The following is a 115,343-nucleotide window of genomic DNA, read 5'->3' as shown; positions in this document are numbered from 1 at the left end:
TGCCGATCGCGCGAGACCCGTGCGAGCAGGCGAATCCGAGATGACGAAGGAGCGAACATGCGGGTACTAGCGGCGATGAGCGGTGGGGTGGATTCCTCGGTCGCAGCCGCGCGCATGGTCGAAGCCGGCCACGATGTGGTCGGCGTGCACTTGGCCCTCTCGCGCATGCCGGGCACACTGCGCACCGGCTCGCGGGGCTGCTGCACCGTCGAAGACGCCACCGACGCGCAGCGGGTATGCGCACGCCTGGGCATTCCGTTCTATGTGTGGGATTTCTCCGAACGCTTCAAAGAAGACGTCGTCGACGACTTCATCAGCGAGTACTCGGCAGGGCGCACGCCCAACCCCTGCCTGCGCTGCAACGAGCGCATCAAGTTCGCGGCGCTGCTCGAAAAGGCGATCGCACTCGGCTTCGACGCGGTGTGCACAGGGCACTACGCCAAGATCGTGACCGCGCCCGACGGCAGCCGAGAGCTGCACCGAGCGGCGGCCTGGGCCAAAGACCAGTCGTACGTGCTCGGTGTGCTGACCGGCGCCCAGCTCGAGCACGCGCTGTTCCCGCTCGGCGACACACCGTCCAAAGACCTGGTGCGCGCCGAGGCGGCTCGCCGCGGGCTCGAGACGGCGAGCAAGCCCGACAGCTACGACATCTGCTTCATCTCTGACGGAGACACCGCCGGCTGGCTCGAAGACAAGGTCGGTAAGGCCCCGGGCGACATCGTCGATCGCTCCGGTGAGGTGCTGGGGCACCACGAGGGCGCGCACACCTTCACCGTGGGGCAGCGCCGCGGCCTGCACATCGGCCGGCCCGCGTCAGACGGGCGCCCGCGCTATGTGCTCGAGGTGCGCCCGATCACACATGAGGTCGTCGTCGGCCCGCATGAGGCCCTCGCCGTGCGCGAGATCGCCGGATGCCGTCAGTCGTGGGCCGGAGAGCCCCCGGTCGAGGTGCACTCCGGTCTCGACATCATGGTGCAGGTGCGAGCGCACGGCGATCCGGTGCCGGCACGGGTGCGCATCGTCGACGGCGAGACGCTCGTCACCCTGCGCGACCCGCTCATGGGCGTGGCTCCCGGCCAGTCGGCGGTGCTGTATCTGGGCGAGCGGGTGCTGGGCCAGTTCACCATCGACCGCTCCGTCGCCGCCGATGCGGTCTCATCTGACGCCGCCCAGGTCGCCGATCAGGCCATCGCCTCATGAGCACGCCTCTCGACGACGCGCAGATCGCCCAGCTGACGCACGAAGACGCAGCACGACGGGTGCGCGAGCTCACCGATCGCATCATCGAGCTGCGCGACGCCTACTACGAGCGCAACACCTCGTTGGTCAGCGACGAAGAGTACGACCGACTGCAGATCGAGCTCGCCGCGGTCGAGCACCAGTTTCCCGATCTGCAGAGCCAGGACTCGCCGACCCTGACCGTGGGCGGGCGTCCCGACGGGTCGAGCTTCGCAGCGGTCACCCACGCGGAGCGCATGCTGAGCCTCGATGACGTGTTCAGCATCGGCGAGCTCGATGACTGGATCATGCGCACCGAGCGGCGGCTGGCCGGCCGCAGCTTTCACTACCTGACTGAGCTGAAGATCGACGGTCTCGCCATCAACCTGCGCTACGAGAACGGGCGACTGGTCAGCGCGGCCACGCGCGGCGACGGCGTGGTCGGTGAAGACGTCACCGAGAACGTTCGCACGATCGAGGCAGTGCCCTTCGAGCTCGCCGGCACCGGACATCCGCCGCTCGTCGAGGTGCGCGGCGAGGTCTTCTTTCGGGTCGCCGACTTTCATGCGCTCAACGCCAGCCTGGCCGATGCCGGCAAGAAGACCTTCGCGAACCCGCGCAATGCGGCGAGCGGGTCGTTGCGGCAGAAAGACCCGCGGGTCACGGCGGCCAGACCGCTGACCGTGCTCGTGCACGGACTCGGGGCATGGCCCGACCCGCCCGTGGCGAGCCAGTCTGAGATCTACGACCTGTTTCGCACGTGGGGGCTGCCGGTCTCGACGCACAACCGCCTGCTCACCTCGATCGACCAGGTGCACGAGTTCATCGCGTTCAACGGGCAGCACCGTGCCGAGATCGAGCACGAGATCGACGGCGTCGTGGTCAAAGTCGACGAGCTCGCACTGCACGACGAACTGGGTGCCACCAGTCGGGCGCCGCGATGGGCGATCGCCTACAAATACCCGCCTGAGCAGGTGAACACGAAGCTGCTCGACATTCGGGTGGGGGTGGGCCGCACCGGGCGTGTGACCCCGTACGCCGTGGTCGAGGCCGTGCACGTCGCCGGCTCGACAGTGCGTCAGGCCACGCTGCACAATCAGGATATCGTCAAGGCCAAGGGCGTGCTGATCGGTGACACCGTGGTGCTGCGCAAGGCCGGCGATGTGATTCCCGAGATTCTCGGCCCGGTCGTCGAACTGCGCACCGGTGACGAGCGGGCGTTCGCGATGCCTGAGCACTGCCCGGAGTGCGGCGCCGTGTTGGCCCCGTCGAAGCCCGGCGAGATCGACGTGCGCTGCCCGAACACGCAGTCGTGCCCGGCGCAGGTGGCAGGTCGACTCGAGTATCTCGCCTCACGAGCCGCACTCGACATCGAAGGCCTCGGAGCGGTTGCCTCGATCGCTCTGACGCATCCGCTGGCGCCCACCACGCCGCCGCTGACCACCGAGGCGCGACTGTTCGACCTGACGCTGGCCGACATCTTTTCGGTGCGTGTCGAAGTGACCGACCCAGAGACCGGGCTGCCCAAGCAGACCGACGAAGGCGAGCCTGACATCCGCGCACCGTTTCGGCGTCAGCGCCGCAAGAGCGACGGCGAATGGGCGGGGCCCGACGAGGCGGCGTTCAGCGGCGACGAGCACTCGGTGCCCAGCGAACTCGCGCACAAGATGCTCGCGAACATCGATGAGGCCAAGACCCGGCCGCTGTGGCGCCTGCTTGTGGCGCTGAACATTCGTCACGTCGGGCCGGTGGCCGCTCGTGCGGTCGCGGGGCACTTCGGGTCGCTCGATGCGATCCGCGCCGCCGAGACCGACGAGCTGGCCGCCGTCGACGGCGTCGGCCCGATCATCGCCGAGGCCATTCGCGACTGGTTCACGATCGACTGGCACTGCGACATCGTCGAGCGGTGGCGGGCGGCCGGCGTGCAGTGGGCGACAGCGGGGCATCCGGGGCCGCATGCGGATGCCGACGGCGGTGCCGAGGCGCCGCTGGGCGGGCACAGCGTGGTCGTGACCGGCACCGTGCCCGGGTACACGCGAGAAGAGGCCGAAGAGGCCGTGATCGGGCTCGGCGCGCGTGCGGCTTCGAGCGTGTCGAAGAAGACTTTCGCAGTGGTGTTCGGCGGCGGCGCAGGCAGCAAGCTCGCCAAAGCCGAGAAGCTGGGAATCCCGATGATCCCGGCCGAGCGATTCGTCGACTTTCTGCATGATCCGACCACGGTGGTCGAGGAGATCGCGGCGGGCGGCGATGGGCAGGGCACCGGCGAGGCGACGTCGCAGGGCGCTGTCGAGAACGAGAAGGGCTGACATGAGCGATCAGGATTCCGCACGCACCGCATTCGCCGACGGGTTTCGCACCTTTCTGGCGCACAGCCCGACCTCGTACCACGCGGCTGAGGCGGTCGCTGCCCGGCTGACGGCCGCAGGCTTTACCCGCCTCGACGAGCGCGACGAGTGGCCGAGCGCCGCGGGCCGCTACGTGGTGGTGCGCGACGGCGCGGTGATCGCGTGGGTGGCACCCGAAGGCGCCGCTGCGACGACGCCGCTGCGGGTCATCGGAGCGCATACCGACTCTCCGGGATTTCGGCTGAAGCCGACGCCAGACTTCGTGACCCACGGGTGGCAGCAGGTCGGTGTCGAGATCTACGGCGGGCCGCTGCTCAGCACCTGGTTCGACCGGGATCTGGCGGTCGCCGGGCGCGTGTTCGACCGAGCGGGCCGTGCCCATCTGGTGCGCACCGGGGCGATCGCACGCATTCCGAATCTGGCGATTCACCTCGACCGGGGTGCGAACAGCCAGCACACGATCGGGCGCCAGCAGGAGACGGCACCGGTGATCGGGGCCGTCGAAGGCGTCGATGCCGGCGGAGGCAGTCTGATCGGGTACGTCGCGGCTCGTGCGGGCTTGGAACCCGCAGACATCACAGGTGCCGATCTGTTCCTGACCGACACGCAGCCTGCCGCGCTGCTCGGCATGCACGAAGAGTTTCTCGCCGCAGGTCGACTCGATAATCTCACGTCGGTCTACGCGGCGCTGGCGGCGCTCGCGGCTGTGGCCGGAGGCAGCCGGGGCGAGCGACTGGTCGCGACCGGCGAGCACGTCAGCGTGTTCGCCGCCTTCGACCACGAAGAGGTCGGGTCGGCCACGCGCTCAGGTGCCGCAGGGCCGTTTCTCGAAGAGGTGCTGCTGCGCATCGCGGAAGGCCGCGGCGCGACCACGGGGCAGCGACTGCAGTCTTGGGCCGAGTCCTGGGTGCTGTCGAGCGATGCCGGGCATCTGGTGCACCCGAACCATGCGGGCAAGCACGACCCCGAGCACCTGCCGACGCCGGGCAACGGCCCACTGCTGAAAGTCAACGCCCAGCAGCGGTACGCCACCGACGGTGCCGGCGAGGCGCTGTGGCACGGCCTGGCCGAGGCCGCCGGAGTCCCGGTGCAGTCCTTCGTCTCGAACAACGATGTGCCATGCGGCAGCACGATCGGGCCGATCACGGCGACACGTCTGGGCCTGCGCACGGTCGACGTCGGCGTGGGGCTGCTCTCGATGCACTCCGTTCGCGAGCAGGTGCATCTCGGCGACCTTCGGGCGCTGTCGCAGCTGATCGCGACCTACTTGCTGGCGGCCGAGGAGCGCGCCGCATGAGCGACAACTCTGTGCAGACCGACTGCTCTGCACTCGCATCTGCCAGACCGCGCCTGTGGACAGCAGTCGATGCGGCCGTGACCTATCGCTGGCCGCAGGCGAATGATCACAAGTACTCTCGTGGCGTGCTCGGGCTGGTCACCGGGTCGCCGCAGTTCCCGGGTGCTGCCGTGCTGAGCTCCGTCGGCGCACTGCACACCGGCTTGGGGATGCTGCGCTGGCTGGGTGACGAAAGCGTGCGCGACCGGGTGCTCGACTTCGCTCCCGAGGCGGTGACCACCGAGGGGCGTACCGATGCATTCGCGGTCGGCAGCGGTCTGCCCGAGGTGAGCGCTCAAGCAGGTGACCCGGAGCTCTTTCAGCGGGTGCACGATCTGCTGACCAGCGGTGTGCCGACCGTGGTCGATGCGGGAGCGCTCGCAGCCATCGACGAAGCGGCCCTCGAACATGGGCACCAGTGGATTCTCACCCCGCACCTGGGGGAGTTTCGCCGTCTGGCGAGACGGCTCGGCATTGACGCCGCGGTCGATACGCTCGATGACCCGGCTCGGCACGACGAAGACTCTGTGGCGCGCCATGCCGAAGCCGCTGCCATCCTGGCCGAGCGAACAGACTCGGTCGTTCTGCTGAAGGGCGCCCAGACGGTGGTCTCTGACGGCGCGCACGCGGTCTGCGTGACGGCGGGAACGCCATGGCATGCGACCGCCGGCACCGGCGACGTGCTGACCGGCGTGATCGGTGCACTGCTCGCGGCCCACGCCGATGCGCCGTCGTCGCAGGACCTCATCGCAGTCGCGGCCTCAGGAGCCTGGCTGCACGGACGAAGCGGTCAGCTGGCACGAGGGCCGTTCACCGCACTGGAGCTTGCCGAGGCACTGCCCGAAGCAGTGCGGTCGATCGCCCCGAACCCGGTGGCCTCGCACTGATCGGCCTCCCCGGGCGGAGCTGGTGGTGTGATGTTGAGCGAACCGTGATCAGAGCACGTCAGCACGAGCACGTCAGCACGAGCAGGTCAGACGAAGTGGGGCAGAGGCTCGTCCGGGGCGAGGCTGCACGACGGCGTCAGGCGATGGACTCCGCATCAGGATTCGGCTCGACGAACCACGCTGGTGCGGCGTAGCCGAGGCAGAGATCGGCGAAGACGCCGGCCAGCCCATGATCAGGGTCATGCTCGAGCACCTGCGCGAGCAGCCGCTCGGCGACGCTGCTGATGCCGATCGCCCACCACAGCCATGCGATCATCGCAGTGAGATCTGCACGCACCGTGGGATCAGCCGCTGCGCAGCAGCGCTGCAGCACCTGCACCGCAGACCGCATTCGCTCACGGTCTGGCGGCGCCGCAGGAATGCCGCGAAGCACCAGCTCGGTCAGCGTGTTCTCTACCCGATAGGCCACCGAGGCCAGCTGTGTGTGCCGAACACGCGTATGCTGCGACTCTTGGGCTGCCAGGCTCAGAGCTTCGGGACCGAAGGCCAGTCCGACCAGAAAGATCTCGCGCACGATGTCGAGGTGGGCAACGGTGCAGAAGTCGAGCAGTCGGTCGACTGAGCCGACGTGATCGGGCCCCGGCGGCGGGATGCCGAGTGAGATGCGTCGAACCAGATCGTCGAGGTCGAGATCGAGGGCCTGCAAGACCTCATGCAGCCGAAGGCTGGTGGGCAGCGCATCGAGACGGTCGGCGAGTGCCTTCGACGTCTCGGCAGAGAGCCGCTCATCGCTGGACGGCAGCTCAGACATCGCATCGAGATCGACGATCTCGCGATCGACGGCCATCATCGCGTCGAGGCGCATCGGGTTCTGGTCGATCTCTTCGAGATCTCTGCCGCCGACGGGCAGATCGGCATCGAGATAGCTGCCCCAGCCGTCGCTCGCGACGCAGCATGCGTCGAGCACTTCGATCTCGGAGTCGGCGAGACAGTCTTCGAGCAGAGACCAGAGCAGTGAATAGGGCAGTCTCGTATTGCCGCCGACGGCTCGGTCACAGTAGATGACCGGAACGGCTCCGGTGCAGCCGGGCACCCGACAGAGCGTGTCGACGACCAAGTTGGCGAACTCCCGAGTCGTGACCAGGTCGTCGTCAGCGGGCAGATCGAGGCGAAACGAGCCGATGCTGCGTTTGCCAGAGAAGAACACGGCGACGAGGCTCTCGTGGGCGATGAAGCCGGTGAGCGCCGGAAGCGTGGCGAGAAACTGTGCGGAACCCTGCGGTTTGAGTGTGACTTTCATGCCCCCAGCATCGCCGCGCAGGCGAGTGCCGGCGACCTGATGATGACTGCTGTGCACGCAGATCGCTGAGGCGATCATCTGTGCAGAGAGCAGATCGGCATTGCTCAGCGCGGGTTGAGCACCTGCAGTGCTTCATCGTGCACGCGACCGTTGGTGGCCAGCGCCGTGCCCTCCCAAATGCCCGGTTTGCCGGCAGTCGAGCTGAACCGGCCCCCGGCCTCGGTGACGATCGGAACCAGCGCGGCCATGTCATACGGCTTCAGATCGGGCTCAGCGGTGACATCCGTCGATCCGTCGGCGACCAGCATGTACGGCAGAAAATCGCCGAACATGCGCTGCCGGTGCGCCGCATCGAGCAACGCGATCGCCTCAGCGCGCTGGTCGACGAGATCCCACTGATCCAGGCTGCCGATGCTCACGAAGCCGTCGCTCAGCCGATCGACCACCGACACGTGCAGTCGCTGGGGCTCACCGCCCGCGAAGACGCCGAACGCTCCGCAGCCTTGCGCCGCCCACCATCGTCGAGCGAGCAGGGGAGCGCTCACCACGCCCACCACCGGCTCGCCGTCGACGACCAGGGCGATCAGCGTCGCCCAGACCGGCACACCGCGAAAATAGTTGCCGGTGCCGTCGATCGGGTCGATGATCCACTGCCGGCCGGGCTGGCGCCGGCCGCCGTACTCCTCGCCGTAGACGGTATCATCGGGGCGGCCTGAGGCGACCAGCTCGCGCAGCCGTTGCTCGGTCGCCAGATCGGCATCGGTGACCTCTGAGTCGTCGTCCTTGGTCTGCACGTCGAGGTCGCTGACACGAAAACGAGAGGTGGTCACCTGATCGGCGGCATCTGCCAGGGTGAGAGCGAACGAGAGATCCTGCGCGAGCGTGAACGACATGACTCAAGGGTACCTGTGCCCGACGGGTCGCGGCGCCCCCGGCACGCCGTCGGCACTGTGAGAGTCCGGCGAGCGGCGCATGATCAGTACTTCGGGCGGTCGTGCAGATTGCGCAGCACCCGCACCAGAGAGTGCACGCGCTGATGCAGTTCGGCCGGCAGCCCGGCTGCGAGCTCGTCGGCGTCGAGCTGCCCGATGGGCGTCTGCGTGACGATCGGCACCAGCGACTCGAGGTCGGGAAACGCCTGAAACACTCGATCGGCCTGCACATGGCCGAGACCGAACGACCGCACTCCCGGTGTGTCGATGAGCCAGCCGTGCTGCGCATCGACCGCGACGTGATTGTCATCGTGGGATGCGTTCGCCCCTGCCGAGCCGCCCTCGCGACCCGAGCCGCTTGATCCGGCAGCGTCACCGGAGTCGGCGACCGCAGCATCCGCCGAGATCGCCTCGACGCGGCAGGCCAACGCGGATGACGACGTGTGCCGACCGCGTCCAGTGACAGCGTTGACGTGCCCGGTCGCGCGATCGGCCGCGGGCACCACCGCGTTCAGCAGCGTCGACTTGCCCACGCCCGAGTGCCCGATCAGCACCGCGATGTGGCCGAGCGCGACGTCGAGCACGGCATCGCTCGCGAAGCGGTCGGCGCGACTCTCCAGCACCTCGATGTCCAGACCCGCGAGGTGCTCGTGCACTGGTGCGGCGCTCGCCAGGTCGGTCTTCGTCACGGCCACGATGGGAATGATTCCGGCGTCGAGCGCGGCGACGATGCAGCGGTCGATGAACCCGAGGCTCGGATCTGGCTGCGCGGCCGCCACCACGATGATCAGTCGGTCGGCGTTGGCCACGACCACGCGTTCGACCGAGTCGATGTCGTCGGCGCTGCGCCGCAGCACGGTCGTGCGCGGCTCGACCCGCACGATGCGGCCCAGCGTGCCGTCGTCTCCGCTGAGGTCGCCGACCACAGCCACGCGATCGCCGACCACGATCTGCTTGCGGCGCAGCTCGCGTGCTCGGGCCGCGGTGACGGCCTGCCCGGTGGATGCCACCTCGAGCTGGTAGCGCCCGCGATCGACCGCGATCACGAAGGCCTGCTGGGCGTCGTGGTGGGCGGGCCGGCGCTTGCTGCGCGGCCGGTTGGCCTTGGGACTCGGCCGCACCCGCACGTCGGACTCGTCGTAGTCGTCCCACAGCCCGCGCTCGTCGACGTCGCTCTGATCTGACCAGGCCATCTCAGACGCCCAGACTCAGCAGGTCGATCTTCGGCGGCTCGACCAGTGCCGACCACATGCCCGCGAAGTCGGGCAGCGTCTTGCCGGTCGAGTTGATGTCGTCGATCTCGACGTCGGCCACCAGCAGGCCGATCACGGCGCCCGCCGTGGCCATGCGATGATCGGCGTAGGCCTGCCACGACCCGCCGTGCAGCTCGGCGGGTTCGATGATCAGCCCGTCGTCGGTCTGACTGACCCGGCCGCCCAGCCCGTTGATGTCGGCCTCGAGCGCGGCGAGCCGATCGGTCTCGTGCCCGCGCAGATGAGCGATGCCGCGCAGACGGGTCGGGCTGCTGGCCAGCGCCGCGACTGCCGCGATGGTCGGAGCCAGCTCACCGGCCGCTGAGAGATCGAGATCGGCGCCGTGCAGCTCGCCGCCGCCGCTGAGCGTCAGCACGCCCTCTGCGAGCTCGGTGTGCCCGCCGAACGCGGCGAAGAGCTCGGGCAGCAGCGCCCCGACCTGCGTCGTGTCGGACGGCCAGCCGCCGACCGAGACCCGGCCGCCGGTCACCAGCGCGGCCGCCAGAAACGGAGCCGCATTCGACAGATCTGGCTCGAGCCGCACGTCGGCTCCGGCGATCGGCTGCTCGGCCACCCGCCAACAGGTGGGACCCAGCTGCTCGACCGTGACGCCGTGCTCGGCGAGGGTGGCGATCGTCATCTCGATGTGCGGCAGGCTGGGCACGTGGCCACCGACGTGCTCGATCACGGTGACGCCCTGATATCGGGGAGCCGCAAGCAGCAGCGCCGAGACGAACTGGCTCGAGGCTGAGGCGTCGATGCGAATGTGGGCGCCGGTCACCGATCCGGTGCCGTGCACCGTGAAAGGCATGCCGCCGCGGCCGTCATCGGCCACGTCGACGCCGAGCTGTCGCAGCGCCTCGATGATCGCCCGCATGGGTCGCTGTCGAGCGTGCGAATCGCCGTCGAAGCCGACCGGTCCCATCGCCATCGCCGCGATCGGCGGCACGAAGCGCATGACTGTGCCGGCCAGGCCGCAGTCGATCGAGACGCTGCCGTGCACGTCGGCGATCGGGGTGACGCGCAGGTCACCGCAGTGATCCGCTGAAGTCGCGGCGGATGCCGTGGTCGGCGAGCCCGTGAGAAAGACGGACGCAGCGGGGGAGGCGGGGTCGCGCGGTGCATCCGCCAGCGGTTCGATACGGGCGCCCAGCTGTCGCAGGGCCTCGATCATCAGGGCGCTGTCGCGTGAGTGCAGCGGTGCTCGCAGCACCGAGGGCGCGTCGGCCAGGACGGCCAGCACCAGCTCGCGATTCGTCAGCGACTTCGACCCCGGAATGCGCACCGTCCCGGTCACCGGACCAGTCGGCGTGGGAGCCACCCATGGTCGTGCGGGAGGGACATCGGTCGCGGCGCGCTCGCCGTCTCTGGAATAGCCACGTATCTGCATCGTTGTTAAGTGTATCGGCAGCAGTGACTGCGCAGGCGAGGCGAAAGGATACATCCGTTGACAGCGACATGTCTCGCACGCAGGCCGGTAGACTCGGTCGAGATGACATCCCCGAATACTGATCACGAGGGCTCCGAGACTCCGGCGCACGAGCAGATGCAGGCGGAGTCGACGCAGGCTCCGCTCGACGTCACACTGCTGTCAGCCGATGAGCGCCGCGAGCTGTTCGAGCAGCAGGCCATGCCGTTCATCGACCAGCTCTACGGCGTGGCGATGCGCATGACGCGCAACCCGTCAGACGCCCAAGACCTCGTGCAGGAGACCTACGCCAAAGCGTTTCAGGCGTTCGGATCGTTTCGGCAGGGCACCAATCTCAAAGCGTGGCTCTACCGCATTCTGACCAACAGCTACATCAACACCTATCGCAAGAAGCAGCGCACCAAGGGCACTGAGAGCATCGACGCTCTCGAAGAGTGGCAGATGGGCGGTGCCGAGTCGGCGACCGCGACGTCTTCGCGATCGGCAGAGATCGAGGCTCTCGATCGCATGCCCGAGTCGCAGGTGAAAGAGGCGCTGCAGAATCTGCCTGAAGACTTTCGGCTGGCCGTGCTGCTGGCCGACGTCGAAGGGTTCTCATACCAAGAGATCGCAGACGTGATGAAGACCCCGATCGGCACTGTGATGTCGCGGTTGCATCGCGGACGCAAGCTGCTGCGCACGGAGCTCTCTGATTACGCCGAGCAGATCGGGCTCAGCGACAAGTCGGCGGCCAACAAGCGGTCTGGGCGGTCCAAGAGCACGACGGCCAAGAAGAAGGCGGTGAACGACAAATGAATCGCAAGAGCCAGAATGACGAGGCGATCACCGGATGCGAGCGCGTGCGTGCGCAGCTCGAAGAATACGTGCACGCCGAGCTGACGGCCGACGAGACAAAGGTCTTCGACGAACACATGCGCACGTGCCCTGAATGCACCAGTGAGCACCAGCTGAGCAGGGTGCTCACCGAGGTGATCGTGCGGGGCTGCCGAGAAGAGGCGCCAGAGGGGTTGAAGCTCAGGGTGGTCGCACGTCTGCGTTCCCTGCACGCCGAGCACTGACCCAGCAGCGTACGCTTGGGCAAACACGAAGAAGCCCGGCAGGAGGAGAGCTCCCGCCGGGCTTCGTGACGTGTGAACCGGGTCAGCCGAGCGCGCGTGCGATCAGGCCGGCTTCCTGCTGCTTGTGCCGGAACTGCGAACCGGTCGCCGGCGAGGCGGCAGCCTCACGTGCGACGACGCGCACCGGTCGGTCGCCCAGCGCGTGCGGCATGTGCAGGGCGAGGAACGGCCAGGCGCCCTGGTTCTCGGGTTCGTCCTGCGCGAAGACCAGCTCGGCGTTCGGGTACTGGGCGAGCACGCGCCGCAGCTCGGTCTCGGGCAGGGGGTAGTACTGTTCGAGACGAACCAGCGCCACAGTGGTGTCACCTGACTTCTGCACCGCTGCGAGCATCTCCCAGTAGAGACGGCCGCTGACCACGACGACGCGGCGCACTGCGCTCCTGTCGATCGAGCGGGTCTCGTCGAGCACGGGCTCGAACTGGCCGTGGGTGAAGTCTTCGACGGGGCTGACGGCCGTCTTCAGACGCAGCATCGACTTCGGCGTGATGACGATCAGCGGATGCTGTGGCCGGCTGAAGGCCTGACGGCGCAGCAGGTGGAAGTGCGAGGCCGGCGTCGACGGCTGAGCGACGATGAGGTTCTCCTGCGCGGCGAGCGAGAGGTACCGTTCGATGCGTGCCGACGAGTGGTCGGGGCCCTGGCCTTCGTAGCCGTGCGGCAGCAGCAGCACGAGGCCCGAACGCTGGCCCCACTTCTGCTCGGCCGAGCTGATGAACTCGTCGATGACCGTCTGGGCGCCGTTGGCGAAGTCGCCGAACTGCCCCTCCCAGAGCGTCAGCGCTTTGGTGTTCTCGACGGAGTAGCCGTACTCGAACGCCATGACCGCGAATTCGCTGAGCAGCGAGTCGTAGATCCAGAAGCCGGCCTGCTCGTTGGCGAGATTCAGCAGGGGGAACCACTCCTGGCCGTTCTTCTGATCGTGCAGCACGGCGTGCCGCTGCACGAATGTGCCACGGCGTGAATCCTGCCCGGTGAAGCGCACTGGCACGCCCTGCACGAGCAGCGAGCCGAAGGCGAGCAGTTCGCCGAACGCCCAGTCGATGTGGCCGTGGCGCGACATCTCGTAGCGCTTCTCGAGCACCTTCTTCAGCTTGCGGTGCACCGTGAAGCCCTCGGGGGTCGCCATGTGAGCGTCACCGATGCGCTCGACGAGCGCCTGAGGAATGCTGGTGGCGCGCTCGAACGTGCCGCCGGCAGCCGCAGCCTCGTGCTGCTGGGCTTCGGGCAGCTGGATGTCGTTGATCGCGCGGGCGGTGTGACCCCCGCCGCCGAGCGCCTCTTCGTATGACTTCTTCTGAGCGGCGTGCGTCTCGTCGAACGCACGTTCGAGTGCGGAGTGAAAGTCGGCGTCGGCCTTGTCGTACTCTTCTTGGGTGATGTCGCCTCGACCGATCAGAGCCGAGGTGTACAGCGCTCGAACCGAGCGCTTCGACTCGATGATGCCGTACATCAGGGGCTGGGTCATCGAGGGGTCGTCGCCCTCGTTGTGACCGCGACGACGGTAGCTGACCATGTCGATGAGCACGTCGCCGTGGAAGCGCTGACGGTACTGGAAGGCCAGCTCGGCCACGCGCACGACCGACTCGGGATCGTCGCCGTTCACGTGGAAGATCGGCGCCTGGATGGTACGGCCCACGTCGGTCGGGTAGACGGAGGAACGACCGTCGTACGGCTTGGTCGTGAACCCGATCTGGTTGTTGACGATCACGTGAATCGTGCCGCCGGTGCGGTAGCCGCGCAGCTGCGACATCTGCAGTGCCTCATAGACCGAGCCCTGGCCCGCGAAGGCTGCATCGCCGTGCACAAGAATCGGCAGCACGTTGAAGGTCTTGTGCGGCTGGGCGTCTTGCTTGGCGCGAACGATGCCCTCGAGCACCGTGTTGACGACCTCGAGGTGCGAGGGGTTCGCCGCGAGGTACACCTTGACCTGACGCTCCTGCTCGCTGGTGAACACGCCCTCGGTGCCGAGGTGGTATTTCACATCGCCCGAACCGGTCTGCTGCGGCTGCGTGCCCTCGAACTCGCGGAAGACCTGCGCATAGGTCTTGCCGGCGATGTTCGTCAGAACGTTCAGCCGGCCACGGTGGGCCATGCCGATGCCGACCTCGTCGAGCTCTTCGTCGGCGGCGCGCTGCAGCACTTCGTCGAGCAGTGCGATGAGCGATTCGCTGCCCTCGAGCGAGAAGCGCTTCTGGCCGACGAACTTGGTCTGCAGAAAGGTCTCGAAGGCCTCTGCCTCGTTGAGCTTCTTCAGAATGTGCAGCTGAGTGTCGTGCCCCGGCTTGGAGTAGGGCCGCTCGAGCTGATCCTGCAGCCACTCGCGCTGCTCGGGATCCTGGATGTGCATGTACTCGACGCCCACGTTGCGGCAGTAGCTGTCGCGCAGCTGGCCCAGGATCTCGCGCAGCTTGGCCGTGGGAGCGCCGGTGATGCCGCCGGTCACGAACGAACGGTCGAGATCCCAGTGGGTCAGGCCGTGTGTGAGGATGTCTAGGTCGGGGTGGCGGCGCTGATGGTATTCCAGCGGGTCGATGTTGGCGATCAGATGGCCGCGCACCCGATAGGCGTGGATCAGCTGCTGCACACGGGCGGCGCGGCCGACCTCGTCGGACGAGTTGATGGCCACATCGGGCACCCACCGCACGGGCTCGTAGGGCAGACGCAGCGATTCGAAGATGTCGTCGTAGAAACCGTGGTCGCCGAGCAGCAGCTCGTGCACGATCTTCAGGAACTGACCCGAGCCGGCGCCCTGGATGACGCGATGATCGTAGGTCGAGGTCAGCGTGACGACCTTCGAGATGCCCAGTCGGGCAATCGTCTCAGCACTCACGCCTGAATACTCAGCCGGATAGTTGAGCGCACCGGCACCGATGATCGTGCCCTGGCCCTTCATCAGGCGTGGCACCGAATGCACCGTGCCGATGCCGCCGGGGTTCGTCAGCGAGATGGTGACGCCGCTGAAATCGTCGGCGGTCAGCCTGTTGTGACGCGCTTTGTCGACGATCTGGTCATAGGCGGTGATGAACTGCTCGAAATCCATCTCTTCGGCGTGCTTGATGCCGGGCACCAGCAGTGCGCGGGTGCCGTCTTTCTTCGGCACGTCGACGGCGATGCCGAGGTTGATGTGCGCGGGCTGCACGACCGACGGCTTGCCGTCGATCACGTCGTAGTAGACGTTCTGGCTGGGGAAGCCCTTCAGCGCCTGGACGAGCGCCCAGCCGATGATCTGTGTGAACGAAACCTTGCCGCCGAGCGATCGCTTGAGGTGATTGTTGATCACGATGCGGTTGTCGATGAGGATCTTCGCCGGGATCGTGCGCACGCTGGTCGCAGTGGGAACCGTGAGGGATTCGTCCATGTTGCGCGCAAGCGCTTTGGGCATGCCGCGCAGCGGGGCGACCACGGGCTCGCTGACCTCTGTCTCGGCTGGCTCCTCGCTGACGGGTTTGGCCAGCTGCGTGTTGCGATCAGCGGGAATCGGCTTCGGCGCAGGAGCGAAGTTCGTGGTGCGGGCCACCGGCAGGTCGCCGACGATCGGAATGGATGCAGTCGGGAACGGAGACGCCGTGGGCAGCGTCGAGCGCACCGGCGGCACGGGGCCGGGATGCGGCGTGCTGTGCAGATCTTCCTCGGCCTGCTGGGCAAGTTGCGCCTGCCGATCGAGACGTGCGTCGGTGGTGCCGTCGGAGAGACGGGCACCGCCCGAAGGCGCGTGCTCGACGACGGAGTCGGTCGTTGCCGACTGCCCTGCAGCGGGTTGCTCCGCCTTGTCGGGGCGATAGTTCTGGAGAATGGGCAACCACTCCTCATCGACGCTTCCCGGGTCTTTCTGAAACTGCTCGTAGACCTGCTCAACGAGCCATTGGTTGGCCCCGAATTCCTGGGGGTCGAAGCTGCCTGATCCGTTGGTGGCCAAGACAATCGCCTCTCTTCATCGAAATGCTGACGTGACAACCCTACCGGCATTCGTCGAACGGTCGAATTCGGCATCGGTGATTCTCCGACAGATGTTGGAACGGGTCGGCGGAGCCGAGAACTGCCCGTCGCTCACAACCGCCGCCGAAAGCGATGCACTACCGTTGACTGCATGCGCTTCTATGATTCGCGACCCCAATACGATCTGACCTATTCAGACGTCTTTCTGATTCCCTCGCGCAGCGAGGTCGGGTCGCGTCTGCGCGTCGATCTGGCCAGTGACGACGTCACCGGTATGACCACGCCGATCGTCGCCGCGAACATGAACGCCGTCACCGGTCCGCGGCTGGCCGCCTCGTTGGCGCGTCGTGGCGGTCTCGGCGTGCTGCCGCAAGACATGGATCAGCAGTCGCTGCTCGAAGCGGTCGCGTGGGTCAAAGCGCGATCATCCCGGTTCGCCTCACCGTTCCTGGTCGATGCCGACCTGCGGGTCGAGCAGGCGAAGCGGATGCTGCCTCCGGCCGAGGGACACGGCTTCGTCGTGCAGGACGCACACGGCGGGTTCGTCGGCATGCTCTCGGCCACCGTGCTCTCTCGGGCGCTCGACGACGCCCGACTCGGCGACCTCGTGCACGGTGACCAGCCGGTGCTGCAGCAGAGCGAGGTGCCCGACGCCGAGACGCTCTTCAACGCGCTGCACGATCGCGCCTACCAGCTCGCCGCCGTCTTCGACGGTGACCGGCTGCTCGGCACCGTCAACCAGAAACAGGCGATGCGATCGACGGTGTACCGGCCCAACGTCGACGCTCAGGGGCGCCTTCGGGTGGCCGCCGCGATCGGCATCAACGGCGACGTGGCCGGCCGGGCAGAGGCGTTCATCGCCGCCGGCGTCGACGTGCTCGTGGTCGACACCGCGCACGGCCATCAGATCCAGATGCTCCAGGCGCTCGAAGCGGTGCGCAGCGTCTCGAAGACCCACGCCGTGGTCGCAGGCAACGTGGTCACCGCGCAGGGCGTCGAAGACCTTGTCTCTGCCGGTGCCGACATCGTCAAAGTCGGCGTGGGGCCTGGAGCCATGTGCACCACCCGCATGATGACCTCGGTCGGCCGTCCGCAGTTCTCGGCCGTGCTCGAGGCGGCGACGACCGCCCGTTCGATCGGCGCCGGGGTCTGGGCCGACGGGGGAGTGCGCTATCCGCGCGACGTCGCGCTGGCGCTCGCCGCCGGAGCCAACGCCGTGATGATCGGCTCATGGCTGGCCGGCACCATCGAGTCACCGGGCGTCGTCGAGCGTGACCAGACGGGACGCCTCTTCAAGCGCAACTACGGCATGGCCTCGTCGAAAGCGGTCGCCGGTCGGTTCGCGAAGCTGACCCCGCTGGAGCGAGCTCGCAAGTCGATCTTCTCCGAGGGCATCAGCGACTCGAAGCTCTACATCGATCCGCTCACCCCGTCGTCCGAAGACATCCTCGACCAGATCACCGCAGGCGTCCGCTCTGCGGCGACCTATGCCGGCGCCGGCGACCTCGCCGCGTTCCGCGAGCGCGCGACCATCGGCATCCAGTCGGCTGCCGGATACGAAGAGGGGCGCGCCCTCCCCGAGAGTTGGTGAGTGATCCGGTGAACGATCTCATCCTGTTCCTGATCGGCATTTTGCTGACCTTGGGAACCGGCATGTTCGTGGCAGCCGAGTTCACCCTGGTGAACATCGATCGTGCCGATCTCGAGGCGCGGCGCGATCGCGGCGAGAAGGGTCTCGACCGCATCATCGGCGCGCTGCGGCAGACGGCCACGCACCTCTCCAGCGCGCAGCTCGGCATCACCCTGACCACCCTGCTCGCCGGCTATACGCTCGAACCGGCCCTGTCATCGTTCTTGGCACCGCTGTTCGATCTGGTGCGCCTGCCCGACCCGTGGGCCGGCACGATCAGCTCGATTCTCGCGGTGGTGGTCGCGACCGTGCTCTCCATGCTCTTCGGCGAGCTGGTGCCGAAGAACTTCGCGCTGGCTCGCCCGATGGTGGTGGCCAAGATCGTGGTGCCTTTCCAACTGGTCTTCACCGCTCTCTTCAAGCCAGCGGTGATCCTGCTCAACGACACCAGCAACCTGGTGCTGCACGGTTTCGGCATCGAGCCGCAGGAGGAGCTCTCGTCAGCACGCAGCGCAGAAGAGCTCTCGTCGCTGGTCAAGCGTGCGGCACTGGCCGGCAGTCTCGACTCGCAGACCGCCACACTGCTGACCAAGACGCTCGACTTCTCTGAGCTCGCCGCCGGCGACGTGATGACGCCGCGGCCGAGCATGCAGCACGTCGAGGCCACCGACACTGCGCAGGATGTCATCGATCTGACTCGCCGAACGGGCTTCTCCCGCTTTCCGGTGATCGGCCGTGACGGCGACGACGTGCTCGGCCTGGTGCACGTGAAGCAGGCCGTGGGCGTCGAGCGCGCGCAGCGCGGGATGGTGAAGGTCAAAGAGCTCATGGTGCCGATCGCACGAGTGCCCGAGACCATGCCGCTCGACACACTGCTCGGCGAGCTGCGCGGGCGCAGCCTGCAGATGGCGGTCGTGGTCGACGAGTACGGCGGCACGGCCGGCGTGGTGACGCTCGAAGACCTGGTCGAAGAGCTGGTGGGCGAAGTGGCCGACGAGCACGACCGCCTGCACCTTGGAGCGGTGCGCACGCGCAGCGGCAGCTGGCTGCTGCCAGGTCTGCTGCGCGCCGACGAGATGGCCGACCTAGTGCAGGTGACCTTTCCTGAGGGCAGCGCCTACGACACGCTGGGCGGGTTCGTGATGGAACGACTCGGTCGCATCCCGCAGTCTGGCGACGCGGTCGAGGAACCGGGCGTCGGCACGTTCGTGGTCACGGCGATGGACGGCCGGCGGGTCGACCGGGTGCGCTTCGCGCCGGCTCCGCTTGTCGAGATCGCCGTCGCGCACGAGCGCGCACAGGAAGGCGGTGAGGCACGATGAACGACTGGGCGGGAATTCTCTGGCTGGTGGTGCTGCTCTTGGGCAACGCCTTCTTCGTCGGCGCCGAGTTCGCCGTGGTCACCGCTCGGCGCTCGCAGATCGAACCGCTGGCAGAGGCCGGCAACCGCAGGGCCAAGACCGCGCTGTGGGCGATGGAGCACGCCACGCTGATGCTCGCGGCGACCCAGTTGGGCATCACCATCTGCTCGCTGCTGATTCTGAACGTCTCTGAGCCGGCCATCCACCATCTGCTCGAGGTGCCGCTCGGGTGGCTCGGGCTCACCGAGGCGGTGACGGGCACCGTGGCCTTCGTGATCACGCTGGTGCTGGTATCGTTCCTGCACGTGGTCTTCGGCGAGATGGTGCCGAAGAACATCGCGTTCTCTCTGCCAGATCGCGCCGTTCTGCTGCTGGCGACACCGCTGGTCGGCTTCGACAAGATCTTCAAACCGGTGATCTGGGCGCTCAACAAGGGTGCCGATCTGGTGCTGATCGTGTTCGGCGTCAAGCCGCAGCATGCTGCGAGCACAGCGTTCACTCTCGACCAGGTGGCCACGATCGTCGCCGAGTCGACCAGGGAGGGCACGCTCGACGACCGCGCGGGCACGCTGGGCAACACATTCGAGTTCACCGAGAAGCGTGCGGTGGATGTCGCGGTGCCGACAGCCCGACTGCGCACGCTGGCGCAGACGGCGACGCCCGACGACGTCGAAGACGCCGTGGCCGAGGACGGCTTCTCGCGGTTCCTGATTCGTGGACCGCAGGGAGCGCTCATCGGCTATGTGCACCTCAAAGACGTGCTCGATCTTCCGGCAGACCGTTACCGTTCCCCGATTCCGGTCGACCGCATCCGCCCGCTGATCACGATCGACGCCGACACCGAGCTGGAGGATGCCTTGACGATCATGCAGCGCCAGGGCGCGCATGTCGCGCGCGTCGCCGACGCCAGCGGCCGCGTGACCGGGGTGCTCTTCTTCGAAGACATCATCGAGGTGCTCGTCGGCGAGGTGCACGACGGCACGCAGCGTGAGGGCGTCGAGCCGGCGTAGCCTCAGCCTCTCGTTTACTCCGCTTTCGAGACCTGGGTCTCTCAGTCGACGGCATACCTCGTCACTCCGGCACGTGCCTGGGAATTCGCGCTCGGAGGGATCATCGCTCTGCTGCCGACGTCTCGCGCGCGTGAGAGCATCCGCGCGGTTGTGGGACTGGCGGAGTCTTGGCCATCGTCATCAGCGCGACGATGTTCGACTCGGGCACGGCGTTCCCAGGGCTGATCGCGCTCATCCCGACGGGGTGCCACCGCACTGCTGCTGTGGGTCGGCGACAACCAGCTGAGGCTGAGCCTGCAGCGCTTGAGCCATCTCCCCGCGGTGCAGTTCATGGGCGATGCCTCGTACTCGATCTATCTGTGGCACTGGCCGCTGATAATCCTGTTGACCACGACAACTGATCTGCATGTTCTGGTCCGAGCCCTCGTCGTCATTCCTTTGACGGTGGTGCTCGCCGGTTTGACCAAGCGCTGTGTCGAAGACCCATGCCGTCGGGCCGGAGGGGCGTGGAGAAAACCCACAGTCGCGTTCGTCTCCATGCTCGTGGCGGTCGGCATGCTCGTGGGAATCCGCACCACGCAGATATCGGCGGTCCAGGCCGAAGTGGAGCGACGTCAGTCTGAGATCGCGTCGGTGCTTCAGGACAGCACCAATCCGGTGGCTGATAAGAAGGAGCTCGCGCAGGAGGAGCCGATCAGCTGCGTCGGAGCACAGACGGTTCTGAACGACTGCGAGACGCCCTATGCCTATACGAGTGGCATCGACCCGGCCTTCGCCGAGGCTGACAGGCCCTCGTTCTGGTACGGCACTGGTGAGGGCGGGCAGCACTGCTCGGCGAAGACCATCGGTACATGGTCGGAGCGCTCGTGTGATTTCTTGAGCGACCAGCGCGACGGCGGCAGGCAGGCCGTTCTCATCGGAGACTCGCATGCAGAGCACATCTTCGCACCGCTGCGAGCATGACCGATGCGGAAGTGGTCGACACCCATCGAGTGATCTGCCCGGAGGGACGGTGTCATATGGTCGTCGGCGGCCTGGTCGTCTATACCGACAGCAACCACCTCACCGGGTCGTACAGCCTTTCCCCGGAGAAATGGTTCTCAGCGGCTCTACGGGACCTCGACTCGGTTCGCGCTGGAGAGTGAGGGCTGACGAGATCCCAACAGCCGGGATCAGGAGCGCTCGGCGCTATCCGAATAGTCAGATTCCTTGTGCGTATCTGGATATGCAGATATGGTGAACGTATCTGGAAAAGCAGATATCGTGCCCGCTCCACTGTGAGACAGGAGTCCATATGACCAGTCGCATCGCTCGTCTGCGCGCACCGGCCGATTTCGGTCTGGCCATCCAGCAGGCGCGCATGGCCCGTGGTCTCTCGCAGGCGCAGCTCGCCGAGCAGCTGGATCTCTCGCAGAGCATGGTCAGCGAGATCGAGACCGGCAAATCGACCATCTATCTGCGCCGTCTGCTGGAGCTGGCCAGGGCGACCGGTGTGAGACTCACCGCGACTTGGGAGGACGACGATGCGTCTCGCGATTGAGCTCTATGGAACGCGGATCGGCACGTTGGAGGGCGATGCTCGCACATTCGACTTCATCCCGGCGGCCGAGGCGATCGAGGTCTTCGGGTCGAACAGCCCCGTGCTGTCCACTGCGATCCCTCTGACCGCCCAGCAGCGTCGTGACCATGCCGGACGCCGCCGCAACTGGTTCGCGGAAATCCTGCCTGAGGGAGACCAATACGAGTATCTGCTCGCTCAGGGCGGTCTGCGCCGCGGCGACACTCCGGCGTTCCTCGCGCGCTATGGCAGAGACGTCGCCGGCGCTCTGCAGATCTGGGATCTCGATGATCCGACAGAGCCGAAGACCCCTGCGCTTCGACACGTCTCCGATGCTGAGATCCGTGGACTGATGCAGGATCCGATGCACGTCCCGCTGGCCAACGATCGTCTGCAGGGCAAGAGCTCCCTCGGCGGTGTGCAGCCGAAGATCGTGCTCACGAAGACGAACGAGGGCTGGGCACAGGCTCTCGGCGGCTCTCCCAGCACGCACATCCTCAAGCCTCGGCTGTCAGGCGCCCGGGCATCCGTCATCTACGACGAGGAGTACGGGGCGCGGCTGGCGCGAAGGATGCGGCTGGCCGCGTTCGAGACAGGTGTGCAGGTGTTCGACGGACTTCCTGCGCTGGTCGTCGAGCGATACGATCGTGTGCACGGAGAACGCGTGCATCAGGAGGACCTCAGCCAGGCGCTCGGGGCCGGCGGCAATGAGAAGTATCAGGAGCTCGGCGGGGTGGTCAGCCTGCGTCGTGTCGCGCAGACGCTGCAGCGGCACGCCGCTGAGTCGGATCTGCACCGCCTCGCGCGCACGGTGCTGCTCGCCGTGTCAGTCGGCAACCTCGACATGCACACGAAGAACATCGCCCTTCTGCACCCCCGCAACGGCGAGGTACACCTCGCCCCTGCCTATGACATGGTGCCCCAGACGCATCTGCCCGGCGACGGGCGGCTCGCCCTCTCGGTGCACGGGAAGTACCGTCACACTGAGATCACCCGTGAAGACCTCGTCGAGGAGTTTCACGGCTGGGGAATGCGCCGCGGCGAGAGGCTGATCGACGACGGTCTGGAAGAGCTGGAATCCATCGTCGCGTCGGAGAGCCCCGTGGCCGGCGCGTTCCCCGAACTGCAGCAGCAGATCGCGCAGTACGTGCGCAACCTCCGAAGCGGGAGCGCGGCGGGCGGTCCGCGGTACACTGTCAATCATGGCTGAAATCTCCCGCGACGAAGTCGCTCATCTCGCGAGCCTCTCGCGCATCGCACTCTCCGAAGCAGAACTCGACGAACTGACCCCGCAGCTCGAGCAGATTCTCGAGGCCGTCGCATCGGTCAACGAGGTCGCCACTCCCGACGTGCCGGCGACGAGTCACCCGATTCCGCTGACCAACGTCTTTCGGCCCGACGTGGTCGGGCAGACACTCAGCCCGGACGAAGCCCTCGCTGACGCACCCGACCGCGACGGCAACTACTTCCGCGTGCCGTCGATCCTCGGCGCCTGACCGACCCCATCTTTCGGCGCACGAACGAGACGTCAACACAGATCGTTCACGTGCGCGCATCACCAGCCAGCAGAGAAACGGATGAAATGACCGATCTGACCAGACTTCCCGCCTCAGAGCTCGCCGCGCAGCTTGCTGCCGGCGAGATCTCTTCCGTCGAGGCGACGCAGGCGCATCTGGACCGCATCCAGGGCGTCGACGGCGACGTGCACGCCTTTCTGCACGTCAACACAGAAGAGGCGCTTGCCACCGCTGCCGACGTCGATCGCCGGCGTGCGGCCGGCGACGAGCTCGGCCAGCTCGCGGGCGTGCCCGTGGCCGTCAAAGACGTGCTGACCACGAAGGGGCAGCCCACCACCTCGGGCTCACGCATCCTCGAGGGCTGGAACCCGCCGTACGACGCGACGGCCGTCGAGCACCTGCGTCAGCACGACACGGTGATCATCGGCAAGACCAACATGGACGAATTCGCCATGGGGTCGACGACCGAGCACTCGGCATACGGGCCGACGCACAACCCATGGTCGCTCGATCGCATTCCCGGTGGGTCGGGCGGCGGCTCGGCCGCGGCCGTGGCCGCCTTCGAGGCCCCGCTGGCACTCGGCAGCGACACCGGCGGCTCGATCCGTCAGCCCGCCGCGCTCACCGGCACCGTCGGCGTGAAGCCCACCTATGGCGGCGTCTCTCGATGGGGGGCGATCGCGCTGGCCTCCTCGCTCGACCAGATCGGCCCGGTGGCGCGCAACGTGCTCGACACGGCTCTCATCCACGACGTGATTAAGGGCCACGATCCCAAAGACTCCACCAGCCTGACCACCGAGTGGCCATCGTTCGCCGCAGCCGCACGTCGCGGCCAGGCCGGCGATTCGCTCAAAGGTCTGCGCGTCGGCATCATCCGCGAACTCAACCAGCCCGGCTTCCAGGCCGGCGTGCGCAGCCGCTTCGACGAGACCGTCGCCCTGCTCACGACGCAGGGCGCAGAGGTCGTCGAGGTGTCGGCGCCGCACTTCGAGTACGCGGTCTCGGCCTACTACCTCGTGCTGCCGGCCGAGGCCTCGAGCAACCTCGCCAAGTTCGACGGTGTGCGCTATGGTCTGCGGGTGCTGCCCGAGGGCGTCAAGCCCACCGTCGAGAACATGATGGCCGCCACGCGTGAGGCCGGCTTCGGCCCCGAGGTCAAACGCCGCATCATCCTCGGCACCTATGCACTGAGCGCCGGCTACTACGACCAGTTCTACGGCAAGGCGCAGAAGGTGCGCACGCTCATTCAGCGCGACTTCGAAGCGGCTTTCGACCAGGCCGATGTGCTCATCTCGCCGACGTCGCCGACGACCGCCTACCCCCTGGGCGACAAGCTCTCAGACCCACTCGCCATGTACCTCGCCGACATCACCACGATCCCCGCGAACCTCGCCGGCATCCCGGCGATCAGCCAGCCCATCGGCCTCGCCGCCGAAGACGGCCTGCCGGTCGGCCTGCAGACCTTCGCCCCGGCATTCGAAGACGCTCGGCTCTACGAGTTCGCCGGTGCGGTCGAGGCTCTGCTCGAGCAGCAGTGGGGCGGCCCGATCATCGATCAGGCCCCGCAGCTGGCAGTGCATTCCGGTGCCCAGGCCGGCGCCGCGACGGATGCCACGGCTCACGATTCAGAAGGAGCGGCACGATGAGCGACGAACTGCTCGACTACGACGAGGCGATCAAGCGCTACGAGCCGGTGCTCGGCTTCGAGGTGCACGTCGAACTCAACACCAAGACCAAGATGTTCAGCTGGGCGCCCAACGAGTTCGGCGACGGCCCCAACACCAACGTCACGCCGCTGTGCCTGGGCCTGCCCGGCACGCTGCCGACGGTCAACGAACAGGCCATCACCGACAGCATCCGTCTGGGGCTCGCTCTGGGCTGCAGCATCGCCGAGGTCTGCCGATTCTCGCGCAAGCAGTACTTCTACCCCGACCTGCCCAAGGCATACCAGATCTCGCAGTTCGACGAGCCCATCGCGTATGAGGGGTCGGTCGAGGTCGAGCTCGAAGACGGCACCGTGGTGCACATCCCGATCGAGCGCGCGCACATGGAAGAAGACGCCGGCAAGCTGACCCACCAGGGCGGCTCGGGGCGCATCCAGGGCGCCACCTCGTCGCTGGTCGACTACAACCGCGCCGGAGTGCCGCTGGTCGAGATCGTGACGATGCCGATCCTGGGCACAGAAGAGCGCGCACCCGAGATCGGCCGCGACTACGTCGCCGCCATCCGCGACATGGTCAAGGCACTGGGCATCTCTGACGCACGCATGGATCAGGGCTCGATCCGCTGCGACGCCAACGTCAGCATCCGCCCGCGCGGTCAGCAGAAACTCGGCACCCGCACCGAGACCAAGAACATCAACTCGCTGCGTTCGGTCGAACGGGCTGTGCGATATGAGATTCAGCGTCAGGCCGCCGTGCTCAGCGCGGGCGGCACGATCACGCAAGAGACCCGGCACTGGCAGGAGGCCAGCGGCGTCACGATCTCGGGCCGTGTCAAGAGCGACGCCGACGACTACCGCTACATGCCAGAGCCCGATCTGCTGCCGGTGGTCACGCCCGCCGAGCGCGTCGAAGAGCTGCGCGCCACGCTGCCCGAGCAGCCGGTGATCCGCCGTCGGCGGCTCAAAGAGCAGTGGGGTCTCGGCGGTCGCGAGTTCCAGGACATCATCAACGCCGGTCTGCTCGACCAGGTCGAGGCGACAGTCGACGCCGGGGCCACCGCTGCATCCGCACGCAAATGGTGGACCGGCGAGATCAGCCGCATCGCCAACGCCCAGGAGCAGCAGGTCGCCGACCTGACCGTCACTCCCGCCGACGTCGCCGAGATCGACGCCCTGATCACCGAGGGCACTCTGACCGACCGCCTGGCGCGCCAGGTGCTCGAGGGCGTGCTGGCCGGCGAGGGCAGCCCGCGCGAGGTCGTCGACAAGCGCGGTCTGGCCGTCGTCTCAGATGACTCGGCACTCACGACGGCCATCGACGAGGCCCTCGCAGCTCAGCCCGACGTGCTCGCCAAGATCAAAGACGGCAAAGTGCAGGCGGCCGGCGCGATCATCGGCGCGGTCATGAAGGCCATGCACGGCCAGGCCGACGCCAAGCGTGTGCGTGAGCTGGTCCTGGAGCGGGCGCAACAGTGACCGAACGCTGGCTGCCGCAGGGCGCCCACCTGGTTCCGGAGCGGGCCGAGCTCGTCTTTCACGGTGTGATCTTCGACACCTACCAGTGGCCGCAGACGCTGTTCGACGGGTCGACGGCCACCTTCGAGATGCTGCGCCGGGCTGACACGGTCGTGGTCATCGGCATCGACGACGACGGCAACGTGATCACCGAGAACGAGCACCAGCCCAACGGTGTGGTGCGCATGGGCGGCGTCGCGGCCGGCGGAGTCGAGCCCGAGGACGCCTCAGTGCTGGACGCGGCCAAGCGAGAGACGCGAGAAGAGACCGGGTATGCGTTTCGCAACTGGCGTCTGCTCGAGGTGCGACAGCCCGAGATGAAGATCGAGTGGTTCGTGCACGTCTTCGTGGCGACCGGCGTGATCGACGTGGTCGAGCAGAACCTCGACGCGGGGGAGCAGATCGACGTGCAGCTCGAGCCGTATGCCGACTACTTCGCACACACGCCGTACAGCCACCGCAAAGCGCTGTCGCGCTTCGACGGGGTCGACGAGCTGCGCGCCTGGGTCGGCGAGGGCGAGCACGTCACCGGCGAATGAGCTTCACGTGCACGACGAGTGGGCGCCTCTGGCGCGACGGTATGATGAGTGGTCGTGCACAGCACGGATCACGAGAGCAGGAATGAAGGCGAGATGACGAACGACACCAAGACCATCCACTGGAACGGCGGCGTGCAGCAGGAGGGACTCGACATACTCCTCGGCGACGGCGGCATGATCGTGAGCCCGACCAAGGTCGGCTACATCATCATGACCTCTGACGGCCAGGGGCTCGAGCGCAAGTTCGAGGCCAAGCAGCGCAATCGCAACAAGCCGGGTGTCGTGCTCTGCGGGTCGATGGATCAGCTGAAGCGTCTGGCACAGCTCACCCCCGAGATCGAGGCCTACTACCAGCAGCACTGGGACGAAGACATCCTGATGGGCTGCATCCTGCCGTGGCGCGAAGATGCGCTCGAGTTCATCCCCGACGAGCACGCTCGTGAGCTGGCACGCGACGTGCGTGGCACCAGCTGCTTCGTCATCCGCTTCGGCACGCCGGGCGAGAACCTCGCGGCCGCTTTGTGGGAGCAGGGCAAGCTCGCCTTCGCCAGCTCGGCGAACCCGTCGGGCAAGGGCAACCGCGGCAAGGTCGACGGCATCGGCGATCGCATCCACGACAGCGCCGACCTCATCATCGAGGCCAACGACTACGTCAAGTCGATTCAGCCGAACGAGACCGAAGAGACCCGCTACGAGCAGGGCGTCATGGTGTCGATGGTCGACGCAGACGGCAAGATCGTGCCCGAGCAGCACGGCGACCGTTCGATCACGCCGTGCCCGACGCTGATCCGCAAGGGGCTCTACCTGGATCGCATCCTGTCGATTCTGTCGAAGCACTTCAACAGCTGGAACTTCCGTCAGGGCGAGTACTACTGATCCGCTGCCGCACGGTTGCAGGAAGGCCCGCCGACGTTCGCGTCGGCGGGCCTTCCTGCGTCAGACGACGAGCGACTCGGTGACGGTGAACTTGCGGTTGCGGTCGAGCTGCCGCGTCGGCCCGACGATGCGCTGCAGCTCGGGCGCATAGTGCAGGTGCGAGTTGAACACCGTCAGCAGTCGACCTCCGGGCCGCAGCACCCGTGCGGCCTCGGCGAACATCTCGAGGGCTGCGCCGGTGTGCACAGCGGCCCCGACGTGGAACGGCGGGTTGCACGCCACGAGATCGACGCAGTCGTCGGCCATCTCGTGCAGCAGCACGTCACGGCGCACCTCGATGCGATCGGTGAGACCATTCGCCGCGGCTGTCAGCGCAGCGGATGCGACGGCGCTGCTCAGCTGATCGGTCGCGATCACCCGCAGCCGGGAATCGGCTCGGGCGAGAACGGTCGCGATGATGCCGGTTCCGCAGCCGAGGTCGACGGCCACCGGTGCTGCGGACTCTCGCGTCGCCTCCTGCGTCGCCTCTTGCACCGTCTCGTGTGCCGCCTGGGACAGAAACGGCAGCAGCGCACGCGTGCCGATGTCGAGCGAAGCACCGGCGAAGGCTCCGGGCACCGCGCACACCGAGATCGGTGCGATGCCGTCACCGGGATCGATCTGAGCCTCGGAGGCCGGCACCCGGGCTGCGTCTTCGTGGCTGGATGCGAAGCCCAGGGGCTCGCGGGCGAGCAGCAGACGAGACTTCTGGTGGGCGAGCGAGGCGTGCACCTGCGCAAAGCGTGACCTGAGCACATCGTTCATGTGCAACGACATGTGCTTGACGCGCCCGCCGCTGTACACCTGTATGCCGTCGGCCGGGTGCGCCGCGATGAGATCGACGAGCAGCTGCAGCTGATCGAGACTGCGTGGCAGCTGCATCAGCACGATGCGGGCGCCGGCGAACTCATCGGGGTCGAGTGCGATCGTGCGCCAGCCGTCGGTCAGCTCCAGGCGTTTGGCATTGGCCTGGATCGCGTGCTCGGCGACCAACGCGTCAGTCCACACGCGCACGTCGCTCGCACCGAGCATCCGCGCGCCCAAGGTCAGGGCACCGTGCGTGTCGCCGATGACGAGCACCTCGCCCGGGGCACTCGCGGCGATCTGCTCGGCGGCCTCGGCGAGCAGCAGCCGGTCGGTCGCGTCAGAGGCCTGCAGGTTGTCGGCTTCGACGTCGGGCCAGCGGTGCAGCCGGTCGAACCATTCGGTGGGCAGGGCGGAGGGCATGGAAGACATGTCTCAAGGGTAGTCGTCGGCATCTCTGCCAGCCTGCGCGTGTGATCGAGTTCCGCGTCGAGCCGTCCGTAGCGGCTGCGCCTGGGGCAGGCCCGCGCAGGTGGGATCGAGACCATGGGTTCTATCTGGGCAGGGGATCGAGCCATGGCAAATGACGGCTCAGACCATCGAGTCATGGCAAGTTCCATGTGTGGATGCTCAGGGGCAGCATTTGCCATGACTCGATGGGGCTCGTTCGTGCGTGGGGAGGCTAAAGCGCATTGGCCATGACCCGATCTCGGACAACCACTGAAGCTCCCTGAGCACTGGAGCCCTGAGCCCTGAGCGGACCGGGCACAGTGCGGCGACCCGGTTCTCGTCCCAGATGTCTGAGCGGGGGCGGCTGCTACCCTGAGAGGTATCATGCCCAATTCGTCGCGCACCTCGTCGCCCGCATCCCGCCCGAACTCGAAGAACGGTCGCAGGCCTGCCGCCCAGACGATCGACGAGCTGAGCCGACGCCTGCGTCGGTCGCACATCGTCAACGCGGTGCTGAGCATCGTGCTCGCGATCGCCGTGGTGGCCGTCATCGCCTTGGCCGCCCAGCAGACGAGCGGGCAGACGCCGCAGGACGCGACTCAGACCACCCAGGCGGATCGTGCGGCCCGGCACCAGGCCGACGACCCCATGGCGGTCGGAGACATCGACGCCCCGGTGACCATCGTCGAGTGGATCGACCTGCGCTGCCCCTTCTGCGCCGCCTACGCGAATCAGACGCTGCCGACGATTCTGCAGAACTACGTCGACACGGGCAAGGTGCGCTATGAGTTTCACGACGTGGCGTTCTTCGGCGATCAATCGGTCGACGCCGCGGTCGCCGCACGCGCAGCCGGAGAGCAGGGTCGCTACGTCGAGTACCTCGAAGCGCTCTACGCTGCGGCACCCGAGAGCGGGCACCCGGATATGCCTCGTGACCACCTGATCGCCTTCGCGCAGACCGCGAAGGTGCCCGACATCGACCGATTCACCGCAGATCTCGACCGCGCCGACCTGCGCGAGGCCGTGCAGCAGAGCACCACCGACGCGCAGCAGCAGGGCATCGACGGTGTTCCGGGATTCCTCATCGGCGACAAGAGCGTCTCAGGCGCCCAGCCAGCCGCGGCGTTCAGCAAGATCATCGACCAACAGCTGCAGGCCGCCGGGCAGTGAGCCGTTGGCAGGGGTTCTGGGACGTCCCCTCTCACACGGGGTTCGCACTGCCGCCGGTGGCAGCGCCCCGTGCTCGCTCGGCTCACAGACACGGTGTTGCCGAACGCGTGTGCCAGGCCGTTGACGGCAATGTCAGAGGGTCGCTCTAGGGTCATCCTGACGCAGGCATCGCCTGCGCTTTGGCCGTCAACAGTGAGGAAGCCACAAGAATGAACGTGCTGATGCTGGTTCTGCTCGCAGTAATCATTGTGCTGTGCGTGGTCGTGATCGTGCTGCTGCTGCGTGGTGGTCATGGGGAGGCTTCCGTGATCGACTCGCGCGCGCTCGGCAGCGAGGTGCGTGCGGCCGTCGGCGAGCTCAAACCCGATCTCTACGCTCAGCAGAAAGCCCTCGGGCAGCAGCTCGTGCAGAACGCGCAGGTGGTCGAGCAGCGCCTGCAGGGCTTCGAGCAGGCCCAGTCGCAGGCGGCTGCGCTGCAGCGTGAGGATGCCGCCCGGGCACGGCACGAGATGGGGGCGGCAGTCGATACGCGGCTGGCTTCGTTCGCCGACCGCATGCAGACGCTGAATGAGACGCTCTCGACCGAACTCGCGCACCTCCGAGCCGACAACGAGCGCAAGCTCGAACAGATGCGCGCCACCGTCGACGAGAAACTGCAGGGCACGCTCGAACGGCGCTTGGGCGAGTCATTCCGTCTGGTCAGCGATCGCCTCGAACAGGTGCAGAAGGGGCTGGGCGAGATGCAGACGCTCGCCTCCGACGTCGGTGGGCTCAAGCGAGTGCTGACCAACGTGAAGAACCGCGGCAGCTGGGGCGAGGTGCAGCTCGGGCGTCAGCTCGAAGACCTGCTCGCGCCCGATCAGTACGACAGCAATGTCATCATTCGCCCCGGCAGTACCGAGAACGTCGAGTACGCTGTGCGTCTGCCCGGACGCGACGACACCTCAGTGGTCTACCTGCCAATTGACTCGAAGTTTCCGCAGGAAGACTATGAACGTTTGCTGCAGGCACAGGAAGCCGCTGACACCAGCGGCATCGAGGTCGCCGCCCGCAGCCTGGAAAAGGCAGTTCGTCTGCAGGCGAAGACCATTGCGAGCAAGTACATCGATCCGCCGCACAGCACCGACTTCGCGATCATGTACCTGCCGACCGAGGGGCTCTTCGCAGAAGTGATCCGCCGCCCTGGGCTGGCGAGCGACCTGCAGACGCAGTTCCACGTCATGGTGACCGGTCCGACCACGCTGATGTCGCTCCTCAACAGTTTGCAGCTTGGCTTCAAAACGCTCGCGATCGAGCAGCGCACCTCAGAGGTGTGGAAGATTCTCAGCGCGGCCAAGACCGAGTTCGGCAAGTACGGCCAGGTCTGGGAGAAGCTCAGCAAACAGCTGCAGACCGCGCAGCGCACGGTCGACGAGGCAGGGCGACGCACGCGTGCGGTCGAGCGCAGGCTGCGCGACGTTGAATCACTCGATGCCACCGCACCGGAATCTGCTCAGCTGATGAACGATCTGTTCGAGGCCGACTCGATCCGCGACTGACGCCGCTCGGTCAGCGACTGATTCTCGTCAGTTGTGCTCTGCGCACGGGCGAGATCGAACGATATCGGTACTCAGTAGGGCGGCATCGAGAACGGCGGTATGAAGAATGACGCAGCGAGCTACTCGCTTGGCGCACCCTCGGGGTTCTGCTGCGACGCCTGCTGCTGAGCGATCTCGGCACGGACCTCGCTCATGTCGAGCTGGGCGACCTTTTCGATGATCTCGGTCAGCTGCGCGATGTTCATCGCACCGGGCTGCGCGAAGATCGGAATCTGCTCGCGGAAGATCACGAGCGTCGGAATAGAGCTGATCTGAAAGGCCTGCGCCAGCTCCTGCTGAGCGTCGGTGTCGACCTTGCCGAACACGATCTCGGGATTCTTCTCTGAGACGTTCTCGAAGACAGGGGCGAATGCGCGGCACGGGCCGCACCATGACGCCCAGAAATCGAGCAGCACGATGTCGTTGCCGGTGATTGTCTCGTTGATGTTCTCGACAGTGATCTCTTGAGTGGCCATCGTCTATGTATATCCGTTCGCTCTGGGCGGGTCAATGTCATGGTCAGTCGGTTCACCGAAAGATCTTGGCGAACCACCCGGCGTTCTGCTTCTGGTCTTTCTCATGCCCCGGGCAACGCTGGTCTTTCGGCACGCCGCGCATGACCTGGTCAACGTGCTGGCCGCAGCCGCGCCAAGTGATCTTGCCGCAGGTCTTGCATCGGGTCTGTTGGCACATGGTGGTTCTCCTCTGTCTGTGATTGTCGTCGTGGTTGTCGTTCAGATGCGTGGGTGGATGCTCAGGCGAGCATCATGAAGAGCTTCTCGAGTTCAGCGGCGGTCAGCTTCGCCGCACCGGTCTCGGCAGCGGCCTCGGCTGAAGTCTCAGCCGCAGTCCCAGCCGCAGCCGGCAAGGGCTGTGCTGTATTCTGCGAGCTCACATTTCGCGATTCCTCTGCGTCAGACGTCTCGGCTCCCTGGGCCAGGCACTCACGCATCGCGGTCGAGATGATGGCGAAGCCCGCCCGGTCGAGGGCGCTGGTCACGGCTGAGAGCTGGGTGACCACGTCACGGCAGGGGGCCTCGTTCTCGATCGCGTTGATGACGCCGTCGAGCTGGCCGCGTGCACGACGCAGACGATTGACGATGCGGCGAACAGCCTGAGGGTCGTCACTGATCATGACTTGGTTCCTTTCGATATGAGTTTCGGGGGGGCAGTGCGCTGACCGATCCCGGAGTGGAGATGAGACCTTCGCGCCCCTCGGCGCGCAGTGACGCACGCAGAGTCTGCATGCCGCCTGAGAGCATCGCCGCGTCAAACCCGTGCTGCAGCAGCACCCGTGTCGCGATGTGCGAGCGCACGCCGGCCGCGCAGAGCGTGCGCACCGGGCGATCGCCGGCGGCGAGTTCGATGTCGGTCAGACGCTCGCGCACCGATGCGTGCGGCACGTTGATCGAGCCGGGAAGGTGGCCGTCGGCGAACTCCTGAGGCGAGCGGGTGTCGACGACGAGCGACTCGCGCATCACCGCATCGAGATCGGTTGCGTGCCACAGCCGCTGCTGCCCGTTCAGCACGTTCTCGCCGACCATGCCGGCCAGGTTGACGGCGTCTTTCGCCTGCCCGAACGGGGGAGCATAGGCGAGATCGAGATCGATCAGGTCAGCCATGCGCATCTGCGCGCGAATCGCGGTGGCAAACACGTCGATGCGGCGGTCGACTCCGTCGGCGCCGATGATCTGCGCACCGAGCACGAGCCCGTCGGGTCGTCTGAAGTGCACGATCACGTGCATCGCATGAGCACCGGGGAAGTACCCGGCGTGCTGCAGCGGGTGCAGATGCACGGTCTCGAAGCCGATCTCGGCATCGTGCAGCGCGTCGGCATTGGCTCCGGTGAAGGCGGCCGTGAGCCCGCCGATGCGCAGCACCGCGGTGCCCACCGGCCTGGGCAGCGGATGCGGCTCGCCGTCGCGCAGAATGCTGTCGGCCACGAGGCGCCCGGCTCGGTTCGCAGGCCCCGCCAGCGCGACGGGCCGGCGAACACCGGTCACCGCATCCAGGCTGGCGGTCGCGTCACCCACCGCCCAGACCGAAGGTGCGCTGGTGCGGCCGGCGGCATCCACCAGAATCGCGCCGTGCTCGCAGGCGATGCCCGAACGCTCGAACGCCTCGGTGTCGGGCCGTACGCCAGCCGACAGCACGATCAGATCGGCGGTCACCTCGGTGTCGTCGCTGAGCGAGACGACGTCATGATCGACGCCCGTCTGGATGCTCACGGCCGTGGTGCACTCGCGAACGTCGACGCCGATGAACTCGAGCTCGTCGCGTACGAGCACCGCAAGCTCGGGCTCGAGCGGCGTGAGCACGTGCGATGCCGCCTGCACGAGCGTGGTCTCGAGGCCGGCGCCGGCAAGGTTCTCGGCGGCTTCGATGCCGATGAAGCCACCGCCGAGCACGACGGCGCGGCGGGCTCCCGAGGTGACCAGGTCGCGCAGGGCGAGGGCGTCGTGCACGGTGCGCAGGGTGTGCAGTCGGGGCGAGTCGACGCCCTCGATCTGCGGATGTCGTGCGCGGCCGCCGGGTGAGAGGATCAGCGCGTCGTAGGGCAGCGTCTCGTCATCGTCGTCGGTGCGCACGGTCACCTCGCGAGCGTCGGTGTCGACGGCGACGACCTCGTGGCGCACGCGCACATCGAGGTTCAGTGCGGCGCGCAGCGACTCGGGGGTCTGCACGAGCAGCTTCGACTCGTCGGTGATCTCGCCGCCGACGTAGTAAGGCAGCCCGCAGTTGGCGAACGAGACATGATCGCCGCGTTCGAGCACGATGATCTCTGCTGACTCGTCGAGTCGTCGGGCGCGTGCAGCAGCGCTCATGCCACCTGCGACGCCTCCTACGATGATGATCCGCATAGTGTTCCCCTCATTGCAAGCGATCCTGACGTTCTCAATACCCGGGTGGGTATATTGAAGAGCGTAACACAAGATACCCCTGGGGTTATTTGGTCAGAGCATTGGAGGGGTGATGACCGAGTTGATGCCGGCGAATGCGCGGACCAGCTCGAGTACGAAGGTCAGCTTGTCCGCGACCTGTTCGGTGATGGTGAACGGGTAGAGGTCGTGCTTGCCCATCGACCGGTTCACTCTGTTCAGGGCGGTCGCCAGCGGCTGCCACGTGGCCAAGAGCCTGCGGGCGTCGGCGGTCGGCGCTGTGGCCAGGGTCGGAACCGAGGTCTGCTCGACGCGCACTCTGTCTGGCCAGCCCTCGGGAAAGCGCAGCTGCAGGCCATGGGCCGCAGCAGTCTGCAGCGTGTCGGCGATGTGCAGAAAGTGTGCGAAGGTCTCGGCGAAATCCTCCCAGGGGTGCGTCATCGCGTACTGCGAGATGTAGTTCTCACGACGTGTGGCCTGCTCCCGCCGCAGCTCGTCGTTGTCCTCGCTGTAGTGCGCATTGAGCGCCGCGCCGTAATCCTGCCGTTCGTCTCCGAAGAGCCTGCGAAAGCGCTGCAGCCAGTCGTCGTGCTGGGCGACCAGCGCCTGCCAGTAGTAATGGCCGATCTCGTGTCGAAAGTGCCCGAGCATGGTGCGGTACGGCTCGTCGAGCAGTGCGCGAAGTGCCTCACGGTGGGAATCCTGCGCCTCGGTGATGTCGATCGTGATGACGCCGTTCATGTGGCCGATCATCACCTTCTTGTCGTCGGTCGAAGCATCGAGATCGAATGCGAGCCCGCCGTCGGGCTGCTCGCGGTGGCTGATGATGGGCAGATCGAGGTCGTCGAGCTGAAAGACCAGTCGCCGTTTGGCATCGGCCGTCTCGGCGAGCAGCCGGATCACCCGCTCGTCGAGGTCGGCGGGGATGCTGCGCGTGAGTGCGCATGAGAAGCACAGCGAATCGTCGGATGCGGCCAGCCAGTTGCAGCCGATGCGCTCGTTCTCGCAGTGGTGCCAGCGCTCGCCACTGCTGTCGGTCCATGTGCCGTCGGTCAGCGGCACCATGGTGCGGTCTGCTCTGGAGAAGCCCACCTCTGTGCCGCACTCTGCACATGCTCGCTGCTCGAAGTAGATGATCGAATCACAGTTCGGGCATGGGAAGATTCTCATCTGGACTCAGACTCCTTCGAGATCGAGACGGGCTCATCGGGCAGACGACAGCTCGGGCCACGGCTGTCGGCGACCCGTCGATAGAGATGCTCCTGCAGACGGGCGACCCCGGGCAGATGGTAGATCGTGCGCAGCACTCGACTGCCCAACGCGATGTCCAGTGCACTGTTGACGGCAGCGGCACCCGAGCATCGCCTCCATCGGCCTGAGGGCAGCCTCACAGAGAGCCAGACCGATTCGGCGGCCTCGTCGGCAGACAGCCGCAGCGCCTCGCGCACCGGCAGGTTCTGCGAGGGCACACAGTAGACGCGGTCGTGACGATCGACGCGCTGCAGAGTGTCGATGCAGCGCCGACAGAACTCGCACGCGCCGTCGAACACGAGAATCGTGTCGGCGTGGGCGAGCGGCTCCAGCGCCGGAATCGAGGCCAGATCGGGGAGTGCGGCAGGCGCGACGTTCATGGGATCAGGCTACGCCTGCGCGGTGCGCGGGAGCCCCACGAACTCTCTGATCGCGTCGAGCTCGCGGCCGAACTGCGCCGCACCCTCGGCATACGACTGCGCGAGCTTCGCCACGTCGCGCTCCTGGTTGCTGACGGTGAGCCCGGTCGGGGCGAACACGTAGGCCTGGCCGTCGCGCTCGAGCTCGAACAGCTCGGCCCGGGTACGGTTGTAGTGCTCGGGTCGGGCGGCCAGCGCCGCAGGCACCGCGGGAAAACGCCGGAACGCCAGCCGAGCCGCAGCGCCCGCGCGAAACCGCGGCTTCACGTAGTCGCGCGGACGGCTCAGCACCACGACGAACCGGTCGAACCCGGCAGCGCGGGCAGCATCCAGCGCGATGCCGCCGGTCGGGCCGAGCGCACCGTCGACGTAGGTGCGCCCGTCGAGGTGCACGGGAGGCATGAAGATCGGCATCGTCGATGAGGCCTGCACGCGGTCGAGCAGCCCGTTGAAGGTCGCGATGTCGTCGGGGCCCCAGTAGACGGTGTCGCCCGTGTCGGCGCAGAAGGCGCCGATGGCGAAGCGCGCCGGGTTGCGCCGGTACATCTGCCAGTCGAGCGGCAGGGCCTCGCCCGGATTCGAGGTGTGATGGTAGATGTAGCCGGAGTTGAAGGCGCCCTTGCCGCGCAGCCAGGTGTCGAGGCCGCCGAGGTTGGGGTCGGCTCCGAAGTCGACGAACGATTTGCGTGCGCGCAGCGGGTCGCGGCTGAGGTAGTTCACGGTGTGCGAAGAGCCCGCCGAGACGCCGCCGACCCAGCCGAAGTTGATGTTCTCGCGCACGAGGCCGGCCACGACCGGAGCGGTGCACGCGGCGCGCATGCCTCCGCCCTCGAAGATGAGTGCTGTGTCGGTGACGTTGATCTCTGGTGCGGCGGCGTCGGCGGATGCCCTGGTGCGGTCGGTCTCATTGCTCACCGAACCATTGTCTCGCGTTCGGTGCGGTGTGCGACCCGTCACAGCCGCAGACCGGCTCCGTTCGGCAGCACCCGCCGCAGCACATCTGACATCGTCACCACACCGACGAACACGCCATCTCGCGTGGCGACGGCGAATTGGCGGCCCGACTGGCGCATCCGTGCGAGGGCCGCATGCGCCGGCAGATCGACGGCGAACTCCAACGGCTCGCGCACCAGATCGTCGATGCGGGCATCGTCGTCATGCAGCAGCAGGTCGCGCACGTGCACCACACCGGGCGTGCGCTCGCGGCGTTCGACGAGCACTCGCAGGTGGCCCGAGACCGCGGCGACGTCGCGCACGTCTGCCGCGGTCGCATCCTGCTGGACTGCAGCAGGATGCGATGGTTCGGCCGGCAGCAGATCGGCGACCGTCAGCCGCTCGAGATCGAGCACCTGGGCCAGCTGGGCGCGGAAGGCGTCGTCGAGTGTGCCGACGGCGGCCGAATGCTCGACCAGATGGCGAATCGCCTCGACATTCTGGCCACCGGTGCTGCGCGACTCCGCGGGGGAGTACCCGCTGGCGGCGACGAGACGGTTGGCGATGCGGTTGATCCAGACGAGCAGCGGTCGCAGCAGCCAGGCGAGGCCGCGTGCGGGCAGGCTGACGGCGCTCGCGGCTGCCTCGGGGTGAGCGATCGCCCACGACTTCGGAGCCATCTCGCCGATCACAAGATGCAGAAAGGTGACGAAGAGCAGGGCGAGCATGAAGGCCCCGCTGTCGGCCAGCCAGTCTGGCGCACCCCATGCGGCGAAGATCGGGCTGAGCCCTGCGTCGACCGCAGGCTTCGTGATCGCGCCCAGCGCGAACGTGCAGATGGTGATGCCGAACTGCGCGACGGCGAGCATGATCGTCAGCTCGTTCATGCCGCGCAGCGCAGCTCGTGCCCGCAGACTGGTCGCTGCGTCAGCCTCCAGCCGGGGGCGTCGAGCCGCCAGCAGCGCGAACTCGATGATGACGAAGAATGCGCTGAGCACGATGAGCACAGCGGTCGCGATCACGACGAAGAGCGGTGACTGCGTCATCGGGGGCCTCCCTCTGTGCTTGGGTCTCGGACGTCTGGGCTGTCTGGGCTGCCTGGGTCAGCTGCGCCAGCGGGACGGGAGCCGCTCGAGCTCGTGTCGATCGCATCCGCATCATGCTCGACCAGGTGCAGCCGCAGCCGGCTCGGCACGAGCCGCTCGACCTCGAGCACGGTGATCTTGAGCTGTCGCCGCACCGGCTCGCCAGCCACGAGATCTGCCGGGTCTGCAGGCAGCGCGACGGTTACGGTGTCACCAGGTTCGAGGAACGCGCCGCTCGCGCTGATGGCAAGGCCGGCCATGGTCTCGACGTCGTCTTCTGGCAGCTGTCTGCCGATGATTCGTGTCGCCTCGTCGATATGGGTGTCGCCGCCGACCTCCCAGCTCTGCGCAGGCCGATCGACGCGGATGCGGTGGAGCGCGCTCTCGCGGTGGCCGTCGTGTTCGTCGGTGATCTCGCCGACGAGTTCTTCGGCGACGTCTTCGGTGGTGATGATGCCGGCGAAGCCGCCGTACTCGTCGATGGCACAGGCCAGCTGCGCACCCGCTTCGCGCATCTCGTCGAGCGCGGCGGGCAGGGGCATGAGGGTGGGCACGAGCACCGGTGCGCGCATGATCACCGACACGGGGTCGGTCTCGGCACCGGTGTGTCGCAGCAGATCGATCAGCTGCACCACGCCGCACGGGTCGCCGTGGTCGTCGAGCACCGGGAAACGACTGTGCCCGTGGGCCATCTCGCGTCGCAGGTCGGCGATAGTGGTCTCTGACGTCACGGTCGTAACCCGTGATGCCGGGATCATCGCGTGTTCGACGTCGTCGTTGGGAAAGTCGAGCACACGATCGATGAGCACGGCCAGATCAGCCGGCAGGTGCCCGCTCTCGCGAGAGTCGGCGACAGCCCGCCGCAGCTCTTGCGGTGAGGCGCTGGAGTCGACATCGTGCACCGGTGTGACGCCGATGAGGCGCACGAAGAGATTGGCTGCGACGTCGAAGACGGTGATCAGCCAGCCGAAGACGGCCAGGTAGATCTGGGTCGAGCGGGCCAGCCGCAGGGCCAGTGGCTCAGGCGCCGAGATCGCCAGATTCTTGGGGTAGAGCTCGCCGAAGATCATCTGCACGATCGTCGCGATGACGAGCACGCCGATGGTGCTCACCGGAATGGTGACGCTGGCGGGCACTCCGAGGCCGCCGACGATCTGGGCGAGGGAGTCGCCGATCAGCGGCTCGGCGATGTAGCCGACGAGCAGACCGGTCACCGTGATGCCCAGCTGTGCGCCGGAGAGCATGAACGATGTGCGCCTGGTGACAGCGAGGGCGCGTCGGGCACGCTTGTCGCCCGTCTCGGCCCGTGCGGCCAGGCCGGCCCGATCGACCGACATGTAGGCGAACTCCTGCGCCACGAAGTAGCCGTTGACGACGATGATGACCAGAATGAGCACCACGCCGAGCAGCAGGGAGAGCAGCAGCCCGGTCATGGGGTGCTCGTCTCAGCGGCGATCAAACCGGCCAGCGGTGTGGCAGTCAGATCGGCGATCGGACTGTGGTGGCGAGGTGTGGCCCCGCCAGGGTCGTCAGCGAGCGGATGCGAGCGCGCGTGACGGCGGATCGAACGGTGTCGTGGTGATCGGCGTGCGGCAGGCGTTGAACCCAATTGGCGAGTCGCTCCTTCGTTTGCGGCTGGTCGCATGAGTGTAGCAGGAGCGGTCGGTGTGGACGCTGCAGCTGAGAGCAGGTCGTGGGCGAAGCGTGCTCAAGAAAGAGTCCTGCGCCGCCAAGAATATACACAGGGGAGAGCACCGCGAGCAAGACCAGTAGGCTCGCTGCAAGACCCACTGACGGGAACAACGAAGGGTGTCTCATGGACGAGAAGCTGACCGCAATGCTCCAGAAACTTCATGCGCAAGGTGTCGCATATGACGCTGGCCAGCCGGACCGGTTGGATCGGTTGCGCAATCTGGAACCAGAGTCAGCAGCGCTGTTATCACTGCTTGTTCGCGCGACGGGCGCGCGCAACGTGTTGGAGCTCGGCACTTCGAACGGGTACTCGACGCTCTGGTTGGCCGACGCCGTCCGTCTGGCGAACGGGCGGCTGATCAGTGTGGAACTTGATGCGGACCGAAGCGCGCAGGCTGCACAGAACCTTGACCGGGCGGGGTTGTGTGAACGAGTCGAGCTGCGCAATGAGGATGCCAGACAAGCTCTGCGTAAATCTCGCGATGCCGAATGGGACCTGATCTTTCTTGACGCCGAACGATCGCAGTACCCCGCATATTGGCCAGATCTTGTACGCACGCTTCGTCCGCAGGGCCTGCTCGTAGTCGATAATGTGCTTTCGCATGCGGATCAGGTCGTTGAGTTTCGGGAACTGATTCAGGCAGACGACAGAGCGACTGAATCGATTGTGCCGATTGGAGCCGGGCTTCTCTTGGTCGTCGTCGGCGGTGCTGACATCCAGTAAGAGCAGGGGCTTCGATCTGAGACAATGCACAGAACCCAAGCTGAGGCTCGAGCCCTGTGCACTGAAGCAGATTACGCTGGGAATCAGTCGTAGAAGTGCGCGGTGGCTCTGAGCTGATCCGCGAACTTGTAGATCTCGTCAAGGGTCTCGATCGCCTCGCGAGTCTCGTTCTTCTCAGCGTCGAAGAGCCCGATGTACTTCTTCCCAGTGTTGAAGTGGAGACGTGCTATGGGTTTGCGGTTGTTGTCGTCGAGCAGGATCCCGAAGTAGGACTTGGTGTCGCGCTGGGCGATGCGTGCTGGCGAGACTTCGCTGCAGACGATGGCCCGCACGATCTGATAGGCCTCGATCTCTTCCAAAGTGGTCTCGATGCCTTTATCCGACTTCTCGTCAGGATGATCCACACTGGCCTGAGCCACGTTGGCGCTGGCCGTGGGTCCGGAGACCGATGCGTCATCGGATTCGGCCTGGTACGCCTGGCTGCCCAAAGCAGCCTTGAGCCGGTCGTTGACTTGGTCTGCCAAGAACTGTTTCATGGCCTTCGGTACCAGACCAGAGAACAGGTCGCGTACCTTCTGAGTGAAGGATCCGTCGTACACGCGCGAAGCGACCATTTTGATCCAGTCGTCATCGGGAGCTTTGAACTGAGTGGCCAGGGCGCGCTTGAGCTCACCGACGTACTTGAGCTCTTCAGCTGCGTTCAAGACAGAGTCGAGGTCGAAGACCTCTTTGGTGAGTTTGTTGAGCTCGGGGATGACGACGGGATCGAGATCGGAAACCTGGAACCGGAGGAAGGGCTTCTCGTCCATTCGGTTGGGCTTCTCGAGATCAGTGAAGAACTTGTACTCATCGCCGTTGGTCAGGATGGCGATGCGTGCATTCGTGACGGCGAAGTATCGAAATAGCTGTGAGGCATGGTTGATGTTGAGATCTTCGCCGATCTTCTTGCACTCGACGAGAATCTGCACGACATCATCTTTGATGATCGCATAGTCGATCTTCTCGCCCTTCTTCGTGCCGATGTCTGCGGTGTACTCAGGCACGACTTCGTTGGGATTGAAGACGTCGTACCCCAACACGAGTGAGATAAAGGGCATCACGAATGCGTTCTTCGTGGCCTCTTCGGTCTCGATGGCATTTCGCTGCTTATCGACCTTCGTGGCCAGACTATTCAAACGCTCGGTGATCTCGGGCACGTTTCCCCCTCATTGGACAGCGGCAATTTCCCTCAGCGTATGGCGCAAGACCTAGACCAAACGACATCGACGCGCACTCACACTGGAGTGCTTCAGGAGTTTCCCTTGTCTGCATGGGGGGGCGCAATCCGGTGCGCGTCTGAAAGGCGAGAATGAGCAAAGACGAGAGAAACCCGTGTACTTGGGTCATGCGTTGGGTGTAAGCCAGCAGTGTCTGTCCATTGCACTGGGGTATCAGCTCGGAAAACGAACCAGTTGTGTCACGCTGTAGCCGTATGAAAGTGGATCAGCGGAGAACCCACTGCCTGTGGGGTGGCTAACGGGACTTGAACCCGCGACATCCGGCACCACAAGCCGGCGCTCTACCAACTGAGCTATAGCCACCATGTGCACTCGATCGCTCGAACGCAGCGCGTTTTATCTTACTGGTTTTGCAGCAGCGACGCGAATCGGGTTTCAGAGGCCTCGCATGCGGCCGTCGCTTCGGCGCTCGTCGGGCCGGGCTCGGCCACGATGAAGGTGCGCCGGTAGTAGTCGAGCTCGCGAATCGACTCGATGATGTCGGCCATCGCGCGGTGCCCGCCATGCTTTTCAGGGGAGTGGTAGTACGCTCGCGGAAACCACCGTCGAGCGAGCTCTTTGAGGCTCGATACGTCGATGTTGCGATAGCTGAGGTGCTCGTCGAGCTCGGGCAGATCGCGGGCCAGAAACCCGCGGTCGGTGCCGATCGAGTTGCCGGCCAGCGGGTTCGCCTGTGGCCGCGGTGCGTGCTGCTTCACATACGCCATCACCTGATCGTTGGCCTCGGCCAGCGAGATCCCGTCATCGAGTTCGTCGAGCAGGCCCGACTCGGTGTGCATGTTCCGCACGAAGTCATTCATGCCGGCCAGAGCATCCGCCGACGGCTTGATGATCAGATCGATGCCCGCGTCGCACACGTTGAGATTCTCGTCAGTCGCGATCACGGCGATCTCGATCAGGGCGTCTCGATGCAGGTCGAGCCCGGTCATCTCGCAGTCGATCCAGATGATGTTCTTGCCGTGTGGCACAAGGCCTCCAAGTGATTCTGAGTCTCCCCGGCAGGATTTGAACCCGCGACACAAGGGGTAGAAACCCTCTGCTCTGTCCACTGAGCTACGGGGAGAGGCACCGCAGTCGGCACCCAACGATGATACACCGTCGGGCGCCGAGACTGCGGGCGTTCGTTTGGGCGGCTGAGGTGTCGAAGTCAGCCCATGATGCGCAGGCGAATGGTCTCATCCATGTCGCGCAGCACATCGAGCACCGATTCCTCAACCCAGGCGTTCACGTCGGTCACCGCATAGCCGATCTGGCCGCGAGTGGCGAGCACCTGGCTATCGATGTTCACGCCGAGATCGCTGAGCGTGTTGTTCACCTTCGCGAGCACGCCCGGAATGTTGCGGTGAATGTGGGCGATGCGGTGGATGCCGTCGGTCCAGGGCAGCGTCAGCACCGGCAGGTTGACGCTCAGGCTGGTGTCGCCGTGCTTGATGTAGTCGATGAGCTTGCCCGAGACGAAGCGGCCGATGTTGCGCTGGGCCTCTTCGGTCGAACCGCCGATGTGCGGAGTGAGGATGACGTTGTCGAACTCGGCCAGCTTGGTCTCGAAGGCGTCGCCGCGCTTCTTGGGCTCTGCGGGGTACACGTCGATGGCCGCACCGCCGACGTGGCCGCTCTTGACCGCGTTGTAGAGGGCCTCGATGTCGACCACGTGGCCGCGAGAGTTGTTGATGAACATCGCGCCGTCTTTCATGGCGGCGAACTGCTCGGGGCCGAAGAAGTTGGTGTTCGACTTGCGGCCGTCGACGTGCAGGGTCACGACGTCGCTCTCTTCGAGCAGCTCGTTCAGGGTGTGGCGCCGTTCGGCGTTGCCCATCGCGAGCTTCTCTTCGAGGTCGTAGAAGACGACCTTCATGCCGAGGGCCTCGGCGACGACCGAGAGCTGGGCGCCGATGTTGCCGTAGCCGATGATGCCCAGGGTGCGGTGACGCACCTCGTGCGAGCCGGTCGCGGCCTTGTCCCAGATGCCGCGGTGAGCCATGCGGTCTTTCTCGGGAATGTGGCGCACGAGCATGATCAGCTCGCCGATGACGAGCTCGACGACCGAGCGGGTGTTCGAGTACGGCGCGTTGAATACGGCGATGCCGCGCTCGGCGGCGGCGGGCAGATCGATCTGGTTGGTGCCGATGCTGAACGCACCCACTGCTTCGAGCTGCGGGGCATTGGCGAGCACACGATCGGTGACATGGGTCTTCGATCGAATGCCGAGCACCGAGACATCGGCGAGCTGCGAGATGAGCTCGTCTTCGTCGAGTGCACCACCGACGGTGGCGACCTCGAAGCCTCGGGCCTTCAGATTTGAGACGGCAAGCGGATGGATGTTCTCGAGAAGTAGGGCTTTCTGCACCTCTTCATGGTAGCTCTCGGCGCGTTCGCTTGTGAACCTGTGACCGGGCTATGCGCGCTAGAATGAGGCATTCCTCTCCACCGACGAAAGCGAACGCCCTTGTCAGGCTCTCAACAGCATCCAGACACCGCACCGAAATCAGCCACGGCAGCCGCGACGGCCCAGACCCAGCCGCCGTCGCATCCTGCGTGGGTCGAACGTGTCTTCCACGTCGCGAAACGCGGCTCGACCGTCGGCACCGAGGTGCGCGGCGGTCTCGTCAGCTTCGTGGCGATGGCCTACATCGTCATTCTGAACCCCCTGATCATCGGCGGGTTCTCGCCCGACCAGGCAGCTGTGGATGTCGCGGGCGGTTTTCTGCCCAACAACCAGGTCGCGGCGGTCACGGCGCTGACCGCCGGCGTGATGACCATTCTCTTCGGATTCGTCGCGAACCTGCCGTTCGGGCTGGCCGCGGGACTCGGCGTGAACTCGTTCCTCGCCGTGAGTGTGGTCGGCGAGGTCACCTGGCCCGAGGCCATGGGCCTGGTCGTGATCAACGGCATCGTCATCACGATTCTGTCGCTCACCGGGCTGCGCACGATGATCTTCGAGTCGATTCCGCAGCAGCTGAAGACGGCAATCACGGTCGGCATCGGCCTGTTCATCGCGTTCATCGGCTTCGTCGATTCGGGGCTGGTGCGGTCGACGGGATTCAACTCGCCCCCAGTGCAGCTGGGCGAGGCTGGCTCGGTGCACACCTGGCCGGTCGTCATGTTCGTGGTGTCGCTGATCATCATCGGCGTGCTGATGGCTCGAAAGGTCAAGGGCGCGCTGCTGATCGGCATCGTCGCCTCGACCATCGTCGCCATGATTCTCGAGGCGGTGCTGCACCTCGGCAGCTCGGTTGACAATCCCGGCGGCTGGGGGCTCAGCGTGCCGCAGCTGCCCAGCAGCCTGTTCTCACTGCCTGACCTGAGCCTGGTCGGCAACTTCGACTTCGGTGCGTTCGCTCGTATCGGCTACCTGTCGTCGATCATGCTGATCTTCACCTTGTTCTTCACCAGCTTCTTCGATGCGATGGGAACGATGACCGGCCTCGCGAAGGCGGGCGGCCTGGCCGATGAGAAGGGCAACTTTCCCCGGCTCAAGTCGGCGATGGTCATGGAGGGTGTCGCCGTCGCGGCCGGCGGTGTCACCTCGGGCTCGGCCAACACCGTGTTCGTCGATTCTGCGGCCGGTGTGGGAGAAGGCGCGCGAACCGGCCTGGCCTCGGTGGTCACCGGTGCGCTCTTTCTGCTGGCGATGTTCTTCAGCCCGCTGACCACGATCGTGCCCGCTGAGGTCGCCTCGGCCGCGCTGGTCGCCGTCGGCTCGCTGATGGTGTCGCAGATCAAAGACATCGACTGGACCGAATACTCGGCCGCGCTGCCGGTGTTTCTGACCATCACGGTGATGCCGCTGACCTACTCGATCGCCAACGGCATCGGCGTCGGGTTCATCAGCTGGGTGCTGGTGCGGTCGATCTCGGGCAAGGCGCGTCACATCTCGCCGCTGCTGTGGGTGGTCTCGCTCGGTTTCGCCGTCTACTTCGCCCGCGGCCCGCTGCAGGCGCTGATCGGAGGCTGACCGCATGGCTGAGATCGTGGTCGCCGGGGGATGCTTCTGGTGTCTCGACTCGGTCTTCCGTCATCTGCGTGGCGTTGAAGACGTGATCAGCGGGTATGCCGGCGGCAGCGTCGAGCACCCGACCTATGAGCTGGTGTGCACCGGGACGACCGGTCATGCCGAAGCGGTCAGAATGGTCTTCGACGAGCAGCAGCTGCCTGTCGGCACGCTGCTCGACGTGTTCTTCACGCTGCACGACCCGACGTCGCTGAATCGGCAGGGCAACGACGTCGGCACGCAGTACCGCTCGGCGATGTTCCCGGCGGATGCCGCCCAGCGTGAGACCTTCGAGCGTGCGATCCAGCGTGCCCAGAAATGGTGGGACGCGCCGATCGTGACGACGATCGAGCCACTCGGCGTGTTCTGGCCGGCGGAGGACTACCACCAGGACTTCTTCGCGAAGAACCCGGGGCAGGGGTACTGCCAGGCGGTCATTCCGCCGAAGGCGGCCAAAGTGCGCCGTCGGTTCGGCGACCTGTTCGCTGACTGATGAGATGCGCACAGCCGGGCGCTGCCGTCGGAGTTGTGCACACTCGGGCGCACCGGGCTGCGACGGCGGCGACGACTGGCGATGCTGACAGCAGGAACTCGACCACCGGGGTCGGGTCGCATCCTGAAGGAGCCCGCCATGAGCATCGACACCATCGCAGTCAACGGCCTGGTCGCCACTGAGCCGCAGACGAACTTCACGCGTGACGGCAAACCCATCACCTCGTTTCGCCTGGCGTCGAACCAGCGCCGCTTCGACCAGAAAGAGGGCCGGTGGGTCGACGGCGACACGAACTGGTTCACCGTGACCGCGTTTCGCCAGCTGGCCACGCATGCCCAGCAGAGTCTGTTCAAGGGGCATCACGTGCTGGTGCAGGGCAGGCTGCGTGTGAAGCAGTGGCAGAACGAGGAGCGCTCGGGCACCACGGTCGAGATCGTGGCCGACAACATGGGGCACGATCTGGCGTGGGGCATCAGCGCGCTGACGAAGCCCGAGCGCCAGCCGCCGGCCAGCCTGCGGCGCGAAGACGCGTCTGGCGAGGCGGCAGCGGCAGAAGACGTCGCCGAGTCGACGGCGGGCGCTCCTGCCGACTCGGCGCCCCGAGGTGGGCTTGAAGATCAGGGCGGCAACTGGGGTGACGCATCTGCGCAGCCCGAAGGCTGGAACGAGCCGGGCATGCAAAGCGAACCAGCGGCGGCTACGCTGGGCGGGTGACCATTCGCACCGCCTGCTCTCGTCGTCAGTCGTCTTCGCCCCGTCGATCGGCAGGTGCTGCCCGATTCGGCTCGACCGTCGCCGGAGCCCTCACGGGTCTGCTGACGGTGGTTGCGCTCGCAGCCTGCGCGCAGACCGACGACGGCCCAGGCCCGTCGACGCCAGCGCCGGCTCCGAGCGCTGCGGCCTGGGCGCCCGGCGGCACGGCCGAGCAGAATCTGCCGGCATTCCAGGCGCTGCTGCAGCCGCTCACGAAAGACGACAAGGTGCCGACGACGCAGTCGGTCGTCGACGCCGTGCACTCGGTCGGGGTCACGAGCGACCAGATGCAGGTCACCCCTGATCACACGCCGAAAGATCTCGACGCAGACAGCCTGTCGATCTCGGTCAAGATCAAAGAGCAGTGCCTGGTCGGGCAGTACCATCGCGGTCGGTTCGAAGCTGTTGTGGCCGAGCCGATCAATGGCGCCTGTCTTGTCGGCAGCACCGTGCCGCTGACGTAGCGCAGGGGGAGTCGCCGTACGCGCCTTCCGCCTGCAGCGGAACCGCAGAATGCGGCGCGCGGCAGCGCCGAGAAGTCGTTTTCACCCCATAGACTGGTGCGCATGGCTGAATACATTTACCAGATGGTGCGCGCCCGAAAGGCGCATGGCGACAAGGTCATCCTCGACGACGTCACCCTGGCGTTCCTGCCGGGCGCGAAGATCGGCGTGGTGGGCCCCAACGGCGCCGGCAAGTCGAGCGTGCTCAAGATCATGGCCGGGCTCGATACGCCGAGCAACGGCGAGGCACGGCTCACGCCGGGCTTCTCAGTCGGCATTCTGCAGCAGGAGCCCGAACTCGATGACGACCTCACCGTGCTCGAGAACGTGCAGCAGGGGGTTGGCGAGCTCAAAGGCAAAGTCGATCGGTTCAATCAGATCAGCGAAGAGCTGGCCAGCCCTGACGCCGACTACGACGCCCTGCTCGAAGAGATGGGCAAGCTGCAAGAAGACATCGATGCGGCCGACGCCTGGGATCTCGACTCGCAGCTGGAGCAGGCGATGGATGCGCTGCGACTGCCTCCGTCTGATGCCATCGTGAAGAACCTCTCGGGCGGTGAACGTCGTCGCGTGGCGCTCTGCCAGCTGCTGCTGAAGAAGCCCGACCTGCTGCTGCTCGACGAGCCCACGAACCACCTCGACGCCGAGAGCGTGCTCTGGCTCGAGCAGCACCTGCATTCGTACCCGGGCGCCGTGCTCGCGGTCACCCACGACCGATACTTCCTCGATCACGTCGCCGAGTGGATTCTCGAGCTCGACCGTGGTCGCGCCTACCCGTATGAGGGCAACTACTCGACCTATCTTGAGAAGAAGAAAGATCGTCTCGAGGTGCAGGGCCGCAAGGATGCCAAGCTGGCGAAACGTCTCGAAGACGAGCTCGACTGGGTGCGCACGAACCCGAAGGGGCGGCAGGCCAAGAGCAAGGCTCGTCTTGCTCGCTATGAAGAGATGGCCAACGAGGCTGAGAAGACCAAGAAGCTCGACTTCGAAGAGATCCAGATTCCGCCGGGTCCGCGCCTTGGCGACATCGTGCTTGAGGCAGAGCATCTGCACAAGGGCTTTGGCGGTCGTGTGCTGATTGACGACCTCTCGTTCACGCTGCCGCGCAACGGCATCGTCGGCATCATCGGCCCGAACGGCGTCGGCAAGTCGACCCTGTTCAAGACGATCGTGGGGCAGGAGAAGCTCGACGGCGGCAACCTCAAGGTCGGCGAGACGGTCAAGATCTCGTATGTCGACCAGGGTCGTGAGGGCATCGACCCCAAGAAGAATGTCTGGGAGGTCGTCTCAGACGGGCTCGACTACATCCATGTCGGCCAGGTCGAGATGCCCAGCCGCGCATATGTGTCGGCGTTCGGGTTCAAAGGCCCCGATCAGCAGAAGCCCGCGGGAGTGCTCTCGGGCGGTGAGCGCAACCGGCTGAACCTTGCGCTGACCCTGAAGCAGGGCGGCAACCTGCTGCTGCTCGATGAGCCGACCAACGACCTCGATGTCGAGACCCTGTCCAGCCTCGAGAACGCACTGCTCGACTTTCCCGGCTGTGCCGTGGTCATCACCCACGATCGGTGGTTCCTCGACCGAATCGCCACGCACATTCTCGCGTATGAGGGCGACGACGAGAACCCGGCCAAGTGGTACTGGTTCGAGGGCAACTTCGATGCGTACGAGAAGAACAAGGTCGAGCGCCTCGGTGAAGATGCTGCGCGCCCGCACCGCGTGACCTACCGCAAGCTCACGCGCGACTGATTCGCTCGGTCAGCCTGCGCCTGGCCCGCTGCACTGTCGAAAGGGCTCTGCTCTCGATCTCACAAGATCGTAGAGCAGAGCCCTTTCCGTCTGTCGGTCGGGGAGTGCCGGCAGGCCGCTACTCAGCCTTCGTGAAGTTCTCTGGCCTGAACTGCGGCAGCCGTACGAGCCCCTCTTGAGCCACCGTTGCGATCAGGTCGCCGCCCTGCGTGAACATGCGTCCCTCAGTGAGCCCGCGGCCGCCCTGGGCGGTCGGCGACTCCTGCACATAGAGCACCCATTCGTCAGCCCGGGCCTGCCGATGAAACCACATCGCGTGATCGAGGCTCGCCGTGTTCAGCCCCGGGTACGCCCAGGGAATCCCATGTCGCCGCAGAATCGGCTCGAACGTCGTGTAGTCGCTCGCGTACGCCAGCGCCGCAGCGTGCAGCGCAGGGTCGTCGCCCAATGCCTCCCGGGTCTTGATCCACACGGCCTGAAAGGGAATGTCCTCATCCTCTTTCGGCACGTTCACATAGATCGGCGACGGGTAGTGGCGCATCTTGAACGCACGGTAGTCGGTGAAGTATCGCCGAAAAGCCTCGGGAGCACCCTGCAGAGTCTGCTCGGTCGTGGGCAGCTCATCGGGACCCGGAATGCCGGCCGGCGGCCGAATCTCATGCTGCAGCCCGGCATCCACCGTCTGAAACGAGGTGATCAGCGACAGAATCGGCTCGCCGTGCTGATACGCCTGCACCCGGCGCTGGCTGAACGAGCGCCCGTCGCGCAGCGTCTCGACCGAGAAGTCGACCGGCAGCTCGATGTCTCCGCTGCGCAGAAAATAGGCGTGCAGCGAGTGCACGAACCTGCCGTCGGGCACTGTGCGATTCGCCGCGGTGAGCGCCTGCGACAGAATCTGCCCGCCGAACACGCGCCCGGTCGGCATCCAGTGCGAGGGTCCGCGAAAGCCCTGCTCTCCCGGATGCGCGGCAGCGACCTCTTCGAGGCGCAGCACGTCTTCGATGTGCCGAACTGGCTCGATGTCGTCGAGCGTGTAAGACCGGTCAGCGGCCATTGGTGACTCCTCTGTGACAGCGGACGAAGCGGACGTAGCAGATGAAGCGCAGAGCCCGTGAGACGGGCAGAGCGTGCGGCCGAGATCTGACGGCGGATGCGCCGGCACTGCCGGTCGCGCAGCGCGCCGACGCGAGCAGGCTCACGACGAAGGCCGCACTCTCGGATTATAAGCACGGCCGCACCCCTGCTCTGACCACGGCTGCCGCCCCTGGTATAAGTTGTCGGCATGGCATTCGGCGTTTCAGACTCAGCACCCGACTCAGACCCGCAGGCAGACTTCGACATCTCGAGCCTGCTTGGGCGGCGCGATGCGCCCGCAACAGATCGTCTGCACCTGCTCGACGCTCACGCCGTCGCCGACCTGGCACAGTTCGTCGCGCGCGCCAGGCGTCTCGACGATCAGGCCGCGGTGTGGCTCTCGGCACACGAACGAGCCCTGGTCGCCACCGCATCACCGCTCTTCGGAGCCGGCCTGACCGACGCGGCACCCACGCTGCTCGGCGTCAAAGTGCTGCCTCTGGCGCAGCCCGCCCGGTTGCAGTACGTCGTGCAGGCGCAGGCCCTCAGCGACCGACTCGTGCGCATGGGCCGCGAGGCCGACACCACGCTGCGCACACCGCCGGTCGAGGTGCATGAGGTCTGGGCGGCGGTGACCCCGCCGCGAACTGGTTGGCAGCGCGTCGCCGAGGTGTCGGTCGAGCAGGTGCGCGCGGCGGCGCGCGCCGGCATCGACGAGATCGCGAAGGGGGTGCCCGAGGTCGCCGGAGAGCTGGCCGTGCACGAGCTGCGGGGGCGCGTCTGGGGTCGTGCTGCGGATGCTCTGGCCGGCCTGACCCAGGGCCTCGCGTTCACGCTCGACGCGTTCGGATTCCTCCCGTCGCAGCCGTCGATCTCCGCGCAGCCGGCTCGGCACTCCCAGAGCCACACCGTGCATCTCTTTCAGAACGGGATGTGGCAGCGTGCCGCGGCGCCGTTCGGCGATGCGATCGTGCGTCTGCCCAGCAGCCTCTGACTTCGTGTGCACACCCGACGAGCTGGTCGGGCTACTGCTCGAAGGTGTTCACCATCGCCTGTGCCGCACGGTCGAAGTAGTCCCACATCATGGTGCGTGCGGCGGGGGAGGGCGCGACTTCATCCAACGCGGCCGCCATGCAGCGCTTCCAGCGATCCCGAGCATCCGGATTCACCTTGAACGGCATGTGCCGCATGCGCAGGCGGGGGTGACCGCGCTCCTGGCTGTACGTCGTGGGCCCGCCCCAGTACTGCGTCAGAAAGAGCGCCAGGCGGCGCTCGGCACCGGCGAAGTCATCGGCCGGATACATTGGTGCGAGCACCTCGTCTTCGCGAATGCGCAGGTAGAACGCGTGGGCGAGGCGCTCGAAGAACTCCTGTCCGCCGACTTCGTCGTAGACCGTCTCAGCCATGGTTGGAGTCTTTCTCGTCAGAGGAACGCTCGCGTCGGGGCTGCTGCCAGTCGTCATCGGTGCGCTTGCGCCGGGCATCGGGCGTCACATCGTGCTGCTGCGGATGCTGCGGCTGGGGATGCTGGGCGCTGCGCTGCGCAGCCGCCTTGCGCTTCTTGCGCAGACGGGCCTTCGCCTTGCGCCGCTCGGCGGGCGTCTCGGGCACACCGCGCGTCGCAGCGTCGATCTCTGCGGTGGTCGCGTGCACGGGCTCTTTCTGCTCGCCGCGCCCGGTGAGCAGCGGGTCGGCGATCGTGCGGCCCTTGACGCGAGGGTTGTCCGATTCGATTGTGGCCCGCAGCGTCGAGGTGGTTGCGGTGTGCACGTCGTACTGGTTGAACAGTCGCAGGATGCGCAGGCGCAGCTCGCGAGCGACGTCGTCCTGCTGACTGGGGCGCGTCTTGATGGCCAGCTTCACGACCATGGTGTCGCCGGCCAGCGCCGTGATGCCCCAGAGCTCGGGCTTGCCCTCGATCTTGCGCAGCCAATAGCGCTCTTTGATCATCTCGCGGCTGGCGGTGAGCATGAGCTCCTGCACGGCTTCGAAGTCGGAGTCGGTGGGCAGGTCGACCTGCACGATCGCCCGGCCCCAGCCCTGTGACTGGTTGCCGACTTTGAGGATCTCGCCGTTGCGCACGTACCAGAGGGTGCCGTCAGCCGCGCGCACGCTGGTGACGCGCAGTCCGACGGCCTCGACTGTGCCGCTCACCGTGCCGAGGTCGACGATGTCGCCGACGCCCAGCTGGTCTTCGAACACCATGAAGATGCCGGTCAGAAAGTCTTTGACCAGACTCTGCGCACCGAATGAGACGGCGACACCGAGAATGCCGGCGCTGGTGACCAGTGCACCCGTGTTGAACCCGAGTTCGCCGAGCACCGAGATCAGGGCGATCACCAGGAGCGTCCAGGTGATGACGTTCGAGGTGACCGACCCGATGGTTCTCGTGCGCTGCACGACGCGGGCCTTCGACAACGGCGAGACGAGCAGATCAGTCGTCTTGGTGATGTCTTCTTTGCCCTTCACCCCGCTGACGATGCCGCGCACGATGCGCCTCGTGATCAGCAGCAGCACCCATCGCAGCAGCAGAGTGACCACGATGATCATCAGGATGTTGCCGATTTTGCTCCACTCGTTGAAGAACTTGCCGAAGAAGGCGAATATCGACGCGAGCCATGCCGGGGTGTCGACCTGGGCCAGGATCATGCGGCGCTCTCTGCACCGGCCTCGGCGTCGCGACGCTGCACTTTGAGGGCGCGTTCGACTCCGTCCAGGTTCTCGATCACGATTCGACGCAACGCCTGCGGAGCATCCTCATGCTCGCTCAGCCACGTCACGGCCGCCTGCCGCAGACGCTCGTCGGCCAGCGCTCCGGGGAACGTCGCCTCGAAGATCTGGTCAGCCATGTGGTACGAACGCTCCTTCCAGACGCTGAGCAGGTGTGTGAAGTGCTCGTCGACCAATCCGTCGAGCAGACGTGTGTCGAGTGCACGCTGCAGCCCGTAGCCCATGTTGCGCACGGTCAGATTGGTGAGCGATTCGTCGGTGTGAATCTGATGCGCGGTCTGCAGCTTGTGGTCGGCATCGGGGATGGCCGCGCGTGCCCGGGCCGCGGAGAGCAGCCCGGTCGCAGTGTGGTCGTTCTCGAGGGCCGCATCGATCTGGAGGTCGCCGGCCCGTCCCGCGGCCACGAGTGCGATGAGCAGCTCCCAGTCGAGGTCGGTGTCGATGGTCAGACCGGGCAGCACGAGGTTGCCGCCGCGCAGGGCCTCGAGCACGTCGAAGTGGTCGGTGTCGACTGCGAGGGCCGCGAAGCTGCGCACGAACTGGAACTGCTGGTCGCTGCCGGCCTCTGCGTTCTGCGCGAGCTGCCAGACGGCGTGCGCGGCAGCCTCACGAGCCTCGGCGCGGCTCTCGGGAGCGGCGTACGAGCCGGTCACAGTCAGCAGCTGACCGAGCACGGTGCGCAGCGTCGTCGACTGGTCTTCGGCGCTGACGTTGCCGAGCACGGTCTGCGCGAACTCGCGTGCGGCGAACTCGGTGTCGCGGGTGGCATCCCAGAGGGCGCTCCACACGATCGCCCGAGCGGTCGGGTCGTGCAGGTCTTTGAGATGCTCGAGCGCAGTGTGCTGCGAGCGGTCGTCGAGGCGCACTTTGGCATAGGTGAGGTCGTCATCGTTGAGCAGCAGTAAGTCGGGCATGTGCTTGCCGACCAGGGCGGCCACCTCGGTGCTGGCGCCGTCGATGTCGGTCTCGATGCGGTCGACGCGGGTGAGTCCCGAGCCGGTGAGCTCGTAGAGCCCGATGCCCAGACGGTGCGGGCGCAGTGTCGGGTGCGAATCGGGCGCGGTCTGCTCGATGCGGTAGGCGGTGATGACGCCGGCGTCATCGGTCTCGACGACGCTGCGCAGCGTGTTGACGCCGGCGGTCTCGAGCCATTTCTTCGACCAGTTCTGCAGGTCGCGGCCGCTGGTGGCCTCGAGCTCGACGAAAAGATCCTGCAGCTCGGTGTTGCCGTGCGCGTGCTTGGCGAGGTACTGGTGAATGCCGTTGAAGAACTCGCGGCGGCCGACATAGGCGACCAGCTGCTTGAGCACTGATGCGCCCTTGGCATAGGTGATGCCGTCGAAGTTGACCTGCACGTCTTCGATGTCGCGAATCTCAGCGAGGATCGGATGCGTGGAGGGCAGCTGATCCTGTCTGTAGGCCCAGGCCTTCTCAGTCGAGGCGAACGTGGCCCATGCGTCATGCCACTCGGTGGCCTCGGCGACGGCAAGCGTCGAGGTGTACTCGGCGAACGACTCGTTGAGCCACAGATCGTTCCACCAGCGCATCGTCACCAGATCGCCGAACCACATGTGCGCCAGCTCGTGGATGATCGTCACGACACGCCGCTCGCGCATGGCGTCGGGCACGTTGGAACGGAACACATAGGCCTCGGTGAAGGTCACGGCCCCCGCGTTCTCCATCGCCCCGGCGTTGAACTCGGGCACGAAGAGCTGATCGTACTTCTCGAAGGGGTAGGGCACGTTCCAGAGGTGCTCGAAGAAGTCGAAGCCCTCGCGGGTCTTCTCGAAGATGTAGTCGGCGTCGAGGTGCTCGGCCAGCGAGGCGCGCGTGTAGACGCCCAGCGGAATCGTGCGGCCGTCCGAGCTGATCAGCGACGAGTGCTCGTGATGGTACGGGCCTGCGACGATCGCGGTGATGTAGCTCGAGATGCGCTGAGTGGGGTCGAACCGCCACGTCTTCGTCGGGCCCGAGGCAGCATCCGCCGCATCGACGCACGAGGCGACCGGTGTGTTCGACACGACCGTCCAGTGTGCCGGAGCCGTCACGGTGAAGGTGAACGACGCCTTGAGATCGGGCTGCTCGAAGACGGGGAACATACGACGTGCGTCGGGCACCTCGAACTGGGTGTAGAGGTAGACCTCTTGGTCGACCGGGTCGACGAAGCGGTGCAGGCCCTCGCCGGTGATCGAGTAGCGCATGTCAGCGTCGACGACGAGCTCGTTGTGCTCGTTCAGGTCGGGCAGCTCGATGCGCAGGCCGTCGCTCACCGCTTCGGGTGCGAGGCTGGCGCCGTTCAACGTGATCGAGTGCACCTGATCGGTGACCGCGTCGATGAATGTGGATGCTCCTGCGGCGGCGTCGAAGACCACTCGCGTCGTGCTGCGGAAGGCGGTCTCAGACGCTCCGGCGAGGTCGAGCGCCACCTCATAGCCGTCGACCTCGAGCAGTGCGGCACGTTCCTGGGCTTCGACGCGGGTGAGATTCAATCCGGGCATTTTCTCTCCATCCTGAGAATCGACATCTGCCATCAGTCTAGGCGCAGGGGATGGGTGGACTCTGTGCGTCGTGGTGCTGTTCGCCACGGGCGAGTGCGGGTGTTCGTCGGGTGCGAGCACGGGGCGTGTGGGGCGAGAGCTGTGGCGTGGGTGCGTCGGAGGGCTCGGCGCACTCACTACGATTGGAGGCATGACACAGCTGCCGATTCTGCATATCGCCACCGACCACGCCGGGCTCGAACTGAGCCATCACTTCATCGAGCACTTCAGCGGGCTCGGGTACGAGGTGCACGACCACGGGCCGCAGAGCTACGACCCGGTCGACGACTACCCGGCGTTCTGCATCGCCGCGGCCGAGGCCGTCGCAGCCGACACCTCAGCGGGACGATTCGCGCTGGGCATCGTGATCGGCGGCTCGGGCAATGGCGAGCAGATCGCCGCGAACAAGGTCGTGGGCATTCGAGCGGCGCTCGCCTGGAGCGAGGCGACGGCGAAGCTGGCCCGCGAGCACAACGATGCCAACGTCGTGGCCGTCGGGGCTCGGCAGCACAGCGTCGACGAGGCGACGCAGCTGGTCGAGTGGTTCGTGCAGGAGCCGTTCAGCGCAGATGAGCGCCATGTGCGGCGCATCGGGCAGATCGCCGACTACGAGTCACACCGCCGCTGACCGCCGCTGACCGCAGCTGAACCGAGTCGTCGTTCGGCCTGCTCGGCGCCGTGCTGGGACAGCTCTTCTGTCTTCTGCGATTCGGTGACAGACAGCAGTGCAACAGCCTCCCGACGCACAAAAAGGGGGCAGAGCCCGAAGGCCCTGCCCCTTTCCGTTCGTGGGGGATGACTCAGATGACTGGATTACGCCTCGGCGATGTGTGCGAAGAAGAACCAGCGATCCTTGTCGAGCCCACGCTCGATCTCGATCGCGACGTCCTGGCTCGACAGGTCGATGCCGTCGAGCTCGACGACTGCGGTGTGAACCACCTTGAGAGCAGCATCGATGTTGGCAATCGCTGCGGCAATGGTGTCGGGCGACTGCTGAAAGCCGTCGGCGAGCACCGGCGACGTGGTCTGCTGCGACACGGTCTGCAGGCGGCCGTCGACCGGAAGGCCGAGAGCGACGACACGCTCGGCGGCAAGGTCTGCCCAGTCGCGAGCATGGGCGACGAGGTCGTCGAGCAGCTCGTGAATCGGGCCGAAGTTGGCGCCGCGCACGTGCCAGTGCAGCTGCTTCGCGTTGACGCTGAGCGCGGTCAGCTCGACGACGACCGGCTGAAGAAACTGTGCGACGCCTGAAACGGTGTCGGGGGTTACTGATGTCTGAACGGGTGCAACGGTTGTTGTAGTCATTTCTGAGGGCTCCTTTCGAACTCTTGCTTTCACCATATGCACGTCTTCGGGCAGCGTCAACGCAGTTGAGGCTTCGCTAAGAGGCGCGTGGGAATAGGCCGTTCGCTCATGAAGAAATACGGCGTCTGCAGTGTCTTTCTGGGTAAGACATGGGTACGGTGGGAGCTGTCAGAAGCTGTATCTCAAGACGTAGAGGAGAGGCTCATGGGAGTGTTCGAAGACGCCAAAGAGACGCTGAAGGCCGGCGCTGAGAAGGTCGGCGACGCCGTACACGAAGGCGTCGATCGCATCAAAGACAAGGCTGACGAGGTCAAGGCCGAGGCCAACGTCAAGAAGGCCGAGGCTGAGAAGGAGTCGGTCGAGGCGCGCAATGACGTGAAAGAGGAGCTGCGCGACTGACGATCAGTCGACTTTTGAGAGAGCTGGGGCCCGATCGGCGTTTCGACCGGGCCTCAGCTCTTTTCTGATCTCTGCTCTCTACGACTCCGAAGTGGGCATGCCCGGGTCAGTCGGCTGCGTCGCCGGCAGCCCATCGGCCCAGTCGGTGTGCGCGGATGACGCCGTCTCGGTCGTGTCGGTGCGTCTCGAGGAATCCGCGCGCAGACGTCGCTGACGTTCGAGCTCGCGGATGAGGTCGACGCGAGCACGAGCCTTGCCTGACGATTGAAACAGGTCATGTGCGGCCTCGACACGAGCGATGGCACGAACCAGTCGAGCAGTGCGCATCTCATTCGTCTCGAGGGCAGCCACCCTTGCGGCGAGCGATGCATGTGCTGTCGTGTCAGAATCTGCAGGTCGACGCATCTCGCGCACCAGCAGAGCGCACCCCAGGCCGAAGAGCACAGTCGCCAGGAATGCCTCGGCCCAGATCAGAACCACAGGTGCAGGCATTCCGGCTGCGCGCATGGTGAACAGCATCGCGGTCATCGCCACGGTCAAGGCGGTCCATGCGATGGTGATGCGTGTGAGATTCACGGGCTGTCTCCAATCGTCGTGGGCTCAGGCCCCGGGCACTCTGCAGACTCGAGCCTCTTCGTGCACACGGTGCTGCATCTCGAACGAACCATGATGTCATGGAGACCTGGGCAGGTTGGACCACGCGGCGCGAACGAACACAGCCGGCAGTGCGAACGCTCGGCGTTCTCAGTCGCTGAAGGGCATCCTCATCTTCACCATCTGGAGTTGTCGGTCAGTCCTTCGTACACTGCGGTCATGCAATTCTCCTCTGAGGCGACGACCTCGGCGCGCCAGCCGTCGCAGACACTCTCTCGGGTCGACCGGGTGCTGAGCTCGCGGCTGATCGGCGGGTCGAACGCGGCCTTGCGGCTGGCCGCTCCGGTGCCCGGTGCCCGGCGTGTCTGGCGGTCGATCGCCGTGCTGCTGTCGCTCGAGGTGGTCGTGGGCATCGCGACGCTCGTGGTGGCGTTCTTCTTTCGTCATGCGGACGGTTTGGTGACGCCCGCCTCATGGTTTCGCGGCACGGTGGTGCTGCTGATGACTCTGACCCTGTTCGGCTTCGCGTGGGCGGCACGGCGCGGCTACTGGTGGGCGTACTGGCGCCTGCGCCTGTTCAGTCAGATCTTTCCGGTGGTGACCCTGGCCATCGCAGCGGTCCCCGGGCTCTATCCGCTGTGGATGACGATCGAACAGATCGTCTTCAGCGTGCTGCTCATCGGAGTCGGCGATTACCTGACAGGGGATCGGATGCGGGAGTGGTATCCGAATCCGAGGCTTCGGCCCGACGCCTACGTGACGGTGCGCGTCGACTAAGAGCGACTGTCAGCAGTCGGTGGCCAAAGATCTGAGACCTGTCTCGGGCTCTTGCGGGGCCTTGTCTGGTGGGTGCAGCCCTGGACAGGACCCGGATAGGGCGGCGCCACGAGACGAGAGAAGCCCTCTCGCCGTGGGGGCGAGAAGGCTTCTGAGCTGTGTTCTCTGTGGAGCGGGCGACGGGAATCGAACCCGCGTAGCCAGTTTGGAAGACTGGGGCTCTACCATTGAGCTACGCCCGCATGTCTCAACGACAACGTGAGCACGAGGTACGAGCATACCTGTTTTGCGCTAGACTTGCACGGGCCGTTCGACGAGGCCACATGCGAAGTGCGGTCTCTGACGGCTGCACAGACGTGAAATCGGGATGTAGCTCAGCTTGGTAGAGCACTCGCTTTGGGAGCGAGGGGTCGCAGGTTCAAATCCTGTCATCCCGACGGACAGGCCGGTCGTGCCGGCGAACCGTCCTTCAGAGTCGTGAGACTCGAAGACGCCATCCGGCGGAACGCGAAGAAAGAGGAGACCAATAAGTGTCCAGCACCATTGAGCAGCTGAGCCCGACTCGAGTCAAGATTCACATCGATGTGACTCCCGAGGAGTTCAAGCCCGCACTGGAGAAGGCCTACAAAGAGATCTCGAAGAACATTCAGATCCCCGGTTTCCGCAAGGGCCATGTTCCGGCGCCGATCATCGACCAGCGCGTCGGCCGAGGCGCCGTCATCGAACAGGCGATCAACGACAACCTCGACACCTACTATCAGGCTGCGGTGCGCGAGCACGACGTGAAGACGCTGGGGCGCCCGAACGCCGACATCGACGAGCTGCCGAACGTCGAGACCCTGCAGGGTGATCTGAAGATCTCGATCGAGGTCGACGTGCGCCCCGAGTTCGAGCTGCCCGACGTCACCGAGGTGACCGTCGAGGTCGAGCCCGCCGCAGTGACCGACGCTGATGTCGACGAAGAGCTGGAGCACCTGCGCGAGCGCTTCGCGACGCTGACCAAGGTCGAGCGTCCCGCCGCCAAGGGCGACTTCACCACGATCGATCTGAAGGCGAAGATCGACGACGAGGTCATCGACGACGCGTCGAACATCTCGTACGAGATCGGTTCGGGCCAGCTGCTCGACGGTATCGACGAGGCGCTCGAGACGCTGACCGCAGGTGAGACCACCACGTTCGAGTCGAAGCTCGTGGGCGGCGATCATGAGGGCGAGACCGCGCTCATCGAGGTCACGCTGAACGCTGTCAAGGAGCGCGAGCTGCCTGAGGCAGACGACGACTTCGCTCAGCTCGCCAGCGAGTACGACACCATCGCCGAGCTGCGCGACAGCCTGAAAGACGAGGCTGCCAAGCGCAAGAGCAGTGAGCAGGTCGGTCAGGCCCGCGGCAAGCTCGTCGAGGCGCTGCTCGAGAAGGTCGAGCTGCCGCTTCCCGAAGACCTCGTCGACGCCGAGGTCAAGGCCCACCTCGAGCAGGAGGGCAAGAGCGAAGACGACCCGCACGCCATCGAGGTTCGTCCGGACGTCGAGCGCGGCATCCGCACACAGCTGCTTCTCGACAAGGTCGTCGATGACCTCCAGGTGCAGCTGGGCCAGGATGAGCTCTCCCAGTACCTCGTGCAGCAGTCGATGCAGTACGGCATCGAGCCCAACGAGTTCTTCAAGATCATCAGCGAGCAGGGTCAGCTTCCGGCGCTGTTCGGCGAGATCTCGCGCAGCAAGGCGATCTCGACCCTGCTGGGCAAGGTGAAGGTCGTCGACACCGACGGCAACGCCGTCGATCTGAGCGAGTACCTGCCGAAGGATGCCGAGGCCGAGATCGCTGAGACGCCCGAGCCCGCAACGGCCGAAGCCGCCGAAGACGCTCTCGACCAGGTCAAGGCGCCTGCGAAGAAGACTCCGGCCAAGAAGCCTGCTGCGAAGAAGGCTGCGACGAAGAAGCAGACCTCTTCGCAGGCCGAAGAGACCGACGCCGAGTAGTCACCACTGACCGACTCGCGCTGAAAGCGGGGTGCGCCCACTGGGGCGCACCCCGCTTTTGCGTCGCCTCGGCGAGCTTTTGCCGACGGCGAACAGTGCGAACGAAGCCGGGGGATTCCAGTAGATTCATACATGTCGGTCTCTCTTGAGGCCGACGAAGCTTCGAGTGCCGTCACGGCACCTGCGCCGTCGAGGCGCGCTGAGGGAATGGAGAGTAGAGATGGCAGAACCCCAAGGGCAGGCATCGGTCTACGAACGCCTGCTGAAAGAGCGGATCATCTGGCTCGGCAGCGAGGTTCGCGACGAGAACGCGAACGAGATCTGCGCGAAGATCCTGCTGCTGTCGGCCGAAGACCCTGAAGCTGACATCTACCTGTACATCAACTCGCCCGGCGGCTCGATCACCGCGGGCATGGCCATCTACGACGCGATGCAGTTCGTGCCGAACGACATCGTGACGGTCGGCATCGGCATGGCGGCCTCCATGGGGCAGTTCCTGCTCTCCAGCGGCACCAAAGGCAAGCGCTATGCGACCCCGAACACGCGCGTGCTGCTGCACCAGCCGCACGGCGGCTTCGGCGGCACGGCGTCAGACATCGCGATTCAGGCGCAGCTGATCAGCGACATGAAGCGTCGTCTCTTCGAGCTCACCGCCGAGCAGACGGGCAAGACCGTCGAGCAGATCGCCATCGACGGCGACCGCGACCACTGGTTCAGCGCCGAAGAGGCAAGAGAATACGGTTTCGTCGACCACATCCAGGCAGCGGCCCTCAACGTCGCCGGAGGCGGCGGCACGGCGAGCAAGTCGGAGGAGAAGTGAGCATGGCAGACCAGTTCGGCGACCAGCACCAGTCACACAGCGGGCAGCACCGCAGAGAGATGGGCATGCAGATGAGATTCCCCAACCTTTCCCAGGCCTCTGCCGGCATTCCGTTCGGCGGGGTGCCGAGCGGCATCGAGATGCCCTCGTCGCGATACATCCTGCCCGAGTTCGAAGAGCGCACCGCCTACGGCTACAAGCGTCAGAACCCGTACACGAAGCTCTTCGAAGACCGCATCATCTTTCTCGGCGTGCAGGTCGACGATGCCTCGGCCGACGACGTCATGGCGCAGCTGCTCGTGCTCGAGAGTCTTGACCCCGAGCGTGACATCCAGATGTACATCAACTCGCCGGGCGGCTCGCTGACGGCCCTCACGGCCATCTACGACACCATGCAGTACATTCGCCCCGAAGTGCAGACCATCTGCCTCGGCCAGGCGGCGTCTGCCGCTGCCGTGCTTCTTGCGGCAGGTGCACCAGGCAAGCGTCTCGCGCTGCCCAACGCCCGCATCCTCATTCACCAGCCAGCAGTCGGCGGCGAGGGCGGTCATGGGCAGGCCTCCGATATCGAGATCCAGGCGGCTGAGATCATGCGCATGCGCGACTGGGTCGAAGACACCCTGTCGCTGCACTCGAACCGCACCAAAGAACAGGTGCACAAAGACATCGATCGCGACAAGATCCTGACCGCCGAGCAGGCGCTGGAGTACGGTCTGATCGACCAGGTGCTGACGACGCGCAAGACTCAGCGCCCCGCCTGACACACAGTGTCGGCGGCAGCGACTAGGCTCGTGGGATGACATCAGGAAGGAACGGCGGGTATGGCGCGCATCGGCGAGACATCTGATCTGTTGAAGTGCTCTTTCTGCGGCAAGAGCCAGAAGCAGGTGCGCAAACTGATCGCCGGCCCTTCCGGGGTCTATATCTGTGACGAGTGCATCGAGCTCTGCAACGAGATCATCGATGAAGAGCTCACCGAACAGCCCGCCGTCGAACAGACTGAGCTGCCCACGCCGAAAGAGATCTTCGCCTTCCTGGGCGAGTACGTGGTGGGGCAGCAGACGGCCAAACGGGATTTGGCCGTCGCTGTCTACAACCACTACAAGCGCATCCGCGCGGCGGGCTCAGGCACAGACGAGAGCGAACCCGTCGAGATTCAGAAGTCGAACATCCTGATGGTCGGCCCCACCGGCTGCGGCAAGACCTATCTCGCCCAGACGCTGGCGCGACGACTCAACGTGCCGTTCGCGGTGGCCGACGCGACGTCGCTCACCGAGGCGGGCTATGTCGGCGAAGACGTCGAGAACATTCTGCTCAAGCTGCTGCAGGCCGCAGACTTCGATGTGGAGCGTGCCCAGCGCGGCATCATCTACATCGATGAGATCGACAAGATCGCACGCAAGGCCGAGAACCCCTCGATCACACGCGACGTCTCGGGCGAGGGGGTGCAGCAGGCGCTGCTGAAGATCATCGAGGGCACCGTCGCATCGGTGCCGCCCCAGGGCGGTCGCAAGCATCCGAACCAGGAGTTCATCCAGATCGACACGACGAACGTGCTGTTCATCGTGGCGGGGGCGTTCGCCGGGCTCGAAGAGATCATCGCCGAGCGCTCAGGCGCCCACGGCGTCGGCTTCGGCGCCCCGCTGTCGACCGAGGCCGATCGGGTGAACATCCTCTCTGAGGTCGAGCCAGAAGACCTGCGCAAGTTCGGTATGATTCCCGAGTTCATCGGCCGTCTGCCGGTGCTCACCACGGTCGACGCACTTGATCGCGCGGCGCTCATCGACATCATGGTCGGCCCGCGCAACGCGCTGGTCAAACAGTACGAGCGCATGTTCGCTCTCGACGGTGTCGACCTCGCCTTCACCGACGACGCACTGACGGCGATCGCCGATCAAGCGGTCACCCGTAAGACCGGTGCGCGCGGGCTGCGTGCGATTCTCGAGACTGTGCTCGGCCCGGCCATGTACGAAGTGCCCGGCAACGATGAGATCGCGAAGTGCCTGGTCACGGCCGCTGCGGTCGAGGGCACCGACTCGGTGCAGGTCTTCACCCACGAAGAGGTCGAGCGCGCTGCCGAGAAGACGGCCTGACCGGTCAGCCTTGCGACTCCTTGAGCACGTGCTCGCTGAGAAATGCCGAGACGTCTGAGAGCTCCTGTGCACTCACCCCGTGACCGATGCCGGCATACACCCGCTCGTCGAGCGCACTGTGCGCAGGCAGCCACTGCTGCGTGAACTGCGTCAGGGGCAGCGGGATGACCGGATCACGATCGGCACGACCCCAGAACACCGGTGGACGCTCGGCGGCCAGCAGGTCGTCCAGCTCGCGCGGCTGCTGCGCGACGTACCCCGACAGATTCACCGTCGTCCGCAGCAGATGCGCGTGCGTGCGCAGCAGCTCGGTCGTCATCAGCCCGCCCTGCGAGAACCCGAGCACGCTGATCTGCGCGCTGCGAGAGCCTGCGGGCGCAACCTCGTCGAGCCAACGCACCAGTGCATCCGCCGCCGGGCGCGCGTCAGTCTGGCCGTCGCCCGCGGCCGGCTGACGCAGCGCCGCGATCGGGTACCACGCGAAGCCGTAGTCGTTGCCGGCGTCGAGCGGCGCGCGCGGCGCGGCGACGACGAACTCGGGCGGCAGGTTGCGGGCCAACGGCAGGATGTCGGATTCACGCGCGCCCCAGCCATGCAGCATCAGCAACAGCGGACGGGTCGCCAGCGCCGCGGCTCGCTCTTCGCGCGAGACGTTCCACAGCGTGTGCCGGTCGTCGATGCTGAGGACGGCTGCGCTGCCGGGCTTGGCGGGCTGCGTCGCGGCGGTGCCCGATTCGTCGAGCGGATGCTCTGGTCGCGCGTTCGGGCGCGCTGACGATTCAGACATAGGGGCCTCCGTTGATGTCATCGTCTTCGTCGAGTCGGTCGATGGCGACCTCGCCGATGTCGGGCAGCCAGCTGATCGTCGTGCCGTCGTCGAGCTCGGCCACGGGGCGGCGTTCGAGCCAGGTGAGGGTCCACGACCACCGTTCGCGCTGTGCCGGTTCGAGAGCCGATTCGGTCTCGCTGATCGCGGTCAGCATCGGTGCGGGCAGGGTGAGCGGGGGAGTCGCCCCCACGTTCCATCGGGTGCCGATCTGCATGCGATCCTTCCGTCATCAGCGGTTTTCTCTGCGTCGTAGGGTACCCTGTTTCACGGCCGACGGTGACCTGTGAGGTCGCCGGCATCGGTCGCAACCCAATTCAGGAGTCCCAGATATGAGCACGACGACGTCGCCGGCACCCGGTACGCAGACCACAGGCAACTCACGCGCCCGCGTGCTGGTCGCCAGCCTGATCGGCACCACGATCGAGTTCTACGACTTCTACGCCTATGCCACCGCAGCGGTGCTGGTCTTTCCCGTGCTCTTCTTTCCGAACGACCCGAACAACCCCGATCACACGGTGCAGCTGCTCTCGTCGTTCGCCATCTTCGGCGTCGCGTTTCTGGCGCGCCCGCTCGGTTCGCTGCTCTTCGGGCACTTCGGCGACCGCATCGGACGCAAGGGCACGCTCGTCGCGTCGCTGATGTTCATGGGGTTCGCGACGTTCTTGATCGGATGCCTGCCCACGTACGCCCAGATCGGCTACTGGGCACCGGCGCTGCTCGCGCTGATGCGCTTCTGCCAGGGCATCGGCCTCGGCGGTGAGTGGTCTGGTGCCGCGCTGGTGGCGACCGAGAACGCGCCGAAGGCCAAGCGTGCCCTCTGGGGAACCTTCCCGCAGCTGGGCGCCCCGCTCGGCTTCATCCTGGCCAACCTGGTGTTCCTGTGGCTGGCACTCGGCTTCGACGAGCAGGGCTTTCTCAACTGGGGGTGGCGGGTGCCGTTCCTGGTGAGCATCGTTCTGGTGGCGATCGGTCTGTGGGTGCGACTTCGCTTGGTCGAGGCACCGGCGTTCCAGCAAGTCGTCGACCGCGGCGAGATCGAGAGGCAGCCCATCACGGCATCGTTCAGGGGGTATTGGCGCGAGATCGTGATCGGCACCTTCCTGATGGCGGCGACCTACACTGTGTTCTATCTCGTGAACACCTTCGCGCTGACCTTCGGCACGACGCCGACCACCAAGACTCCCGGCGGGCTCGGCTACGACCGCAGCACATTCATCATGCTGCTGATCTTCGGCTGCGTCTTCTTCACGATCACGACCCTGCTCAGCGGCATCGTCGCCGATCGCATCGGCCGTCGCCGGCTGAACACCATCGTGAACGTGGCCATGGCGGTCTTCGGCATCGTGTTCGGCCCGCTGCTCGGCGGCGGCTTCGCCGGGCTGATCGTCTTTCTCGTGGTCGGCTTCTCGCTCACCGGCTTCGCGTTCGGGCCGATGGCCTCGACGCTGCCCGAACTGTTCCCGACGCGCGTGCGCTACACCGGATCGGCCATCGCGTACAATCTCTCGGCGATCGTGGGTGCCGCGGTCGCTCCCTTCATCGCGGTGTGGCTGTGGAGCCTCGGCGGGGGCAGCGCCTTCTGGGTCGGCATCTACCTGACCGTGATGTGCCTGATCTCACTGGTCGCGATTCGTCTCGCCCCCGAGACGAAAGACGTCGACTACCACTGACCCCATCGTCTGACCCGCTCGGCTGTGCCGCATGGAGTGGTTCCGCCGTGCGGATTCTGACGAGTCGGCTCAGAACAGCGTCGGTACGGCGGATGCCTCGGTCGCCTGCGAAGATCGGCTGTGCGTCTTCGCGGCACGCTGGCGCTGCAGCCGAGGTGCTCGGGGAGCTGGAGCAGTCTGCACCCCACGTTGAGAGCCGTCGAGCCGATACAACGAGATCAACGGCTTGATCAGCCCCGCGAGGCTGCGTCGGTATTCGCTGGTCGCTCGATCGCCTTTCGGGTACAGCTCGACGTACCGGTCGACCAGACCAGGATGGTATTCGCGCAGCCAGCGCATGAACCATGGGCGCACGTGGGGACGCAGATGCAGCACCTGATAGAGCACGTGGTGGGCCCCGGCTTCGCCGACGGTCTGGAGCGTGTGCATGAGGCATGACCGGCTGTCGGTGAGCAGGGGCAGAATCGGCATCAGGAACACGCCGACGTCGAGACCGAGATCACGCGCTCGCGATACGGTGCGCAGTCGGGCCTGAGCGCTCGGCGTGCCCGGCTCGAACTGCTGGCGCAGCTGGTCGTCGACGATGGGAATCGACATCGACACGCTCACCGGCACCTGCGTCGCGAGTTCGGCGAGCAGCGGCAGATCGCGTCTGATCAGCGTTCCCTTCGTCAGCACCGAGAAGCCGATGCCTGCCTGTGCAAGCTCGCGGTAGATGCCGGGCATCAGTTCGTAGCGACCCTCGCAGCGCTGATATGGGTCGGTGTTCGAGCCGAGCATCACGAACGGCACACGGCCGACATGCGAGGTGCGCAGCTCATGATGCAGGCGCTCGACGATGTTCGTCTTGACCACGATCTGCGTGTCGAAGTCGTGACCGGTGTCGAAGTCGAGGTAGCGATGGCTGCCACGGGCGAAGCAGTAGGTGCATGCGTGCGAACAGCCGCGGTAGGGATTGATCGTGTAGGCCCCCGGAAACTCACTGCTCGCTTCTGGCACACGGTTCAGCGCGGAACGCGCGAGCACCTCGTGGTACACGAGGTCGGCGAACCCCGGAGTTCGAACCTTGTGAGTGACCTCGCTGAGCCCCTCGACAAGGTCGAGCCCGCTCAGAGCGTTGAGGTCGGCGTGTGCAGTCTCTTGAGCATCCCAGCGCATGACGCTATTCGAACATATGTTCGAACGTTCGTCAAGTCGGCTGCGCACGCCCGGAGCGCGCGGCCGGCGACGCACCGCCTACTGGTCGAGCGAGCCGAACTCCACATCGCTGACGCTGAACTGCTCGCCGTCTTCGGCCAGCTCGATTCGCGCTGCCTTGGCGACCGAACGCAGATCGTCGAGCGCGAGGGCGACTCGCCGGATGCGATCTGCCGGCCCGTGCAGCGTGGCGGTGACGATCGGGGTGCGCATCTTGACCTTCGCCTCGGTCTTGGCCCGGCGGAAGGTGATCAGCGCATCGCTGACGGCCGCGAACACGCTGCCGTCAGCGTCAGCGTCAGCGTCGCCGACGGCTGACTCGGTGCCCTGAGACACCGGAGCCAGAACCGCAGCGGCAGTCGGCCAGGGCTGACGGTGGATCGACTCGTCGTGCGTCCAGCTGTAGACCTCTTCGGTCGCATACACGATGAACGGCGCGAACAGCCGCAGCAGCACCTCGAGCGCGGTCTGCAGGGTGACGAGGGCCGAGTCCCGCTCGGCGTCGCCGGCCGCACCGTAGGCGCGCTCCTTGACGATCTCGATGTAGTCGTCGCAGAACGTCCAGAAGAACGACTCGGTCACTTCGAGGGCGCGAGCATGGTCGTATGCGTCGAAGGCCTTCGTCGACTGCTCCACGACCTGGGCCAGCGTCGCCAGCAGGCTGACGTCGAGGGGGTTCGTCGCCTGAGCGCCTTCAGCCGCCTGGCCGAAGCCGAGCACGAACTTCGCCGCGTTCAGAATCTTGATCGCCAGACGACGGCCGACCTTGATCTGCTTCGGATTCTGCGGGTCGAACGCGGCGTCGGTGCCCAGCTTGTAGGCGGCGGCCCAGTAGCGCACGGCGTCAGAGCTGAACTGTTCGAGCAGACTCAGCGGAGTGACGACGTTGCCCTTCGACTTCGACATCTTCTTGCGGTCGGGGTCGACGATGAAGCCCGAGATCGTGGTGTGCGCCCACGGCAGGCGGTGATCTTCGAGCTCGCTGCGCAGCAGGGTCGAGAACAGCCAGGTGCGAATGATGTCCTGTGCCTGCGGGCGCAGATCGTAGGGGGCGACGAGATCCCAGAGCTCGGGGTCGCGCTCCCAGCCTCCGGCCAGCTGCGGGGTGAGCGATGAGGTCGCCCAGGTGTCGAGCACGTCGACCTCGCCGACGAAACCACCGGCCTGCCCGCGCTGCGCCTCGTCGAAGCCGGCTGGCGCCTGCGACGACGGATCGACCGGAAGCTGCGACTCGTCGGGAACGATGGGGTGTTCGTAGTCGGTGACGCCCTCGGCATCGATCGGGTACCAGACCGGAATCGGCACGCCGAAGTAGCGCTGTCGGCTCACCAGCCAGTCGCCGTTGAGGCCGTCGACCCAGTTGTCGTAGCGCACGTGCATGAACGCCGGGTGCCACTCGAGTTCGTTGCCGCGCTCTTTCAGAGTGGCGCGCAGCTTCTCGTCGCCGGCACCGTTCGAGATGTACCACTGACGCGTGCTGACGATCTCGAGCGGGCGATCACCCTTCTCGAAGAACTTGACCGGGTGCTTGATCGGCTTGGGGTCGCCGAGCATCTCACCCGACTCCTGCAGCGCCGCGACGACGGCCTTCTGCGCAGAGAACACGGTCTTGCCCACAAGCTGCGCGAAGGCCTCGCGACCCTGCTCGTCTGTGATCCACTCGGGGTCGAGGTCGATGACGCGACCGTCCTGACCGATGATGGTGCGGTTCGGCAGATGCAGCTCGCGCCACCACACCACGTCGGTCACGTCGCCGAAGGTGCAGATCATGGCGATGCCCGAGCCTTTCTCGGGCTGAGCGAGACGGTGGGCGAGCACCGGCACCTCGACGCCGAAGAGCGGCGTGCGCACGGTGGTGCCGAAGAGCTTCTGGTAGCGCTCGTCGTCGGGATGCGCCACAAGCGCGACGCAGGCGGGCAGCAGTTCCGGGCGGGTCGTCTCGATGATGACGTCTTCGCCGTCATGTGCTCCGGTGCCGTGGAAGGCGAGGGAATGATAAGCGCCGTCGCGCTCGCGGTCTTCGAGTTCGGCCTGTGCCACCGCGGTACGGAAGGTGACGTCCCACAGCGTGGGGGCATCCGCCTGATACGCCTCGCCGCGTGTCAGGTTGCGCAGGAAGGCGCGCTGGCTCGCCGTGATCGACTCATCGCCGATGGTGCGATAGGTCTGGTTCCAGTCGACCGACAGGCCGACCGAACGCCAGAGCTGCTCGAACTGCTTCTCGTCTTCTTTGGTCAGCCGTTCGCAGAGCTCGATGAAGTTTCGGCGAGAGATGGGCTGCTGATCGGCGGCCTTCACGCTCTTGCCGTCGCCGCCCTCGAACGGAGGCACGAAGTCGGGGGTATACGCAAGAGACGGATCGCAGCGCACGCCGTAGTAGTTCTGCACGCGACGCTCGGTCGGCAGGCCGTTGTCATCCCAGCCCATCGGGTAGAAGACCTCTTTGCCCTGCGCGCGCTGATAGCGTGCGATGACGTCGGTGTGCGTGTAGCTGAAGACGTGACCGATGTGCAGTGAGCCGGATGCGGTGGGCGGCGGGGTGTCGATCGAATAGACGCCGGTGGCCTTGGCCGCGTCACGGTCGAAGCGGAAGGTGCCCTGCTGGTCCCACTTGGCGTTCCACTTCTGCTCGAGACCTTCGAGGGCGGGTTTGTCGGGGATGCCGTTTGCAGCGGAATCGGTCACCAGAGGTGCTCCTTCACTATGTGCGGCACCGCGTCGTGAGCCGAAAGGGGCTGCTGTGTGCCTGAATGTCGGGTTTGAGTCGACGAGAGATCGACCCCGTTCAGCATACACATGGGTGTTTCGCCCCATCGTGCGCCTGACTGCCTGTACTAGGATAAATCGACATACACGAGTGCCTGTCTCGGTTCTGAGGCTGCACGGCGAGAGGGAGCATGCCCATGGGGGACAACGTCACTTTGGATCGTGGCACCGGCGCGGAGGCGACTCCGACGGCCGAACCCACGACCGAGCTGATCGATGTCACGGCTGCGGGTGGGATGCCGCCCACCGGAGGGCTCGACGATCGTACGGGTGCGCCTGTGCCCCCAGACAGACATCGCCGCCGCAAGGCGCCGTTCATCCTCGGTGGGCTCGGCGTGCTCGTTCTCGCCGCCATCGGGTTCGGCGCCTGGTACTCAGCCGACCACGTTGCTCCCGGAGTCACCTACGCCGGTGCCGATCTGGGCGGTCAGACCGCTGAGCAGGCGGCGCAGATCATCCAGCGTCAGTTCGATCAGCACACGGTGCCGTTCAGCTTCGACGGTACGCAGCAGCAGGTCGAGGCTGCAGATCTCGGGCTGCAGATCGACGCGCAGCAGACCGCCCACGATGTGATCGCAGATCAGCCCGCGTGGCAGTTCTGGCGGTGGAACAGCGCGTCGACTGTCGTTCCGCAGGCCTCTGCCGATGCCGCGGCTGAGAGCTCCTTCTTCTCTGAGGCATGGCCAGCGGCCTATACCGTTGCCGAGCCGAGCCTCGAGTACCAGGCGGCGAAGGCGTCGTTCACCGTCAGTCCCGGTCACGCCGGGCAGGGCGTAGACACGGCCGCCGTGGAAGCGGCGTTCCTGAGCTCGTTCGTTCGAGCAGACTCCTCGACGCAGCAGGTGACCCAGACCGCTGCCCAGCCCACGATCACTGATGAGCAAGCCCACTCGGCGTTGCCCACGGCGCAGCAGCTCGTGCGCAAGATCACCTTTCAGGTCGGCGGCAAGTCACTGATGACCGCAGATGCGGCCACGGTCGGGTCGTGGGTCAAAGTCTCTGACCGTGATGGCCAGTTCAGCGCGGTCTACGACGCCAATGCGATCAGCGACTTCATCGCGCAGAATGCGCCGGCGAAGCTCGACCCCACGCCCAAGACGCAGACGGTGCTCGCCTCTGACACCAGCGTCGTGCTCGTGCCGGGCAGCACCGGCAAGACACTCGGCGATGTGGCGTCATTCGCCGAAGACGTCGCGGCGAAGGCCGGTGCGGGCGAGAGCTCGTTCGACCTGCCGGTCACTGAAGTGCCGTTCGAGACCAAGACCCTCGACCGCAAGATCGACATCAGCCTCGCCGCGCGTTCGGCCTCGTTGATCGAGAACGGCCAGGTCATCACGACCTTCCCGATGTCTCCTGGGCTGCAGACGAACTCAGGTGCGATGCAGGCGGCGAAGACGTCGACCAAGGTCGGCGAGTACAAGGTCTGGTACAAGACGACAGTGCAGAGCATGGGCTGCACCCCGCAGTACGACTACTGCACGCCCAACGTCAAATGGTCGACGTTCTTCAACGGCGACCAGGCGCTGCACGGCACCTACTGGCACAATCAGTTCGGCATCTCAGACATGAGCCACGGCTGCGTCAACCTGCGTGAGGCCGACGCCAAGACGGTCTACGACTTCGCACCGATCGGCACGCCCGTCTCTGTGCACTACTGATTCGGCATGCACCACTGACTCGACGCAACAGCCTCGTGCGATCGGCGCCGGGCTGCTGCTCGCTGATGTCGTCGCCGCGTGCATTGTAAGATTCGAGCTGTGCTCACACGAGCGCGAAACTCGCTCCACGACGAATGGGGGAGTCTCGAAAGGAAGATCGCATGTCGACATTGGCCGGCCCCCCGGTGCTCAGACCGCCGGCGGATGCTGCTGCTCTTGACCCTGACATCGTCGCCGAGATCGCGGGTGCGCTGAGCGGCGGTGCCGCTGATGTGGATTCGGGCACGCGCCGACGGGCCGAGTACTCGTCGGATGCCTCGGTCTATCGTGTCGCACCGCGTGCGGTGGTCTTTCCTCGTTCGGCCGACGATATCGTCGCTGTGATGCGCATCGCTCGAGCGCACCGGCTGCCTGTCACCATGCGCGGCGCCGGCACCTCGATCGCCGGCAACGCCATCGGCCCGGGCGTCGTGCTCGATACGTCGCGGCATTACAACCGCATCCTCTCGCTCGATCCAGAATCGCGCACGGCGGTCGTGCAGCCCGGCGTGCTGCTCGCTGCGATTCAGAAAGCCGGTGCTCCGCACGGGCTGCGCTTCGGCCCAGACCCCTCGACGTGGACGCGCTGCACCATCGGCGGCTCCATCGGCAACAACGCGTGCGGTCCGCATGCGCTCGCCTGGGGGCGCAGCGCCGACCAGGTCGTCGACCTCGACGTCGTCGACGGCACCGGGCGCCGGTTCACCGCCTCGACCGGTCTCGACGGGTTTCCCGAGCTGCGCGACATCGTTCGCGGCGGGCTCGCCACGATTCGCCGTGAGTTCGGCACCTTCGGGCGTCAGGTCTCGGGCTATTCGCTCGAGCATCTGCTGCCCGAGCGCAAAGAGAACCTGGCCCGCATGCTCGCCGGCACCGAGGGCACGCTCTGCGTGATCCTGCAGGCCACCATCCGGCTGGTGCCGGTGCCGACTGCTCCGCACCTCGTCGTTCTGGGCTACCCAGACATGTTCGAGGCGGCCGATGATGTCGTCAATCTGCTGCCGCTGAAGCCGCTGGCGATCGAGGGCATGGATTCCCGGCTGGTCGACGTGGTGCGTCAGCACAAGGGTGACGGCGCAGTTCCCGAGCTGCCCAAGGGCGCCGGCTGGATGATGGTCGAGGTGGGCGGAGTCGACGAGGCAGACGCCCGCGAGAGAGCCCACCAGCTCGCCGAGGCATCCGCCAGCGACCAGGTCGCCGTCTTCCCGCCCGGCCCCGACGCGACCGCGATGTGGCGCATTCGAGCCGACGGCGCCGGGCTCGGCGGCCGCACGCCTGCCGGGGAGCAGGCCTGGCCGAACTGGGAGGACGCCGCCGTGCCGCCGGCCCGCCTCGGCGAGTACCTGCGACGTTTCGACGCGCTGATGCAGGAGTTCCGACTCGACGGGCTGATGTACGGCCACTTCGGCGACGGCTGCACACACATCCGCATCGACTTTCCACTTGACCGCGACCCACAGGTGATGCGCGACTTCATGGAGCACGCCGCCGACCTGGTGGCGACCTACGGGGGCTCGCTCTCGGGCGAGCACGGCGACGGTCGGGCTCGTTCCGAACTGCTGCCGCGCATGTACTCGGCCGACGCGATCGATCTCTTCCGCCGGGTCAAAGGAGTGTTCGACCCGGATTCCCTGCTGAACCCCGGCGTGCTGGTCGATCCCGACCCCATCGACGAGCAGGTGCGACGCCCGAGCGCCGGGCCGGTGCCGGCATCCGGCGGCTTCTCGTTCGAGAGCGACCACGGAGACTTCTCGAAAGCCGTGCACCGCTGCATGGGCGTCGGCAAGTGCCGTGCCGACATGCGCGCCGCCGGCGGCTTCATGTGCCCGTCGTATCAGGCGAGCAAAGATGAGAAGGACTCGACCCGCGCGCGTGCCCGGGTGCTCGAAGAGATGATCCGCGGCACGCTGGTCGATGGCGGCTGGGACGCCCCCGAGGTCGCCGACGCGCTCGATCTGTGCCTCTCGTGCAAGGCCTGCTCGAGCGACTGCCCGGCTGGCATCGACATGGCGCAGTACAAGTCAGAGGTGCTCTACCACAAGAACAGGGGCAGGGTGCGGCCGATGTCGCACTACTCGCTGGGCTGGCTGCCGCGCTGGCTGCGCCTCGTCGGCATCGCCCCGGCCGCGGTCAACGCGATCATGAAGGTGCCCGGAGTGCAGCAGGCCATCGTCCGCGGCGGCGGCATGGACCATCGCCGGCGCATGCCCGCGTTCGCACCGCAGCAGTTCGGGCGCTGGCTCAAACGAGACGGTCGGCGGCGCTCGCACGACTTCTTCACCGACGTCGACTGGGTCGCTTCGGTGGGTGGGAGAGCGGGTGCGGCGACGGGCATGCTCCCGGTGGATGCCGCGGGCAGTGGCGCGCGTCGAGGTGCGGTGGCTGCACGGCGGGCCGGTGTGCGCACCCCGGTGGTTCTGTGGACCGACTCGTTCAGCAACGGGATCGCGCCGGAGATTCCGCGCGCGGCCGTGGCCGTGCTGGAAGACGCAGGCTACGAGGTGGTGCTGCCGCCGGACAACGCCTGCTGCGGCCTGACCTGGATCTCGACCGGTCAGCTCGACGGAGCGAAGTCTCGGCTTGAAGATCTGCTGGGCAAGCTCGGGCCGTTCGCAGCTCGTGGCATTCCGATCATGGGGCTCGAGCCCTCGTGCACGGCGGTGCTGCGCAGCGATCTGCTGCATCTGCTGCCAGACGATCCACGCTCGCAGGTCGTCGCCGATCATGTGTTCACCCTCTCGGAGCTGCTCAGCGCGCCGGCACCGCTCGGGCCGCGCCCTGAGTGGCAGCTGCCCGATCTGCACGGCACCACAGCGGTGGTGCAGCCGCACTGCCACCAGTATTCCGTGATCGGTTTCGCACCTGACCGCGCGCTTCTGAAACGAGCCGGCGTGGAATTCGCCGAGCTCGCCGGCTGCTGTGGGCTCGCGGGCAACTTCGGCATGGAGAAGGGGCACTACGAGACCTCGGTCGCTGTGGCCGAGAATGCCCTGCTGCCGGCGCTGCGCGAGGCGGAGCGCAGCTGCAGCGGTGACTATGTCTATCTGGCAGACGGGTTCTCGTGTCGCACGCAGGCCGACAACCTCGCCGACAAAGACGGACGAGCCCTGGCTCAGCTTCTGGCCGACGGACTGCACCTGACGTACTGATCAGCGCGAGGAGCCGCTTCGTCTGAGGCGACTATGCGTTCGCCGACACAGATGCGAACCCGACACGGGTTGACTAGGGTCGAGAGTGTCGTCGTGCCGTGCATGGTGGATTCTGACGCCGCGTGGCCGTCGACGGCACCTTTCGGCAAGAGAGTGAGAGACCGGATGACCTCGAGACGACGACCGCTGCGCTGGGCGGCAGGGTCTGCAGCTGCGTGCACGCTGGCGACCGCGCTCGCTGTCACCCCTTCGTCGCTCGAATCTGGGCATGTCGAGGTCTCGCTGGCACACGCCGACGCCGCTGGTGACACCCAGGCGCAGATCGACGCGATCAACGGGCAGCTCGACGATCTGGAGCACAGTTCAGACGAAGCCGGCGATGCCGCTGTCCGTGCCCAGGGCGATGCGAGCGACGCCCAACAGGCGCTGGCTGCGGCCACGGCGCAGCTGGCAGAGCTGCAGGGCCAGATCGACACTGCACGCGCCGCCGCCGACGAGGCTCGTCGAAACAGCACCTCCGCCGTGCAGCAGCTGGCGAGAGGCACCGGGATGGAGGCTGATCCCGCTGGCCAGCTGGTGACCAGTCGCGATCCCTCGGCCGCGCTCTGGCGGCTGACCACGCTGGGGCAGGTCTCGCAGCAGACCGATCAGCGCATGACCGAAGCGGGGCAGCGTGCCAGCGAGCTTCAGGCGCTGACCGATCAGCAGCAGCAGGTGGAGTCTGAGCGGGAGCGTCTCGCCCATGAAGCCGAGAGCGACGCACAGGCAGCGACGGCAGCAGCCTCGCAGGCCGATGCGGCCGTCAGCGCGCTGCAGACTCAGCAGCAGGGGCTGCTGCAGCAGCTCGCCGACATCAAACGCACGACTGCTGCGCAAGAGGCCGAAGAACGCCGGCAGCGCGAACTCGCAGCCTCGATCGCCGCGTCGAACGAGCCGCCGGTTCCAGCCGCATCAACGCAGAGCGCACCCTCCCGCAGCACTGCTTCGGCTGCGCCGCAGACAACAGCATCGCCGAGCAGTCCGACGCCGACCCCGACCCCGACGCCGACCCCAACGCCGGCTCCGACACCGACGCCAGCCCCAAGCAGCGGTTCATCGCCGGCTGCGGCGAAGGCCTACGCACAGTCGCGCATCGCCCAGCTCGGCTGGGGCAACGACCAGTACGTCTGTCTGGTCAACCTCTGGCAGAAGGAGTCCGGCTGGCAGGTCAACGCTCAGAACAGCAGCAGCGGGGCCTATGGCATTCCGCAGTCGCTGCCCGGCAGCAAGATGGCCTCGGCGGGCGCAGACTGGCGAACCAACGCGCAGACGCAGATCGAGTGGGGGCTGAGCTACATCCGAGGTCGCTACAGCACGCCCTGCGGTGCCTGGGGTCATTCCCAGTCAACCGGCTGGTACTGAGAGTCAACCTGCTGGTGCTGATGCGCCCCGGGCTCTTCGAGGCGTCTGTCGGGGCGAGGTCGAAAGTGGACTCTTCTCACCGCAGGGTGTACATCTGATGTATGGAAGAGAACACCGTGATCACCCGAGTCCGCGAAGACGAGGCCTGGCAGCTGTTCGCTGCGAACACGCTCGGCCACCTCGGCTTCATCGTCAACGATGCGCCCGAGGTGCTGCCCGTGAACTACGCCGTGCATGATCGCACCATCCTGTTCCGCACCGCGCCCGGCACCAAGCTCTTCGGCGTGACTGCGAACCCGAAGGTCGCGTTTCAGACCGAGCAGTACACCGAGACCGGCGGATGGAGCGTTGTCGCCAAGGGCTCCGCCGAGGTGCTGACCTCGAACAGCGCCCTCGAAGCGGCCGAACAGGCAGGGCTCAGGCCGTGGGTGCCGACCGTCAAAGAGAATGTCGTGCGCATCGTGGTGAGCGAGATCGCCGGTCGACGTTTCGCGTTCGGGCCCGAGCCCGAGGCAGAGCCTGAAGGAGCTGCCTGATCGCTGCGGATGGGCCCCGATCGCGCTACACTGAGATACTGCGCTGATCCGGCCATCACCGGGGAGCATCTGGAAGAACGGCAGACCGTCGCGAACGGCTGCTCAGTAGACCCAGACGGGTCCGGCCCGACACAGCCGAAGAGAAGCGGTTCGCCGGTGCCGTCGTGAGGCGGGGCAGGCGGGCAAGCGAGGTGGTACCGCGCACGTCTTTCGCAGAAGGGCGGCGTCCTCGTGCAGGTGAACGAGCACGAGAGTGACACGCGCAATGGTCTATCCGCTTCCCAGCCCCGGCAGCGAGCATCCCGAATCAGTTCAGCCTTCGCCGAGCTTTCCCACAGTCGAGCAGGGCATTCTGGCGTTCTGGAAGGGCGCCGGCACCTTTCAGAAGTCGATCGATCAGCGTCGTGACCAGCAGGCTCCCGAGTGGGTGTTCTACGATGGCCCTCCGTTCGCCAATGGCCTGCCGCACTACGGGCATCTGCTGACCGGTTACGCCAAAGACGTCTTTCCCCGTTTTCACACCATGCGCGGTCAGCGTGTGGAGCGTCGCTTCGGCTGGGACACTCACGGTCTGCCCGCCGAGCTGCAGGCTGAGAAAGAGCTCGGCATCATCGACAAGCGCGAGATCGAAGAGACCTTCGGCATCGCGAAGTTCAACGAGGCGACCCGCGCCAGTGTGCTGCGCTTCACCAACGAGTGGCGCGAGTACGTCACCCGTTCGGCTCGCTGGGTCGACTTCGACAACGACTACAAGACGCTCGACCTCACCTACATGGAGAGCGTCATCTGGGCGTTCAAGACTCTCTATGACAAGGGCCTGATCTACGACGGCTATCGCGTGCTGCCGTACAGCTGGCACGAGCAGACGCCGTTGTCGAACCAGGAGACGAAGCTCGACGACGCCTACAAGATGCGTCAGGATCCCACGGTCACGATCACCTTCCGGCTGATCGGCGACAAGGCCGCCGCTCTCGGGCTCGAAGGCGCCAAGGCGATCGCCTGGACGACGACCCCGTGGACGCTGCCGACCAACCTCGCGCTCGCCGTCGGACCCGAGATCGTCTATGCAGTCGTGCCAGCAGGCCCGGCCGGTGCCGGTGACGGCTCGCCCGAGGGCACCCGTTTCGTGCTGGCCCGCGAGCTGGTCGGGTCGCATGCGAAGGTGCTGGGCTACGACTCGGCCGAAGCGGCGCAGGATGCCGTGGAGCGCACGCTGCTGGGCGCGGAACTCGAGCACGTGCGTTACGAGCGCCTGTTCGACTACTTCGCCGACGCGCAGCAGTACGGCACGCAGAACGCCTGGCAGATCCTGGTGGCCGACTACGTGTCGACCACAGACGGCACCGGCATCGTCCACCAGGCTCCGGCCTACGGCGAAGACGACCAGCTGACCTGCCAGAAGTACGACATCCCGGTCGTGCTCTCGGTCAATCAGGCGGGCGAGTTCCTGCCCAGCGTGCCCGAGGTCGCCGGTGTCAACGTGTTCGATGCGAACAAGACGCTGATCAAGCTGGTCAAGTCGCGCGGTCGACTGCTCGAGCAGGCGACCATCGAGCACTCGTACCCGCACTCCTGGCGCAGCGGCAAGCCGCTCATCTACATGGCGCTGCCCGCCTGGTTCGTGAACGTCACCAAGGTCAAAGACCGCATGATCGAGCTCAACCAGAAGATCAACTGGGTGCCGGACAACGTCAAAGACGGCCAGTTCGGCAAGTGGCTCGAGAACGCCCGCGACTGGAACATCTCGCGCAACCGCTACTGGGGTGCGCCGATTCCGGTGTGGAAGAGCGATGATCCCGAGTACCCGCGCGTCGACGTCTACGGATCGATCGAACAGCTCGAGCACGACTTCGGCGTGAAGGTCGACAACCTGCACCGGCCGTACATCGACGAGCTCACCCGCCCGAACCCTGATGATCCCACAGGCAAGTCGACGATGCGCCGAGTGCCCGAGGTGCTCGACTGCTGGTTCGAGTCAGGGTCGATGCCGTTCGCACAGGTGCACTACCCGTTCGAGAACAAAGAGTGGTTCGACACCCACAACCCCTCTGACTTCATCGTCGAGTACATCGGGCAGACCCGCGGCTGGTTCTACAACATGCACGTGCTCGCCACGGCGCTCTTCGACCGCCCGGCGTTCACCAATGTGATCAGTCACGGCATCGTGCTCGGCAACGACGGTCAGAAGATGTCGAAGTCGCTGCGCAACTATCCCGACGTCAACGAGGTCTTCGACCGCGACGGCTCAGACGCCATGCGCTGGTTCCTGATGTCGAGCCCGGTGCTGCGCGGCGGCAACCTGATCGTCACCGAAGAGGGCATCCGCGAGGGCGTGCGGCAGGTCATCCTGCCGCTCTGGAGCACGTGGTACTTCTTCCAGATGTATGCCAACTCGGCACGGCCCGCCGGCGCGTCGTCGGTCGGCTACGAGGCGAAGTGGCGCACCGACTCGACCGATGTGCTCGACCGCTACCTGCTGGCCAAGACCGGCGATCTGGTGCGCACGGTCGAGGTGGCGCTCGAAGGCCTCAACGGCGTCGACGCCACAGATGCCCTGCGGCAGTTCGCCGACGTGCTGACCAACTGGTACGTGCGTCGCAGCCGCGATCGCTTCTGGGTCGGTGAAGACACTGACGCGTTCGACACGCTCTACACGGTGCTCGAGACGGTCACGCGCGTTGCCGCTCCGCTGTTGCCTCTGGTCACCGAGCGAATCTGGAAGGATCTCACCGGCGGCGAGAGCGTGCATCTGCAGGACTGGCCCGACGCCGACGCGTTCCCGCATGACGACGACCTGATCGCCGCGATGGATCAGGTGCGCGACGTCTCGAGCGCCGCACTCGCCCTGCGCAAGGCAGAGCACCTCCGGGTGCGTCTGCCGCTGGCGAAGCTCACCGTCGTCGAGGTCGGTGCGGATGCGCTGGCCCCGTTCGCCGACATCCTCCGTGACGAGCTCAACGTGAAGTCGGTCGACCTCGCCGAGCTCAGCGAGCAGACCGCAGAGCGCTTCGGCGTGTCGAAGCGTCTGACCGTGCATGCGCGCGTGTGCGGCCCGCGTCTCGGGCGCGAGGTGCAGACCGCCATCAAGGGCTCGAAGACCGGTGACTGGAGTGCAGACGGCGAGCAGGTCGTCTCGGGCGGCATCGCTCTGCAACCGGGGGAGTACTCGATCGATCTGGTCGCAGACGCAAGCTCTGACGGCAGCTCCGATCATGCGGTCGGACTGCTTCCAGGCGGCGGCTTCGTGCTGCTCGACACCGTGGTGACGCCAGAGCTCGCCGCCGAGGGCTTGGCCCGAGACACCGTGCGCCAGGTGCAGCAGGCACGTCGTGCAGCCGGACTCGAGATCAGCGACCGCATCCACCTGACCCTGGGCGCAGACGACGCAGTGCGCGTGGCTCTCACTGCCAACCGCGACCTGATCGCGGCCGAGACGCTCTCGACCGAACTGCAGATCGTCACCGTGGAGGCGCTCGGCAGCCAGGCCGACCAGCCCGTCGGCGACGGCGACCACGTCGGCATCCTGATCGAGAAGGCCTGAACCTGTGACTGACGCACGCAACACCACGACAGCTGCCGCCGCTCCGACCAGTGTCGACCAGCTGACCGAGCAGCTCTACGGGCGCGCCCCGGAGAACCGCATCGAGCCACGGCTCGACGCCGTCGCTCGAGTGCTCGACCTGCTGGGCGATCCGCAGAAATCGTACCGGGTCATCCACATCACGGGCACCAACGGCAAGTCGTCGACCGCTCGCATTGCGGCGTCGATGCTCGTGTCGGCGGGCCTGCGCGTCGGCGTGTTCACCAGCCCGCACCTGGTGCGCTTCAACGAGCGCATCGTGATCGACGGCTCGCCGATCAGCGACGAGCGGCTGCTGGGCACCTGGCAGGATGTGCAGCCCTTCGTCGAGATCGTCGACGAGCAGCTGCGCGCAGAGGGCCGGGCGGCGCTGACCTTCTTCGAGGCCCTGACCGTACTCGCCTTTGCGGCGTTCGCCGACGCCCCCGTCGACGTCATCTGCCTCGAGGTCGGCGTGGGCGGTGAATGGGACTCGACGAACACCGCCGATGGCGACGTTGCGGTCTTCGCGCCGATCGCGCTCGACCACACCAAGGTGCTGGGCAGTACGATCGCCGAGATCGCGCGCACCAAGGCCGGCATCATGAAGCCAGGGGCCATCGCGGTGACCGCCGCCCAGGCACCCGAGGCGATGCACGAGCTGCAGGCGAAAGCCGACTCGCTGGGCATCACGCTGCAGCGAGCGGGCACCGATTTCGAGGTGCTGGGCGCGCAGCCTGCCGTGGGCGGGCAGGTGGTCGACGTGCGTGGGCTGGCCGGCACCTATCGCGATCTCGCCCTGCCGCTCTACGGAGAGCATCAGGCGCAGAACGCCGCGCTGGCGATCGCCGCCGTCGAGGCTTTTCTCGGTGGGGGAGACGTGCCCCTGGGCGCCGATGTCGTCGAGCCCGGCATCGCTTCGGCCACGTCGCCCGGTCGGCTGCAGGTGGTCGGCACCGACCCCACGGTGATCATCGACGCCGCGCACAACCCGCACGGAGCGCGCAGCCTGGCCCGTGCGCTGCTCGAGAACTTTCGCTTCGATCGCACAGTCGCCGTGATCGGCGTGCTGTCTGACAAAGACGCGAAGGGCTTTCTGCAGGCGCTCGACGGCGCCGTCGACGAGGTCGTCGTCACGGCCTCGCACTCGCCGCGAGCGATTCCGGCGGATGACCTGGCCGCGCTGGCCGTGCAAGTGTTCGGCATCGAGCGGGTGCGGGTCGTCGACGACGTGGAAGAGGCGCTGGACGAAGCCCGATACCTGGCGCACGAGGTCGAGCACTCCGGCATCATCGTGACCGGTTCGATCACGGTCATCGGAGAGGTGGCTGCGCTGGCCGCAGCCGACACTCCTTCGGCCGCGGCTGATGCGACGGCGGACGCCGATGTCGAGGCCGCGAAAGAGGCCCTCGAGGCGTCGGTCGCCGAAGACCTCGATGCGAACGAGATGTGGCCAGACGGTGCCGAGTCGCGGGAGCGGTTCTGAGCAGCGGGCCGCAGCACGTAGAATGAAGACGATGAAACCCCCGAACAGCGCAGACGGCGCGACGCCGAGCAGCGGTACGAGACTTCGTCAGAAGCTCTGCGGCGTGATGCTCGCATTCGAGGCGTTCGTGATCATCTTCTACACGCTGGTGCTCTTCGGCCTGCGATTGATCTCGTCACCGCTGGTCTGGTGGGTCGGCGGCGGCGCGATGCTGCTGCTGCTGCTCGCTCTGGCGTTCATGCGGCGCAGTCAGATCGGGCTCTGGCTCGGCTGGGCGGTGCAGGTCGTGCTGCTGCTCGCAGGAGTCTTCAGCGGGTTCATCCTCTTCGTATCGCTGATCTGCCTGGCCATGTGGATCTACATCATGGTCATGGCGGCGCGAGCCGACCGGGCCGCCGCAGCGCTGTCGCACGACCAACAGACCCAACACTGACGAAACACCCGAAAGGAATCGACAGATGACCACCACAGAGCAGAATCAGAGCACTCCCGACCGTACGCTCGTCCTGGTGAAGCCCGATGGCGTCGAACGCGGACTGACCGGTGAGGTGCTCGAACGCATCGAGCGCAAGGGCTACCGTCTCGCCGACATCCGATGGGTGACGCCCACCCGAGAGCTGCTCGAGCGTCACTATGCCGAGCACAAGGGCAAGCCGTTCTTCGACTCGCTCGTCGAATTCATGCTCAGCGGGCCGATCGTGGCCGTGATCTTCGCTGGCGACAACGTCGTTCCGGGCGTGCGCACACTGCTCGGAGCAAGCGATCCGACAGTGGCCGCTCCCGGGACGATCCGCGGCGACCTCGGTCGTGACTGGGGCGTCTCAGTGCAGCGCAACGTTGTGCACGCCTCGGACTCGACCCAGTCGGCCGCACGCGAGATCGGCATCTGGTTCGCCTGATCGCGCCATGTGCGCGGCTGGCCGGGCAGGCGAGCGAGAGCGCAGAAGGGGCCGCACTCGACGAGTGCGGCCCCTTCTGCGCTGGGCTGAGGCTCTGCCACGACCGTGCGGGGCGGCCTCAGCGCCTCAGAGCAGGAACTCGATCCAGCCCAGCCGGATCTCGGCGAGCACGGCGATCAGCACGAGGTTGAGCAGGCCGATGACCCATGCCCAGTGGAACAGCCAGGTGCCGAAGCGTCTGAGCGCGGCGCCGAGGTTTCCCTCGCGAAGGTTCCACGCGGTGATGTACCAGAAGCCGAAGATCATGAAGAACCAGACCTCCATGCACCACGGGCACAGGGTGCCGATGACGAAGATGCTCTGCGAGTAGAGCCACGTGATGAACACATAGCCGCCGAGCATGCCGAGGTTGAAGAGCCGCCAGTACCAGCGCGACATTCGAGCGCCGGCGAGCACGCTCACGCCGACGACGATCGGGATGATGAAGCAGATCAGGCCGAGCAGAGCGTTGGGAAAACCGAAGAGGCTGCCCTGCCAGGACTGCATGTTCGGCCCACAGGTCACCAAGATGTTCAGAGAGCAGTTGGGCGTATACGAAGGATTCTGCAGGGTCTTGACGTATTCAGTGGCCAGTTCGAAGGCTCCGAGCAGGCCGCCGAGACCGACGACGATCATCGTGGCGGCGAGTGGTTTGGAAAGGGCTGTGCCCGGACGGTTTGCAGACATGCCGCCAATTATGGCACGCAGCGGCGAACCTCAGAATCCATGCGATAATGGGCAGGGTCGCGTGAGTCGCCCTCACGCGCAGACGCGCATCACAGGCGTCGTCGACACGACGCAGATGCTGTTCAGGGCCAGGACGCCCTGCGAGAGAGCTGAATTTGGCGCATCGACCTCAGCGGTCGGGCGAACAGTTTGAGGAGCCGGCTCGGGGCGACCGAGAGTGCGGCTGGATACAGGAGTGCACCAGCGATGGTGGGTAATGAAGAACATGGGAAGAGCGGCCTCTTCGGGCAGCTCTTCGGAACAAAGCGCACGCGACGTGCCAAATCTGCCTTCGGCGACCATGAGTCCGCCGGCGGGGCGTCAGACGGTGCTGCACCGCGGCACGATGCTGAGACCGTCGCGGCGGCGCACGCTGATGTGACCGCTGCGGTCGCGCCGACGGCGGCACCTGACACAGATCGCCATGAGCCGGCAGATGCAGCTCTGGAAGGCGCCCGGCCGGCCGATGAAACAGCTGCAGCGACTCCAGCCGCCGACGCTGCTGCCCAGCCAGAGGCTGCTGATGATGCGAGTGCGGAGGCCGCGTCGACCGACAGCGTCGCACCTGAGGCCGATCCGCTCGCCGAGATCACACCGTTCTCACCGTTCAGCGTTCGCGATGCGGCCCCGATCACGGCACCTGCCGCACCGGTCGTCGAGATCGTCGCACCGATCGAGCTGACGTTCAAAGAGCCCGAGCTCCCCGATCGTGACGATGACGAAGAGCCCGACCTGCCCGAACACGTCGAGAGCGTGCGTCGCCGCACTCGAAAGCGCGACGGCAGCCGTCGGTCTCGCCAGAGCGACGACGATGCTGACGAGCAGAGTCAGGAGAGCAGCCCCCGCAGCCACCGTGAGACGCCGACCAAGGTCAAAGGGTCGACACGGCTCGAGGCGAAGAAGCAGCGCCGCAATGCCAGCCGGGATGCGGGGCGCCGTCGGCAGAGCGTGACAGAGGTCGAGTTCCAGGCCCGTCGTGAGGCCGTCGACCGCCAGATGATCGTGCGCTCGACTGAAGATCGCATTCAGATCGGCGTGCTCGAAGATGACATCCTGGTCGAGCACTATGCGGCCCATTCCCGAGATCTCTCGCTGATCGGCAACGTCTATCTCGGCCGCATCCAGAACGTGCTGCCCAGCATGGAGGCCGCCTTCGTCGACATCGGCCGCGGGCGCAACGCCGTGCTCTACTCGGGCGAAGTCGACTGGGAGGCCGCCGAGGTCACCGACAAGCAGCGCCGCATCGAGATGGCGCTCAAAGCCGGAGACACCGTGCTGGTGCAGGTCACCAAAGACCCGGTAGGTCACAAGGGCGCCCGTCTGACCAGTCAGATCTCGCTGCCCGGACGCTACCTGGTGTACGTGCCCGGGGGCTCGATGAGTGGCATCAGCCGCAAGCTGCCCGACAGTGAGCGTTCGCGTCTGAAGAAGACGCTGAAAGAGATCCTTCCCGAGAACGTGGGCGTCATCGTGCGCACCGCGGCCGAGGGCGCGACGAAGGAACAGCTCGAGCGCGACGTCACCCGGCTGCAGCAGCAATGGGAAGAGATCCAGCGTCTGCGCGAGACGCAGCAGGCTCCGGCACTGCTGCACACCGAGCCGAACCTGCTGATCAAAGTCGTGCGAGACGTCTTCAACGAAGACATCACGAAGATGGTCATCAGCGGAGGAGACGCCGAAGCGACCATCGAGAAGTACCTGCACACGATCGCACCCGATCTGGTCGATCGCGTCGAGCACTACAGCGGCGACAAAGACATCTTCGACGCCTACCGCATCAACGAGCAGCTGGCGAAGGCGAGCGAGCGCAAGGTCTTTCTGCCGTCGGGCGGCTCGCTGGTGATCGACCGCACTGAGGCCATGACGGTCATCGATGTGAACACCGGCAAGTTCGTGGGCTCAGGAGGCAACCTCGAAGAGACCGTCACGAAGAACAACCTCGAGGCGGCAGAAGAGATCGTCCGACAGCTGCGTCTGCGAGACCTGGGCGGCATCGTCGTGGTCGACTTCATCGACATGGTGCTCGAGTCGAACCGCGATCTGGTGCTGCAGCGTCTGATCGAGTGCCTGGGTCGCGACCGCACCAAGCATCAGGTGGCCGAGGTGACCTCGCTGGGCCTGATCCAGATGACTCGCAAGAAGATCGGCATCGGCCTGGCCGAGACGTTCACGCAGCTCGGCGAGAGCTCCGACTCCGTTCAGGGCACGCACGGCTCGCAGAGCGGCAAGCCCGGTTCGGCTCGCAAGCCGCGCAGCAAGAAGACGCAGACCGTGAAGTCGGTGAAGAACACCCTGAACGCGAACGTGAAGAACGCCGTCGCACAGGTCGCAGCGAGCACGATCGCCCAGACCGCATCGACGCCGGCTGCCGAGGCGCGGGCCGTCGAGGCACCAGCACCGTCTGCGGCAACTCCTCAGCCTGCGTCAGCGCACCACTCGCACGAACCCGCTGGTCCCGCGTCACCTGCGGAGTCTGGCAGCAGTGGGTCGGTGACGGCGGCACACGCATCGACAGAACGTCCTGCGTCTGTCGAGACGCATGCTCAGGCGAAGTCCTGGCAGCAGGCAGAGCCGACCCAGCATCCGCAGCGACGCTCGGAGCTCGCATCGGGCCGCCGGTCGCGTCGGGCATCGGCTCCTGCTGGTCCGGCACGAGCCGACATCGACCTCGACCTCGACCTGCCGAAGCCGAAGACGCAGCATGTGTCAGAGGCCTCGCCCGAGAAGCCGGTCGACCGTGACGCGCTGCTGGCAGACGTGCTCGCGCACCTGCCGGAAGGTGCCCGCACGCCGAACTCAGGCAAAGAGACGCGAGGCCAGAGTTTTCGGCAGAGCTCGGGTGGTGAGCGTCAGGACTGAGACACGCGGTCGCGGGTGTTTGACCTGCAGACAAACAATTGAGTAATATTGAGTGTTGGCTCGGGCTGGTTCTGCCGGCGAGTGAACACAGACTTCAAGACAAAGGATGACACGTGGTTTATGCAATCGTGCGCGCCGGCGGGCGTCAGGAGAAGGTCGAGGTCGGCACTGTCGTGACTGTCGACCGTGTTCAGGCAGATGAGCAGGGTGCTGTGGAGCTTCCCGCTCTGCTGCTGGTCGACGGAGACAAAGTCACCTCGAAGACCGAAGAGCTCGCCAAGGTCAAGGTGACCGCCGAGGTGGTCGAAGACCTGCGCGGCCCCAAGATCAACATTCAGCACTTCAAGAACAAGACCGGTTACCGTCGGCGCCTCGGGCACCGCTCAGAGCTGACCAAGCTCAAGATCACCGGCATCAAGTAACAGCGAAAGGCGTCCTCTCATGGCACATAAGAAGGGTGCGAGCTCAACTCGCAACGGTCGCGACTCAAACGCACAGCGCCTCGGCGTGAAGCGCTTCGGAGGGCAGGAGGTCAACGCCGGCGAGATCATCATTCGTCAGCGTGGCACGCACTTCCACCCCGGAGCCAACGTGGGCCGCGGCAAAGACGACACGCTCTTCGCGCTCGAGACCGGCTCAGTCCAGTTCAGCAGCAAGGGCCGTCGCCGCGTGGTGAGCATTCTCACCGCTGCGGAGTGACATTCCGTTTTTCAGCATGATCGAGGCGGGCTCGCATAGCGAGCTCGCCTCTTTCGCACCTCAAGGAGCACATCCCATGGCACTCAGCTTCGTCGACGACGTCGTGCTGCACGTCACGGCAGGTGACGGCGGCGACGGCTGTGCGTCAATCCGCCGCGAGAAGTTCAAACCGCTCGCGGGGCCTGACGGCGGCAACGGCGGTGATGGCGGCAACGTCATCCTCGAGTCCGATCCGCAGATCACCACGCTGCTGGCCTACCACCGCCGGCCGCATCAGCGGGCCGACGGCGGCGGCTTCGGCATGGGCGACTATCGCGACGGCTATGCGGGTCAGGATCTGATCCTGCCCGTTCCCGTCGGCACGGTCGTGCGCGACGCCGATGGCCAGATGCTCATCGACCTCGACCAGCCGGGCATGCGCTACACCGTGGCGCAGGGCGGCATCGGCGGTCTCGGCAACAACTCGTTGGCGTCGACCAAGCGCAAGGCCCCCGGTTTCGCCCTTCTCGGCACTCCGGGTTGGAGCGGCGATGTGCGCCTCGAGCTCAAGACCATGGCTGATGTGGCACTGGTCGGGTATCCCTCGGCGGGCAAATCGAGTCTGATCGCCGCCATGAGCGCGGCCAAGCCGAAGATCGCCGACTATCCGTTCACGACTCTGGCCCCCAACCTGGGCGTGGTCGAGGCGGGCGATGTGCGCTTCACCGTGGCCGACGTGCCCGGGCTGATCGAAGGCGCCAGTGAGGGCAAGGGGCTGGGCCTCGACTTTCTGCGACACGTGGAGCGCTGTGAGGCGCTGGTGCACGTGCTCGACTGCGCGACCATCGAGCCGAATCGCGATCCGATCAGCGACCTCGACACGATTCTGGCCGAGCTCGCGAAGTATCCCGTCGCCGAGGGAAAGACGCCCCTCATCGATCGCCCGCAGCTCGTGGCCCTCAACAAAGTCGATGTGCCCGAGGCCGAAGAGCTGGCCGAGTTCGTCACCGATGAGCTGCAGCAGCGCGGATTCCGCGTGTTCCAGGTGTCTGCGGCCACGCGTCGCGGTCTTCGCGAGCTGACCTTCGCGATGGGCGGTCTGGTCGCCGAGGCCCGTGCCGCGCAGCGCGCGGAGGCCGAAGCCGAGGCCGAACAGCCGGAGCGCATCGTGATCCGCCCACGTGCACGACGTCGTGAGGCCGAGTTCACGGTCTCTCGCGAGACCGGCCCCGACGGCGAGTACTTCCGCATTCTCGGCGCGAAGCCCGAACGATGGATCGCCCAGACGATGTTCGACAACGACGAGGCGGTGGGGTACCTCGCCGATCGGCTGAACCGCTTGGGCATCGAGCAGGAGCTGTTCCGCGCCGGTGCACGTGCCGGCTCGGCCGTCGTCATCGGCCCGGGCAGCGACGAGCGCATCTTCGACTGGGAGCCCTCGATCACCTCCGGCGCCGAGATCGCTGCACCCCGTGGTGAAGATCTGCGTCTGAGTGACCACTCGCGTCCGACCCGCGCCGAGAAGCGCGTCGAATACTACGAGCGAATGGACGCCAAAGCCGCCGCTCGGGCCGAGCTGCAGGCCGAACGCGAAGCCGGCCTGTGGACGGAGGATCGCGAGCGGACGAGGGCGACCACAGCATCCGCCGAAAGCTCGAAAGATGTGGCGGATGCTGCGGGCGCGGCCGCCGGAGACGCTGCAGCCGAAGGTGGGCAGCGGTGAGCGCCGTCATCTCGCAGTCTGGGATTCCGAGCGCTCGACGCGTCGTCGTCAAGGTCGGCTCGTCGTCGATCACCGGTGAGAACGAGCATCAGCTCGGCCACCTGGTGTCGGCGCTGGCGCAGCTGCATGAAGGCGGTGTCGAGGTCGTGCTGGTGTCATCCGGTGCGATTGCGACCGGGCTGCCGCTGCTGAACCTCAACGGTCGACCCGCTGACCTGGCGACGTCGCAGGCCGCGGCCGCCGTCGGTCAGGCGCGACTGATGTACCGCTACGAGTCGGTGTTCGACGCCTTCAGCGTGACGACCGCCCAGGTGCTGCTCACGGCGAGCGATATCGACGATCGTCGGCATCGCCGTCAGGCGCAGCAGACCATCGATCGGCTGCTCGACCTGCGAGTGCTGCCGATCATCAACGAGAACGACACTGTGGCGACGCATGAGATTCGCTTCGGCGACAACGATCGGCTGGCGGCGCTCACCGCAGTGCTGGTGCGCGCCGATGCGCTGGTGCTGCTCTCAGACGTCGATGCGCTCTATGACCGACCGCCGCAGCGCCAGGGCTCGATGCCGCTGCACTTCGTCGCGCACGACGACGATCTCGAGCACATCGAGGTCTCACCGGTCACCGTCAACGGCGTTGGCACTGGGGGAGCGGTCACGAAGATCGCCTCGGCCAGGGTCGCGACCGAAGCAGGCATCCCGGTGCTGCTCACCTCGACCGAGCATGTCGCAGACGCACTCTCGGGGCACTCGATCGGCACCTGGTTCGAGGCACGCCCGGTGGTCGGGCACGAGCTCACCGACACCGGAGCCCTGCAGACGATCGAGTCGGTCACGCACGAACGCTGAGGCTCACGGCGGACAGAGCTGCGAATCTGAGCATCTGGACACCTCGCGCACACGTCGCTCACAGAAATCGCTCAGTATGCTCGAAGCAGTTCTTCATGAGAACGCCCGGATTATGCTTCGCGGGCACTCGCACGAAGTTCCCGGGGTGAGACCCCGGTGAGAGAGATCGGAGAGCCTATGAACGAGTCAGCTGCCAGAACAGACAAGCACGACGTGACTGTGCTCGTCGTCGACGACGAGCCGAACCTGCTTGAGCTGGTCGCTTCGGCCGTGCGATACGAAGGCCTGAACGTGATGACCTCGCTCAACGGGCGAGGTGCGGTCGAAGCCGCTCGCGCCACCCGACCTGACGTGGTCATCCTCGATGTGATGCTGCCCGATCTCAGCGGATTCGAGGTGCTGCGCAAGCTGCACGAGATCGACGAGAGCATCCCGGTGATCTTCCTCACGGCCCGCGATGCGGTCGAGGATCGTATCGCGGGGATCACCGTCGGCGCAGACGACTACCTGACCAAGCCGTTCAACATCGAGGAGCTGATGGCGCGCGTGCGCGGCCTGCTGCGTCGTTCGCGGCACTGGATCGAAGAGGAGCACGACCCAACTGTCGTCGTCGGCGATCTCACGCTGAACGAAGACTCATATGAGGTGACTCGCGGCGGCGACGACATCAAGCTCACCGCGACCGAATTCGAGCTGCTGCGCTTTCTGATGCGCAATGCGAAGAAGGTCATGTCGAAGACACAGATTCTCGATCACGTCTGGCACTACGACTTCGGCGGCGAGGTCAACGTCGTCGAGCTGTACATCTCGTATCTGCGCAAGAAGATCGATCACGGGCGCGAGCCGATGATCCACACCGTTCGAGGCGTCGGATACGTGCTGAAGCCCGCAGCATGACCGACCGCGGGGCCCCGCGCACCTCGTACCAGCCGCATGGCGCACTCGGCACGGCCCGGAGCAAGAAGCGCGGTCTGCTGCGGCACTGGCGTCTGCTGCCGCTGAGCAAGACGCTGCCGATCATGCTCGCTGCGCTGCTGTTCTCGAGCGTGGCGCTGATCGCAACCGTGACCACCTCTGCGCTGAACACCTCGCTCTACGGGCAGCTCAACACCGAGTTGAGCCTCGCGACCGAGCGTGCCCGAGCCACAGACGTGGCCAAGGGAGATGCAGTGGTGCGCCCCGATGACTCGGTGCCCCCCGGCCTGGACGTGCGCACGCAGCGGGCGCACACGATCATCGTCGACCTTCGAGCGGGCACCCTGAGGGCGGGGTACATCGACGACGGCGAGACCCCGACGTTTCACCAGCTCGACTCCGACCAGGTGGCGATGCTGCTGAAGGTGCCGGTCGACGGTGGCTTCTACGACGTGCCGCTGCCCGATCTCGGCACCTACCGGGCCGTCGCGATCAACGACCGCACCGGTGCTCGACAGGTTGTCGCGATCTCGCAGGAGGCCGTGGCCAACACGATCGCGCAGTACATGGTCGTGCAGATGATCGTGATCGCGCTGGCGGGCATCGGCGCGCTGCTGCTGGGCTGGAGGCTCATGCGCCGCGCTCTGCACCCCCTGGAGGTGGTCGCGCGCACGGCGCAGAGCGTGGCCGGGCGTGAGCTCGCCACCGGAGACGCGGCGCTGAGCGAGCGCATCCCCGAGGTCTTCGTCGACGACGTGACCGAGGTGGGGCGCGTGGCGGGCAGCTTCAACCGAATGCTCACGCACATCGACGATGCCTTTCGGGTGCGTCGGACCAGCGAGACGAAGCTGCGTCGCTTCGTCGCAGACGCCAGCCATGAGCTGCGCACGCCGCTCGCATCGATTCGCGGCTACACCCAGCTCGTGCTGCGCGACGCCGACACGCTGCCACCGCACGCGGCTGAGCAGCTGGGGCGGGTGCGCAGCGAGTCTGAGCGCATGTCCGACCTGGTCGAAGACCTGCTGCTGCTCGCGCGCCTCGACAACGAGCCGGTGATCGAACGTGAAGAGGTCGACCTGCGCGGTCTGCTGATCGACGCGGTGGCCGACGCGCACGCAGCAGGGCCGAATCACCACTGGCAGCTCGACCTCGACGCCAGCCGGCCGCTCGAAGTGCTGGGCGACGAGAACAGTCTGCGTCAGGTGCTGGTCAACCTGCTCGCGAACTCCCGCACGCATACGCCGGCCGGTACGAGCGTGGTGCTCGGCGCTGCGATCGCAGGCGACGACGTGCGCATCGAGGTGCGCGACGACGGCCAGGGCATTCCCGCGCAGATGGTCGACACGATCTTCGACCGATTCGTCAAGGCCGACGACTCGCGCACACCGGGGCAGGGCTCCACAGGGCTCGGCCTCTCGATCGTGCAGGCGCTCGTGCACGCGCACGGCGGCAGCGTCACGGTGGCGTCGACTCCGCAGCGCTTCGACGACGACGGCAGGCCGATCGACGGCGACCACGGCACCACGTTCACGGTGCTGCTGCCGCGCCTGCGGCATCCGCAGCAAGACGACGGTGCCGGTGCGCACGACGCCGACGATGCGAGCCACGATCAGGGCTGATCGCGCGGGCGCGGTGTCATAGACTGTGAGGCATGTCAGCAGACCAGTCACGGGACGACCAATCACAGCTCACCGGCGAGGCGGCTCTTGAATCCTTGCGACCGCGGCTGCAGGCTGCGAGACAGGCAGGCCGCTCGCTTGCGACGCGCACGTCAGAGATCAAAGACGCTGCGCTCGAGGCGATCGCCCGAGCGCTCGTCGACAACGAGTCGCGCATTCTCGCAGCCAACGCCCGCGATCTCGATCGCGCGGTCGAGACCGGCCTGCCGCTGCCCATGCACGACCGTCTTCGGCTCGATCATGACCGCATCGTGGCGCTCGCCGACGCGGTGCGCGTCGTGGTGGGGCTGACCGATCCAGTCGGCACGCTCGTGCGCGGCCATCGGCTGCCGAACGGAGTGCGCATCGAGCAGGTTCGGGTGCCCTTCGGCGTGCTGGGCGTGATCTACGAGGCGCGTCCGAATGTCACGGTCGACATCGCCGCCCTCGCGATCAAGAGCGGCAACGCCGTGGCACTGCGCGGTGGGTCGGCTGCGCGCGACACCAACGACGTGCTGGTGCAGGTGCTGCGCGATGCGATCGGCTCGGTCGGGCTGCCGGCGGATGCCGTGGTGAGCGTTGACGACCATGGTCGCGCCGGCGCTGACGCCCTGATGCATGCGCGTGGGCTGATCGACGTGCTGATTCCGCGCGGCGGCAAGGCGCTGATCCAGCGGGTCGTGCAGACCTCGACGGTGCCGGTCGTCGAAACCGGCGACGGCAACGTGCACGTCTACCTCGATGCCAGTGCCGATCTGCAGCACGCGGTCGACATTGTGGTGAACGCGAAGACCCAACGGGTGAGCGTATGCAACGCCGCCGAGACGGTGCTCGTGCACCGAGATGCCGCCGAGCGTGTTCTGCCCGCCGTGCTGGCCGCGCTGCACGACAAAGACGTCACGATTCACGGCGATGAGGCGGTTCAGGCGATCGACTCGTCCGTGACCCCGGCGACCGAACACGACTGGCAGACCGAATACCTCGCGCTCGAGCTGGCGGTGCACGTCGTCGATTCGATCGACGAGGCGATCGAGCACATCAACCGCTTCTCGACGCATCACACCGAGTCGATCATCACCGAAGACTACGCGAACGCCGAGCGCTTTCTCGCCGAGGTCGACTCGGCTGTGGTCATGGTCAACACATCGACGCGTTTCACCGATGGCGGTCAGTTCGGCTTCGGCGCCGAGGTCGGCATCTCGACGCAGAAGCTGCATGCGCGCGGTCCCATGGGACTGCCCGAGCTCACGACCACGAAGTGGCTCGTGCGGGGCGAGGGGCAGATCAGACGCTGATCGTCGATCGGCGCGTGGCGGGCCCACGGCCTCGCGTGTACGGATGACGTCTCATGATCCTCTATCATTGGGGTGAGTAGTCAGAAGATGAGGACACAATGTTTGCAACTGTCGTGAACGTACTTGCCGCTGAACCGGTGGAGCACTCGATGCCGATGCCCCCGTGGGGCTTCGCGCTGATCGCCGCCGCATTCTTCATTCTGCTGGGCCTCATCGTGTTCAGCTACCGTGACGTCAACAACCGGCACCACGACGAGGTCGTGCCGCCGCTTCCTGAGCTGGCCGCCGGTTCAGAGACGCACCAGGGGCACTGAGCTCCGCCAGTCGCGTGCACACACAGACCACCGCGCATCGTCGTCGGCGCATCGGCGTCATGGGCGGTACCTTCGATCCGATCCACCATGGCCACTTGGTGGCTGCCAGCGAGGTCGCGAACGCCTTCGACCTTGACGAGGTGGTGTTCGTTCCCACGGGGCAACCGTGGATGAAAGCCGACCGTCGCGTCACCGACGCCGACCAGCGCTATCTGATGACGGTGATCGCCACGGCTTCGAACCCGCGTTTCACGGTGAGCCGGGTCGACATCGACCGGGCCGGTCCGACCTACACGATCGACACGCTCCGCGACCTGCATCGTCTGCGACCCGAAGCAGAACTCTTCTTCATCTCTGGGGCCGATGCCATCGCACAGATTCTGACGTGGAAAGACAGCGAAGAGCTCTGGAAGCTCGCACATTTCGTCGCGGTCAGCAGGCCCGGTCATCCACTCTCACTTTCGAGCCTGCCGCATGACGACGTAAGCTTGCTAGAGATACCTGCGCTTGCGATATCGTCGACAGACTGTCGGCGGCGTGCGCGCCGTGGTCAGCCCGTGTGGTACTTGGTGCCAGACGGCGTTGTCCAGTACATCAGCAAATACGGACTGTATCGGGATGAGGACTAAGTGGCCGAAGAACATCAGCTGACGCGGCGAGAGCTGCGTGCACGAGAGCGCGCGGCTCAGCTGGCTGCCTCCGAGGCCGCAGCGACGAAGACTCCGAGCGAGGCGTCGAAGAGTCAGAACGACGACGTGAAGAAGCCGGCGGCGAGTGGGCATGTGAACTCGGCCGCAGCGTCGCAGCCGCGCACCACCTCGGCGCCGACACCGCCTGCGCAGAAGTCGCCCGAGACGACGTCACGAAGTGCCGAAGCGCATCGCGCCCATCACCGGCATGGAGCCCAGCAGACTGAGACAGTGCGCCCGTCGACGACACGCCCGAAGGCGTCGACGAGCACGGCCGCCGCGCCGAAGCCTGCCAGCTCGGCCGGGTCTGCCTTCGTGAAGTCGGCCACACCGGCGACAGCCAAGCCCGCTGCACCCGTCGAAGCGGCGCGCCCGAGAGGCAAGTCTGCCGGCGGCCAGACAGCGTCGGTCGGCTCTGCGACCAAGACGCCGGCCCCGACCAAGACACCGGCCCCGCAGGCCGCAGCATCCGCGTCGGCACCACGTCGTCGTCGGCCGCTGCTCGCCGATGATCCGGTCACCGCGAGAACTGAGGTCGAACACTCCCTCACGAAGTCGAAGCCGGCCAGCAAGCCGGTCATCATCACTCCTGCGACGTCTGACAGCGACGTTGATGCTCGGATCGCTCCCGACAAGCCCACTATCACGACCGGGCCTGCAACGGCCAGCGTCTTGGTGCTGCCGAGTACGCCCGAGCAGAACAGTCTGGCTCTGCCGCTCGACTCGACCGGTGACGTGCTGATCACGACCGGCTCGATCACCCTGCCTCAGCTGACCACTGACACCGGCGTCATCCCGGCCGCATACGAGAAAGATCGCGGCGACCCGCTGGCAGACACCAGCGACTCGGTGCCCGTGACCGACGAGACTCGACCGGTGTCTGCGGTCGAGACGGTGCGTCGCTATGAGACCGACCGCATTCTGCCCGAGAACTCACAGCACGATCGCATGAACAAACTGTCGATCGGCCTGCTGATCGGCGCCGGTGTGCTGCTCATTGCCGCCACCGTGTTCGTGTTGCTGCGGATCTTCGGCGCATGACGGCCACCGCAGAGGCGAAACGCCTGGCACAGATCGCCGCCCAGGCCGCACTCGACTTGAACGGGCATGACATCGTCGCGCTCGACGTCTCGGGAACGAACCCGTTCGCAGACATCTTCGTGATCGTCACCGGCTCAAGCGATCGCAACGTCGTCGCCATCGCCGATGCCGTGCAAGACGCCATGGTCGAGAACGGTGTGAAGATGCGCGGCCGCGAGGGGCGCGAACTGGGGGAGTGGGTGCTGCAGAACTTCGGTGACGTGGTCGTGCACACCTTCCAGGCCGAGTCGCGCGATTTCTATGCGCTGGAGCGCATCTGGAACACCGCGCCCGTGGTCGAGCTTGAGCTGCATGATGGTGCGCAGAGCGCGTCTGCTCGCTGAATCGGGTGCTGACCTCGTCGCTGCGGCTGACGAGGCAGATGCCCCTGAGCGGGGTGTTTTTCGTCGCTGGCTGGGAAGGCATCCGCGCATGCTGCGCATCTGGCGGACCGGTGTCGCCGGCTTCGGCGGGTGCGTGCTGGTGCTCGGCGTCGTGCTGCTGCCGCTGCCTGGCCCCGGATGGGTTGTGATCTTCTTCGGTCTCGGCATTCTCTCGACGGAGTTCGCCTGGGCCGCCAAGGCGCTGAAGCCGCTCAAGAGGCTCTGGACGTGGCTGAGCTCTCGGTTGGAGCGGCGCCGTGCACGGCGTGGCTGAGTGCGCGGATGAAGCAGCGTGGTGAATAGCGTGGCTGAGTGGTGCGCGGTTCGACGAGCGTCGTGGGCAGCGTGGCTGAGTAGCGCGGTTCGAGCGACGTGGCGAATAGTCAGTGGTTTCCACTGTGACGAACCGTGGCAAAGCAGAGACTCGGCGGCCGTGGAGGATCTTCGTGACTGAGCTGTTGGCGACTGATTTCGGCAGGTATCTACAGATCGAGTTGCAAACCGTCGCTACTTCAGTCTAAGATGATCGAGTTGGCTGAAACGCCGTGAGGTGTTTTCAAAGCTCCGAAAGGGGCCTGTGGCGCAGCTGGTAGCGCACCTGCATGGCATGCAGGGGGTCAGGGGTTCGAGTCCCCTCAGGTCCACACGAGATGGTTGAGACATCACTCGTAACTTCAGAAATCCCGCCAGGTGCAACTGGCGGGATTTCTGCGTTTCTGGGGCCGCCCAGCATGTCAGGCGGTTTCAGGGCAGCGCATGCGCCATGCATTCTCGTTCACGGGGGCATCTGTGTCTTTTTGGGGCATCTGTGTTTGGGGGCATCTGCGTGGGGTTCATCTGTGCGCAGCGGGCAATGCAGTGCTATGCCCTGCGGAGACGCCCAGCAGAGGCTGTCTGTGCCTCTGTCTCTGTGCTGATCAGCGGTGTGCCGTGGCACGGATCCGCTCGGATGCACATGGTTCTGCTGAGATCAGGTGAATCTGGGCGGAACGGTGCCATGTTCGACAAATCCGTGCTGCGCTGGGGCAAGGACAGTGGGCTCGGCAGCGAGAGGGCAACAATTGCGCGAGAGGGCAGTCATGAAGACTGGGGCGCCCAGATGCCGGGAGCTGGGATAGTGTTGGTGCCAGCCTGCGCCAGTACGCAGAACACCACACCCAGCCGCGCCCACCCACGACTGAGAGCAGACCGCATGACTGATGTCGCGCATCCACAGAATGATTCGACGCCCGCTGCGACGACCTCGTCGCTCTACATCGACGGCGCCGCGCGTTCGACCGTCGAAACGACGGCCATCACGGATCCGGCGAGGCCGACCCGCATCGTCGGCCGCGCTGCGGCGGCGTCGACCGCAGACGTGGCAGACGCCGTTACCGCAGCGAAAGGCGCATTTGCGCAGTGGTCGGCGCTGACGCCGCAGGAGCGCGCCCGCCTCATGACCGAGGCCGTTGCCGACATCGCGACCGACCGTGATGGGGATGCCGCGCTGCTGTCACGAGAGAACGGCAAGATCGTCGCCGAGGCGTGGGTCGACGCACTCGTCTTCGAGCTGCGCTGGCGTCAGGCGCTCACCCTGGCCGATCAGGTCGATGCGGCTGCCGTGCTGCATGCCGAGCCCGGAGTTCCGGTTGAGACGACGGTGACGTATCAGCCACTCGGTGTGGTCACGGTGATCGTGCCATTCAACTGGCCGCTGGCGATTCTCGCGGCGTCGCTGCCGTATGCGCTGCTGGCCGGCAACACGGTGATCGTGAAGCCGCCACTGACCGCGCCGCTGGCGACCGCGCGGCTCGTACAGCGGGTGGCCGAGCGTCTGCCTGCGGGGGTGCTGAACGTCGTGACCGGCGCGGATGCCCATATGACGGGGCTGATTCGCAACGACGACGTCGCGAAGGTCTGCTTCACCGGCAGCGTCGGCGGCGGGCGGCGCATGATGGCGCTCGCCGCGCCCACGCTGACCCGTGTGACGCTGGAACTCGGCGGCAACGACGCAGCGATCGTCTTCGACGATGCCCCGCTCGACGAAGAGCATCTCGACCGGCTCTTCCACGCGGTGTTCGACTCGACCGGGCAGATCTGCATGAACGCCAAGCGCATCTACGTGCATCGCTCGCGCCTCGACGAGCTGGTGGCCGGGCTGTCAGAACGGCTCGAACAGGTCGTGCTCGGCGACGGGACCGACCCGAAGACGACGATGGGGCCGCTGCACTCGGCGGCGCAGAAGGAGTTCGTCGACGCGCTGATCGCCGAGGCGAAAGCCGACGGGGCCGACGTGCGTGAGTTCGGCGAGCTGCCGGGAGGTGAGCTGGCGGCAGGGAACTTCGTGCGGCCGGCCATCGTGGTCGAGCCGGCGACCCAGCTGCGCGTGGTCGCCGACGAACAGTTCGGGCCGGTGATTCCGGTGATCGCCTTCGACGACGAGGCCGAGGCGATTCGCCAGGCCAACGACAGCTGGGCGGCGCTGGGCGGCTCGGTCTGGACGATGGATGGGGCGCGGGCCCGGCGGGTCGCTCGCCAGCTGGTCTGCGGGTACGTGTGGGTCAACGACCATGGCGCGAACCGGCTCGATCTGCGCGCGCCGTTCGGCGGACTCAAGTCGTCGGGTATGGGGCGTGAGCAGGGGCTGGACGGCCTGCGCGACTTCCAGGACCCGCGGGCGGTCGCGGTGCTGGAATCTGAGACGCTCGAGTCGGCATAGTCGAGGCAGGGAGGGGGCAGCCTCATGACGGCACCATATCAGCCCGTGGTGCTGGCGACATATCCTGACCGTGCTGCACCGTGGCCCGGATATTGTTGACCCATGCTGCACGATTCGCTGCTCATCAGACACGGCCGTGTGCGTGATGTCGACGGTCACATCGAGCGCCTGTCGCGCGCCAGCGGCTGGGCGCTGAGCCGAGTGCGCGCTGTCTACCGCGCGCTGCTTCGCAGACCGGAACTCGCAGCGGGCCTGTGGTTCCCGAAGATATCGATCGATCAGCAGGTGTGCGCGGTGCAGATTCGACCGATCGCAGAGGCGACGCTGCGCACCGAGGTGCGGCTCTGGACACCGCAGTTCTTCGACCCTCGCCTGCAGCCAGCGCTGAAGGGCCCGGATTTTCCGGTGCAGATGTCGCTGCGCACCCAGGCGCAGGCGAATGGAGCTGACGAAGCGGTGCTGGTGGGCGCAGACGGAACGCTTCGCGAGGGCGCCTTCAGCAGCATCGTGCACTGGTCAGAGGGCTGCCTGGTGCTGTCGCGCAGTGAACAACGACTGCCGAGCGTCACAGAAGCGGCCCTCGCGCAGATCGCTGGTCTTCGAGGCGACACCGTCGTGAGGCGGCTCTGCACCCCGGCCGAGGTGCGTGCCGCCGACGAGGTGTGGGTGCTCAGCTCGCTGCACGGCATTCGCGTGGTGAGCACCTGGGACGGCCTTCGAGTCGCATCGATCGGGCGTGCGAACGAGTACCGAGCGGCGCTGCGAGGCCGTGAGCAGCACCTCGTCGAGTGGCTCGACACGGTGACGACAGATGGCTGCGGGGCGGCGGAAGACGGCGTCCGGTGGGTGGCCGCGCACGTGAAGACGATGCCGAGCCGCAGCACGAGCACGACCAGTACGCAAGAGCACACATGACAGCACCTGACGAGACCACGGCTGACGAGACCACCGCTGAACACTGGTGGGTCGATGTGCGACGTCTGCGCATCGATCTCTGCGCCGCCGATGTGCATGCAGCCCTCTACGCCGATGACGCGCACAGCTTCTGGCTCGACAGCAACAGTGACGATGAACGTTCGAAGATCAGCGTGCTGGGCACAGTCGACGGCGTGCATGCCCACGTGCTCTCGTATCGCGCCGGCGAACCCGACACGAGCAGAATCGCCGCCGACGGCAGTCGCGAACGTGTCAACGGAGACCTGCTGCACGTTGCGCAGACACAGCTGACGCGGTTCGCCGTGCGAGCGCCGCAGCCCGCAGCCGGAGGCTTCTGCCTCGGCTATGTCGGCTATCTCGGCTACGGGCTGAAGGCCAACACCTGTGGCGTGGCCGACTTGACCCCATCTGACGTGCCAGACGGGCGTCTGACGTTTGTCGAGCGAGCGATCGTCTTCGATCATGTGACGGGTGACGTGCAGCTGCTGGCGTTGCGCTCGAACGGGGGCGACACGAGGCTGGATGCTGCGTCGCGGCTCTGGATACGGCGCACCGCCCGCACGCTGATGGAGTTGGCGGCATCGCCGCACGCGTCATCGGGCAGTCACTCGCAGACGCATCAGAAACCCGGCTTGAGCTCAGCGCGATCGCGGCAGGCCGTGCTGGCTCAGCCACAGACGCTCCCAGACGATGCGACGCTGCGGGCGACTTTCGCCTTTCGTCACGACGAAGCTGGCTACATCGAACGGGTGCAGGCGAGCCAGCGCCACATAGCTGCCGGTGACTCGTACGAAGTGTGCCTGACCAACATGGGGGAGTACGCCGCGTCGGTCGACCCGGTGTCAACCTATCGGCGGCTTCGGGAGCTGTCGCGGGTTCCTTACGGCGCACTGCTGCGATGCGGTGACTTCTCGGTGCTGAGCGCGTCGCCAGAGTGCTTCTTGACAGTCGACGAGAACAGAACCGTCGAGACGCGGCCGATCAAGGGTACCAGTCCGCGCGGAGCGACTCCGCGCCAGGACGCGCAGCGCCGCGACGAGCTGTGGAGGTCGGAGAAAGAGCGCGCAGAGAACCTCATGATCGTCGATCTCATGCGAAACGATCTGAGTCGTGTGTGCCGGCCAGAGACCGTGCGGGTGCCGAGGCTGTTCACCGTGGAGTCGTTTCCCGGTGCCCATCAGCTGATCAGCACGGTCAGGGCAGAGCTGAGAGACGACTGCACGGCGATCGACTGCATACGCGCGACGTTTCCGGCCGGCTCCATGACCGGAGCGCCGAAACGCCGCACGATGCAGATCATCGACGAGCTCGAGGGCGGCCCCCGCGGTGTCTATGCCGGTGCCCTCGGCTGGCTCTCGCTGAACGGCACGCTCTCGCTCAGCGTGGTCATTCGCACGATCATCGTCGAGCCGCACCGGGCGACATTCGGCGTCGGGGGTGCGATCACTCAGCTGTCACAGCCCGAAGCCGAGTACGCCGAGACGCTGGTCAAAGCGCGGGTGGTCGGCGCTGCGCTGCTGCACCCCGTGCTCAGCGATCCTGCGGAAAGCCCCAGACCTCGTCGGCGATCTTCGTGATCTCGCGGAGCTTCGCCCACTGCTGCTCCTCGGTCAGCACGTTGCCCTCCTCCGTCGAGGCGAAGCCGCACTGCGGGCTCAGGGCGAGCTGATCGAGCGGGGCGAACTCCGCGGCCTCGCGGATGCGCGCACGCACGGCATCCGCCGATTCGAGGTCACCCGACTTCGACGTGACCAGGCCGAGCACGACCCGGCGACCGTCATGGGGCAGAAAGCGCAGTGGCTCGAAGCCGCCGGCACGGTCAGAGTCGTATTCCAGAAAGAACCCGTCGTAGTCGACCTGGCCGAGCAGGTACGGGGCGACCGGCTCGTAGCCGCCTGACGAGATCCAGGTCGACCGGAAGTTGCCACGGCAGACGTGCGTGGTGATCGTCATGTCGTCAGGGCGGTCGCGAACGATGTCGTTCAGCAGGTCGGCGTAGGCCTGAGCGATGTTCTCGGTGTCGAGACCACGCTCACGGGCGCGCTCGAGTTCGAGATCCGAGCACAGGTAGGCCCAGGCGGTGTCGTCGAACTGCAGGTACCGGCAGCCGGCGGCGTGGAACGCACGCACGGCATCGCGCCATGTCTGTGCCAGATCGGCGAACAGCGAGGCACGGTCGGGGTAGACGCTGTGATCGATGCTCTCGGGAGCCAGACGGAAGTGCATCACGGTCGGCGCCGGGATGCACTGCTTGGCCGTGACCGTGGTGTGGTCGCGCACGAAGCGGAAGTGCTCGAGCATGGGGTGGTCGTCGGGAAAACTCACTTTGCCGGTGATGTGCACGGCGTGCGGCTTCGGCGCCGTGCCGTGAAAGGCCATGCCGCTGTCTTCCTCGACGATCTCGACGCCGTTGAGCCCGCTGAAGAAGTCGAAGTGCCAGAAGGCGCGACGGAATTCACCGTCGGTCACGGCCTGCAGCCCGACCTCCTGCTGCTTGGCGATGACGCGTGCGATCTGCTCGTCTTCGACGGCGCGCAGCGCGACAGCGTCGATCTCGCCGCGGGCAAAGAGGTCACGCGCGTCGTGAACGGCGGGCGGGCGAAGCAGACTGCCGACCTGGTCGGCGCGAAAGGGGATGCTGTGCGAGGTTGTCATGCGTTCAGTTCTATCAGTTCGGCGGTGGCACAGGGCGGCCTGTCGTCGCCAGCCGGTATCCTTGAGGCGCAGCCGCATGAGCGCCGTCTATCGAAAGGCACGAACCGCATGACCGAGGGAACGATCGACCAGCAGACCGATCTGCAGTACGTCTCGACACGAGGGGGCATGCAGCCCGCGACGTTCACCGAGGTGCTGCTCGACGGTCTCGCCCCCGACGGCGGGCTCGTGGTGCCGCAGACGATTCCCCAGGTGAGCGCCGAACAGCGCGAGTCGTGGCGGTCGCTGACCTACCCGCAGCTCGCAGCGAAGGTGATCGCGCTCTACGCGACCGACATCCCGACTGCCGATCTCGAAGCGCTCACCGCCAAGGCCTACGGGCCCGAGCGCTTTCCCGACCCGGTCGTGCCGCTGACCCCGCTCGACGGGCGCACAGTTCTGGTGGGCCTGTCGCAGGGCCCGACCATGGCCTTCAAAGACCTGGCGATGCAGTTTCTGGGCGAGGCGATGCCCTACGTGCTCGCGCGCCGCGGCCGACGGCTGAACATCCTGGGCGCCACTTCGGGCGACACCGGCTCGGCCGCAGAGCACGCCTTTCGCGGCAAGCCCGGCATCAGCGTGTTCATGCTCTCGCCACAGGGCCGTATGAGCGATGTGCAGCGTGCGCAGATGTACTCGATCACCGACGACAACGTGCACAACATCGCCATCGACGGAGTCTTCGACGACTGCCAGAACATCGTGAAGGCGATCAACGGCGATGCACAGTTCAAGGCCGACCAGGCCATCGGCGCCGTCAACTCGATCAACTTCGGCCGAATCAGCGCACAGATCGTGTACTACTTCTGGGCGTGGCTGCGTGCGACGGATGCAGTGGCCGAGTCCGACCGCGCCGAGGCGATGCTCTCGGTGGCGGTGCCGTCGGGCAACTTCGGCAACATCTACGCGGGTCACCTCTCGCGCAGCATGGGGCTGCCGATCGACCGTCTGATCCTCGCCACCAACGAGAACAACGTGCTCGACGACTTCTTCCGCACCGGTGTGTACGTGCCGCGTTCGCGCGAAGAGACGCTGGCCACGTCGAGCCCCTCGATGGACATCTCGAAGGCCTCGAACCTCGAACGCTTCATCTGGGAGCTGCTGGGCACAGACGCATTCCCCGAGCGTTGGGCCGAGCTGCAGCGCACTGGTCGCCTCGACCTCAGCGCCGAGCTGCCGCGCCTGCACGCCGAATTCGGCTTCATCAGCGGAACCAGTACTCACGCCGACCGGCTCGCCAGCATCCGATCGACCTATGAGCACAGCGGCGTCGTCATCGACCCGCACACCGCTGACGGGGTCACGGTGGCGCATGAGCTCGATGTGCCCGGCCTGACCCTGGTGCTTGAGACGGCGCTGCCGGCCAAGTTCAGCGACACGGTGCACGAGGCACTGGGCGATGACGTCGACGTGATCTCGCCCGCCGTGCGTGAACTGCTGCAGCAGCCTCAACACGTCGTCGATCTGCCAGATGATGTGGATGCCGTGCGTGCGTACCTCGAGGAGCACGCGCTGACGGCGCAGGTCTGAGTCTGCGCAGCTGACGGCGCGAGGTCTGTACCAGCGGAGCTTACTTACCAGGTGAACTAAGCTGGGGTCATGACGACTCTGGTGTGGTTTCGAGACGATCTGCGGGTGAGGGACAACCCGGCGCTGCTGCAGGCGTCTCGTGACCCGGAGGGCGTCGTCTGCGTCTACCTGCTCGATGAGCAGAGTCCGGAGACCCGCGCATTGGGCGGAGCGGCGAAGTGGTGGCTGCACCAGTCTCTGATGCGCCTCAGCGAGCGGCTGGCCGAGCTCGGCGCGCCGCTGCTGCTCGAGCGCGGAGCCGCCCGTGGAGTGATTCCGCGTCTCATCTGGGGTGCTGGTGCTGGTGCAGGTGCAGGCGCACACGCTGAGGTCGGTGTGCCTGTCGAGTCTGGTGCGCACACAGAAGGTGGCGCGAACGTCGCCACCGGGGCGACGCAGATCACCCGGGTGGTCTGGAACCGGCGGTACGGACCAGAGAAGGCGATCGACGCCGATCTGAAGCTCCGGCTGCGCAACGCAGGCGTCGCCGTGCAGTCGTTCGCGGCGAATCTGCTGCACGAACCCTGGACCGTGCAGACGAAGACCGGGGGAGCGTACAAAGTCTATTCGCCCTTCTGGCGAGCCTGCGGCGAACTGCCCGTTCGCGCTCCGGTGCCGGCGCCCGACCATCTGACGCCTGCATCCGTCGAACTGCCGACGCAAGACGGAGGACGTGAGCGGTCTGCCAGCTCTGCCAGCTCTGCCAGCTCGGCCGCCGAGACGTTCTCGACGACGCTTGCGAGCTGGAACCTGCGGCCGAGCGCTCCCGACTGGTCAGCGGGCCTCGCGGATCGGTGGACACCGGGAGAGGACGCGGCCCATCGACGGCTGGCGACCTTTCTGGGCGAGGAAGCGTCGCATGCTGCGCCGGGAAGTGCACAGAGACCCGCGCCGATCGACGAGTATGCCGAGCACCGTGACGAACCTGCCGACGACGACGCGGTCTCGGGGCTCTCGCCACACCTGCGGTGGGGAGAGATCAGCCCGGCAACGGTCTGGCGCCAGGCCATCGCGAGCGGTCGGTCGGTCGGGACGTTCCTGAGCGAGCTCGGCTGGCGGGAGTTCGCATGGCACACGCTCTTTCAGCATCCCGATCTGGCGACGACCAACCTCGACCGGCGATTCGATGCGTTTCCGTGGCGAGCCGGGGCCGGGCAGGCCGCGGGTGCCGCGATGTCTGCCGCAGAGAACCCTGAGCTGCGGGCCTGGCAGCAGGGCCGCACGGGAGAGCCGCTCGTCGACGCCGGTATGCGCGAACTCTGGCAGACCGGCGTCATGCACAATCGCGTGCGCATGGTGGCCGCTTCGTATCTGGCGAAGAACCTGATGATCGACTGGCGGGCCGGGGAACGCTGGTTCTGGGACACGCTCGTCGACGCGGATGCCGCGAGCAACCCCTTCAACTGGCAGTGGGTTGCCGGGTGCGGGGCGGACGCTGCGCCCTACTTCCGCATTTTCAACCCCGAGACCCAGCGGCGTCGGTTCGACCCGCAGGGAGAGTATGTCGACCGGTGGCAGGCGAGGCAGCCCGGGATCGAGCCGCTGGTCGACCTGCGCGCGAGTCGTGCGCGTGCGCTCGCAGCCTATGCCGAACTCACGCGGACGCCTCGGTGGCACCAGTGATCAAGGTGACGGTGACGCGCCCGGCCGCGAGCAGAGCTGCGTCAGAGCCGGCGATCGGCAGATAGCCCGGGGCTCTGCGCTGCGGAGCGCCGGTATCGAGTGCTCTTTCTGCGAGATCGATTGTTCGTACTGCGAGATCGACTGTTCTTTCTGCTGACATTCTGGGCGCGCAAACTTGCCTGGAGGGTATCGAAATGCGTCAAAACATGAGTACACTCAGAAATGAGCAGGCTCACCAGGCTTCCTGAGGAGTTTGCGCGTACACGCGGTGTCGGCTGCGCAGATCCTGGAGGTGGGAAATGACGGTGACCAAAAGCGAAGGTCGAGTCGCCCGTCGCAAACGAGAGACGCTCGGGCGCATCATACACGCGGCCGCAGAACTCTTCGACGCACAGGGCTTCGACGCCACGACGACCCAGCAGATCTCCGAGCGTGTCGACATCGCCGCAGGCACGCTGTTCCGCTATGCGGCCACCAAGCCGGAGCTGCTGCTGCTCGTATACAACGAGCGGCTGCGCGAGGCCTTGGCCGCAGCAGAGCGCGCCATGGACGCAGAGGCCGAGACGACGGAGGCCCTTCTCGCCTACGCCGTGTGCATTCTGCGGGCGGCCGCAGACCAGCCACGCAACACCGCGCTCTTCCAGCGTGAGCTCATCTTCGCCGATGCTGACGAGCCATACCGTGCCGAGGGTCTCGCACTCGTCGAAGAGATGGAGCACCGTCTCTGCGATCGTCTGATGGCCGATCTCGACGACCAAATCAGAGCGGGCGACGCCGAGCTGTCGGCCACGGCATCCGCCCGCCTCCAGCCGGTCGCCCTGCAGGCTGCCCGCAGCATCTTCGCCGATCTGCACGTGCTGCTGATCCAGCCGCACCGCGCCAGTGACGCACTGAACAACGACTTCGCCGATCTGCGACTGCAGGTGGCCATGATCGTCGACGGGCTCCGCGTGCGCGCCGTCGAGATCTGCGCCTCGACCCCGGTCAGCACGATCGACGTCAAGACCAACGACCCAAAGAAAAACCGAAAGGAACCATCATGACCAGCAACATCACCAACGTCACCGTGCTCGGCACCGGCGTGCTCGGATCGCAGATCGCCTTCCAGAGCGCCTACGCCGGGTTCACCGTGACCGCCTATGACATCAGCGACGAGATTCTCGAGCACGCAAAGGCGCGATTCGCCGGCCTCGCCAAGGTGTACCAGCAGCAGGTCGACGGGGCAACGGAGGCCCGGACCGATGCGGCTCTGTCCCGTCTGAGCGTGAGCAGCGATCTCGCGGCCGCGGTGGCCGACGCAGATCTGGTCATCGAGGCCGTGCCCGAGGCCGTGGCGATCAAGCGTGACACCTATCAGAAGCTGAGCGCCTCGGCACCGGCGAAGACCATCTTCGCGACGAACTCGTCGACCTTGCTGCCAAGCGACATCGTGAGCGCGACCGACCGTCCCGACCGCTTTCTCGCCCTGCACTTCGCCAACGAGATCTGGCTGCACAATACGGCCGAGGTCATGGGCACTGAACAGACCTCGCCTGAGGTCTTCGACCGAGTCGTCGCCTACGCCAAAGAGATGGGCATGGTGCCGGTCCCGCTGCACAAAGAGAAGTCAGGGTACGTGCTGAACTCGCTGCTCGTGCCGCTGCTCGACGCAGCGCTCGAACTGGTCGTCTTCGGCTACTCCGAGCCCGCCGACGTCGACAACGTCTGGCGGATCGGAACCGGCGCGCCGATGGGCCCCTTCCAGATTCTCGATGTGGTGGGTCTGAACACTCCGTACAACATCATGGCGCATGGTGACGAGCGCAAGCAGCAGATCGCCGCCTGGCTGAAAGAGCACTACCTCGACCAGGGCAAGCTCGGGCGCGCGTCGGGCGAGGGCTTCTACGTCTACGACAAGACCGCATGACGCGACAGCCGCGCTTCGCAGTGTCGCTCTGATGCCTCAGCTCGCGCGGTGCTCCACTGCGTCGTGCCGGGTGCGTTCCTGCAGGCGATGCACGACGGCTTCGAGCCAGGCGCGCATGCTTGCGCGCGCCTGCGGCGTGTCTGGGTAGCGGCAGCGCAGGTGCAAGCCGGTCGGGCTCACGACGAACCAGATCATCACGCCGTCGACCCGCAGCGACGCCGAGACGTACTGCGTCGCGAGGTCTGCCGGCAGCTGCACGGGCAGCCGACGGGTGTCGAGCCATGAGATGGCGAACATCCCCGGCCCGGCAGGCATGCCGCCGCGGGGGTCGAAGATCCCCGCCAGCGGCGTCGCCGCGAGCTGGAGCGCGTCTTGGACATCCTGGCGACACTCACGGGGATCATCTGACGTGCACTCGATCACCGAGTTCGTCACGAACCAGCCGACAGCGTCATGCCAGCGCGGCTCGTAGCGGCTGTGCACGGGAAACAGCGCTCGCAGCGGCTGCCCGGTCATGCTCAGGGTGACGCTGGCCAGATCGGCGAGCACCATGTGCAGCAGTCGCACCCCCAGAGCCGCAGCCTGCGTCGAGAGCAGCTCCAGGCGATCGGCATCGAGGATGTCGCGCACCTCGACCACCTCGGGCACAGGGTGCGCCAGATCTCCGAGGTCGACCGCAAGCGTGGGCAGCAGCCCATCGCCGGCCGCGAGGATCTCAGACCAGCGCTCGAGCACCTCGGGCGTGGCCGCCGGGCGTGCGGCGAGGGCTGCGGTGTGGTCGGCGAAGTCGGGCGCTTCGTCAGGCGACGTGGATGCCGCCGTCGCGTCGGTGGTACCGGGAGCAGCTGGTCGTCCGGTCTCGAGACGCATCAGCACGTCGTCGTGAACGGCGGACGGATCGAGAGCCGCCAGCAGGTCGCGGGCGAGCAGCAGCACCGACCACATGTCGACATGCGAGTGATCGGAGCCGATCACGACGGTCTGCGCGGAGTCTGCCGCATCGTTCGCAGGGTCGATCAGCACCAGCCGATGCGACGGACGCGACAGGGGGCGGCAGTGCGCATCGAGGATCTCACGCACAGCATCCCTCGTCAGCTGGCCGGGAGAGCGAGGATGCTCATGCCAGCTGCCGGCGCTCACCGCGTGCTCGGTCAGCTGCAGCGCGCCGTTGTGCATCCGCGAGAACACCGTGCGCATGGTGCCGTGTCTGCGCACCACGTCGACCCAGGCATCGCCCAGCTGATCAGCAGTGACATGGCGCGGCAGCCGAAAGGCCAGAGCCATCCAGGAGCCCGGGCGATCACCCTCGCCGACGTGGCGTCGCTGGTCGAACGAGATCGGCACGTGCTCGCGCACCACGTCGCCGATCGTGACGGCATAGTGGCGCACGTGGCCCGCGGGCAGCGTGACTCGGGTGATGTTCGTCAGACGCACATTCTGACTGTACCGCGTCGCCGAGCGCTATTCTGGTGTGAATCTCACGTGCTGCCACCTCTGCCGACACGTGGAGAAGACGACTGGGAGTGACCGTGCCCGTGCTGGAGCTGAGCGACGCGAAGATCGACTACGACATCAGTGGCGACGACGGGCCGCTCGTCGTGCAGCTGCACGGCCTCACTTCGTGCCGCGAGCGCGATGCGCGTCTCGGGCTCGACCACGGGCGGGCGCTTCGCGACCACCGCGTGCTGCGCTACGACGCCCGCGGCCATGGGCGTTCGACCGGATCGCTCGAAGCGGCCAGCTATCGCTGGAGCCGGCTCGCCGACGACCTGCTTGCGCTGCTCGACCATGTGGCGCCGGGTGAGACCGTGCACGGGGTGGGGCAGTCGATGGGCTGCGGCACGCTGCTGCACGCGGCCGTGCGTGATCAGTCACGCTTCGCCAGCCTGACCCTGGTCTCACCGCCGACGGCCTGGGACACCCGACGGGCACAGGCGAAGAACTATCTGGCCAGCGCCGAGCTGGTGGAACGCGCCGGCATCGAAGCGTTCATCGCGCAGGGGCACAGGAACGTGACTCCGCCGGCGCTCGCCGACGTGCCCGACACCCGGCCGGCGGTGGCAGAGGGGCTGCTGCCGACAGTGCTGCGGGGTGCCGCCGAAGCGGATCTGCCGAATCCGGCATCCCTCGCAGGCATCGCCGCCCCGACGCTGATTCTCGCCTGGATCGCCGACCCTGCTCACCCGATGACGACGGCGCAGGCGCTCAACGCGCTGATCCGGGGCAGCCGGCTCGTGGTCGCCCAGACGCCGTACGGCATCATGGCGTGGCCGGGGCTCTTCGCAGAGCACGTGGCCACCCATGATGCCGCGGTGCTGCAGGCTCCGCAGCAGGAGACGCCGCAGAGCGTCGCCGGTTACCTGCGGTAGTCGACGTCTTTCGTCTCACGACAGGTGAACAGCGCCATGAGACTGAGCACGGCCATCAGGCCGAGATAGAGGCCGACGTTCTGCACGCCGTTTCGGGCGAGCGCGGTGGCGATCGACGGGGCGAACGCGGCACCGACGATGGCGGCCAGGTTGTAGGCGATGCCTGAACCGGTGTACCGCACATGTGCCGGGAAGAGTTCGGGCAGGAACGCGCCCAGCGGGCCGAAAGCGGCGCCCATCAGCAGGAATCCGACGCACAGGAAGACCATCACGGGTGCGACGCTGAGGTGCCCGAGCATGGCGCCGAAGAAGCAGCTGAAGACGACCATGCCGGCCGAGGCGAGCGTCAGCACCTTCTTGCGCCCCCAATGATCGGCGAGTACGCACGAACCGACGATCGACCCCGCGAACACCACCACCGAGATCATCAGCATGGCCAGATACTGCCGATTGCTGAAGCCGAGCGTCTTCGTGCCGTAGGACAGCGACCACGTGGTGAGCATGTAGAAGAGCGTGTATGTCACTGCGACGACGAGCGTGCCCTGAACGACGGCACGCCAGTGGTCATGCATCGTGGTCACCAGTGGGGCCTTGACCGTGCGGTTCTGCGCGGCGGCGAGCTTGAACACCGGAGTCTCCTCCATCGTGACGCGAACCCAGAGGCCGATCACGACGAGCACTCCGCTGAGCAGGAACGGCACGCGCCAGCCCCAGGCCAGCATCTGATCATGGGTGCAGACCGTCTCGAGCAGCAGGAACAGGCCGTTGCAGAGCACGAAGCCGATCGGAGCGCCCAGCTCGGGGAACGAGCCGTAGAGCGCACGGCGGTTCGACGGGGCGTTCTCAGTGGCGACCAGTGCGGCACCCGACCACTCGCCGCCCAGGCCGATGCCCTGACAGAACCGGCAGAGGCACAGCAGCACGACCGCCCAGACCCCGGCCTGGGCGAAACCGGGCAGCACTCCGATCAGCACTGTCGCGGTGCCCATGGTGAGCAGGGAGACGACCAGCGTGGTCTTGCGACCCATACGGTCGCCGAAGTGCCCGAAGAGCAGTGAGCCGAACGGCCGAGCCACGAACGCGACCGCGAAGGTCAGCAGCGATGCGAGCACGCCGACGGTCGCGCTGGCCTGCGGAAAGAAGACGGTGGGAAAGTAGTTCGCCGCAGCGGTGCCGTAGGCGTAGAAGTCGAAGAACTCGATGGCCGTTCCGATCATCGAGGCGGCGATCACCTTGCGGGCCGAGTCTCGCTGCAGATTCGCCGCTGTGTCTGCCGCTGTGGCGGCATGAGTGCTTCTCGGCATTCGACTTGTGGCCGTCTGCTCATCCAGTGTGCTGGACATTGTCGTGTTTCACCTTTCACATCCTGACTGCGACACCGGCTGGTGGGGCAGTGAAAAGGCCCTGTCTCAAAGACAGGGCCTGGATGTGCGGATCGGTGATCACACCTGTCGAGCTCTGCCTTCGCAGGCGAGCCCGAGCATCTGGTGTTCGATCATTCCGCCGACGAGTGGGACGGAATAATAATTCGTGTTGATGCGACGAACGATGTCTTGCGTGCCATCATGGCGGAACCTCCTCTCGAACACCTCATCAGCTGCACATTGCGGCCGACAAACGCACACTATAGACCTGAATGCGTATGAGCACCAGCCCGTATGCGCCGAGGGCGCTCTGTTCAGTCGTGCGTGCCGATGCCGACCGCTCGGGCGACCAGCTCGACCAGCCAGTTGGCGAATCCGAGCACGATCGCGCCGAACACGGCAGACCACCAGAAATGGTCGATGGTCAGCCCCCAGCCCCACGCGCTGCTGATCAGACTGGCCGTCCAGAGCAGCAGACCGTTGAGCACGAACGACCACAGGCCCAGTGTCACGATGTAGAGCGGGATGCTGATGAAGCGCAGCACGGTACCGAAGAGGGCGTTCACCAAGGCGATGACCGCAGCCGCCAGCAGATAGGTCAGCATGCTGTTCATCGGCGGCTCGCCAGCGAAGGGGATGACCGTGATGCCGGGAACGATTGCGGCGGTGATCCAGAGGGCGATCGCGGTCAGCACCGCCTGCGTGATGAAGCGGATCATGACTGCGACCTCTGCGGACGGTCGCGTGCAACGCGGGTACGGTTCGTCTTCGACCCCGGAGATGCACGCTGTGCGCGCAAGTCTGGGACGCCGCAGGCGCAGAGCTCATCGTGCGGAGCGCGCAGGCGTTCGCTCTCGGCGGGCTCTTCGTCGATGCGTTCGAGCTGAAACATCAGGCAGCGTCCTCTCTCTGCTGGTATGGCTTGATCCCACCGTAGCCCGTCGACCCTTTCGACATTTGTTGCGGCTAGGCTGAGCAGACATGAGCGACGAATCAGCATCCCGAGTATCCTCGAAGCCCGTGCCGGCGCCCGCGACTCAGGGCGCCCCTGCGGGGGAGAAGCCCGGCGAGGGGCGCGACGAGGCCGCCTCGCGGCTCAAAGAGCGCATCTACATCACCTTCACCGCGCTCGCCGTTGTGCTGACGCTCGCATCGCACACAGACGCCACCCCGCCGCAGGCGGTCGCGACGCTGATCGTCACCGTCATCGGCTCGGTGCTGGCCATGTTCCTCGCCGAGATTCTCGCGCACTTCGTGACGCATGAGCGCATGTTCACCGCACGCGAGGCGCGCCGCGCCGCATCGACGTCTGTCGGTGCGACCACGGCCATCGCCCTGCCGATTCTGATGCTGATGGCCGCCTGGGCAGACTTCTGGAAGCTGGAGATCGCGCTGCGCCTCTCGACTGCCCTGCTGATCGTCTGGCTGGTGGGCATCGGATTCGCCGCCGCGCGGCGCCTGAAGTTGTCGGTGCGACAGAAGCTCATGGTGATGGTGGCCGAAGCCGCGCTGGGCCTGCTGGTCGTCGGTCTCGAACTGATGGCGCACCACTGATCATGCACACCAGACCGGCTTCCATCGATCGGGCGCTGCGCGTGCTGGTCGCCCCGGACAAGTTCAAGGGCTCGCTCAGGGCAGCCGAGGCGGCGCAGCTGATCGGCCAGGGCATCCGCACGGCCGTGCCCGATGCGCAGATCACGCTCAAGCCGATCGCCGACGGGGGAGAGGGCACGGTCGACGCCTTTCTCGAGGCCGGCGCGACCGAGCACACCGCACAGGTGCACGGGCCACTGCACGATCAGGGGCTCGTGCCTGCGCGGTGGGCGACGACGGGCGACACCGCCGTCATCGAATTGGCGCAGGCTGCCGGTCTGCAACTCGTGCCGGCAGCTCCCGGCCGCGACCCCGGTGACCGTCCCGCACCCGACCAGGCGCTTGCCGCCAATACACGCGGCGTCGGCGAACTGATCCGGCTGGCGCTCGACGAGGGCTACCGATCGCTCGTGATCGGCATCGGCGGCTCGGCGAGCACAGACGGCGGCTTCGGCTGCATCACCGAGCTCGGCCTGCGCGTCTTCGACGCACAGGGGCATGCAGTCGGCGACGTGCGCGATCTCGATCGGATCAACCCTGCGCGCGGCTGTGGCGGCATGCGGCTCGACACCGCCGACCTCGACCCCCGCCTCGCCGAGACGACGATCGTGATCGCGAGCGACGTGACTGCTCCGCTGGCCGGAGCACAGGGTGCAGCGCAGGTGTTCGGCCCGCAGAAGGGTGCCGATGCGGATGCCATGGTCACCTTGCAGCATCGGCTTGCGCTGTGGGGGTCGCTGCTGGAGCATCAGACCGGCACCGACGTGCAAGACGTCGAGGGTGCAGGCGCCGCCGGCGGGTTCAGCGCGCCGCTGATCGCGCTGCGGCTCGCCGAAGTGCGCTCCGGCGGCGACGAGATCGCCGACCTGCTGGGCATCTCGGACGCCCTCGAGCACACCGACGTGGCGGTTGTCGGCGAGGGGTCGCTCGACGAGCAGTCGCTGCAGGGAAAAGGGCCAGTGCAGCTGGCTCGCCGCGCAGCCGCCGCAGGGGCCACCGTCGTGGCGATCGCGGGGCGCAGCACGCTCGACGACGAGCAGCTCGCCCGAGTGGGCATCCGCCGTCTCGCGACCCTCGTCGAGCAGGCCGGAACAGCTGAGCGAGCCATGCGCGACGCTGCCGCGCTGCTGCCACAGGTCGCAGAAGAGATCTTCACGACGCTCGACGCTCAGCGGTGATCGTCGCACGCGATGGCGACGAGCCGGCGTGCGACGCGGGAGTCGAGGTCGTCGCGCCAGACCGCGCGGATTTCGCGGTGCAGGTCGACGCCCGCCACCCGCACGGCAACGAGTTCGCCGCGTTCGAGCCAGCGTGCGACGGCAAGCCTGCTGAGCACCGCCGGGTCGGCGCCGGATGCCGCGGTCGCCAGCCCTGCTGCGTTGCTGCCCGCCTCGAGTGCGGGTGCGACGGGAGAACGACCGGCGAGAGCTCGGTCGACGGTGGCGCGGGTGCCCGAACCGGGCTCGCGCAGAATCAGCGGCGTGCGGGCGAGCTCATCGGCACTCACCGGTTCTGACTGCCGCGCCCACGGATGCGTCGGTGCGACGACGACGACGAGTTCGTCGGTCGTGATCAGGTGGGTGTGCAGCTCGGCGGGCAGCTGCGGCGTCTCGACGAAGCCGATCGTGCACTCGCCCTCGCGAACCAAGTCGACCACCTCGGTCGAGTTGTGCACCTGCAGGTGCACGTCGGCGTCGGTCATCGCCTCGCGCAGGCGGCCCAGCCAGCGGGGCACCAGCTGCTCGGCCACGGTCAGGCTGGCGGCGAGGTCGAGGCGCCGATGCTGGGCGCCGACCACGACGTCGATGCGCCGCTCGTGGGTGCGCACGGCCTGTAACAGCTCGCGTGCCGAGTCGACCACGTTCCGTCCGGCCGCCGTCAGCGACGACCCCCGGGCATGGCGCAGCAGCACGGGCACGCCGAGGTCTCGTTCGAGCGCCGCGATGGTTCGGGAGGCATTCGGCTGCGCGACCCCGGCGGCACGGGCGGCTGCACTCAGGCTTCCGTGATCGTCGACGCCAACGAGGAGCGCGAGCGCCGCGAGATCAGGCCACACATGTGTCATATCGCAATGATATGCCTGGTAGGCGATACTGAGACTGGTCGCCGTGCCGCAGAGCGGCCACCATGGCATTGTGAACCAAGTGACGAACGCCCAGGAGCGCAGCAGCTCCCAACCGCATGCTCAGAAGAACTCGCTGACCGCCCGGGGTCGGCGCCGACTCGCCGCGCTGTGGCCTGGTCTGCTGCTCTGCGCGGTCGGCACCGCGGTGGCATTCGGTGTCGTGCGGCTGCTGCCGGGGATGAGCCCCATGCTCACCGCGATCATTCTCGGAGTTCTCGTCAGGAACGTCTTTCGTCTGCAGAGTCGCCTCGAACCCGGCATCGCGTATGCGGCAAAGCGCATACTGCGCATCGGTGTCGTACTGCTCGGCCTGCAGCTCATGCTGGGAGACATCCTCGCCCTCGGCCCCGGCCTGATTCTCGTGGTCGTCTGCGTGGTGACCGTCGGCATCCTGACCACCGTCGCAGTGGGGAGGTGGATGGGGATGAAGAGAACGCAGGTGCTCTTGATCGGCGGTGGGTTCTCGATCTGTGGTGCAGCAGCAGTCGCAGCAGTCGACGGCGTTCTCGACGACGATGACGAAGAAGAAGTCGTGACGGCTGTTGCCCTGGTC

100 protein-coding genes, 5 tRNA genes and 1 pseudogene (1 of these 106 only partly in view) are annotated in these 115,343 nt (G+C 66.2%); 69 read left to right on the top strand and 37 right to left on the bottom strand.

All coding sequences use genetic code 11. The annotated features are described in order from the left end of the window. Positions 1–57 precede the first annotated feature (57 nt). The 4 genes from mnmA to LRX77_RS02245 are packed head-to-tail and all read left to right on the top strand — an operon-like array spanning position 58 to position 5,786. On the top strand, positions 58–1,200 hold the full coding sequence (gene mnmA, locus LRX77_RS02260) for a tRNA 2-thiouridine(34) synthase MnmA (protein ID WP_231831224.1): 1,143 nt from the start codon (positions 58–60) through the stop codon (positions 1,198–1,200). Then, positions 1,197–3,524 (top strand): NAD-dependent DNA ligase LigA, encoded by a 2,328-nt coding sequence (gene ligA, locus LRX77_RS02255; RefSeq protein WP_231831223.1) that lies wholly within the window; start codon positions 1,197–1,199, stop codon positions 3,522–3,524. Before mnmA ends, ligA begins: the two co-directional genes overlap by 4 nt. Before the next feature lies 1 nt (position 3,525). After that, positions 3,526–4,860, top strand: coding sequence for a M18 family aminopeptidase (locus tag LRX77_RS02250; RefSeq protein ID WP_231831222.1), 1,335 nt, complete (start codon positions 3,526–3,528; stop codon positions 4,858–4,860). Continuing rightward, positions 4,857–5,786 carry an NAD(P)H-hydrate dehydratase gene (locus LRX77_RS02245; RefSeq protein ID WP_231831221.1) on the top strand — a complete coding sequence of 310 codons (930 nt, stop codon included), beginning with the start codon at positions 4,857–4,859 and terminating at the stop codon, positions 5,784–5,786. The genes LRX77_RS02250 and LRX77_RS02245 overlap by 4 nt, the downstream gene beginning before the upstream one ends. 136 nt (positions 5,787–5,922) lie before the next feature. On the opposite strand, the gene LRX77_RS02240 is transcribed toward LRX77_RS02245, so the two are convergent. The 4 genes from LRX77_RS02240 to aroA form a co-directional block, all read right to left on the bottom strand. After that, the gene (locus LRX77_RS02240) at positions 5,923–7,086 is read right to left on the bottom strand and encodes a DUF4192 family protein (RefSeq protein WP_231831220.1); all 1,164 of its coding nucleotides are present in this window, start codon (positions 7,084–7,086) and stop codon (positions 5,923–5,925) included. 104 nt (positions 7,087–7,190) lie between these two features. Continuing rightward, entirely contained in the window at positions 7,191–7,979 is a 789-nt protein-coding gene (locus tag LRX77_RS02235; protein ID WP_231831219.1) for an inositol monophosphatase family protein, read from the bottom strand. A gap of 83 nt (positions 7,980–8,062) precedes the next feature. Then, a complete protein-coding gene (rsgA, locus tag LRX77_RS02230; protein ID WP_231831218.1) occupies positions 8,063–9,211 on the bottom strand; it encodes a ribosome small subunit-dependent GTPase A in 1,149 nt (382 codons plus the stop codon). A 1-nt stretch (position 9,212) separates the two neighbouring features. Next, the gene (aroA, locus tag LRX77_RS02225; RefSeq protein ID WP_231831217.1) at positions 9,213–10,661 is read right to left on the bottom strand and encodes a 3-phosphoshikimate 1-carboxyvinyltransferase; all 1,449 of its coding nucleotides are present in this window, start codon (positions 10,659–10,661) and stop codon (positions 9,213–9,215) included. A gap of 156 nt (positions 10,662–10,817) precedes the next feature. Between aroA and LRX77_RS02220 the strand changes: the two genes are divergently transcribed. Then, complete coding sequence (locus LRX77_RS02220) at positions 10,818–11,495, top strand: sigma-70 family RNA polymerase sigma factor (protein ID WP_231831500.1); 678 nt, start codon at positions 10,818–10,820, stop codon at positions 11,493–11,495. Then, positions 11,492–11,758, top strand: a complete 267-nt coding sequence (locus LRX77_RS02215; protein WP_231831216.1) for a zf-HC2 domain-containing protein — start codon at positions 11,492–11,494, stop codon at positions 11,756–11,758. The genes LRX77_RS02220 and LRX77_RS02215 overlap by 4 nt, the downstream gene beginning before the upstream one ends. Before the next feature lie 82 nt (positions 11,759–11,840). Here LRX77_RS02215 and LRX77_RS02210 read toward each other — a convergent pair whose 3' ends face one another. Continuing rightward, a complete protein-coding gene (locus LRX77_RS02210) occupies positions 11,841–15,740 on the bottom strand; it encodes a multifunctional oxoglutarate decarboxylase/oxoglutarate dehydrogenase thiamine pyrophosphate-binding subunit/dihydrolipoyllysine-residue succinyltransferase subunit (RefSeq protein ID WP_442961602.1) in 3,900 nt (1,299 codons plus the stop codon). Positions 15,741–15,905: 165 nt separating this feature from the next. Here LRX77_RS02210 and LRX77_RS02205 point away from each other — a divergent pair, with 165 nt between their 5' ends. The 12 genes from LRX77_RS02205 to LRX77_RS02155 all read left to right on the top strand — a co-directional run bounded on the left by LRX77_RS02205 (position 15,906) and on the right by LRX77_RS02155 (position 27,423). After that, the gene (locus tag LRX77_RS02205; protein WP_231831214.1) at positions 15,906–17,345 is read left to right on the top strand and encodes a GuaB1 family IMP dehydrogenase-related protein; all 1,440 of its coding nucleotides are present in this window, start codon (positions 15,906–15,908) and stop codon (positions 17,343–17,345) included. An 8-nt stretch (positions 17,346–17,353) separates the two neighbouring features. Beyond that, positions 17,354–18,706, top strand: coding sequence for a hemolysin family protein (locus tag LRX77_RS02200; RefSeq protein ID WP_231831213.1), 1,353 nt, complete (start codon positions 17,354–17,356; stop codon positions 18,704–18,706). Then, on the top strand, positions 18,703–19,755 hold the full coding sequence (locus LRX77_RS02195; protein WP_231831212.1) for a hemolysin family protein: 1,053 nt from the start codon (positions 18,703–18,705) through the stop codon (positions 19,753–19,755). The genes LRX77_RS02200 and LRX77_RS02195 overlap by 4 nt, the downstream gene beginning before the upstream one ends. A gap of 255 nt (positions 19,756–20,010) precedes the next feature. Next, positions 20,011–20,718, top strand: coding sequence for an acyltransferase family protein (locus LRX77_RS02190; RefSeq protein ID WP_331716127.1), 708 nt, complete (start codon positions 20,011–20,013; stop codon positions 20,716–20,718). After that, the gene (locus LRX77_RS10570; protein ID WP_442961577.1) at positions 20,715–20,900 is read left to right on the top strand and encodes an SGNH hydrolase domain-containing protein; all 186 of its coding nucleotides are present in this window, start codon (positions 20,715–20,717) and stop codon (positions 20,898–20,900) included. Before LRX77_RS02190 ends, LRX77_RS10570 begins: the two co-directional genes overlap by 4 nt. 149 nt (positions 20,901–21,049) lie before the next feature. Next, positions 21,050–21,295, top strand: a complete 246-nt coding sequence (locus tag LRX77_RS02185; protein ID WP_231831210.1) for a helix-turn-helix domain-containing protein — start codon at positions 21,050–21,052, stop codon at positions 21,293–21,295. Next, positions 21,279–22,523: a type II toxin-antitoxin system HipA family toxin gene (locus LRX77_RS02180; RefSeq protein WP_231831209.1), complete on the top strand. Its 1,245-nt coding sequence runs from the start codon at positions 21,279–21,281 to the stop codon at positions 22,521–22,523. Before LRX77_RS02185 ends, LRX77_RS02180 begins: the two co-directional genes overlap by 17 nt. Beyond that, complete coding sequence (gene gatC, locus LRX77_RS02175; protein WP_231831208.1) at positions 22,516–22,809, top strand: Asp-tRNA(Asn)/Glu-tRNA(Gln) amidotransferase subunit GatC; 294 nt, start codon at positions 22,516–22,518, stop codon at positions 22,807–22,809. The genes LRX77_RS02180 and gatC overlap by 8 nt, the downstream gene beginning before the upstream one ends. 86 nt (positions 22,810–22,895) lie before the next feature. Further along, positions 22,896–24,476 carry an Asp-tRNA(Asn)/Glu-tRNA(Gln) amidotransferase subunit GatA gene (gene gatA / locus LRX77_RS02170; RefSeq protein WP_231831207.1) on the top strand — a complete coding sequence of 527 codons (1,581 nt, stop codon included), beginning with the start codon at positions 22,896–22,898 and terminating at the stop codon, positions 24,474–24,476. Continuing rightward, the gene (gene gatB, locus LRX77_RS02165) at positions 24,473–25,969 is read left to right on the top strand and encodes an Asp-tRNA(Asn)/Glu-tRNA(Gln) amidotransferase subunit GatB (RefSeq protein WP_231831206.1); all 1,497 of its coding nucleotides are present in this window, start codon (positions 24,473–24,475) and stop codon (positions 25,967–25,969) included. Before gatA ends, gatB begins: the two co-directional genes overlap by 4 nt. Further along, positions 25,966–26,547, top strand: coding sequence for an NUDIX hydrolase (locus LRX77_RS02160; RefSeq protein ID WP_231831205.1), 582 nt, complete (start codon positions 25,966–25,968; stop codon positions 26,545–26,547). The genes gatB and LRX77_RS02160 overlap by 4 nt, the downstream gene beginning before the upstream one ends. A 93-nt stretch (positions 26,548–26,640) precedes the next feature. Next, positions 26,641–27,423 carry an L-threonylcarbamoyladenylate synthase gene (locus LRX77_RS02155; protein WP_231831204.1) on the top strand — a complete coding sequence of 261 codons (783 nt, stop codon included), beginning with the start codon at positions 26,641–26,643 and terminating at the stop codon, positions 27,421–27,423. Positions 27,424–27,483: 60 nt separating this feature from the next. Here LRX77_RS02155 and LRX77_RS02150 read toward each other — a convergent pair whose 3' ends face one another. Further along, positions 27,484–28,698 carry a methyltransferase gene (locus tag LRX77_RS02150; RefSeq protein ID WP_231831203.1) on the bottom strand — a complete coding sequence of 405 codons (1,215 nt, stop codon included), beginning with the start codon at positions 28,696–28,698 and terminating at the stop codon, positions 27,484–27,486. A 402-nt stretch (positions 28,699–29,100) separates the two neighbouring features. On the opposite strand from LRX77_RS02150, the gene LRX77_RS02145 reads away from it, so the two are divergent. Together LRX77_RS02145 and LRX77_RS02140 are read left to right on the top strand one after the other, a co-directional pair. Next, positions 29,101–29,886: a DsbA family protein gene (locus LRX77_RS02145; RefSeq protein ID WP_231831202.1), complete on the top strand. Its 786-nt coding sequence runs from the start codon at positions 29,101–29,103 to the stop codon at positions 29,884–29,886. Between the two features lie 209 nt (positions 29,887–30,095). Further along, a complete protein-coding gene (locus tag LRX77_RS02140) occupies positions 30,096–31,424 on the top strand; it encodes a DNA recombination protein RmuC (RefSeq protein ID WP_231831201.1) in 1,329 nt (442 codons plus the stop codon). A gap of 119 nt (positions 31,425–31,543) precedes the next feature. On the opposite strand, the gene trxA is transcribed toward LRX77_RS02140, so the two are convergent. From trxA to LRX77_RS02095, 9 genes are all read right to left on the bottom strand, one after another. Continuing rightward, positions 31,544–31,939: a thioredoxin gene (gene trxA, locus LRX77_RS02135; RefSeq protein ID WP_231831200.1), complete on the bottom strand. Its 396-nt coding sequence runs from the start codon at positions 31,937–31,939 to the stop codon at positions 31,544–31,546. Positions 31,940–31,991: 52 nt separating this feature from the next. Continuing rightward, the gene (locus LRX77_RS02130; RefSeq protein WP_231831199.1) at positions 31,992–32,156 is read right to left on the bottom strand and encodes a hypothetical protein; all 165 of its coding nucleotides are present in this window, start codon (positions 32,154–32,156) and stop codon (positions 31,992–31,994) included. Between the two features lie 61 nt (positions 32,157–32,217). Beyond that, a complete protein-coding gene (locus tag LRX77_RS10565; protein ID WP_442961576.1) occupies positions 32,218–32,598 on the bottom strand; it encodes a metal-sensitive transcriptional regulator in 381 nt (126 codons plus the stop codon). Further along, positions 32,588–34,324 carry an FAD-dependent oxidoreductase gene (locus LRX77_RS02120; protein ID WP_231831198.1) on the bottom strand — a complete coding sequence of 579 codons (1,737 nt, stop codon included), beginning with the start codon at positions 34,322–34,324 and terminating at the stop codon, positions 32,588–32,590. Before LRX77_RS02120 ends, LRX77_RS10565 begins: the two co-directional genes overlap by 11 nt. 93 nt (positions 34,325–34,417) lie before the next feature. Then, entirely contained in the window at positions 34,418–35,512 is a 1,095-nt protein-coding gene (locus tag LRX77_RS02115; protein WP_231831197.1) for a zinc-binding metallopeptidase family protein, read from the bottom strand. Further along, positions 35,509–35,973 (bottom strand): thiol-disulfide oxidoreductase DCC family protein, encoded by a 465-nt coding sequence (locus tag LRX77_RS02110; protein ID WP_231831196.1) that lies wholly within the window; start codon positions 35,971–35,973, stop codon positions 35,509–35,511. The genes LRX77_RS02115 and LRX77_RS02110 overlap by 4 nt, the downstream gene beginning before the upstream one ends. Before the next feature lie 9 nt (positions 35,974–35,982). Further along, a complete protein-coding gene (locus LRX77_RS02105; protein WP_231831195.1) occupies positions 35,983–36,927 on the bottom strand; it encodes a patatin-like phospholipase family protein in 945 nt (314 codons plus the stop codon). A gap of 38 nt (positions 36,928–36,965) precedes the next feature. After that, positions 36,966–37,991, bottom strand: a complete 1,026-nt coding sequence (locus tag LRX77_RS02100) for a CNNM domain-containing protein (RefSeq protein ID WP_231831194.1) — start codon at positions 37,989–37,991, stop codon at positions 36,966–36,968. Further along, positions 37,988–39,463 carry a hemolysin family protein gene (locus LRX77_RS02095; RefSeq protein WP_231831193.1) on the bottom strand — a complete coding sequence of 492 codons (1,476 nt, stop codon included), beginning with the start codon at positions 39,461–39,463 and terminating at the stop codon, positions 37,988–37,990. The genes LRX77_RS02100 and LRX77_RS02095 overlap by 4 nt, the downstream gene beginning before the upstream one ends. A 383-nt stretch (positions 39,464–39,846) precedes the next feature. Here LRX77_RS02095 and LRX77_RS02090 point away from each other — a divergent pair, with 383 nt between their 5' ends. Continuing rightward, the gene (locus LRX77_RS02090) at positions 39,847–40,446 is read left to right on the top strand and encodes an O-methyltransferase (RefSeq protein ID WP_231831192.1); all 600 of its coding nucleotides are present in this window, start codon (positions 39,847–39,849) and stop codon (positions 40,444–40,446) included. A gap of 83 nt (positions 40,447–40,529) precedes the next feature. Here the strand turns inward: LRX77_RS02090 and LRX77_RS02085 are convergent, their stop codons facing one another. The 5 genes and pseudogenes from LRX77_RS02085 to serA all read right to left on the bottom strand — a co-directional run. After that, a complete protein-coding gene (locus LRX77_RS02085) occupies positions 40,530–41,642 on the bottom strand; it encodes a type I restriction endonuclease (RefSeq protein WP_231831191.1) in 1,113 nt (370 codons plus the stop codon). A 308-nt stretch (positions 41,643–41,950) separates the two neighbouring features. Next, positions 41,951–42,026 (bottom strand) — tRNA-His (locus LRX77_RS02080). 38 nt (positions 42,027–42,064) lie between these two features. Further along, complete coding sequence (gene orn, locus LRX77_RS02075; RefSeq protein WP_331716123.1) at positions 42,065–42,691, bottom strand: oligoribonuclease; 627 nt, start codon at positions 42,689–42,691, stop codon at positions 42,065–42,067. A gap of 22 nt (positions 42,692–42,713) precedes the next feature. After that, a tRNA-Arg gene (locus tag LRX77_RS02070) sits at positions 42,714–42,786 on the bottom strand. A gap of 84 nt (positions 42,787–42,870) precedes the next feature. Then, a pseudogene (gene serA / locus LRX77_RS02065) lies at positions 42,871–44,085 on the bottom strand (phosphoglycerate dehydrogenase); the annotation flags it as partial. 84 nt (positions 44,086–44,169) lie between these two features. Here serA and LRX77_RS02060 point away from each other — a divergent pair. From LRX77_RS02060 to ettA, 5 genes are all read left to right on the top strand, one after another. After that, complete coding sequence (locus LRX77_RS02060) at positions 44,170–45,678, top strand: NCS2 family permease (protein WP_231831189.1); 1,509 nt, start codon at positions 44,170–44,172, stop codon at positions 45,676–45,678. Between the two features lie 4 nt (positions 45,679–45,682). Beyond that, a complete protein-coding gene (msrA, locus tag LRX77_RS02055; RefSeq protein WP_231831188.1) occupies positions 45,683–46,207 on the top strand; it encodes a peptide-methionine (S)-S-oxide reductase MsrA in 525 nt (174 codons plus the stop codon). A 138-nt stretch (positions 46,208–46,345) separates the two neighbouring features. Continuing rightward, positions 46,346–46,921, top strand: coding sequence for a single-stranded DNA-binding protein (locus tag LRX77_RS02050; RefSeq protein ID WP_231831187.1), 576 nt, complete (start codon positions 46,346–46,348; stop codon positions 46,919–46,921). After that, on the top strand, positions 46,918–47,424 hold the full coding sequence (locus tag LRX77_RS02045; protein ID WP_231831186.1) for a DUF6993 domain-containing protein: 507 nt from the start codon (positions 46,918–46,920) through the stop codon (positions 47,422–47,424). The genes LRX77_RS02050 and LRX77_RS02045 overlap by 4 nt, the downstream gene beginning before the upstream one ends. Positions 47,425–47,526: 102 nt before the next feature. Continuing rightward, on the top strand, positions 47,527–49,209 hold the full coding sequence (gene ettA / locus LRX77_RS02040) for an energy-dependent translational throttle protein EttA (protein WP_231831185.1): 1,683 nt from the start codon (positions 47,527–47,529) through the stop codon (positions 49,207–49,209). 118 nt (positions 49,210–49,327) lie between these two features. Here the strand turns inward: ettA and LRX77_RS02035 are convergent, their stop codons facing one another. Then, positions 49,328–50,263 carry an acyl-CoA thioesterase gene (locus LRX77_RS02035; protein ID WP_231831184.1) on the bottom strand — a complete coding sequence of 312 codons (936 nt, stop codon included), beginning with the start codon at positions 50,261–50,263 and terminating at the stop codon, positions 49,328–49,330. A 228-nt stretch (positions 50,264–50,491) separates the two neighbouring features. Between LRX77_RS02035 and LRX77_RS02030 the strand changes: the two genes are divergently transcribed. Beyond that, the gene (locus LRX77_RS02030) at positions 50,492–51,277 is read left to right on the top strand and encodes a hypothetical protein (RefSeq protein ID WP_231831183.1); all 786 of its coding nucleotides are present in this window, start codon (positions 50,492–50,494) and stop codon (positions 51,275–51,277) included. 31 nt (positions 51,278–51,308) lie between these two features. Here LRX77_RS02030 and LRX77_RS02025 read toward each other — a convergent pair whose 3' ends face one another. The 3 genes from LRX77_RS02025 to pepN are packed head-to-tail and all read right to left on the bottom strand — an operon-like array spanning position 51,309 to position 55,511. Then, positions 51,309–51,689, bottom strand: coding sequence for a globin (locus LRX77_RS02025; RefSeq protein ID WP_231831182.1), 381 nt, complete (start codon positions 51,687–51,689; stop codon positions 51,309–51,311). After that, positions 51,682–52,932 (bottom strand): mechanosensitive ion channel family protein, encoded by a 1,251-nt coding sequence (locus LRX77_RS02020; protein WP_231831181.1) that lies wholly within the window; start codon positions 52,930–52,932, stop codon positions 51,682–51,684. Before LRX77_RS02020 ends, LRX77_RS02025 begins: the two co-directional genes overlap by 8 nt. Beyond that, positions 52,929–55,511, bottom strand: a complete 2,583-nt coding sequence (pepN, locus tag LRX77_RS02015) for an aminopeptidase N (RefSeq protein WP_231831180.1) — start codon at positions 55,509–55,511, stop codon at positions 52,929–52,931. Before pepN ends, LRX77_RS02020 begins: the two co-directional genes overlap by 4 nt. Positions 55,512–55,701: 190 nt before the next feature. On the opposite strand from pepN, the gene LRX77_RS02010 reads away from it, so the two are divergent. Next, positions 55,702–56,178, top strand: coding sequence for a ribose-5-phosphate isomerase (locus LRX77_RS02010; RefSeq protein WP_231831179.1), 477 nt, complete (start codon positions 55,702–55,704; stop codon positions 56,176–56,178). A 185-nt stretch (positions 56,179–56,363) separates the two neighbouring features. On the opposite strand, the gene LRX77_RS02005 is transcribed toward LRX77_RS02010, so the two are convergent. Beyond that, positions 56,364–56,855, bottom strand: a complete 492-nt coding sequence (locus LRX77_RS02005) for a Dps family protein (protein ID WP_231831178.1) — start codon at positions 56,853–56,855, stop codon at positions 56,364–56,366. 204 nt (positions 56,856–57,059) lie between these two features. Here LRX77_RS02005 and LRX77_RS02000 point away from each other — a divergent pair, with 204 nt between their 5' ends. Continuing rightward, a complete protein-coding gene (locus LRX77_RS02000; protein ID WP_231831177.1) occupies positions 57,060–57,254 on the top strand; it encodes a hypothetical protein in 195 nt (64 codons plus the stop codon). 78 nt (positions 57,255–57,332) lie between these two features. Here LRX77_RS02000 and LRX77_RS01995 read toward each other — a convergent pair whose 3' ends face one another. Then, the gene (locus tag LRX77_RS01995) at positions 57,333–57,830 is read right to left on the bottom strand and encodes a hypothetical protein (RefSeq protein ID WP_231831176.1); all 498 of its coding nucleotides are present in this window, start codon (positions 57,828–57,830) and stop codon (positions 57,333–57,335) included. A 237-nt stretch (positions 57,831–58,067) separates the two neighbouring features. Here LRX77_RS01995 and LRX77_RS01990 point away from each other — a divergent pair, with 237 nt between their 5' ends. Next, complete coding sequence (locus LRX77_RS01990; protein WP_231831175.1) at positions 58,068–58,625, top strand: hypothetical protein; 558 nt, start codon at positions 58,068–58,070, stop codon at positions 58,623–58,625. A gap of 168 nt (positions 58,626–58,793) precedes the next feature. Here LRX77_RS01990 and LRX77_RS01985 read toward each other — a convergent pair. After that, positions 58,794–58,867 (bottom strand) — tRNA-Gly (locus LRX77_RS01985). Positions 58,868–58,988: 121 nt separating this feature from the next. On the opposite strand from LRX77_RS01985, the gene LRX77_RS01980 reads away from it, so the two are divergent. The 5 genes from LRX77_RS01980 (at position 58,989) to clpX (ending at position 63,517) form a co-directional block, all read left to right on the top strand. Next, positions 58,989–59,062: transfer RNA gene (locus tag LRX77_RS01980), tRNA-Pro, on the top strand. 93 nt (positions 59,063–59,155) lie between these two features. Beyond that, the gene (gene tig / locus LRX77_RS01975) at positions 59,156–60,604 is read left to right on the top strand and encodes a trigger factor (protein ID WP_231831174.1); all 1,449 of its coding nucleotides are present in this window, start codon (positions 59,156–59,158) and stop codon (positions 60,602–60,604) included. A gap of 220 nt (positions 60,605–60,824) precedes the next feature. Beyond that, positions 60,825–61,424, top strand: a complete 600-nt coding sequence (locus tag LRX77_RS01970) for an ATP-dependent Clp protease proteolytic subunit (RefSeq protein ID WP_231831173.1) — start codon at positions 60,825–60,827, stop codon at positions 61,422–61,424. 140 nt (positions 61,425–61,564) lie between these two features. Continuing rightward, complete coding sequence (locus LRX77_RS01965; protein ID WP_231831498.1) at positions 61,565–62,185, top strand: ATP-dependent Clp protease proteolytic subunit; 621 nt, start codon at positions 61,565–61,567, stop codon at positions 62,183–62,185. A 60-nt stretch (positions 62,186–62,245) separates the two neighbouring features. Next, a complete protein-coding gene (gene clpX, locus LRX77_RS01960; protein ID WP_231831172.1) occupies positions 62,246–63,517 on the top strand; it encodes an ATP-dependent Clp protease ATP-binding subunit ClpX in 1,272 nt (423 codons plus the stop codon). Positions 63,518–63,521: 4 nt separating this feature from the next. Here the strand turns inward: clpX and LRX77_RS01955 are convergent, their stop codons facing one another. Together LRX77_RS01955 and LRX77_RS01950 are read right to left on the bottom strand one after the other, a co-directional pair. Further along, complete coding sequence (locus LRX77_RS01955) at positions 63,522–64,304, bottom strand: alpha/beta hydrolase (protein WP_231831171.1); 783 nt, start codon at positions 64,302–64,304, stop codon at positions 63,522–63,524. Further along, entirely contained in the window at positions 64,297–64,560 is a 264-nt protein-coding gene (locus LRX77_RS01950; protein ID WP_231831170.1) for a hypothetical protein, read from the bottom strand. The genes LRX77_RS01955 and LRX77_RS01950 overlap by 8 nt, the downstream gene beginning before the upstream one ends. Before the next feature lie 115 nt (positions 64,561–64,675). Between LRX77_RS01950 and LRX77_RS01945 the strand changes: the two genes are divergently transcribed. After that, positions 64,676–66,016 carry an MFS transporter gene (locus LRX77_RS01945; RefSeq protein ID WP_231831169.1) on the top strand — a complete coding sequence of 447 codons (1,341 nt, stop codon included), beginning with the start codon at positions 64,676–64,678 and terminating at the stop codon, positions 66,014–66,016. 69 nt (positions 66,017–66,085) lie between these two features. Here LRX77_RS01945 and LRX77_RS01940 read toward each other — a convergent pair whose 3' ends face one another. Beyond that, positions 66,086–67,174, bottom strand: a complete 1,089-nt coding sequence (locus LRX77_RS01940; protein WP_231831168.1) for a radical SAM protein — start codon at positions 67,172–67,174, stop codon at positions 66,086–66,088. 78 nt (positions 67,175–67,252) lie between these two features. Next, positions 67,253–69,901 (bottom strand): valine--tRNA ligase, encoded by a 2,649-nt coding sequence (valS, locus tag LRX77_RS01935; RefSeq protein ID WP_231831497.1) that lies wholly within the window; start codon positions 69,899–69,901, stop codon positions 67,253–67,255. 215 nt (positions 69,902–70,116) lie between these two features. Here valS and LRX77_RS01930 point away from each other — a divergent pair, with 215 nt between their 5' ends. The 8 genes from LRX77_RS01930 (at position 70,117) to ndk (ending at position 82,706) form a co-directional block, all read left to right on the top strand. Continuing rightward, entirely contained in the window at positions 70,117–71,637 is a 1,521-nt protein-coding gene (locus LRX77_RS01930) for a L,D-transpeptidase (protein WP_231831167.1), read from the top strand. 161 nt (positions 71,638–71,798) lie between these two features. Beyond that, positions 71,799–74,825, top strand: a complete 3,027-nt coding sequence (locus LRX77_RS01925; RefSeq protein ID WP_231831166.1) for an FAD-binding and (Fe-S)-binding domain-containing protein — start codon at positions 71,799–71,801, stop codon at positions 74,823–74,825. Between the two features lie 165 nt (positions 74,826–74,990). Then, positions 74,991–76,226, top strand: coding sequence for a hypothetical protein (locus LRX77_RS01920; protein ID WP_231831165.1), 1,236 nt, complete (start codon positions 74,991–74,993; stop codon positions 76,224–76,226). 101 nt (positions 76,227–76,327) lie between these two features. After that, the gene (locus tag LRX77_RS01915) at positions 76,328–76,762 is read left to right on the top strand and encodes a pyridoxamine 5'-phosphate oxidase family protein (RefSeq protein ID WP_231831164.1); all 435 of its coding nucleotides are present in this window, start codon (positions 76,328–76,330) and stop codon (positions 76,760–76,762) included. Between the two features lie 265 nt (positions 76,763–77,027). After that, positions 77,028–80,303, top strand: coding sequence for an isoleucine--tRNA ligase (gene ileS / locus LRX77_RS01910; protein ID WP_231831496.1), 3,276 nt, complete (start codon positions 77,028–77,030; stop codon positions 80,301–80,303). 4 nt (positions 80,304–80,307) lie between these two features. After that, the gene (locus tag LRX77_RS01905; RefSeq protein ID WP_231831163.1) at positions 80,308–81,807 is read left to right on the top strand and encodes a bifunctional folylpolyglutamate synthase/dihydrofolate synthase; all 1,500 of its coding nucleotides are present in this window, start codon (positions 80,308–80,310) and stop codon (positions 81,805–81,807) included. 31 nt (positions 81,808–81,838) lie between these two features. Continuing rightward, positions 81,839–82,240 carry a DUF4233 domain-containing protein gene (locus tag LRX77_RS01900; RefSeq protein WP_231831162.1) on the top strand — a complete coding sequence of 134 codons (402 nt, stop codon included), beginning with the start codon at positions 81,839–81,841 and terminating at the stop codon, positions 82,238–82,240. Between the two features lie 25 nt (positions 82,241–82,265). Beyond that, entirely contained in the window at positions 82,266–82,706 is a 441-nt protein-coding gene (gene ndk, locus LRX77_RS01895) for a nucleoside-diphosphate kinase (protein WP_231831161.1), read from the top strand. Positions 82,707–82,832: 126 nt separating this feature from the next. On the opposite strand, the gene LRX77_RS01890 is transcribed toward ndk, so the two are convergent. Further along, on the bottom strand, positions 82,833–83,432 hold the full coding sequence (locus LRX77_RS01890; RefSeq protein ID WP_231831160.1) for a vitamin K epoxide reductase family protein: 600 nt from the start codon (positions 83,430–83,432) through the stop codon (positions 82,833–82,835). Positions 83,433–83,678: 246 nt separating this feature from the next. On the opposite strand from LRX77_RS01890, the gene LRX77_RS01885 reads away from it, so the two are divergent. The 17 genes from LRX77_RS01885 (at position 83,679) to pabB (ending at position 101,124) form a co-directional block, all read left to right on the top strand. Then, the gene (locus tag LRX77_RS01885) at positions 83,679–86,330 is read left to right on the top strand and encodes an Rne/Rng family ribonuclease (RefSeq protein ID WP_231831159.1); all 2,652 of its coding nucleotides are present in this window, start codon (positions 83,679–83,681) and stop codon (positions 86,328–86,330) included. A gap of 113 nt (positions 86,331–86,443) precedes the next feature. Continuing rightward, positions 86,444–86,752, top strand: a complete 309-nt coding sequence (rplU, locus tag LRX77_RS01880) for a 50S ribosomal protein L21 (RefSeq protein WP_231831158.1) — start codon at positions 86,444–86,446, stop codon at positions 86,750–86,752. Between the two features lie 19 nt (positions 86,753–86,771). Further along, positions 86,772–87,029, top strand: coding sequence for a 50S ribosomal protein L27 (rpmA, locus tag LRX77_RS01875; protein ID WP_158031103.1), 258 nt, complete (start codon positions 86,772–86,774; stop codon positions 87,027–87,029). Between the two features lie 76 nt (positions 87,030–87,105). Beyond that, positions 87,106–88,731 (top strand): GTPase ObgE, encoded by a 1,626-nt coding sequence (gene obgE / locus LRX77_RS01870; RefSeq protein WP_231831157.1) that lies wholly within the window; start codon positions 87,106–87,108, stop codon positions 88,729–88,731. Next, entirely contained in the window at positions 88,728–89,579 is an 852-nt protein-coding gene (proB, locus tag LRX77_RS01865; protein ID WP_231831156.1) for a glutamate 5-kinase, read from the top strand. Before obgE ends, proB begins: the two co-directional genes overlap by 4 nt. A 177-nt stretch (positions 89,580–89,756) precedes the next feature. Beyond that, a complete protein-coding gene (locus tag LRX77_RS01860; RefSeq protein ID WP_231831155.1) occupies positions 89,757–90,476 on the top strand; it encodes a response regulator transcription factor in 720 nt (239 codons plus the stop codon). Further along, positions 90,473–92,113 carry a sensor histidine kinase gene (locus tag LRX77_RS01855; protein WP_231831154.1) on the top strand — a complete coding sequence of 547 codons (1,641 nt, stop codon included), beginning with the start codon at positions 90,473–90,475 and terminating at the stop codon, positions 92,111–92,113. Before LRX77_RS01860 ends, LRX77_RS01855 begins: the two co-directional genes overlap by 4 nt. Before the next feature lie 32 nt (positions 92,114–92,145). Continuing rightward, positions 92,146–93,447 carry a glutamate-5-semialdehyde dehydrogenase gene (locus LRX77_RS01850; RefSeq protein ID WP_231831153.1) on the top strand — a complete coding sequence of 434 codons (1,302 nt, stop codon included), beginning with the start codon at positions 92,146–92,148 and terminating at the stop codon, positions 93,445–93,447. A 98-nt stretch (positions 93,448–93,545) separates the two neighbouring features. After that, complete coding sequence (locus tag LRX77_RS01845) at positions 93,546–93,761, top strand: hypothetical protein (RefSeq protein ID WP_231831152.1); 216 nt, start codon at positions 93,546–93,548, stop codon at positions 93,759–93,761. A gap of 14 nt (positions 93,762–93,775) precedes the next feature. Next, positions 93,776–94,390, top strand: a complete 615-nt coding sequence (gene nadD / locus LRX77_RS01840; protein ID WP_331716122.1) for a nicotinate-nucleotide adenylyltransferase — start codon at positions 93,776–93,778, stop codon at positions 94,388–94,390. Continuing rightward, positions 94,391–95,491 carry a hypothetical protein gene (locus tag LRX77_RS01835; protein WP_231831151.1) on the top strand — a complete coding sequence of 367 codons (1,101 nt, stop codon included), beginning with the start codon at positions 94,391–94,393 and terminating at the stop codon, positions 95,489–95,491. Continuing rightward, on the top strand, positions 95,488–95,874 hold the full coding sequence (rsfS, locus tag LRX77_RS01830) for a ribosome silencing factor (protein ID WP_231831150.1): 387 nt from the start codon (positions 95,488–95,490) through the stop codon (positions 95,872–95,874). Before LRX77_RS01835 ends, rsfS begins: the two co-directional genes overlap by 4 nt. Beyond that, positions 95,843–96,187: a TIGR02611 family protein gene (locus LRX77_RS01825; protein WP_231831149.1), complete on the top strand. Its 345-nt coding sequence runs from the start codon at positions 95,843–95,845 to the stop codon at positions 96,185–96,187. The genes rsfS and LRX77_RS01825 overlap by 32 nt, the downstream gene beginning before the upstream one ends. 297 nt (positions 96,188–96,484) lie before the next feature. After that, positions 96,485–96,557 (top strand) — tRNA-Ala (locus tag LRX77_RS01820). 548 nt (positions 96,558–97,105) lie between these two features. Beyond that, entirely contained in the window at positions 97,106–98,611 is a 1,506-nt protein-coding gene (locus LRX77_RS01815) for an aldehyde dehydrogenase family protein (protein ID WP_231831148.1), read from the top strand. 102 nt (positions 98,612–98,713) lie between these two features. After that, positions 98,714–99,526 carry an aminotransferase class IV gene (locus tag LRX77_RS01810; protein WP_231831147.1) on the top strand — a complete coding sequence of 271 codons (813 nt, stop codon included), beginning with the start codon at positions 98,714–98,716 and terminating at the stop codon, positions 99,524–99,526. Next, a complete protein-coding gene (gene pabB / locus LRX77_RS01805) occupies positions 99,523–101,124 on the top strand; it encodes an aminodeoxychorismate synthase component I (RefSeq protein ID WP_231831146.1) in 1,602 nt (533 codons plus the stop codon). Before LRX77_RS01810 ends, pabB begins: the two co-directional genes overlap by 4 nt. On the opposite strand, the gene LRX77_RS01800 is transcribed toward pabB, so the two are convergent. Next, a complete protein-coding gene (locus LRX77_RS01800) occupies positions 101,078–102,202 on the bottom strand; it encodes a 5-methyltetrahydropteroyltriglutamate--homocysteine S-methyltransferase (protein WP_231831145.1) in 1,125 nt (374 codons plus the stop codon). The genes pabB and LRX77_RS01800 overlap by 47 nt on opposite strands. Positions 102,203–102,343: 141 nt before the next feature. Between LRX77_RS01800 and thrC the strand changes: the two genes are divergently transcribed. The 4 genes from thrC (at position 102,344) to LRX77_RS01780 (ending at position 107,339) form a co-directional block, all read left to right on the top strand. Further along, complete coding sequence (gene thrC, locus LRX77_RS01795) at positions 102,344–103,771, top strand: threonine synthase (RefSeq protein WP_158031816.1); 1,428 nt, start codon at positions 102,344–102,346, stop codon at positions 103,769–103,771. Between the two features lie 69 nt (positions 103,772–103,840). Beyond that, the gene (locus LRX77_RS01790) at positions 103,841–105,433 is read left to right on the top strand and encodes a cryptochrome/photolyase family protein (protein WP_231831144.1); all 1,593 of its coding nucleotides are present in this window, start codon (positions 103,841–103,843) and stop codon (positions 105,431–105,433) included. Positions 105,434–105,732: 299 nt separating this feature from the next. Beyond that, positions 105,733–106,476 (top strand): TetR/AcrR family transcriptional regulator, encoded by a 744-nt coding sequence (locus LRX77_RS01785; protein ID WP_231831143.1) that lies wholly within the window; start codon positions 105,733–105,735, stop codon positions 106,474–106,476. Next, the gene (locus LRX77_RS01780) at positions 106,473–107,339 is read left to right on the top strand and encodes a 3-hydroxyacyl-CoA dehydrogenase (RefSeq protein ID WP_231831142.1); all 867 of its coding nucleotides are present in this window, start codon (positions 106,473–106,475) and stop codon (positions 107,337–107,339) included. The genes LRX77_RS01785 and LRX77_RS01780 overlap by 4 nt, the downstream gene beginning before the upstream one ends. A 36-nt stretch (positions 107,340–107,375) precedes the next feature. On the opposite strand, the gene LRX77_RS01775 is transcribed toward LRX77_RS01780, so the two are convergent. Continuing rightward, complete coding sequence (locus LRX77_RS01775) at positions 107,376–108,773, bottom strand: peptide synthetase (RefSeq protein WP_231831141.1); 1,398 nt, start codon at positions 108,771–108,773, stop codon at positions 107,376–107,378. A gap of 89 nt (positions 108,774–108,862) precedes the next feature. Here LRX77_RS01775 and LRX77_RS01770 point away from each other — a divergent pair, with 89 nt between their 5' ends. Beyond that, positions 108,863–109,708, top strand: coding sequence for an alpha/beta fold hydrolase (locus tag LRX77_RS01770; protein WP_231831140.1), 846 nt, complete (start codon positions 108,863–108,865; stop codon positions 109,706–109,708). Here the strand turns inward: LRX77_RS01770 and LRX77_RS01765 are convergent. Both LRX77_RS01765 and LRX77_RS01760 read right to left on the bottom strand, forming a co-directional pair. Next, the gene (locus tag LRX77_RS01765) at positions 109,696–111,012 is read right to left on the bottom strand and encodes an MFS transporter (RefSeq protein WP_231831139.1); all 1,317 of its coding nucleotides are present in this window, start codon (positions 111,010–111,012) and stop codon (positions 109,696–109,698) included. The genes LRX77_RS01770 and LRX77_RS01765 overlap by 13 nt on opposite strands. A 374-nt stretch (positions 111,013–111,386) precedes the next feature. Further along, complete coding sequence (locus tag LRX77_RS01760) at positions 111,387–111,791, bottom strand: phage holin family protein (protein ID WP_231831138.1); 405 nt, start codon at positions 111,789–111,791, stop codon at positions 111,387–111,389. A 262-nt stretch (positions 111,792–112,053) separates the two neighbouring features. Here LRX77_RS01760 and LRX77_RS01755 point away from each other — a divergent pair, with 262 nt between their 5' ends. Together LRX77_RS01755 and LRX77_RS01750 are read left to right on the top strand one after the other, a co-directional pair. Beyond that, positions 112,054–112,626 carry a hypothetical protein gene (locus tag LRX77_RS01755; RefSeq protein ID WP_231831137.1) on the top strand — a complete coding sequence of 191 codons (573 nt, stop codon included), beginning with the start codon at positions 112,054–112,056 and terminating at the stop codon, positions 112,624–112,626. Between the two features lie 2 nt (positions 112,627–112,628). Beyond that, positions 112,629–113,843 carry a glycerate kinase gene (locus LRX77_RS01750; RefSeq protein ID WP_231831136.1) on the top strand — a complete coding sequence of 405 codons (1,215 nt, stop codon included), beginning with the start codon at positions 112,629–112,631 and terminating at the stop codon, positions 113,841–113,843. Here LRX77_RS01750 and LRX77_RS01745 read toward each other — a convergent pair. Further along, positions 113,834–114,730, bottom strand: a complete 897-nt coding sequence (locus LRX77_RS01745; RefSeq protein WP_231831135.1) for a LysR family transcriptional regulator — start codon at positions 114,728–114,730, stop codon at positions 113,834–113,836. The genes LRX77_RS01750 and LRX77_RS01745 overlap by 10 nt on opposite strands. A 43-nt stretch (positions 114,731–114,773) precedes the next feature. On the opposite strand from LRX77_RS01745, the gene LRX77_RS01740 reads away from it, so the two are divergent. Beyond that, a protein-coding gene (locus LRX77_RS01740; protein ID WP_231831134.1) for a YeiH family protein crosses the window boundary here: on the top strand, positions 114,774–115,343 show its 5' portion. 573 nt of this gene lie beyond the right edge of the window; 570 of the gene's 1,143 nt are visible here — the first part of the coding sequence; the start codon lies at positions 114,774–114,776; its stop codon lies beyond the right edge, outside the window.

Source organism: Pseudoclavibacter sp. 13-3 (assembly GCF_021168475.1).
Lineage (GTDB): Bacteria > Actinomycetota > Actinomycetes > Actinomycetales > Microbacteriaceae > Pseudoclavibacter_A.
Note: the sequence above shows the minus strand (reverse complement) of the source record. Positions and strands in the feature narration are given on the sequence as shown.

Excerpts from the sequence above, each read along its gene's own strand:
- mnmA (WP_231831224.1), top strand. The coding sequence starts at position 58 with ATGCGGGTACTAGCGGCGATGAGCGGTGGGGTGGATTCCTCGGTCGCA.
- ligA (WP_231831223.1), top strand. The coding sequence starts at position 1,197 with ATGAGCACGCCTCTCGACGACGCGCAGATCGCCCAGCTGACGCACGAA.
- LRX77_RS02250 (WP_231831222.1), top strand. The coding sequence starts at position 3,526 with ATGAGCGATCAGGATTCCGCACGCACCGCATTCGCCGACGGGTTTCGC.
- LRX77_RS02245 (WP_231831221.1), top strand. The coding sequence starts at position 4,857 with ATGAGCGACAACTCTGTGCAGACCGACTGCTCTGCACTCGCATCTGCC.
- LRX77_RS02240 (WP_231831220.1), bottom strand. The coding sequence starts at position 7,086 with ATGAAAGTCACACTCAAACCGCAGGGTTCCGCACAGTTTCTCGCCACG.
- LRX77_RS02235 (WP_231831219.1), bottom strand. The coding sequence starts at position 7,979 with ATGTCGTTCACGCTCGCGCAGGATCTCTCGTTCGCTCTCACCCTGGCA.
- rsgA (WP_231831218.1), bottom strand. The coding sequence starts at position 9,211 with ATGGCCTGGTCAGATCAGAGCGACGTCGACGAGCGCGGGCTGTGGGAC.
- aroA (WP_231831217.1), bottom strand. The coding sequence starts at position 10,661 with ATGCAGATACGTGGCTATTCCAGAGACGGCGAGCGCGCCGCGACCGAT.
- LRX77_RS02220 (WP_231831500.1), top strand. The coding sequence starts at position 10,818 with ATGCAGGCGGAGTCGACGCAGGCTCCGCTCGACGTCACACTGCTGTCA.
- LRX77_RS02215 (WP_231831216.1), top strand. The coding sequence starts at position 11,492 with ATGAATCGCAAGAGCCAGAATGACGAGGCGATCACCGGATGCGAGCGC.
- LRX77_RS02205 (WP_231831214.1), top strand. The coding sequence starts at position 15,906 with ATGCGCTTCTATGATTCGCGACCCCAATACGATCTGACCTATTCAGAC.
- LRX77_RS02195 (WP_231831212.1), top strand. The coding sequence starts at position 18,703 with ATGAACGACTGGGCGGGAATTCTCTGGCTGGTGGTGCTGCTCTTGGGC.
- LRX77_RS10570 (WP_442961577.1), top strand. The coding sequence starts at position 20,715 with ATGACCGATGCGGAAGTGGTCGACACCCATCGAGTGATCTGCCCGGAG.
- LRX77_RS02185 (WP_231831210.1), top strand. The coding sequence starts at position 21,050 with ATGACCAGTCGCATCGCTCGTCTGCGCGCACCGGCCGATTTCGGTCTG.
- LRX77_RS02180 (WP_231831209.1), top strand. The coding sequence starts at position 21,279 with ATGCGTCTCGCGATTGAGCTCTATGGAACGCGGATCGGCACGTTGGAG.
- gatC (WP_231831208.1), top strand. The coding sequence starts at position 22,516 with ATGGCTGAAATCTCCCGCGACGAAGTCGCTCATCTCGCGAGCCTCTCG.
- gatA (WP_231831207.1), top strand. The coding sequence starts at position 22,896 with ATGACCGATCTGACCAGACTTCCCGCCTCAGAGCTCGCCGCGCAGCTT.
- gatB (WP_231831206.1), top strand. The coding sequence starts at position 24,473 with ATGAGCGACGAACTGCTCGACTACGACGAGGCGATCAAGCGCTACGAG.
- LRX77_RS02155 (WP_231831204.1), top strand. The coding sequence starts at position 26,641 with ATGACGAACGACACCAAGACCATCCACTGGAACGGCGGCGTGCAGCAG.
- LRX77_RS02150 (WP_231831203.1), bottom strand. The coding sequence starts at position 28,698 with ATGTCTTCCATGCCCTCCGCCCTGCCCACCGAATGGTTCGACCGGCTG.
- LRX77_RS02145 (WP_231831202.1), top strand. The coding sequence starts at position 29,101 with ATGCCCAATTCGTCGCGCACCTCGTCGCCCGCATCCCGCCCGAACTCG.
- LRX77_RS02140 (WP_231831201.1), top strand. The coding sequence starts at position 30,096 with ATGAACGTGCTGATGCTGGTTCTGCTCGCAGTAATCATTGTGCTGTGC.
- trxA (WP_231831200.1), bottom strand. The coding sequence starts at position 31,939 with ATGGCCACTCAAGAGATCACTGTCGAGAACATCAACGAGACAATCACC.
- LRX77_RS02130 (WP_231831199.1), bottom strand. The coding sequence starts at position 32,156 with ATGTGCCAACAGACCCGATGCAAGACCTGCGGCAAGATCACTTGGCGC.
- LRX77_RS10565 (WP_442961576.1), bottom strand. The coding sequence starts at position 32,598 with ATGATCAGTGACGACCCTCAGGCTGTTCGCCGCATCGTCAATCGTCTG.
- LRX77_RS02120 (WP_231831198.1), bottom strand. The coding sequence starts at position 34,324 with ATGCGGATCATCATCGTAGGAGGCGTCGCAGGTGGCATGAGCGCTGCT.
- LRX77_RS02115 (WP_231831197.1), bottom strand. The coding sequence starts at position 35,512 with ATGAGAATCTTCCCATGCCCGAACTGTGATTCGATCATCTACTTCGAG.
- LRX77_RS02110 (WP_231831196.1), bottom strand. The coding sequence starts at position 35,973 with ATGAACGTCGCGCCTGCCGCACTCCCCGATCTGGCCTCGATTCCGGCG.
- LRX77_RS02100 (WP_231831194.1), bottom strand. The coding sequence starts at position 37,991 with ATGACGCAGTCACCGCTCTTCGTCGTGATCGCGACCGCTGTGCTCATC.
- LRX77_RS02095 (WP_231831193.1), bottom strand. The coding sequence starts at position 39,463 with ATGACCGGGCTGCTGCTCTCCCTGCTGCTCGGCGTGGTGCTCATTCTG.
- LRX77_RS02090 (WP_231831192.1), top strand. The coding sequence starts at position 39,847 with ATGGACGAGAAGCTGACCGCAATGCTCCAGAAACTTCATGCGCAAGGT.
- msrA (WP_231831188.1), top strand. The coding sequence starts at position 45,683 with ATGGCTGAGATCGTGGTCGCCGGGGGATGCTTCTGGTGTCTCGACTCG.
- LRX77_RS02050 (WP_231831187.1), top strand. The coding sequence starts at position 46,346 with ATGAGCATCGACACCATCGCAGTCAACGGCCTGGTCGCCACTGAGCCG.
- ettA (WP_231831185.1), top strand. The coding sequence starts at position 47,527 with ATGGCTGAATACATTTACCAGATGGTGCGCGCCCGAAAGGCGCATGGC.
- LRX77_RS02035 (WP_231831184.1), bottom strand. The coding sequence starts at position 50,263 with ATGGCCGCTGACCGGTCTTACACGCTCGACGACATCGAGCCAGTTCGG.
- LRX77_RS02030 (WP_231831183.1), top strand. The coding sequence starts at position 50,492 with ATGGCATTCGGCGTTTCAGACTCAGCACCCGACTCAGACCCGCAGGCA.
- LRX77_RS02025 (WP_231831182.1), bottom strand. The coding sequence starts at position 51,689 with ATGGCTGAGACGGTCTACGACGAAGTCGGCGGACAGGAGTTCTTCGAG.
- LRX77_RS02020 (WP_231831181.1), bottom strand. The coding sequence starts at position 52,932 with ATGATCCTGGCCCAGGTCGACACCCCGGCATGGCTCGCGTCGATATTC.
- pepN (WP_231831180.1), bottom strand. The coding sequence starts at position 55,511 with ATGCCCGGATTGAATCTCACCCGCGTCGAAGCCCAGGAACGTGCCGCA.
- LRX77_RS02010 (WP_231831179.1), top strand. The coding sequence starts at position 55,702 with ATGACACAGCTGCCGATTCTGCATATCGCCACCGACCACGCCGGGCTC.
- LRX77_RS02005 (WP_231831178.1), bottom strand. The coding sequence starts at position 56,855 with ATGACTACAACAACCGTTGCACCCGTTCAGACATCAGTAACCCCCGAC.
- LRX77_RS02000 (WP_231831177.1), top strand. The coding sequence starts at position 57,060 with ATGGGAGTGTTCGAAGACGCCAAAGAGACGCTGAAGGCCGGCGCTGAG.
- LRX77_RS01990 (WP_231831175.1), top strand. The coding sequence starts at position 58,068 with ATGCAATTCTCCTCTGAGGCGACGACCTCGGCGCGCCAGCCGTCGCAG.
- LRX77_RS01970 (WP_231831173.1), top strand. The coding sequence starts at position 60,825 with ATGGCAGAACCCCAAGGGCAGGCATCGGTCTACGAACGCCTGCTGAAA.
- LRX77_RS01965 (WP_231831498.1), top strand. The coding sequence starts at position 61,565 with ATGCCCTCGTCGCGATACATCCTGCCCGAGTTCGAAGAGCGCACCGCC.
- clpX (WP_231831172.1), top strand. The coding sequence starts at position 62,246 with ATGGCGCGCATCGGCGAGACATCTGATCTGTTGAAGTGCTCTTTCTGC.
- LRX77_RS01955 (WP_231831171.1), bottom strand. The coding sequence starts at position 64,304 with ATGTCTGAATCGTCAGCGCGCCCGAACGCGCGACCAGAGCATCCGCTC.
- LRX77_RS01950 (WP_231831170.1), bottom strand. The coding sequence starts at position 64,560 with ATGCAGATCGGCACCCGATGGAACGTGGGGGCGACTCCCCCGCTCACC.
- LRX77_RS01945 (WP_231831169.1), top strand. The coding sequence starts at position 64,676 with ATGAGCACGACGACGTCGCCGGCACCCGGTACGCAGACCACAGGCAAC.
- LRX77_RS01940 (WP_231831168.1), bottom strand. The coding sequence starts at position 67,174 with ATGCGCTGGGATGCTCAAGAGACTGCACACGCCGACCTCAACGCTCTG.
- LRX77_RS01930 (WP_231831167.1), top strand. The coding sequence starts at position 70,117 with ATGGGGGACAACGTCACTTTGGATCGTGGCACCGGCGCGGAGGCGACT.
- LRX77_RS01925 (WP_231831166.1), top strand. The coding sequence starts at position 71,799 with ATGTCGACATTGGCCGGCCCCCCGGTGCTCAGACCGCCGGCGGATGCT.
- LRX77_RS01920 (WP_231831165.1), top strand. The coding sequence starts at position 74,991 with ATGACCTCGAGACGACGACCGCTGCGCTGGGCGGCAGGGTCTGCAGCT.
- LRX77_RS01915 (WP_231831164.1), top strand. The coding sequence starts at position 76,328 with ATGGAAGAGAACACCGTGATCACCCGAGTCCGCGAAGACGAGGCCTGG.
- ileS (WP_231831496.1), top strand. The coding sequence starts at position 77,028 with ATGGTCTATCCGCTTCCCAGCCCCGGCAGCGAGCATCCCGAATCAGTT.
- LRX77_RS01900 (WP_231831162.1), top strand. The coding sequence starts at position 81,839 with ATGAAACCCCCGAACAGCGCAGACGGCGCGACGCCGAGCAGCGGTACG.
- ndk (WP_231831161.1), top strand. The coding sequence starts at position 82,266 with ATGACCACCACAGAGCAGAATCAGAGCACTCCCGACCGTACGCTCGTC.
- LRX77_RS01890 (WP_231831160.1), bottom strand. The coding sequence starts at position 83,432 with ATGTCTGCAAACCGTCCGGGCACAGCCCTTTCCAAACCACTCGCCGCC.
- LRX77_RS01885 (WP_231831159.1), top strand. The coding sequence starts at position 83,679 with ATGGTGGGTAATGAAGAACATGGGAAGAGCGGCCTCTTCGGGCAGCTC.
- rpmA (WP_158031103.1), top strand. The coding sequence starts at position 86,772 with ATGGCACATAAGAAGGGTGCGAGCTCAACTCGCAACGGTCGCGACTCA.
- obgE (WP_231831157.1), top strand. The coding sequence starts at position 87,106 with ATGGCACTCAGCTTCGTCGACGACGTCGTGCTGCACGTCACGGCAGGT.
- LRX77_RS01860 (WP_231831155.1), top strand. The coding sequence starts at position 89,757 with ATGAACGAGTCAGCTGCCAGAACAGACAAGCACGACGTGACTGTGCTC.
- LRX77_RS01855 (WP_231831154.1), top strand. The coding sequence starts at position 90,473 with ATGACCGACCGCGGGGCCCCGCGCACCTCGTACCAGCCGCATGGCGCA.
- LRX77_RS01850 (WP_231831153.1), top strand. The coding sequence starts at position 92,146 with ATGTCAGCAGACCAGTCACGGGACGACCAATCACAGCTCACCGGCGAG.
- LRX77_RS01845 (WP_231831152.1), top strand. The coding sequence starts at position 93,546 with ATGTTTGCAACTGTCGTGAACGTACTTGCCGCTGAACCGGTGGAGCAC.
- rsfS (WP_231831150.1), top strand. The coding sequence starts at position 95,488 with ATGACGGCCACCGCAGAGGCGAAACGCCTGGCACAGATCGCCGCCCAG.
- LRX77_RS01825 (WP_231831149.1), top strand. The coding sequence starts at position 95,843 with ATGATGGTGCGCAGAGCGCGTCTGCTCGCTGAATCGGGTGCTGACCTC.
- LRX77_RS01815 (WP_231831148.1), top strand. The coding sequence starts at position 97,106 with ATGACTGATGTCGCGCATCCACAGAATGATTCGACGCCCGCTGCGACG.
- LRX77_RS01810 (WP_231831147.1), top strand. The coding sequence starts at position 98,714 with ATGCTGCACGATTCGCTGCTCATCAGACACGGCCGTGTGCGTGATGTC.
- pabB (WP_231831146.1), top strand. The coding sequence starts at position 99,523 with ATGACAGCACCTGACGAGACCACGGCTGACGAGACCACCGCTGAACAC.
- LRX77_RS01800 (WP_231831145.1), bottom strand. The coding sequence starts at position 102,202 with ATGACAACCTCGCACAGCATCCCCTTTCGCGCCGACCAGGTCGGCAGT.
- LRX77_RS01790 (WP_231831144.1), top strand. The coding sequence starts at position 103,841 with ATGACGACTCTGGTGTGGTTTCGAGACGATCTGCGGGTGAGGGACAAC.
- LRX77_RS01785 (WP_231831143.1), top strand. The coding sequence starts at position 105,733 with ATGACGGTGACCAAAAGCGAAGGTCGAGTCGCCCGTCGCAAACGAGAG.
- LRX77_RS01780 (WP_231831142.1), top strand. The coding sequence starts at position 106,473 with ATGACCAGCAACATCACCAACGTCACCGTGCTCGGCACCGGCGTGCTC.
- LRX77_RS01765 (WP_231831139.1), bottom strand. The coding sequence starts at position 111,012 with ATGCCGAGAAGCACTCATGCCGCCACAGCGGCAGACACAGCGGCGAAT.
- LRX77_RS01760 (WP_231831138.1), bottom strand. The coding sequence starts at position 111,791 with ATGATCCGCTTCATCACGCAGGCGGTGCTGACCGCGATCGCCCTCTGG.
- LRX77_RS01755 (WP_231831137.1), top strand. The coding sequence starts at position 112,054 with ATGAGCGACGAATCAGCATCCCGAGTATCCTCGAAGCCCGTGCCGGCG.
- LRX77_RS01750 (WP_231831136.1), top strand. The coding sequence starts at position 112,629 with ATGCACACCAGACCGGCTTCCATCGATCGGGCGCTGCGCGTGCTGGTC.
- LRX77_RS01745 (WP_231831135.1), bottom strand. The coding sequence starts at position 114,730 with ATGACACATGTGTGGCCTGATCTCGCGGCGCTCGCGCTCCTCGTTGGC.